This window comes from Paenibacillus terrae, assembly GCF_005217525.1.
Taxonomy (GTDB): Bacteria; Bacillota; Bacilli; order Paenibacillales; family Paenibacillaceae; genus Paenibacillus; species Paenibacillus terrae_C.
Genome location: NZ_PNXQ01000014.1, coordinates 273,353 through 388,695 on the forward strand (window position 1 = coordinate 273,353; position 115,343 = coordinate 388,695).

Consider the following 115,343-nt stretch of genomic DNA (forward strand, 5'->3'; position numbering starts at 1 on the left):
GGTCGGAGCGGCGGGTGCTTTTCCCATTGTCATACCGCTCGTGGGGGATTTGTATGAGAACGAGGAAGAAGCCAGCAAAAACCTGGGTATAGTCGAGACCTATAATACATTCGGTAAAGTGCTAAGCCCAATACTGGGTGCGGCATTGGGCGCAGTCCTTTGGTTTTTGCCATTGGCAGTGATTCCGGGCCTCTGTCTGATTTCGCTCATTTTGGTGCTTTGGCTGATTCATGCGCCCAAGCGTAAGAACCAACCGAGCACGTTTCGGGAGTTTGTAGGAAATGTGAAGCAGGTGCTTGCCGAAAAAGGACGCTGGCTATATGCTATTTTCGCGGTGGGTGGCATTTGTATGTTTGTCATTTTTGGCGTCCTGTTCTACTTGTCCGACATACTGGAAAGTCGTTACAACCTTCATGGGGTCTGGAAAGGATTCGTGCTGGCGATTCCGTTGGTTTCTCTCTGTCTGTGCTCTTATATCGGAGGGAAAATCATCGGCAAGCACAAAAAACGGATGAAATGGATCGGTTTTTCCGGTTTGGCAGTGTTGACGATCAGCTTTGGCATTCTCGGATTTTTTCAACATATTTATGCGGTGATCGGACTGTTTACATTGGGGGGAGCCGGAATTGGACTAGCACTGCCTTGTTTGGATGCCCTGATTACGAAAGGGATTGAAAAGGAGGAGCGCGGAACGATTACCAGCTTGTACAGTAGTATGCGCTTTGTCGGGGTGTCACTAGGTCCTCCGGTTGTATCCTTGCTGATCGGAAGCAGTGGACATAGTTTGCTTTTTGGCGTGATGGCCGGAGTGGGCGGAATTGCGGCTCTGCTCATGCTGTTTGCGGTCAAACCGAAGCAAGATGAACCCTCAGACGAAAAATCCGGTGAACATATGAACACCACTGGGGGGCTGACAGACGTATCCCGGAAAAAGCCGCTTTCTTCCAAGCTGAGACGCAAAACCCCGGCCAAATAAGAGCGATATAAAACCAAAGAGCACCGATTCCATGAAGCCATGGTGTTGGGTGCTCTTTTTGAAATATGCTTTACCCCTCGACAGGGACACGCGTTTTGGGCTTGCGACCTACAGCAAGCTGAATGATATAGATCAGCAGGAACAATACGATAAACAGCGAGGAAAGGCGATACATCCACGCATAATCGCTGGCTTTGGCGATAATACCAAGAATAAGCGCTCCGGCAGCGATTCCGAAATCAAGGGAGTTTAGAAACATACCGTTTGCCATGCCCCGTTGCTTGGGCGACACGACCTGAATCATCCACGTTTGCAAAGTCGGCTGCATTACGCCAAAACCGATGCCATAGCAAAGGGCAGACAGATACATGAAGGCATCACTGTGCGCATAGGAAAGCAGGATAAGACCGCCAAACAGGAACAGGGAACCGGGGATGAGCAGCGCTTTTGCTCCTTTTTTATCATAGATACGGCCTGAGAAGGGACGTACGATCAGAACGGACAGCGCATTAAACAGGAAAAAATAGGCCGGGTGCGACAAATTGGCTTCATCTCCGTAAAGCGCCATAAAGCCGATCAATCCGCCGTACGTAATAGACATGAGCATGTTCAGCAAGGCGGGAATCCAGAGCTTGCGGTTAAATGCCGGTTTTCGTCCTTCTTCCACAGGAACCATCGGCGGCTCAACATGTCCTTTCGGCAGGGTGCGAATCAGCCAGTAGGCCAACGGGAAAATGAGGACAATGACAGCTGAGGTCGTATATACAAGCAGATTAAAACTGCCATATTGCAGCATCGAAATACCGATGGTCGGTCCAATCGACATCGCCAGGCTTGTGGACAAGCTGAAATACCCCATTCCTTCACCGAGACGCTTGGCAGGAATGATATTTGAGGCCATGGTTGGAAAGGCGGTACTACTCAAACCGAAGCCGATGCCAAACAGCATACGCATGAGTAGCAACACCGTGATCGTCGGTGAAACGCTGTATCCGAGCGTACTCGCTAATCCGAACAGCAGACCGATGAAAATCAGGGTATTGCGATGCCCTTTTTCCAGCATACGGGCTGAAAAAAGCCTTGCCACAATCGCGCTCAATGCGAATAGCGTAGTGACGAGGCTGACCTGAACGGAGCTGGCGTGGAATGTATTTTTAACATACGCAGGAATGGAAGATACGATCATCTGTAATTCCAGAAACAAAAAAAGATTAGATACGGTTAAAACGATAAATTCCTTGGTCCAAAGAGGCTGCTTGCCTTGTTGCATGTTAGTCGTTCTCTCCTTGTTTTTCCGATTGAGTCAGGTTAGCGTGGACTTGTAAAAGAGTATGACGGAACTGCTCCAGATCAGCAGGGAAAATTCCATTCACAAAATCGTGGTTGGCGCCGCGCTCGACCGGAAGAGTTTCCTCCACGAGCTGTCGACCGGCTTCAGTCAAATGAAGCAAATAGGCTCGACGGTCCTGCGGGCTGTTCACACGCTGCACCCAACCCTTTTTGTCCAACAAATCAATAATTCGGGTCGTAGTTGGCTGGTCTTTGACCGCCTTAGCTGCAATTTCCTTCTGATTCAGACCTTCTGCCTGGTAGATTTGATACAGAACCGACCATTGCTCAGGGGAAATATCATAAGGTTTAAGGCGATGCATAAGCTGCTGGCTCATCTTGCGATGGGTAATGCCGAGCAGCATGCCGATGGAGCAATCCGGGGGCAAGTTATTCATGAGTAGCTCCTTTCTGTTTTCCGTACACAAATTAATTGTTGTAACAATTATATGTAAAACAAGTTATTTTGTCAAAAAAAGTTGTACTTTATTCACCATTTACTTTGAACTGGACTTCATTGGAGAGAGGAGAGAACTCATGGATAATACGATTGTAACTGCCATCACCAAAGCCAAAAACAGGAACTCCTTATTTCATTTTACACGAGTATGTAATGTATCGGTGATTGCTCATTTCGACGCTATATTGTCCAGTTACCAAATCAATCACCACAAAGCAGGGGAACGCCGCGTAAAGGCGGTACAAGTAGATTATGAGGGGTATGATATCACTATAAATACCCACCTGCGGATTCCTGACCAGATGATAGATGCTGCAATCACTCAGGAGCAATTTCGGGAGGCGCTAGATCGGCATGTATTTTTTTGGCCCACGTTAAAGGATTGTCAGAAAATGATGAATACCTATTCACGAAGAGAACCGGAGGAAAGGTTTGCCGTTCTGGAATTGGACGCGTATTCCTTGATATCCGGGCATGCTTCCGTAGTGAAGCTCACCAAATATGATTCAGGAAGCTCGCCACGTTTTCCGGCCCATTGTTCCTACAAGAAAAGTCTGGACATGTTTTTACCTCTAGACCGCTTCCAGGTGGTACGGAATAATTTCGTGCCTGTTAAGCCATCCGACATACGAGAGGTCTTGGTAGAGGATCGGGTTAACCATATGTCTAGCTATCTGAGATCGGTTTACGTGGATCATGGTGAGGATGTGCCTGAACGCTGGAGAAACTTGACGCGGCCTTTGGCAGACTTGCGAGATATGGAGAGAAAATGATACGGACGAAAAAAACAGCCTGCAATATGCGGGCTGTTCGGGTTAAAGCAATATAGTTTTGCCGTTTTGGGCGAATTAGGCTTTAGGTACAGTTTCCCAGTCCTTCAGGAAGCGTTCAATACCGCTGTCAGTCAGTGGGTGTTTCCACAGGGAAGGGAGCAGAGAGCCAGGAATGGTGGCAATATGCGCACCAGACAGAGCAGCATCTTCCACATGCTTGATGTTACGGATGGAGGCTGCAATGATTTCGGCTTTCAGACCATAAATGTCCAAAATCTGTCTCAGATCACGAATCAGCTTCATACCATCAACAGCGATATCATCCAGACGTCCTACGAACGGGCTGATAAAAGTAGCGCCCGCTTTGGCAGCCATCAAACCTTGAGCCGCGGAGAAAATCAGCGTTACATTCGTTTTAATCCCGTTTTTAGTCAGCTCGTTACAAGCATACAAACCGTCTTCAGTCATAGGCAGCTTGATAACAACGTTCGGTGCCCATTTGGCAATCTCATAAGCTTCCTTGAGCATATCCTCGGCTTTCAAGCCAATGACCTCAGCACTCACGGGACCTTCGACAATACCGCAAATCTCCTGAATGACTTCCTTGAACACCCGACCTTCCTTAGCGATCAGCGAAGGGTTCGTTGTTACACCATCAACCAGACCCAAACGTTCAATACGTTTGATTTCTTCAATGTTACCAGTATCCAAGAAAAATTTCATTTGATTTCCTCCTCAGGTTTTTTTAATTCATAATACATATCACACACATGTACATCAGCTAAATAAAAGGTAGCATATTGCACACGTTAAACTTATAATTAGTATGTATTACATACTTGATTGTGACACATTTTAAAATTGAAAACAAGCTGTCTTTGATTAAAATTTGATGAATTGTCGGAAAATGCGGAAATTTACCGATCTATGCTCATCTATAATGTATACTACCCCATTTCATAAGGAGGTAATCATTATTCAACTGTCTGAAAGACAGCGTGAAATTGTTGATATTGTCCAGCGCCTGGCGCCTGTTACGGGGGATAAAATTGCTGAGGAGTTGGGGCTGACGCGACCAACCCTTCGTTCCGATCTTGCGCTGCTCGTCATGCTCGGTCTGGTAGACGCCAAGCCGAAGGTAGGATATCTGCCAGGCCGTTACCCTAAATACGACAGTCATGTCGGCACGATGCTCAAAAAGCTGACCGTGGCTGATGTGCTCAGTGATCCGATTTTAATTTCCGGTGACGCTACGGCCTACGATGCAGTACTGATGCTGTTTCAGCAAAATACCGGTACGCTGATGGTCACGGGAGAGGATCAGGAGCTAATCGGAATTGTTACTCGCAAGGATCTGCTGAAGGTGACGCTGGGACATACCGATCTTCACGCCGTTCCGGTAACGATAGCAATGACGCGACGCGCACAAATGACGACACTCACTCCGGGGGATTCTCTGCTGGAGGCGATATCAAGACTCGTTCGTCATCAGGTCAATTGCCTTCCGGTCATGGACGAGCAGTGTATGGAGACCTCCTTCATTCAAGCCAATGGATTGGTGGGTCGGGTTACCAAAACGGACATTCTGAACGCTATTTTGAGCTTGACGGAAGAGAAGACGTAAAGAAGACGTGAAAGAAGAAGAGGGGGCCTTATATGTACTGGTTGGCCATGCTGACCATGCTGATTGATCATATCGGACTTGTATTTTTTCCGACTGATCCGGCCTGGAGAATTGCCGGCAGGCTTGCTTTTCCAATCTATGCATATGCGCTGTATATGGGATATGCCCGCACTCGGAATATGCGAAGCTATATGCTTCGCTTGCTCGGAATTGCCCTGATTTCTCAGGTGCCCTATATGCTGGCCTTTGATGTGTATAGGCCAAACGTGGTCTGGACGCTGTTGATCTCGTTGCTGGTGATGGGTGCTGCGTCGCGATTGAAGAATTGGGCGGCTATAACAGGCTTATATGTGCTCACATCTCTGGTCATGGAGCTTAGCCTGATGGATTACGGAGCTTATGGACTGCTGCTCGTCCTCATTTACCGTTATACCCGCTCCTATAGGATGGTTGCGGCACATTTTGCACTGAATGTCGTGTATGATATGGTGCATCACGCGAATCTCCAGCATTTTAGCCTGCTGTCCACTATTCTTATCGCATGCTTCGCATCCGGGGAGAGCGGATTTTATAGCCGGGTACCGCGCTGGTTGTGGCGCAGCTTTTATCCGGTGCATCTGGCTGTTATTGCTGTCATTCGTCTCTGGCTCTAATCATAAGCTCAGTATCTTCAAAATCAGCAAAAGAACCTTTAAAACCACGATATAGATGGTTTCAAAGGTTCTTTTTTATTCCAAAGTTTAGGACGCTTTGTTAGGACCTTGGGCAAATGGCAATGGTCGTTCCGGAGCGCCTTCCTTCATGTATTGCACCAATACTTCCGGAATATTGTGTATCCCACCTGCATTAACGCGATAGCCATTCGTTTGTCCAGGTGAGTTAATGCCACGCTTCACCGTGAAGGTAACGTCAATGCCCAAGGCGCGGCAAATTTCCAAGGTTTCCTTGGTATATCCTCCATACGGAAAGGCAAGGACGTTACGATCATTGTGAAGATGCTTGAACAGCTTCTTGTCAGCGGTGTCCAAATCGTTGTAAACCCGTTGCTTGAATTCATCCTCGGTTTCCATACGCCCTAGCTTTTTCGAATATACCGGGCCCATGAGAAGCGGTTTTTCCTTGGTGCGTGCTACATTTGTGTATCCATACGCGTGCTGATCATTGGTGTGATTGTAGAAATCAACACCTTCGGCATGCATGTGCTGGATTTGCTCCCACGTCAGCTTCTTAATACCGATGTGCTTGGGATTACTGATCGTGGATGTGATGAGAAAATTGGTTGCAGGTACACGGTACTTTTTCAACACGGGAAAGGTGTCTGTATAAAAAGATTCATAGCCGTCGTCGAAGGTCATAAGTACAGCATTATCGGGCACCTTGGCTTTATGCAGAATAAAGTCCGTATACTCTTTCATGGTAATCCAGTGGAAGCCGTTGGCTTTCATTTCATCCAGTTGCTTCGTAAAATTGCTGAGCTTGAGAGCGCCGGGATCGGGTGGAGTTTTGGTTACTTCATGATACATCAGGACAATAACCTTGTCCTGGTAATATACTCTATCCGGCGTTGGTGTCAGAGAGAACAGGTGTCGTACCAGTCGATCTGCATTTGCTGTGCGTGTACGGTGAGTCCCTTTAACAAGGGGGGGATGGTAGATGGTGCGTGCTTCGTACACCAAAATCCCTAAAATAGCTAGCATGCTCATAATAAGCATTGTTCTTTTAAATATGACGTGTTTCATATGAATGACATCCCCCGCATGCAGAAATTCTAAAAGTATAGATATGTAAACCCGATATCAACTAGCAAAACCTAGTTTATCATACCTAATACACGCGGGGAAAATATCACAACTTTGTTACCTCTGTGTTGTTTTTGTGGATACCGATGACGCGATAGGGAAATAACCGATCTCGACCGCATGCTGGATCATATTTCGAATAAACTCCAGATCGGTTGTCGGGCACTTAACGCCAGCCTGATCCAGTAGCGCGGCGGTCACAGGGCAGCCATATCGGTAAGCGGAATCCTTGGCCCCGTCACCTTCCAACTGACCCATAGCAAGGTGCAGCGCATCCTCCTGAATACCGGAAGAGGGGTTCAGCAGCCAAGCGCTATAATCGTCAAAAGGCATCGTGTCTACTGCATATCCAAGCTGGTTGACCATAGCGATCAACTCATCATATGGCAGTGGGTTCGGATTGCAGATATGGAAAATGCGGTTCGCGCTTTTTTGATGCACAGACAGCTCTACAATGGCGCGGCTCGCATAGTCAATCGGTGTAAAGTCCGTATGCCAATCAGCCTGTGGTGCTTTGCCCAGCAGCAGCATGGCCTTTATCATTCGATAGTAGGCGTTGCTGTCGATATTGCGCTGGAAGCGTCCGTTGGCCGAATGGGCCGTCAGATTGCCTGCACGGTAGATAGAGACAGGCGTGCCTGACTGAGCTGCCTGGAACAACAGCTTTTCCGCTGCGAGCTTACTGTTCGTGTACAGGTTGTCCACCTGTAGCTCGTCTGGGAAGGAGGACAGTTCCAATACGGATTCCCATTGTCCTTCATTCGCCAGATCCTCCGGTATGCCCATAGTTGAGACATGATGGAAGGATACACCTGGCTTGGCCTGAGCAATTTTCAGCAGTTCCAGTGTTCCGGTTACATTCGTACGGTCAAAGGCAGCCGAATCACCAAAATGGCGAACGTCAGCGGCGCTGTGAATAATGCCGTCAACTTGATGCTCCAGCATATGGCGGTCAACGGCAGAGAGACCAAGGTCTGCCTGCTCCAGATCACCGTATACGGCTTTGACCCGTCCTTCGATCAGGGCCGAGACATTTTGTCCAAAATATCCGGTCAGTACGGCCTGAATACGCTCGATGCCGGATGGCCCGTTCTGTGATGGACGTACCATCGCGTACACTTTGGCTTCTGTCCGTTGAAGCAGGTCATACAGAATGTGCGAACCGAGATAACCTGTAGCCCCGGTCAGTAAAACAACATTCATGTCGCGCAATTCGGCTACACCCGCAGTGCCTGACAGCTCGATAGGATGCTCATTCAGGTCTGTTTTTTCTTGTTGAACCGCTAGTGCTTTACGTTGCGGCGCTTGTTCCGTGCCCAGTTGCTCCACGTATTCAGCAAGCTCGCGAACGGTTTTGTAGCGGAAAAAGTCTCCAATGCGCAACGTGCCATAACGCGGCTTCAAAATAGCCAGCACATGAATGACACGAAGGGAGTCGCCACCGATCAGGAAGAAGTCATCCGTTGCGCCGATGTTGGCTTTGCCAAGTACCTGTGTCCATGCTTCGGCAATAAGCGTTTCAGTCCCTTCGCGGAGAGGTTCGCTGCCATAGGAGCTGTCGGAAGCCTCGGGCAGCGGCAGCAGGGCCAGCTTCTTGCGATCAATCTTGCCCGTCGGTGAAATCGGCATAGCTTCGAGATGAACGATATGGCTCGGAACAAAATAGGAAGGTAGCTTACCCGCAATATAAGACTGAATCACGTCTTGCGGAATAGACTGTCCGTCCGAAGTAGTGTAATAGCCGACTAGCATATTTTGATCCGTGTGATCTTTGACGGCTACGACAGACACGTCCTGAACACCAGGATGCTTGGAGAAATGATCTTCAATCTCTCCGATTTCGATCCGATTGCCCCGAATTTTGAGCTGTGAATCCTTCCGGCTTACATATTCAATCGTACCGTCTGGCAGCAGCTTGGCGATATCGCCTGAGCGGTACATTTTTTCACCCGGAACAAACGGGTTGTCCACAAACGATTGTGCTGTTCGCTCCGGCTGATGGAGGTAGCCATGAGCCAGTGCCGGTGTAGCAATGCATACTTCACCGGGAATGTTAATTGGGCATAGCTTGTTGTCATCGTTGACGATATAGACCTTGTAGTTGTAAATCGGCTTGCCGATTGGGATGTTGACGACGTGCTCAGGCACAGCACCACGAACCCGGTGTGTCGTGGTCGCTACGGTGCACTCGGTCGGTCCATATACGTTTACGATGTCTGTATTTGTGCCGAATTTGCTTTGGAACGCCCGAACTTGTGAGCCGTACAGCGCCTCGCCTGCCACGGTGACAATTCGTACCTTAGTCAATTTGCGGTAGCCCTCGTCCGACAAATACGTGGATAGCTGATTAAAGAACACGGTTGGCAAAATGGTAATGATCGTCGTGCCTGTGCGTGCGATGGCTTCTGCGAATTCTTCAACAGACACGCGTTCTTCGGAGGACAACAGGTACAGCTTGGCTCCGTAGAACAAGGCTCCAATCGTATCCCAAACAGATGCATCAAAGCTATAGGTGGCGAATTGCGTCAATACATCCTGAGGTGTAATATCGCAATCGCGCTGTACGACAGCACCCAGGTTGACGACGCCACGGTGAGCGATCAGGGCACCTTTGGGCTTGCCTGTCGAGCCGGATGTATAGATCACATAAGCTAGATCATCCGGACCTACGTTAACGTTTGGATTGCTTGCGGCATAACCTGCCAGTGGTCCGTTAATGGCTAAAATTTCTTTTACTGTATCAATGGAACCGCACAGTTCAGTCGCTTGCTCGATCAATGCTGAAGTCGTCAGGACGAAGGGAGAACGCGTATCCTCGACAATGTAGCTACTCCGGTCAGCGGGGTGGGCTGGATCGACTGGTACATATACCCCCCCGGCTTTCAGAATGCCGAGCAGGGAAATGACAGTTTCCAGGCTTCGTTCCATGAAAATAGTCACGAACTCGCCCTTGGCAAGACCTTTGGACAACAGCACACGTGCGACTTGATTGGCACGTTCATTAAGCTCACGGTACGTATATTCCCCGGCGTGGGAAGAGATGGCCGGACGATCAGGATATTGCGAAGCGGCTTCCTCGAACATTCCATGAATGGTCTGATGCTCAGGATACTTCACAACTGTATTATTTAAGGCTTCATGAGCTGCCTGATCTGCTTCGGATAAGATGTCAATCGAATTGACAAGGGCATGGCTGTTGGTGAGTGCGCCGCGCAGTAGCAATTCGAAGTATTCTGCATACCGGACAACCGTTGATTTCAGAAGAAGCGAATCATCATACCGAATATGGATATGGTAAGTGCCGTTGCTCTCGATGACAGCCCAGTCCATGATACAAGGCTCTGCGCCTTCATCTGCCAGCAGATTTGCCGAGAACGAGGTATCAGCTTGCGGGTCTGCCAGATAAGCATGTGGTTTATGGAGCATGTCCTGAAACAGGCCTGCCAGTTCATGGAAAGTAGTATTCTTTTCCATCGTCAGCGAAGCCGTGAGTAAACCGGATTGAGGCACCAAAGTAGAGAAGGAGACTTCTTCCTCTGCGGACAGACGGTACAGCCATGCTGCATACACAGACAGAAGCAAAGCATGTTGTTCTTCCGCCGACGTTTGCTGATGCAGCAACTTTGAGAGGGATGGTTCTAACTCTGCCTGATAAGCAGAGTATGTATACTTGCGTTGCAGACGTGCAAAATCCAAAGGAACCAGGAATGGGGATGGCGCTGTTTGTGTACTGTTTTGTAGCAATGAAGTCATTACGCTAACCTCCTGAACGTATGATGTCGTAATATGATGCTAAAGTCAGTAAATGCCTCCGATCCCTTCAAAAGCATGAATAGGAGGGAGGCACTACCAAACGACTTACTTATGAAATTATGATTTGGTGCGGCTAGGGTCCGCAATTTTAAAAAATGAAGTAATTTCCTGAAGCTCTTCAGACATGGTTGACAGCTTATGAGACGATTCAATGATGGAGTCCAGAGAAGCTTTTTGTTCATCAACTGTTTGTGCAATATGAATGCTGTTGTTAGCTGTTTTGCTTACAGTGGAAGAAAGATCATCTGCTGTCGCTGTCATTTCCTGCGTACCGGCGGATATTTCCTCGGTAGCACTGGATACTTCCTGAATCTGCCATGCTACTGTCTTGGTTGCTTGAAGTATGTTATTGAACAGCTCGCCCGCTTGTCCAGCTACGATGATTCCGTTCTGTGCCTCAACATTACCTTGTTCCATCGACTTCACAGCCTGTCCGATTTCGCTTTGGATCTCTTCAATCAGCGGTGTGATTTGTTTTGTTGCATCCGCTGTTTGTTCTGCCAGCTTGCGTACTTCACTGGCAACCACGGCAAAGCCTTTACCTTCCTCACCGACACGCGCTGCTTCAATAGAAGCATTCAGAGCGAGCAGGTTCGTCTGACTGGAAATGCCTGAAATCGTACCAATGATATTACCAATTTCCTGTGAACGGTCGTTCAGCAACTTGATAATGCGGGATGTATTCGTAACTGTGTCTGTAATCAAATGCATTTGTGAAGAAACCTTGCCTACGATTTCGTTGCCTTCATTAGAACGCTTTTCTACCGAATTGGCTTCCTCTGCAACGGTGGCGGAACTGGCGGCAATATTTTGGATGACCGAGGCCATTTCAGCCATGGCACGTGCGCTATCGCCCGTTGCTTTTTCCTGTGCACGGATATTATCCGTAATTTCATTAATGTTCTGATTAATGATGTTGGAATTGATTCCGTTTTGCTCGCAGATCGCGAGCAATTCCTTCGCCGATTCATTCACTTCATCAGTTGTCAGCTTCACTTTGGTCATAATGCTGTTAATATGGCTAACCATATCATTGAAGTTGCTATTCACAACACCCAGATCGTCTTGCCCAGCTTGAATCTGAACATCCAGATTTCCACGGCTTACTTCACTGATACCATACATCAGTTGTTTAATAGGGGACAGCGTACGCCTTACGACCCAATATTGGAGCGCCAAGCAGATGAGCAGGAAAGCAGCCAGAATTGTAGTACCGCTAATCAGCAGCTTAGTCAAACCCGCAGGTACAGCGCCTGCATCTGCATCGACAGCAAAATATGCAAAGATTTTGCCATTTGAATCTTTAAGTGGATACGTCAAGGTTGTCCACGTACCGAAGCTGTCATCATAGAAGCTGGTAAACGTCGGTTTTCCAGTATCCAGCATGTGGCTTACGCCTTCCACAACTACAGATGGTTGCTTATACATACCGCCGACACCCAATTTATCTTTTTCGAATGCTTCTCTAAGAGCGGTAGGCATCGCTACAACAGATGTCTTGTCACCGTCTTCCAGCTCGGTTCCGAAGATATAAGCTTGAGAGATATTCGGGTTCGTTGCTGTGATGTTATCCAGATAAGCGCGGAGTTTGGTCTGAACGGGACCATCATAACTTTTTTCCTGAATGGCTTGGGTTACTTCATTTACATTAATTCCCTCAGCCCACTTTAATGTGATTTTTTCCACTTGTCCATGCAGCTGGTCTATCAAAATCGTACGTTGGATCAAATAGCTGGACACGATGAGGACTAGCCCGATCAATACGATGTTGAAGAAGGATAATAATAAGTTCTTGGTGAAGAAAGATAAGCTACTCCACTTTTTCAAAATGTTCCACTCCCTGGTTGTAATTTTTGTACATGGTGTTGAACCGCTTATCAAATGAGATAATTAAGTCCCCCTTACAAACATAGTAATTAAGGAAATTGACCTCTTGAAATTTTTCTAATAGGTCTTTAGTCCTTTTTAATTAAGTATGTATCCCTATATATATGTCGTACGATAAGCCCTTGAAATGAATACCTTGCCCAATAAAAATTTAATTTTTACCGGGTAATTCCTGTGTGTATCTCAGTATATTCCATTTTATACTTCAACTTGAAATTCAAACTCGTTTCAGGCTTCAAGCAGGTATCCAACAGAAACCATCATACTTTATAATAGAGTCAAATGCACTTGTCAATTTGGGAGGTTTTTCATATTTGGCGTTACAGATGCTTGATTTGCCGCGGTTTTTGCGGATTCCTTGCATAATGAGCCAATGTAGCTACACGACATAGGAGAGGGATGAAGAGAATGTCCAAGCTTACAATAGTAAAGGTTAAAAGCGATCATGCAGATCTGCATGAATTGATTCAAAGGCTGGATAAGGATTTGCTGGAAAGGTATCCTGCTGATGAAATTTACTTGGTTGATTTTTCCAATCCAAAAGTTAAAGAAATGATTTTCGCTGTTGTGTATTTGGATGCAGAACCGGTCGCTTGCGGTGGACTTAGGCCTATAGATGCGGAAGAGATGGAGCTTAAACGATTTTATGTCGATTCTTCTTATCGCAGGCAAGGTATTGCCGTCAGTCTGTTAGCTTTTCTGGAAGGTGAGGCCCGGAAACGAGGCACTGTAAGAATCAAGCTGGAGACAGGGGCTGCTCAACCTGAAGCCATTGCGCTTTATACGAAGCAGGGATATGAGCCTATTGAACGATTTGGTGAATATGAAGAGGATGAAAATAGTCTTTGTTACGGTAAGAACCTGACAGTGTCTTTATAAAACGTTTTCATATAAAATGAATGAGGATCCATACTAGTCTATAAAGCGGGAGAGATGACAATGAATTTGAAGCAAAAAGCAGCTGAAAAAGCAGTTGAAGCCATTCAGGACGGCATGAAAGTAGGACTCGGCACAGGATCGACAGCTTATTGGGCCATTCAAAAAATAGGTGAGCGTGTGGCGCAAGGCTTACATATACAGGCTGTAGCTACTTCCCAAGCCTCGGAGGATCAGGCCAGAGAACTGGGAATTCCCATCGTTCCATTTGATCAGATTGGACGACTCGACGTAACCATTGACGGAGCGGACGAGGTGAATGAGCAGCTTGTTCTGGTGAAGGGCGGAGGCGGAGCTTTACTGAGAGAGAAGATCGTGGAAAGCAACAGCAACCGGCTAATCATTATTGTGGACGAGTCCAAGGATGTGAAGGTGCTGGGTGCATTTCCATTACCGGTCGAAGTCGTACCTTTTGCCAGTGTATGGACGTTGGAGGCAATACAGCAAACAGGCTGCCAGGCTGAATGGCGCATGAAGGACGGTGAGCGTTTCCTTACGGATAACGGCAATTATATTGTCGATTGTCGTTACGGAACCATTGATAATCCGCAAGAGCTGGAAATCCGATTAAATCAAATTCCGGGTGTGGTTGATAACGGACTGTTCATTAACATGGCGGACCAGGTTATCATCGCACGGGCCAATGGGCAGATTGATATTCGAAACAAGTGATGCCTAGCGTCCGTCTGCTTCGTACTGTAGCTTTCGTGGTCTTCATTTTATATACGGGACTGTTATTATACTGGATGTTTCTTGGTTTTGGACGTACAATACGACCGGGTCCTCCATATTCGTATAATATGGTTCCGTTGGATACGATTGGGCGATATCTGAGGGCTGCGCAGTCGCTTTCTTTCCGGGTGTGGGGTGTCAATTTGCTCGGTAATATTGTTGTTTTCGTCCCGTTTGGCATCCTTCTGCCTATCATTTGGGTATCGTTACGCAGATTAGGTAGCTTGCTACTGACAGTGGTGGTCGCGCTGGTGATTCTTGAAGTGTCCCAAATGCTGCTCGGCGCAGGCACGATGGACGTGGATGATGTGATCCTGAATGTAACGGGTGTGCTTTTCGGCCGGGTTGTTTACGAGCTTCTACGAAAGAGGTTAGGGAATGAATAATGAAAGCCCTGCTCTCACGAACGGTGCTTCTGGTGCCGATTGGGGACGGGCTTTTTTACATAATAGACTGTAATTTTCACATCATACACCTTATGAACAAAGGGATAAAACGGTTGAACTTGACAAAAGTTTGCAATTAAGATATCTTTGAATAAAGATATGAGTAACGGAGGCTGTTAATATGTCAGTAAAACCAGATGATCAGGACTTGGCGCTTAACTTGTTTGTTGTGCTGGCGCGCGCCTATAATTCGGTCACATCCCGCACGAATCGGGATATTCATAGTCATGGATTGAACACAACGGAATTTGGTGTACTTGATCTGTTATATTATCGTGGTTCACAGCCCTTGCAGAAAATTGGTGAAAAGGTGCTGATCTCCAGCGGAAATATTACGTATGTCGTAGATAAACTTCAGAAAAAAAAGCTGCTTACCCGGCGTGCATCACAGGATGATCGTCGTGTGATTTATGCAGAACTGACTGACGAGGGACGTCATTTCTTTGAGCAAATATTCCCGCAGCATCATCGTGTCATCATGGAGACAGTAGACGGTTTATCCGTAGAAGAGAAAGAGCAGGTTATCCATTTGCTAAAAAAGCTGGGACTCTCGGCTGAAGGCCAGAAGAGTAACGACTAATAAGCTGCAAAAATCCACGTTAAATAGGCTTGTAGATAAAATACCGGTTGTCCGGTATTTTATTTTTTTGTCGCAATTTTGGGCAACGGGGTTAATGTAGAGGCGGAAATCAGGTATAATTGACGAATAGTCACCATCAGTGATCGTTGGAATTATCCCTGTTAGACTTGCACACAGATGGAAGAGCTGTGTGCAAGTTTTTTTCTGGAGACAGGGCAGAGAAGGAGACATAGATAACAGATATGAAGGAACAGCTTCGTTCGATTCACCCACTGGCCTGGACGATTATTGTGGGTACCATATTTGGTCGGATGGCGACATCCATGAGTATCCCGTTTTTGTCTATTTATTTGACTACCCGGTTGGGGGTATCCCCTTTCCATACAGGGATGATCGTATCCGTCAGTTCATTAGTTGGCATTTTTGCCAGCTTTTATGGCGGCTACATTTCCGATCGGATCGGACGGCGTAAAGTGATGCTGGTGTCCATCGCCAGTTGGGCGCTTGTATTCGTGGCTTTTGCGCTAGCTGAAGCGGCCTGGGCCTTTTTTGTCATCAATGCTCTGAATGGTCTGTGCAGATCCTTGTTCGAGCCAACCTCGCGGGCGCTGTTATCAGATGTAACCCCCAAGGAAAAAAGATTGCTCATCTACAATATGAGATATGCGGCGATTAATGTAGGTGTAGTGGCAGGGCCGTTGCTTGGTTTGATGTTAGGATCGGCATCCTCGGGTACACCGTTTATGGTAGCGGCTGGTGTGTATGCGCTGTACGGGGTGTTGCTGTTGATCCAATTTGCTCGGTATGCATCGGATCTTCGTACAGGGACAACGGCGGGAGAGGCTCCACTACGGATGGGTGAGGCGTTCCGTACAGCCAGCCGTGATCCGGTGTTTATGCCGATTTTGCTGGGGACGGTATTTTGCGTCATGGGTTATGCTCATTCCAATTCCACGATGCCTCAATTCTTGTCCTTATCCTTCGAGGAAGGAACCCGGTGGTTTACATATATGCTTACAGTCAACGCGGTGTGTGTATTGGCTTTTCAATATCCGCTTGTACGGCTGGCAAGCCGTTTTTCCCCAGTGAATTCCTTGATTGTCGGAAATATATGTATTGCGGTCAGCCTATTGCTGTGCGGTATGTTACATTCGGGCTGGTTGTTTATACTGGATATGGTGCTGTTTACAGTGGGCGAAGTGCTATTGTTCACGATGCTGGACGTACTGATTGACCAAATTGCAGATGCTCAATATAAAGGGACCTATTTCGGTACGATTGGCTTTAATAATCTGGGTAGCGTGCTTGCTCCTTTGTTTGGTGGCTGGCTGCTGGATACTTATGGCCAAACAGCGCCGCTTGCCGTTTTTGTTCCGGTTGCGCTGTCGGTTGTGATTGGCATTCCGTTCCTGCTGGTCGCACGTCGTCGCTTGGCGCAGCGTACAGCCCGGATTGCAGCTCAAGGAGGAGAGCCCGTGCAGTAACTGTCATGATAAAAAAAGGAGCTGAGTGCAGGATGAAGTCGGAAGAAGATGTGCTACGAATCATACAATATATGAATGATCCTCAGGTGCTGGAAGACTTGCGTTATGTGCGAGAGCTGAGGTTGCCGCAAGGCTGTATTGCCGCAGGCTATGTACGTAATCGGGTATGGGACAAGCTGCATGGATATACAACTCTTACACCTTTGAATGATATAGATGTTATTTATTTTGACCCGAAAAATACGCTGGAGGAACGGGACGAGCATCTTGAACTGTCCTTGAACCGCAAGCAGGCGGGACGCAACTGGTCTGTCAAAAATCAGGCGAGGATGCATCTTCGCAACGGGACAGCTCCTTATGCTTCGGTAGAGGATGCGATGAGCCGCTGGCCGGAGACGGCTACGGCAGTAGCGATTAGATTGAATGACGAGGATCAAATGGAGGTCGTTTGTCCGCATGGATTAAAGGATCTGCTGGATATGCGGGTACGCCAAAGCCCATTGTTCCGCCATACGACGGCCTTTCGTCAGCGTGTATTTGAGAAGCAGTGGCTGGATAACTGGCCGTTGCTTATGTTGGAGAACTAGAACGTAATCCCAATTTCAGGATATAAGGAGAGACGACGAACGATGTTTAAAAATATAAAAACAGATTCAGATCGTGAGGAGGTTCTGGAGCTGCTAACCTACGCCGTGCTGGATCACCCTGAACGCGGAGAAGCAGCTTTACGTACCTATCAAACCTCGGATGACTGGAAGCTGTTCGGTGTAGAAGATGAAGGACTTATTGTAGGTATTGTCGGATTTGAGGAGCAGGAGGATGAAACCATCGTAATCCGGCATCTGGCTGTGTTGCCTGAAAACCGTCATAGAGGATATGCCAGAGGTATGCTGCTGACGCTCATTCAGGAGCGTAATCCGAAACGGCTTACTGTGGACACCGATGCGGAAGGGGCAGACTTCTTTCGCAACGTAGGCTTTGCTGTATACGGATCGGAGGACTTGTCCGAGGATGGGCAATTTCATTGTGTGTATGAAATGGACGAAGAATAAGCGAATCTCCGGGTCCTGCGTCTCTTTTTTTACATAAGATATGATATGTCGGGAATTGACATTATTCTCATGTAAAAGTTGATGTGCCTTTGGTTCCAAAGGCATTAGCGGGGGAGTTGGGTTCTAATGGGTTACCACTATACGGCTATAGGAGATTCATTAACGACAGGTGCCGGGACGCTGCTGACTGGCGGATTTGTGCCTATCTATCGACGAATGGCGGAAGCACGTCTTCGTACTCCAGTCAGTTACGAGAATTTGGGAATCAACGGACTGACATCGCAGGAACTGCTGTCTTTGATCCGCAACAATCCGCTCTTTCGGTCGGCGTTGAGCGCGGCTGAACTCATAACGGTGACGATCGGCGGGAATGATCTGCGTCCATACGTCAGCGCCCTTGCTGGAGGCTCCGGTTCGTCTGCATCGTCCATTCCGCAAGCGGTGAACCGCACGAAAGAACATGTACGCCAAATCGTACATGCCCTGTATCAGATAAAATCCGGCCAGCGTGAGCCATTTATCATTCGAATGGTGGGGTTGTATAATCCTTTGCCGGGCGTGCGGGAGGCGGGGATATATGTACGCCAATATAACTCATTTCTCGCTACGCTGGGCGGTCCCAATTACCGGGTGGCGAACATTTACCCTGCGTTTGAGGGCAACGAACGGGAACTGCTCTCGCTGGATCGGGTGCATCCGAACAGTCGCGGCTATCGCGTCATTGCGGAGGAGCTGAATCGGCTTGGATATTCGCCATTACGGTGAGCGTAGAAGGAATTTGCAACAGAAGAAAGAGGTCCATCATGGCTGTGTATCTGACCATAGTGGACCTCTTTATCTTTAGCTGAATTGAACCTTTTAAACTTCCAAAATAGCTTTCAGCTTGGTACAGTCTTCCTGTAACTCGGGTAGCTGCTCCAAAAAAAGGAGGAGTGCTTTAACGTGGGCAGTTTCCACGTTTTGTTCCGAAAGCTCCCCCTGTAGCCTGCTTAGTATTTGCATATGTTCATTCTGGATTGCTTCATCTAATTCGATTTGTTTCAAGACTGCGTCCATATGTTGAAGCACATGGGCGATTTGTCTTCCTTTGGTCCAGATTTGATCAGAATCTTCATGGAATCCGGAATCGCGGCCCCACATGATTTGATGTTGAACATCAGGGCTCAGCATACTTTGTGCCAGCATATCCGTAATGCTGACGATAAATTCAGCCAGTGTTTGATGTTCCGTCCAGGACAGCTCTGAATCGCTCATTCGGAAGGAATTGATAATAATGCTTTTGACGACAAACCCAATATCGTACGCATAGTCATTTATGGACTCTCCATAAGCATCAATTAAGAAATCAACCATCACGTTAGATAAATGATGTTCAACACGGTCAATAGCTTGTGCGATTTTTTCTTCCTTGGAACCGATTAAAGGGACGGAGTATACCAGCAAATGAACTTTATTCTTATAAATCCGGCCCAGCGCAATCAAATTCAGTTGTCTCAACTTTTCACGGGAAGGTAGCTGGTGCTTCAAATAAAGTTCTTTAATATCTGCATCAAGAAGTTTTTCAATCAGGACGATTGTCCCCAGCAGCAACTCTTCTTTACTTTGAAAGTATTTATAAAAGGAAGCCTTCACCATCCCGCTTTCGCGGGCAATCTCATCGACCGAGGTGGCATCGTATCCCTTTTCTGAAAACAGGGAAAGGGCGGCATATATAATATCATCGCTCGTTATTTTTTTCATTGTACCCCCAATTTTTTGCTCTGTCTTTTTAATTTCCAGCGGGCAATAACCATATACAGGGACGGAACCACAAACATCGTAAGAATGGTCGAGTACATCAATCCAAACATAATGGTATACGCCAGAGGTCTAAACATAAGTTCCCCAATAAGAGCAATCGGAATCAGACCGACAATGGCTGTCAGCGAAGTAAGCAGTATGGGGCGGAAGCGCGCTTTGGTCGCTGCAATAACCGCCTCTTTCAGTTCCATCCCTTCGCGTCTTGCATCCTCTATAAACTCGATCAGCACAATACCGTTCCGTACGACAATACCTGCCAAGGTCATCAATCCCAGCACCCCCATAAAAGTGACCGGTGTGTTCAGAATGAACAAGCCGAGGAATCCACCCGCAGCCGCCATATACACGGTAGTCAAGATGATAAGTGGGGTTGAGAACGAATAAAATTGCAAAAAGATCAGCATGAAGATTAATAGTATGACGACAACATATAACCATCCTATTTCTGATAAAATGTCATCTTGTCCTGAAATCTCGCCGCCAATTTCCCAAGTGTAGCCTGGAGGAAATTTAATGTCCTGCAATTTAAGCTTGACATCCTTCATGACTTCGGAAGCTGTACGCCCGTGAACTTCAGCTTCAACAGTAATCGAACGCTTTAAATTATAATGGTTAATTTTTTGTGTTGCAAAGGATGGCTTCAACTCAGCCAATTGAGATAAAGGGATCTGAACACCATTGGCATTGGTCACATTCAATTGCTGAAACAAAATTTCAGGATTTTGATCGGTTTGGCTTAGCTTCAGCTTAATATTTATCAAATCTTTCCCCGTATCAAATCGGCTAAAGCTCACGCCATTACCCATTAACAAGAGTGTACGTGTCAGATCATTATTGCTAATCTGATATTGATCCATCGCTTGTTTATTGATTTGGAAATCCAGCGTATAGCCTTCATTTTCCATATTGTCTTGTATGTCCTGTGTTCCTCTGGTAGCCATAATGCCTTCTTTTAACTGCTGTGACAACGAACGCAACTGATCTACATCATTGCCTAAAATCCGAATGGAGATCGGCTTACCGAGAGGCACCCCCACTTTGGCTATTTTCAAGGAAATGGATTGACCCGGATAACGATCCTTTAAGATGGAGGGCCATTTGTCTGCCATTTCATCGGGATCAAATGCACCTTCTTCCCCAACAATAGCAATCTGCCCCACGGTTGTGCCTGTTTTGGCGTCAGCGGTCATATCTTGAAACAACGGGGGGGCGTCGCCGCCAGCCGCATAACTGATCGTTTCCACATGAGGCTGCTGCTTCACCCATTTGGCAATATCCTCGGTGACCCGCTTGGTTTCTTCTATAGAAGTACCTATAGGCATACGCACATTAATGCTTAATTCCGGATCGTTGGTTCTGGGGAACAGGTCGATCGGAATCAGAGCAAGTACACCGTACAGCGTGGTACTAATCAATAATCCTAATGAAGCATACAATGCAGGTCGCTTGATGACTTTGGGAATCAGCTCACTGACATATACGTTACGAAGAGCATCAATTTGTTTGCCCAGCAGTCCCGGCGGCTTCATGGTGGAGTTGGGCGTTTTTTGACTTCGTTGTCCATACCATTCTCTAAAGATTGGGATGACGGTAAAGGACATGAGCATGGAAGCCAATAACGTAAAGATAACAGCAAACGGTAATGGTTTTATAAGGGAGCCTGCATCGCCTGATAAAAAGAACAGCGGGGCAAAGGAGGCTACAGTTGCCAGAGTTGCGGTCAAAATGGAAATGGAAACTTCTTTTGTTCCATTTAATGCAGCTATCTTGGGATTCTCACCCAAGGTCATCATCCTGCGCTCAATATTATCATTAACCACCACAGCATCATCGACTAGAATCCCCATTACAATAATTAAGCCAATGACCGTAACCTGATTCAATGTTATTCCGAGCATAGGGAGAATAATGAGACCTATGGCGATTGAAATAGGAATAGCCAGTGCTACAAAAGAGGATGTAATCAGATTCAAGCCCAATGTACATACGATCACAACCGCCGCAATGGCAAACAGCAATTCACGGGTCAAGCCATGAAAAATATGATCAATCCGCTCGGTCTGTGAAAATAACGTATTCAGTTGAAACGTATTAGGCAGATCTGGTTTTAACAACTGCATCTCTTTATTTACTTTGCTATAAATCGTGTCTACGTCAGAGCCGGTATTACCGTTAATCGTCAGTGTAATAGCTGGTTTACCGTTAAAAAAGGCCATATAGCTGCTGGTGTTATGTGTAAGCAATATGGTGCCCACATCACTGAGATACACAGGAGCGCCGCTGTCCGTTCTGGAAATAATGACTTTACTCAAATCCTGAGCATCCTTGGACTGCGTTACATTCATTCGGTACGTACGTTCATTGTAATCCAGATTGCCTATCGGATATTGCTCATTTTCCTTCTGCACTGCACTCATGAGCTGTTCCCAACCGATATGGTACTGCTGTAGCTTTTGAGCATCAATCTGAATCTGAACCTCTTGATCCGGTAATCCCTTAATTGTTACTTCCGATACACCGGGAATGGTTTTTAATTGATCCTTCCACGATTTCACCATATCATTTAGTTGATACAATTGCTCTATAGAGTCCCCCGTGATGGCGTAGGAATGGATAAATACTTTATTCAAATCATCGTTAACGACAGGCTTTTGAGCATCTGTGGGCAGAGAAGACTGGGCATCGTTTATTTTTTTGCGTAATGTATCCCAGGCTTCCTTAGCATTGGCATTGCCTTTGGTCTCAATGATAATCGTCGAAAGTCCATTTTCAGATGTAGAAGAAATCTTTTTAATATGATTGATTTCTTTCATTTTTTGTTCCAAAGGCTTCGTGACCGTTTGTTCTACCTTTTGGGGTGTAGCTCCAGGGTAGAGGGTCGTGACCACAGCGGTTTTCTTGATAATATCCGGCGTTTCCTGCCGGGGAAGTTGAGAGACACTATACAGCCCGGCAACAATCACCATGATAAAAATAAAGAGGGTCAGTTTTTTCTTTCGGATAAAATATGCAATCATTTGCTGGTTCCCTCCGTGACCTGAAGAGGAAGTCCATTATAGATCAGGTTTACTCCGGTCGTAACCACACGATCCCCGACATTCAGCCCCTTGGTAATTTCGAGCTTGTTGTTGGACATTTGACCGACATTCACGACCGTCTTAACCGCCCTGTTGTTCACCACTTTATAAACAAAGGTATTTGTACCGTTATTAATGACAGCCTTGGCCGGGAGCAAAATTTGCTCACTTTGGGTCAATTGGCGGCCTGCCTTTACGACTTGTCCGGGGGCCCAATCATGCTGGATGTTGGGAACCATCACTTCCACGTTGATACTGCCCGTATTGGTGTTGGTGGCCGGATAAATTTTGCTGACCGTTCCTTCTCTGTTCTCATCGTACAGTTGAAGCTGGACTATCTGACCTTGCTTCCAGTTCGTGATTTCATGATCGGGAACAGGGAGCAACACCTTGAGCCTGTCGATTTGTCCGATACGATATACCGGCTGTCCAGCGCTCGCCAATTGTCCGACGGTTGCTTTTTTCTCCAGAATAACGCCGGAAATCGGTGCTTTTAAAGCTGTCTTGGAGAGGGCGAGTTCAGCCTGCTTTTTAGCAATGATCGCCTGCTGATATGCCGCTGAAGAATTATCTTTGGAAGCTACAGCCTGTTCCTTTGCGGCGGTAGCGGCCTCTTTCCCGGCTTGGGCTTGCTGTAGGCTGGATTCTGCTGATTGCCGATCTTCTAATGTCGCTCCCTCCTGTATTAAGGAGAGGGCTTCTTGTGCATCCTCCAGGTCCTTGGTGGCATTGGTCAAAGCGAGCTGCGCATTTTCATAATCGTTTTTGGTTGCAGCTCCCTGGTCATATAAGAGCTTGGTGCGTTCAGCGGTAGCCTGTGCTTTAGTCAAAGCGGACTGTGCTCTTTGCACTTTGGTACGCACCTGCGCTTTTTCTTGTTCACGGGCGCCCTTGTTCACTTTATTCACTCCGGCCTGAGCGGCCATCTTTTTCGCGTCGGCGGATTGAATGGAGGCATCTGCGCTTGAAATGGCGGCTGTAGCATTTTTGATACCTGCTTGTGCTTCAAAAATAGTCGCATTCGCTTGCTCCAGTTGTAGCTGATAGCTGGATGGATCAAGCTTCGTTAATATCTGCCCTTGGGATACGGAGTCTCCCACATTGACAACTGTGTCGCGTATTAGTCCAGATAACTCAAAAGATACAGAGGTATCCTCATAGGGCTGTAGTGTGCCTGAAAGGTCAAAAGACGCAGACAGTGGCTCTTTTTTAACGATCATTGCTTCAACCTTTTGGTTTTGTTGTTCTGCTGCTTCATGATCACTCGATCCTGTAGATGAGCAAGCTGAGGTGAACAGAAGAATGAATATAGCAGATATGTAGAGACTGTGTTTCAACAAGATGATCATCCTTCCTGATTTGTACTTTACAGTTTATATTTAAACTCATTAGTTCATAAACGGATTATAGGGTCTGATCTGTGGCATGTCAATAACTGTTATGAAAAAACATTCCAAATTCAGGTATCAAAAAAAGCCGATTCAGGCGAGTGGAGGTGCAGGGTGGACAAGCATAAAAACGACCTTTCTCAAAGGATGAGAAAGGTCGTTAAGAAAAAAATATAAGCTCGTCAGCCGATTAATTTACGGAAAAAGCTGCGTACAGCCCACTTGCGCTCACTTCGTTTGCGGTATTTGGGCAGAGAACGGTAGACCGCGATCGACTGGTTAAAGGCTGTCGTGGCCTCCTCCTTGCGTCCCAGCAAACGATACATCAAGCCTGTCAGATAATAGCCTTCGCTGGAAGAGGACTGAATTTCCTGAAATTTCTGAAGATAGTGAAGCGACTTATTTACATCACGTTCCTTGAAAGCTGCGGCTAAATGCAAATAGGGTTCGCCGTATTGTACCCGCGGGTTAATGTCCAGTGCTTTCAGCAAATGCGCTCCTCCATCTTCGATGTGCCCCGTATGTACCTCAGCCGTTCCCCGTGCGTTCCAATAATCTGCGGAGTCCTCATAGCGGGACTCGATGTCCAGCAGCAGCTCCAAAGCCTGATGGTATTTCTTGCTCTCGATCCAAATACGAGCCAGATCGAACTTGGCAGCCACATCATTGGTATTTAAAGCGATCTGTTGACGCAGCCGGGCAGCATTGCGCCTTCTTTTCCATGGCTTGCTGATGCTGGGCAATACACCGACAAAGCTGCGATCCAATATATAGATCACAATCAGCAGTACGAGCAACGCCAGAAACGGGTTGCCGAGCAAGCTCCATAATAGAGAGAAAATTAAAAATTTCCCGATCATTCTGCTCCCATCCTCCTGTATATGTCACTATCCATACTTTCCACATTATAGCATAGGGTTATCTCAAGGGTCATTAGCATGACGAGGTTGTAAAGGAGTGTAAAACAGGCAGTGTGAAGTAGTGTGTTCATTTATGATGTTCGATGTACATTCTTACCAGAAAGGCAACTTTGGAACGGTGGTAGCTCTCTAACTTGGTAGGGTACTTGTACGTGCTTTTGAGATAACAGTGGGCGCAAATGAAGGCACCTTTGGACATAATGATAGATTCGGTCGAATGGCAGAGTAAACAACGTTCAGGCTTATGCTTATAAAAATGTCGCATGTTCAAAGTCTCCCCTCATATGTACGATAGGTTTCTATGACTCGTCCTGAATGCCAAGTATTTGGGATACTATTTTTCTGTGTCGTTTGGCTTTTCTTGTACCATGAATGAGATTCGACAGACGAGAAGGCGGAATTTGGTACGTCTCACAAAACGTTTTCTGATCCAGTTGCCTTTCCACAAGCTTCTGCTTGATCGTCCATCCGAAGGGCGTTACAGGATGCTTTTTATTATTGTCCAACATGATTCACCTTCTTTTTATTATTTGTAGGGATAAGTAAAGGGAGGAATTGAATTATTACTATGATGCTAAGTTATTGTTTTTTTAGAATACTATGAATTACCATAATTTCTGCTCTATATTAAAAATGTGAAAACCGAATTTCACTTGGATATTATTGATATTTATTCTAAATTGATTGTATAATCAGGGTGTTATGTAAAAAAACAGTAGCCATAAAATATAGGTAAATTTCGTTGTTTGGTGTATTCCGATGCTAGGAGGAAGGTTTATGGAATATGCGATTGCAATCCGTACAGAGATACGGAAGTGTATGCAAAAGAAGGGATATAACTTATCAAATTTTGCAAAAGAATCAACTATTACATCCAGTCATCTTAGTTCATTGCTTAGTGAAAGACCTAGTCGGCCATTATCGGTTCATCAACTGGATCGAATTAACTTTACTCTAAATAATCCGGAGGGTTGCTTTTATGAGTTGTATGTAGATGAATGTTTTTTGTCAGGAAAACCACATCGTAGTCGTGTGAAGCCTTTTTTGTTACGTTGCGCGGAGTTGGACAAAAAGAATTGTATTGAGCAAGTATTATCTCGAATGATGGAGGATTTGAATTATATTTCCTTGGTGTTTGAAGTTGCAGAGGAGTTGCACGCTAAAGGGAATATTCGTAAGTCGCTTGTGTTTTATGAATGTGTAGCAGAACATGAGAGATATCAGCACTCCGAGCGTTTGGCAATCAGCCAATATCGGCTGTTTCGAGCAGCATTGGGAAAGGATTTAGAAAAGAATAGAGATGCGGTAACACGGTTTTCACCTTTTCGTAATCGTTTACCTGTGAATTATCAGTTGGATGGACTATTACAGTTGGGAAACATATATTTTTCTTTGAATGACTGGAAACAGTTGGGGGAAAGTGCTGATGAGTTAATCGCATTAGCTAAGATCGTATATCAGGAACAGCAACAAAGAACAACGAGTAAGGGGAAGAAGTCATCTTTAAAAACGGAGCGACATCTTGTTGTATATTATGGAAAGGGCTATCTAATGAGGGCAGTTGCTTATGAGAAGCAAGGCCTTTATGAAGAATCCAAAAAATACATTAAAGGTTATGCTGATTTGAGTTGGTTTAAAGGTTTGGATGAAAATGCGACCAATGATGTAGAAAATTTCAAAATGTTTGCTATAGCCAACTCTTATACACTGGATATGCTTATGGGACATGTTCATATATTACAGGAATATACCCAATATCTATTAGATCATCCGCAAGAGATTCTAACTGGTCTGGTAGTTATCATAGAAGCAGCAAACAAGTATGGATTTGCAATTGAAGAAACGCTGGCCAAATTATCAAAGAAAATGGTAGAAGAAGAGCGACGAGATGAGATTATCTCTAAAGGAGGATGGTACTTGAAATTTCATTATCAACTTGCTGTTTATCTGTTACGCAATGGACAGACAGAAAACGGGGCGGATAGTATTTTTGAGATGCTGGAGTCATCAATTCTATGTAACGATTTTAGTTTATTTATTCAAGGCATATCTCTTTTTGAATCTTGTAAAGATAAAGTTAGCGACTCTCAACAAAACAAATACAGAAACCTGCTGGAGAGGATTAAAGAACACGAAAGTTTTGATCTTAGCCATCGCAACTATATTGCTTTGTTGTTACTTGGGCTTGATAAAACGAGATCGCACTTTTCGGAGATATTATAGAGCATAACTCACATAAACTACATAATTACGTCTGACCCTTGCCAACTGCGGCAGGGGTTTTCTGCTTTCTTCTTATTATTTAATCGTAGCAACATTGTTCATTCAGTAAGGGGAAAAAGGTTTATTCAAGGAATCTTATTGAGCGATACAAAAGGAAATAAAATTCGTATATACGTCATTTCAAACTTCTGATAACATCGTGTATATACTGCTTTATAGTAAGCGTGGACTTATGGAGCGAATATTAGTTCCACCTGACAAACTGTTACAGATACCTGAGGTTAACAGAATTTTTTAATTGAAGTAATTTCCGTTTAGCCTTGTCAAATTTATTGAATGACACATACGGTATACAGTATCTTAAAAAAAGGAGGAGTTCATGTGAGTGGATGTGTTGGGGGAGCTGAGCGTAGGGAAGAGCGTAGGGAAGAGCGTAGGGAAAACTGTTTTGGTGCTTTCACATCGCCAGCAGCAATTTTGGTGCTCTTTATTCTGTTGGTTATCATCACTAAAGCCTGTTGGGTTTAATTTTTAAAGCAATGTCACGGTAATGCCCGATCATTGTTTCGGTATAAAAGGCTCTATCGGTATGTAACCGGTAGAGTCTTTGTAATGTTTACCTGTATGCCCTGTCCTCTGATGTATTTGAGCTTATATTTATGTTGTACTGCAAACAAGGGATGAGTGGATATGAAGGGTAATGTAGTTGCTGGATCAATCAAGCTTACAGGCCAGATCGACAACTCAGAAATGAACGCTTCAGATATAAAGGCAGTACAGTTACTGCAAGTACAATACGAGGTATTAAATTAACCGGTAATTAAAATCCTGGACTGCCGATGTTCTATTGAACTATTGGGAACGATAATTCAATAGAACATCGTGGTATCGAGTCAGTTGTTTGGTAAGTTGGCGCAACTTCAATCATCCCAGCTCAAACTAACCTTGCTCAACTAACGCATCCATTTAAAATTCGTGCTTCATCCAATCCGATTATTTTCTGCTGGCATATACTCTTTATATATTTCAAAGTACACCCGGAAAGGAGTCAAAGCATATGGCAAATACCACTAGTCTTATATGGAATAATATTTCCGATCCAGCTGAAATTGTAACGATTTTACTAAGCAATGATGATCTCAGCACTGCCGGTGTTGTCGAAATTGAAGTGTTTCTTACGATTCAGGGTGTTTCAACACCCGTAGCCCATCAGCTTTTTTCAGTGCCTCCATTGATTACTTCTATTCGAACTTTCAATCTTTCTAGTGCTGCCGCATATGAAGTTCAATATAATGTCACGGGCACGACCAGCTTAACAGTAAATATATTCCCAACAGATGTAAATGGCAGTATAATTGGAGCCCAGCGAGTACTGGGCAGCGAGAGCCAGGAAATATCTCAATTAACGCCTGTTCCATAAAATAATGGTTTGGAGGGGACACAGATGCCAAGGACGTCGGGACCCATTCAGAATAATGGGTTGGCAACAACACTCATTTTGGCAATCCGAAATAGCAGTACGGTGCAAATACCTATGGTTCAATTAGAAGTTTTCATAATCACTGGCAACGGGCTGCCGAAAACACCTATTGCTCATGAACTATTTTCAGTGCCTCCGCTTTCTAATATTATTAAGACTTATAGTATTGCCGGAGCCTTGGGTTATGAATTACAAGCAGATACAACCTCAGGCAGCGATTTTACGGCTAACATCTTCACGATGGATGAAAATGGAGATCTAATTGACGCTCAAAGGGTCCTCGGCTCGGAAACGGTACCAACTGCGGCGTTTACTCCAGTTCCCTAATGAATAACAACGCGAGTTGGAGTCGGTGCAATGCTGTGTGCACTGAATAAAATAAGCAATAATATGACAGCCGGTAGTCGCTATTCTGAAGACCTGCCCGTTAGAATTCCTGTAAAACGAATAATTTGCTCTTTCCTTAAAAATCCGCAGCGTTATAGCAATCGAACCAATTTAAGATACAAGTATGAAAGCCTCTGATAACTCAGAGGCTTATTTTGCGTCTTGAGGAGGTGATGAGACTCGTGGCAAAGATAAAATCTACATTGGATATTCAATTGGATCTGACTAGGCCAGTTGAAGAATTGACTGAGGTCATTTCTGCTGTCATTGCTTCACAGCCAGCACGCCGGAAAGAAATACTTGAAGGTTTGGATTTAGCTGTAGGAAATGCTTTATCAGAGATTCAGGCTCAAGAGGAAAAAAATCAAAAAGTAAATGATGATAGCTCAGGAAAAGTTTCCTGAACGGAGAGGGGAGTAAGTAGTGAGCCAAATTAAAATGTTTGGCAGCACCGTATGGACCGCAATGGTCGGAGCAACGGAAAAGGAGGCGCTGGCAGGGGGGGGATAAGTCCCTTCGGGTGCTACTTATAATGATGGCGATTGATTATATTTTCGGTGTACTGGGAGCCGTTAAAACGAAAAGTGTTAATAGTGACGTTATGTTTTGGGGAGGGATTCGAAAGATCACGGTTTTGTTCGTGGTGGGGCTGGCCGCACAATTGGATGATTGGGGATACAGCCAGGCACTCCAATATTTCGCACAGCGCCATTTACTTTTATGTAGGGAGGGAGGGGCTGTCCGTGGTTGAAAATTTGGGCACGATGGGCGTTCCGTTAGCGTTTAAGCTTAAAAATTTTTTGTAGCAGTTAAATGACAAGGGAGATGGGAAGGATGCAACAACGAAACAGCCGTAATGCTCAAGGGATCGACGTATCCCGATATCAGGGGAAGATTGACTGGAAGGCAGTGAAGGATGATGGCATATCGTTTGCCTTCATTAAGGCAAGTCAGGGGAAATCATACCGCGATAAAACGTTCATTGGTAATGCGCAGGCTGCACGTGCTGTCGGAGTCATGGTTGGAGCTTATCATTATTTAGACGACTCTGCGAAAACGCCGGAGGATGCCCGAAGGGAAGCTGCAAACTTTGTGAGCGCCATTGATTCAGCCGGAGGTATCTCGGCTTTCGACCTGCCGCCTGTAATGGATTATGAGTCCAAATTAAGTCCGACTTGAGCAAAGCGGCGCTTACAGCCGTAGCTAAGGCGTTTTTGCAGGAGGTTGCGCGGCTTACTGGAGTACGACCAATCGTGTACAACATATCCTTCATTCATCGGTAATTTCAGCGGCTTATCAGATTACCCGCTGTGGATTGCCCAGTACAGCGTCACACAGGTTCCTCCTGGTGCGTCTGGCTGGTCAATCTGGGATTTTCTGTCAGTATAGCGATGGTTCGGCTCGTGGCACACTACCGTCCGGCACACGTAAGGTGGCTGGAATAGCGGGTTCAGTCGATTTGAATGAATTTGACGGTACGGCAGATGAGCTTCGGACGCGGTTCGGCAAGAAGACTCTACCCAAAGAGGACGCAGTGACCATCAAGAAGGATCATTCCAGATTAACGGAGAGAATGCGGGTAAGGCGTTGCTGTTTGATGGCAAGACCTACGTTCCACTGCGTGTGCTGGCGAATGCTCTCGGTATCCCTTTACGTTGGGATTATGCCAAAAAGGTCGCATATCTTAACAATCGTAAATTGCAGTCTGTGAAATTGGTTGAAAGAACATCTTATGTACAATTGCGGCCCATTGCGGAATCATACGGAGCTGAGATTTCGTGGGATGCTAAAAATAAAATTGCTGGCCTGAAAACGAAAGGGGATAAATAATCATGCAAACATTAATCGAAGGTGTACAACCGTACGTGACCACTATTGCTACAACCGCCGTAGGCGTACTCACGACATTCGTTTTGGCTGGCTTGAACACGGTTAAAGGGAAAGCAAACACACATGGCTGGAGGCACGTACAACGGCAGCACAGAGGGAAGTAATCCATAAGGTTGCTGGAGAGGGATTTGCTTTTGCTCAGACGGCATTTAAGCAAGCTGGAGGAAGCTTTACAATATGCTTCACTTACTCTTACCAGTCAGGGTATTGTAGTATCCAAAGTAGAGTTGAGATCCGTAATTGAGAAGGCATACTTGGAATATAAGGCTAAGACAAATGCAGTGTTGACTACTGAATCACTAACAAGTGAAGGGGCAACACAGGCAGCAGCTAAGGAAGCTGTATCGGATCTGGCTGCAAAGCTTAACAATTTCTTGGCACAAGCAACAGCGGATGTATCGTCAGCTTCGCCAACTGAGGACAGCCTGAGCAGACTTTACCTGTAAAATCAGCATAAATAGTTACAAAATAATTTTAAAGCCCCGAGCACTGGTCGGGGCTTTATTTATTTCACTCTCAAGTTATGGCTTATATCATTCCATCCAGTCACTTTTCCGTCAGTGAAACTAACCGAAGATAAATCAAGCCTCCATATCTCATACATTCCATATCCAGAAATACTACTTGGTGTGCCCATTACTCCCTTTACTTTATCCATTGAGTCGCCTTTGCTAAAGGTACCTTTTTTATTTTCTTGATTTTCAATGAATTGATCATCTTGAGTAGGATTGGTATTAGGAAGGTCTACATCTCGGTTCCGTACAGCAGCAAACTCACTTTCTGACATAGTTTGATCCGCCAATGTACTTTCGGTTTTGATTTCATCGACTTGTCTCTCTACAGCAGCCATTACATTCTGTGTGATTTTCTCTTCCTGTTTGTCAATTTCCATAGATATTTCACCTTTATATTGTTCCATTTTACCTAGTGCAGAATCAATATCAGGGGTGCTTTGCCAGCCGTCTTGAGTCAGAATCTTTGTTTCTCCAGTTAACCGATTGATCATTACAGGGTACTTTTGATCCAATTTATCGTACTTGTACATAGTGGGATAAATAAAAAGTCCAAATAATACAATAGACGCTAATACAAGAGGATAGATCGATACCAGTCTCCAATTTATCCGGATCTTCTTCCGTTCATTTTTGATTTGATTTTCAGGTTCCAAAGTATACATTCCCCTTTACATTGGATATTCTAGTCGTAGTCTATCAGAACTAGGAATATATATCCAGATAAAAAAGTTCAAACAACTGTAACTAAGTAACAAAAAATAAAATAAATTTTCTGCTGCGTGTTTGGTTGTAAAAAGGTCTGTTAATTTACCTATAAATGTAGTGCCACTTGTAGGCGTGCTAATTGGACTATTCATTGATAGGTAGCATATCTATTTACTGATCTTGCTGATATGGACCGGAAGAATGGCTGGATTAAGTGCTACTGATTAGTTTTAGCTGGCATCTAAGGATCGACTAGGTAGCTTAAAGAATAGTAAGTCTGATTGGAACTAACAAATGCCCTACTGGTTTCGGCTGGTAAATTATTTTTTGCTTGAAACACGAACGCGTGTTCTGTATAATTGTTTTATGAATTTAATGCTATATTTCTATATAATTAGTACTAATACCCTATTGAAATGTCGAATAATGTAAAAATATGTATGGATAAACCGGAGGTTATGGTATAAAATTGAAAAAAGACCAGAACCCGCAGGCCCTAGTCGCTTCCTAGTTCTCATTTTATTACATTTGACAATGGCCTGCAATATTTTATTCGGAGGCCATATATGAGTAAATTTACTGAAATTCCTGATAAACTTGTAAGACAACTAGCTAAGATCAAAGAGATAAAAGGGATTAGAGGGAAAGAGATAGAAGAGATTGAACAAGAAATTATAAAGGCTGGTCACGAAAGTGACTTGGAATATCTTAATGATCAACTTGCTTTTACCGGAAAGATAAGTGGATTAATTATTGAAAAACCAATTGATGCTTTTCCAGAGGATGCTAGCAATGCAGCTAATTTCATTACGCGGCTTAAAGAAAATAAGCTTATACCTAATGATGTTTCAAAACAGAAAAATTGGTTTGTTGAATATAATGATGAAATAAAAATATGTGGTATTAAAATTGAAGAAGAATCTGTTTTTATCAGCACAGTTGAAAAGAAAATTAGTACCTATCAAACTGGTTGGAACAAAAGATCGCCTAATGAGTATGCTTATTTCGCGTCCCTAGTTTTTCATTTTACCAATCAGTTGATTGAATACAGATGTCCTGTAACTAGCGTTAATAAGTACAAAAAATTTGCATTGAATATTCTAGGCTTAAATGAAAAAGTGGAATGTGCCAGGTTGACCAAGCTAACACCTGCTGATGCTCGTAAAGTAAAAGAAAATTTAAAAGGTTCTTATACATCTGAACAAATTTCCATTCCTTTTTCGGTAGGTTCTATTACGTTTACAAGAGGGAAATCTTCTGTTGATTTGGATATTGATCCTTTAATGGTGATTATGAAACAAGCATTAAACGATGTAAATGTACCGACAGATGATAAGCTTGATGTTGTTTGTAAATTGGATGATTTTATAGATCAGCGTACAAAGGTTGAGCTTCCTTTTTCATTTGAAATTAACTTGAAGAGTGGCGGTTTAAAGTTTAAGTCAGGTACTATTACACAAGGCACTATTGATCACGTCGTAGAAGCTATAATCAAAGTCGCCTTTTTGGATAAACAGCAAGATTTAGCAGCCACAATTTAGATGCATGACACTAATAGGAGGGGATTAATGTGACAAAACCAATAGCTAAGATAACCTCAGTGCTAGAACAATGGGCGCTTTATGATCCTCCTATGGTTGATTTTACGGTTGAAAATGTGCTTCATGCAATTAGATACGAAGCAACTTATGATTACGTGTTGAAATTCCTCATTTCCAGAAATGGTTTTGAATTAAGTGTTTCACGGGTTTATATGTGTCCTAATAATCACAAGGCGTTTTATTGTGAAGTAGACGAGGAAATTGATGAGTATGATTTGCCGACTTGTCATATTTGTGAACAAGAAATTGTTAATGATTTAGATCATAGTTTTTTAGTTTTTAGTTTTACTGATGAATATAGGGAAGATATTAAAAAAAAAGACCTCTTCAGATTGAAGAAGCTAGTGTGTCATTAGATGAGCGATATATAGTTAAGACTTTGGGTGATCTTAAGAGGGAAGGTTTAGATATAGATTTATTGCTTAAAACTATTAATGGGGGCGTAATGATTATGAATATTGATAATAGAAAAAACGTTGTTAACGGCGTTACCGCAACTAATCAACAATTGAATTTTGGTGACAGTGTAAGTATGAGTCAAACTGTAGGGGCTTTATCTGAAGATAACATAAAGAAACTTTTTGATGATTTGTATAAAACAATTAAAGATAACGGAGATGAAAGAGACATAGAGATTGCAGGTAAGGTCGAAGAAAGTATAATGAACAAGAATTGGGATGCAGCTAAAATGATTTTTGGTGCATTACCTAAAGTTATACAAGTATCGGCTGCTGGAATTTCTATCGCTAAAGCATTTGGCTGGATGTGATTATTTATTTAAACCGACTTGGTACTAGACTATGTTTTATTGGGACACCCTGCTGGCTATGCCGACAGGGTGTCATTTACGTGCTGTATGCTATATTAGTTATAAGAGTAACACCTTTGTGTATTGAAATTTATAATTCTTTTTTTGAATGATTAACCGTAAAACTTGATGTAAAATCCCTACTAACCTTAATTGGTTGGTAGGGCTTTTTGACATTTTTCCTTAGTTTGCTTTATATTATTGTCGACCAAAACGATGCTCCTATAAGCTTGGAAAGGGAGCAAACAATGGACAAACTTTTGTATAAATTTTAATTAGCAGTGGAGTAGTAGTTATTCTTATGATAATTGCGGCGTACAGCTTTATATTTTATTTATTGGTGTAGAATTAAAAGATATAGCGCAACGAGTAGTTATTACCTTAAGTTAGCGGACTCTGGACTAAAAGAAAATATTCAAATAATAAGATTAGACTTTTAGGGGTGTTTTGGTCGGCTCCCTAAATGGGGGCTGATCATGATCATGGCACCTTATAAACAAATATAATTATCTAATTGATTAGTTAATTAGATAATTGCAAAAGAACTCTGCTGGCCTTCACACAGGTCGTCAGAGTTCTTTTGTTGAAGGATTTCTCAAACCATTCACCGAATAGCTATTTGAGGTGATCAGCATGAACCGTACATATAAGTATTTTCGAAAGCACCGTTGTGCAATCTGAAAGCATTGGTGACACGCTACTGGCTACGTTGGGGGGTGTTTTTACATTTAAGGGGATAAACATTAAAAGGAAATTAATCAATCCAATACAAAAGACTCCATCAATATTGACAGAGTCTTTTGTATTAATTGTTATAAGTTTTGTTATTAGGATGGGAAAAGTGTTTCGGAATCTGCGGAACCGCCATCACCAAGCCAGCGGTTAGGGCCTGCAAATGAGAAAGTTTTCGCGTTTCCAGTTATTTTAATATTAGCGATTTTCCAACCAGGTTTATATCCAGATCCATCAGTTCTAATCGTAATTTTTCTGATGTCACCAAGGTTGCTGGTGCTGATTCTTGTTGTATCAGAATCTCCCTGTTCAAAGCTTCCATTGAGTGTAGCGGTAGCATAATCTCCATTAGAACCATACAGAGTTATAGAAATATTTGAATCTGTTCCAGCATCTTTAAGATTGGCTGTGTTTACAGTAACAACATATTCAACATTAGCAAAAGGTGTAACTGACTCTATACTTCTACTAGAGTCTTGAAATGAACTATAAGTGTCACTTGTGACCTGATCGGCAAAAGAAGGCGCTGCGAAAGCTACAGATGAGATAAACAGTGCTGATGCTAGTAAAGATACTTTTTTCATTAAATTGTTACCACCTTTCTAGTATTTGTATTTAATGTTATACATGTGGCACATACTTGTACATAGTTCTTTGGTTGTGAAGAAGAATATTTTTATTGTCTTTGTTTGTCATATTTTATCCTTATGTGTCGATATCCTTGTTTCAATATGAATTACTGAGGTGATCAGCATGAATCATACATATAAAGTGTTAAAGTCGCGTATCGAACTATTTGCAGCAGCATTAAGCCAGGTAAGAGTATATGTAGTAAAGCCGTTGAGTGAGGATATGGTGGGGGTTGTAGACTACCTGTTTGCCGCACCTGAGGCACAGCGACTTTTTATTTTACATTATAAGGGGAAGTGCCAGCGTCGTTGTCACCAGGTGCAAACATAAGTGAAATATAGTGAATATATTTGGGTTGACAGCACATTTGGACAGCAGTATGCTTGCTAGGGAAATATGGATGTCCTCGTTAGGTGAGGCTCCTATACGAACATAAGCCACTGCCCGGAAACATCGAAAGATGCCAATGGGTATAACAGGAATTGCCGGATTAAGGCTCTTCTTAATGTGGCTAAAGAACTTTGGTTCTTTTACGTCGTATAGTGCTAAAGCTCGACTTGGGGGAATCGGATATTTGCATGCCTTATCTTGCATGCAGAACGACGCCCCTTCAGTTGAACTGAGGGGCGTTTTTATTTCAATGTGTTAGGTATTGGCAGTGACATGGTTCTTGTGAGATCAGTAAAATATGGAGCCAACAATACGATATGGGAGAGGGGGGTAACCATTCTATGAGTAGTCGAAGTTCGACTGAACCGGATCCAGAGCCAGTGAGTCTATTGGCAGTCGGGTTAAAACTAGATACCGTAATTGAGTATGGTTGCAGCTCCTCTCCTACGGGGTAGTATTGGGCCTGACTGCCTTAAAACAAGGAGGTAGTCGACATGTCAAAAATGAATTTTTTTCAAAAAAAGCAGCAAAATAAAAGTGCTGCTCAAATTCAAGGCTTTGATATTGAATTGAATCCGGAAAATACTCGTCGTATTGATCGGCTAGTCGATAGTTACGAAAATAGCATTCTTTCTCATTTAGATGAAGCGTACCAAAGAACGACAAGCTGGCAAGATCGTCTTGCTGATCGGATTGCATCATTCGGCGGTAGCTGGAGATTTATTACTTATTTTGCTATCTTTCTGACCATCTGGATACTCTTGAACAGCTTGCCGTTTACTCGCTTTCATTTCGATGAACCTCCATTTATCTTGTTGAACTTGTGTTTGTCTTTTATCGCAGCATTCCAGGCTCCAGTCATTATGATGAGTCAGAACCGCCAAGCTGCAAGGGATAAGCATGAATCGATCATTGACTTCGCGATCAACTACAAAGCGGAACAAGAGATTGACGATATGCAAAGCCACCTTCATCGGATCGAAGGCGAGCTGATTGAGATTAAAAAACTTTTACTTGTTCTAAACAACCGAATGAATGAAGAACACAAATGACCCTTTTGATTATATGGAGGCCCCGTAGTAAAGTTTTCACCTGAATCGATTAAGATTAACGGAAGCTATTTTATGAGGAATCAGTTTGAATTAAAAGTAGATGTAAAGAAGGACTCCACTGGTATATAGCCGGAATGGAGTCCTTCATATCATTTATTTAGTTGAATACTTGCTTACTTCAAACGTGAGTATTTTATTGAAGATTACATAGTCTTTACGGTTGCTGAATGGGCCTTTGTTATTATTGTGCTTGTCAATTGCAAAGAATGAGGCACCTCTACCAGCATCTTTAGCGTCATACCAAGCGATGAAGGCACTCAGTTCTTTTTTGCTTAAATCGAATTGACCGGAATTGTAATTGGACAGATAACCAATTTTGCATTATCAAAACGAGAGAAATAAAAGCCTGTTTGTCTCGAATTGCATAACTACTCCTCTTGTCTTTATTCCAAAGACTCTACCCAGTTTTTAAAAATAATCAGCAACTCATTTAGATTTTGTACACCACCGTAGCCTTTAAATGTTGTTTCGGCTTTTTTACAATGAATCCAATCTGATTCACTTCGTTCGACAGATATCGGTTCAAAATCTTTTTCAGCCAGTATCGTTCCTTCTAAATGAATGAATATAGACCAGCCTGGATTATCCAGTGTTAAAATCTGTATTCCTTCTGCATGTTCCCAGACTCCATTACAATGTTGAGCAAACCAATTTTGTATCCATGTCATAGTATCCATTGAAGTATAATACCTCTACATAATAGCCTTCGACAATATAAAATAGGGCCGACTTCATTCTAAAACAGCCTGCGGGCTGTTACGAAACGTTGCTGCCATTTATCGTCAAGCGTGTCAAAATGAACGCCGCGTTCTTTGGAGAACGTATGGAGCAATTTGTTGTTCCCCGCATAGATAGCCACATGGCCGATCTCCAGCCCGCGTGCGCTGAAGAACAGCAGGTCGCCTTTGCGCAGCTCGTTTAGCCCGACCTTCCGGCCTTCTTTAGCTTGATCGTAAGAGACCCGGGGGAGCTCGATGGAGAGCGTATGCCGGAACACTTCCGCTACAAAAGAAGAACAATCAAAGGTCGATGTCTGGCTGGTTGCTGCGCCGAATTCATAAGGGGTACCGAGGAATTTCTCCCCGTAGGCGATCAGTTCTTCCCCTTGCCGTTCCGCCAGGGATGGGCTGGTATAATCGCTGTATTTTGGTTTTGCCGATATGTATCCGGTCAGATTGTCTTTGGTGCGCACTTCCAGCCAGAGAGCATTGACCTCGCGGATGACATGAACCTTTTCGCCGCCTGAAATAAGCCGCAGGGAAGGGGAAGCTCCCGATGAATCTGGCTCGCTGCGCAGGTTGACCCCGGAAAGAACCGTTGTGAAAAAATCGTTCCTGGAGACAATCCGAATCGTCCGAGTCAGTGCATCCCACTTCACTGTGCTCCCAAGCGCTTCGCTTACAAAGCGCAGCGGAATCATCGTATTACCCTGAACAATCTGTCCGGGAACATTCAGGGACAGCTCATTGCCGTTTAGGGTGGAGGTGAGTTCCCCGATACGGTAGGTCAGCACTGTGTCGTCTTTGGTAGCCGTTACGGTTTTGCTGGATCCGTTCCAGGAGAGCCTGGCTCCTTGCGCCTCAAACAACTGGCGCATGGGGACGAGCGTTGTCCCGTCTAGCAGCAGCGGCGGGGCGGCAAGCTGGAGCGGGCGGTCATCCAGATAGACGGTCGTCACTGGAGTCAGCGGCACCGATTTCGCATAAGACGGGTTCGCTTGGAGCTGCGATACGGCCAGTAGAGCCAGCAATACTCCCTTTTTGATTGTCATGCTGTCATCACCTCGTTGTTGATATGTTCATCTAAGTTGTACGAGGCTGACCTTAATTAGTTGTGTACCAAATATTGGAGCGATTCTAGCTTTCCTTCAAGGCGCCGTGCACGAATCCATCCGCCGCCGTCAACCGGCGATGTGCTTCAGCGGCGTCAACTCCAGCCAGCAGCATAACAATCGCCGTCTTCACGTGACCTTCCGATTCATGGAAGGCTTGTTCAATTTGCTCCCCGGAAGCATCTGTAGCCAGTTCGATAATACGCTTGGCCCTGTAGACCAGCTTCTCGTTAGAGGGGTTCAAATCGACCATCAGATTCCGGTACACTTTGCCGATACGGATCATTGCTGTTGTGGTCAGCATGTTCAGAATCATTTTTTGCGCCGTTCCCGATTTCATCCGCGTCGAGCCCATGACAACCTCGGGGCCGACGACGGCTTCAATCGTCAGCTTGCCGAGCCTGGTCATCGGCGTTCCGTAGTTGTTGCAGAGGCCGATAACCACCGCTCCCCGTTCTCCGGCGCGTTTCATCGCGCCCAGCACATAAGGTGTACGTCCGCTGGCGGCAATGCCGATGACGACATCGTTCACGCTGATTGCGGCATCGTCGATATCGGAGGCGCCCAACTCCTCGCTGTCCTCCGCGCCTTCGACCGGGTCCTTGACGGCCCGGAATCCGCCGGCGATTAAGCCCTGTACCATCTCGGGGGTGGTTCCGTAGGTCGGCGGGCACTCCGAGGCGTCAAGAATGCCGATTCTCCCGCTCGTTCCGGCACCAACGTAGAACAGCCTGCCGCCATTGCGGAACGCCTCCACGATAAAGTCGGCTACTTCGGCAATCTGCGGTATCAGACCGTGGATTACCTCGGCGACCTGGCGGTCTTCATTGTTAATTAGATGCATAATTCCAGCGGAATCGAGATGATCGATTGCATTTGTTTGGTCATTGGGCTGCTCTGTAATCAAACTACCTAAAATATGGTTCATGAGGTTCCTCCTACCAGTCTAGTATACTGAGTATTTCGCATAATTTCCCAAGCAATATTACAGCGGTATTTCAATTGAATATGCAAAATCCTGTTTCTCTGTATTGAATCTACAACAAGGTGGATGGGGGTTCATCCTGCCGCCCGTCCACCAGTTCGCGGGCCAGCCGCGCTGCTCCGACCGAAGGCGGCGCTCCCTGGCTCCCGTCAACAAAAACCAGTCCACCGAATGACTCCTGCAGTCTACCGCACAGCATTTCGCGGAAGAGCGGGGCGTATCTGAACATGGAGCCGCTGAGCACGGCCAGCCCCTGCCGGAGTACGGGCGATCTGCGCAGCAGCGCTGCCACCGTATCCGCGAGCGCTTCGGCTTCGCTTGCAAGAATGCCAGTGGCGGCAACATCTCCTCGCGCGGCGGCCTGAATGCAGATTTTGGCGAATGCGGCGATCTGCGCTTTGTTGTGGGCCGGGTTATAGATGTAACCCTTCAAGTCGGTAATCCGCTGAAATCCATACTCCTGCATAATCATATCGGTCATTAGGGTCGGGGGATGAACGGCGTCGAAGCTGCGCATGACCGCTTTCAGCGTGCGCAGGCCGACCTGGTAACCGCTGCCTTCATCGCCCAGATAATGTCCCCAGCCGCCGGAGCGTAGGCGGGAACCGTCAGGGAGATAACCGTAGCATATGGAGCCTGTGCCTGAGATGATAAGCACTCCGGAACGGCTGCCGAGCGCGGCCATCAGGGCAATCTCTCCTTCGGAGCGCACAAACACTGGAAGGACAAGCCCACGTTCTGATAGATGCTGCTGAACAGAGCTTTTAAGCAGATCACATTCTTCCTTGGTATCAAAACCTGACATACCAAGACAGATGGAAGCGCAATCTTCAATTTTAGTCTGTAATTGTTCCGATACTATGTCAATAACTGACATGACTTCTGTAAGCGCTACCTCGAATCCGACGCTATGCGGATTCGAAGGCCCTCCGGTACAGCGGGTCAGCAAGACTCCTTGTTCGTCCAAAGCGGCTGCATCGGTCTTTGTGCCGCCTCCATCAAGGCCTACATACACTTTCATCGATCAATCACCACTTTGATTTTTTTCTAATTATAGGGGAAACTTCGTTTAAAGTAAAATAAAATTTCACATGAAAAATATGAGTTGAAATTTTATTTCACTACTCATATAATGAATTCAATCCAATGTTTTGGAAGGATAATAAACCGTTCATGTTATTTAATCTAACATTTAAATTTGAAGGTATTTTTCGAGCATCATTTGCAAAATACCACTTTATCAGGGAGGTGCTTACTTTCAATGAATGGCAGCTTAATTCGTCTGCGGGAATTGCATGAATCGCTCAGTCCATCTGAGCACAAGATTGCCGCGTATATTTTACAGAATCCGGATGAGATGATCCATCTGTCCATTGCTGAGCTGGCTGCAAAAAGCGGCTCAAGCCAGGCAGCCATTGTCCGGCTGTGCAAGACGATCGGATTCAAGGGGTATCAGGAGCTTAAAATCAAAGTTGCTGGCGATTTACAGGGAAGAGATCCAGGAATCGTTGGCTATCAGGAAATTCGTCCGAACGATACCATTGCCGCGATTATGCAGAATGTATCGAACAATAACATCCAATCGATCCGCGATACGCTGAAAATTCTGGATGAAGAGATGGTGGAGCGGGCGGTGGAGGCGATTGACCGGGCGAAGCGGATTTACTTTTTTGGAGTGGGTGCTTCAAACCTCATCGCGATGGATGCCCAGCAGAAGTTTTTGCGGATCAACAAAACGAGCTTTTCGTTCGCCGACCCGCATGTGCAGCTTACCAGTGCCATAACGGCAACCATCGAAGATACGGCTGTCTGCATTTCGTATTCCGGCGAGACGAAAGAAGTAATCCGCGCCGCGTCCATCGTCAAGGAGAACGGCGGCACTGTGATCAGCATCGCCAAATACGGCAATTCCACATTAAGCCGGAACGCAGACATATCGCTGTGTACCTCCGCCACCGAAAATGAAATCCGCAGCGGAGCGATGGCGTCGAGAATTACCCAACTCAATCTGGTTGACATTCTGTATCTCGCTGTAGCCAGCCGGAATTACGAGCAGTCCGTCACTTATCTGGAGAGAAGCAGGCAGCAAATCAAACGGCTATAGCGCCTCGGGCAGAGTGCAGCATTGCCGCCAATTAACAAGAACATATGCAAAAGGGAGAGGAAACGATGAAAAAAAGTCTGTTGCTCTGTATGGTTGTTGTGCTGATGCTGATGAGCGCCTGCGGCAAATCGGGCGGAAACAAAGAAGCCGAAAGCCCGGATGACAAGGATACCGTTGTAGTCTGGACCTATCCGGTACACGGCACATATGAAGATGATCTGAAAGAAATGGTGGCCAATTTTCAAAAAGAGCATCCGAACATTACAGTGAAGACGGAAGTGCTGTCCTGGGCCGAGGGGCCGAAGAAATTTGACGTTGCCCTGAACGCCGGCAGCCCGCCGGACCTGTATTTTCACAGCGTGGACGGCACGTATGTTAATACCGGTCTTGCCCTTAAACTTGATCCCTACATGACCGACGACATCAAAACTGATTACCTGCCGGGAACGCTGGAGCTTGCGCAGATTGGCGGCAAACAGTACGGGCTTCCGTTGTACCAGTTCCAGTGGGCTTGGGGAGGCAACAAGCGCATTCTGGAGGAAGCGGGTATTGATTGGGCCAAAATCCAGCAAGAAGGCTGGACCTGGTCACAGTTCAACGAGGCGGCGGCCAAGCTGACCAAAACCTTGAACGACGGCTCAAAGCAATATCCGCTGGTTACGGACGGTACCTCGCTTGATTTTATCGAAATGCTCTCCCGCAACAACAATATGCCTGATGTTCTTGATGAGTCCGGGGCGTTCCAATGGGGTGACGAGCGAATCGTCGAGACGCTGAATTTCATCAAAGGGCTGCTGGATAAAGGATATATGCCGAAGGAAACGGCGGCGATCGCCCCGGCCAAACGCTCCGATATGTTCTATGCCGGACAGGCGGCGATTATTTCCAAAGCGATTCCGTATTATGACGTCATGATCCAGAACCGCAACAAGGATATTGATTCCGGCAAGGTAAAAGGTGAAAAAATCGATTTTGTGCTACTGCCGGTTCCGCATAACGACAATGCTCCGGCCAAGACAACGATGGGGGCGGAAGGCTACATCGCCTTCAAACAGAAAAACGACAAGGGCGAGCAGCATGCCAAAAATACATTCCAAGTGCTTGAATACTTGAGCAATGCCAAAGCCGGAAATTCCTCCAATGAGCTGGTGCTGCCATTTGTGCGTAAATCCCAGGCGGACCTGTTCGCTGGCAAGGCGCTCGGCTCGGAAGAGACGATCAAGGCATCGGCGGCCATGGCCAAACATATCGTAAATCCGGTCACGCTGAAGCTTGATGCGGCAACTGCCGCCAAAATGAAGCAGTTCAAGGAGCAGGTGGTGACACCAAACCTTCAGGCGCTCTATTCCTCAGAGAAAACGCCGGAGGCAATCGCTGAGGAGTTCAAGAGCAAAGGAACGCAAATGCTCGGCAAATAGACAGGAGGAGAGGAAAAGATGACGACAATCGCGCCAAAGCGGGTGCGCAGTTCCGCCGGGCGGTTATGGCGTGAATACGGATGGGCATACTTGTTCATTTTGGCGCCCGTCCTGCTGTTTCTCGTGTTTACACTGTATCCGGTCGTCTCCGCCCTGATCATGAGCTTTCAGCAGTACAACATTATGGATTCAACCTGGGTCGGACTGGACAATTACGAGCGGCTGGTGCAGGATGCGACCTTCTGGAAATCAATGCGTAATACGGTCATCTTTACGGTGTGCACGGTGCCGATGAACATCATCATTACCTTTGTGCTTGCATATCTGATCTACCAGATGAAGACGAAATGGCAGACTTTTTTCAAAGCAACGCTGTATCTGCCTGCGGTAGCTTCCGGGGTGACGATCTCCATCGTTTGGCTGGCCATTTTTGACCCGACCGATGTGGGCCTGCTCAACCGGTTCCTCGGCTGGTTCGGCTTCGATCCTGTCATTTGGCTGGGCCAGTCCAAAACCGCGCTGTTCTCCCTGATTCTGATGAACTGGCTGGGCTCGCACGGCGCAGGAATCATCTTGTATCTGGCCTCCATGGGCGGGGTGCCCAAATCGCTGTATGAGGCTGCCGACATTGACCATGCCAGCGGCTGGACCAAGTTCACACGCATTACCTGGCCACTGCTGAAGCCGACGACGCTGTATTTGCTCGTTACGGGAGTAATTACTTCCTTCCAGGTATTTATTTCGGTGTATATGATGACCCAAGGCGGCCCCAACTTTGCGACCACGACAATTGCCTATTTAATCTACCAGACGGCGTTCGAATTTTATGAATTCGGCCTGGCTTCGGCCCAATCGTTCGTGCTGGCATTTCTGATTATCCTGGTCTCTGTCATCCAGTTTAAATACTTTTCGAGCGATGTCGAGTATTAGGGCGAAGGGGTGAGCATTACATGAAAACCAGATCAAAAACCGTGTTTCTGGCCGTGGCGACCCTCATCCTTGTGGTGTGGGCGATCGTAACGATCATTCCGCTGTACTGGATGCTGATCGGCTCCGTGCAGGACTCGATGGCGACGGCCAGCTTCCGGCCCCGGATGATTCCCGAGGCGCTGTCGTTTGCGCCGTATGAGCGTTTTTTTGCCAAAACAGCAGCCTGGCGCTGGCTGTTCAACTCCCTGCTGATTTCCACCGTGTTGACCGTAACCAACGTGTTTTTCGCTTCCCTGGCCGGGTATGCCTTCTCCAAGCTGAAGTTCCCCGGCAGCAATGCGGTATTCTGGGTGCTGCTCAGCACGATGATGATTCCGGCGCAAGTGACGCTGATTCCGCTATATATTCTGATCGTCAATGTGTTTAATCTTGGTGACAGTTATACCGCGATTATTCTGCCTACCGCAGTAACGGTCGGCAATATTTTTCTGATGAAGCAATACATGTCTTCGCTTCCGACCTCGCTGATTCATGCGGCCCGAATTGACGCCTGTAGCGAGTTCGGTATCTTCTGGAAGGTGATTCTGCCCATGGCCAAGCCGGGGCTGGCCGTGCTGGCGATCTTCACCTTTGTGGCCTCCTGGAACGAGTTTTTCTGGCCGTTTCTGATAACGAATTCGACGGAGATGCGGACGATCCAGGTGGGCCTGGCTTCCTTCGTCTTTGCCGAATCGACAGACTTTGGAGCGATTATGGCCGGGGCGACGGTTGGCGCGCTGCCGATGCTTATCTTGTTTTTCTCGCTGCAGCGGTATTTCCTGCAGGGAATTACTATCGGAGCGGTAAAAGGCTGAAGCGGCGGTCAGGCTTTGCTTGTATGGGAGAACGGCATGGTGATAAAACGGCATGGATGCCGCTCCCGCGATTTTGACAATGTCCATGTGTAAGTTTTTGTGGGGGAACTTAAAGGGGGAAAGGCTATGGCACGTGTTGAATTCCGCAATGTGCGCAAACAATTTAACGATCAGAACAAGCAGGCTTTTACAGCGGTGGCGGGCTCTGATTTTGTTATTCAAGATAAAGAATTTGTTGTGTTTGTCGGTCCGTCGGGCTGCGGCAAAACGACCTCGCTGCGGATGATAGCGGGCCTTGAGCAGCAGACGAGCGGTGATATCATCATCGGCGACCGCATCGTCAACAATCTCCACCCCAAGGACCGCGACATCGCGATGGTGTTCCAGGATTATGCGCTGTACCCGCACATGACGATCCGCGAGAACCTGTCCTTTGGCCTGCGCAATCTGAAGAAACCGAAGGATTATATCGAGCAAAAGGTCCGGGAAGCGGCAACGATCCTTGGGTTGGAGGATATGCTAGAGCGCAAGCCGCGCGAGTTGTCCGGCGGGCAGCGTCAGCGGGTCGCCGTAGGCCGTGCGATTGTGCGCGATCCGCAGGTGTTCCTGTTCGATGAACCTCTCTCCAACCTGGATGCCAAGCTGCGCATTCAGATGCGGGTCGAACTGGGCGAGCTTCATAAGCGGCTTGGCGCAACCATCGTATATGTCACTCATGATCAGGTGGAGGCAATGACCCTGGGCGAACGGATCGTCGTCATGAACAAAGGCGTCATTCAGCAGATTGCCTCACCGACAGAGTTGTATGCTAACCCAAAAAATATGTTCGTGGCCGGTTTTATCGGCTCCCCGGCTATGAACTTCATCAATGCCCGCGTGGAGCGGGGCCGCTTGTTCATATCCGGCGGAGAGTTCCAGCTGCCGCAGGATGCCGCCACGGGACTTCAAGGATATGAAAGCGGCGAGGTCATTCTCGGCATCCGCCCGGAGCATATTTACGGCGAGGACTTTGCGCCGGGCGTTTCCGCTGAGCACCGGCTGAATGCACATATCAAGGTTGTGGAGCATCTTGGCTCCGAGAACCTGGTCTATTTTCACGTAGGCGAAAGATTGGTTACCGCCAAGGTGCATCCGGAGACCAAGGCGTACAATGGGCTGGATAAGCCGTTTATTCTCGATCTGGCCAAAGCGCGTTACTTCGATCCGGTGACGGAGGACAGAATTCTCTGGTAGTCGGACAACTCGGCAGCCGTTAAAAGCAAGCTGGACTGCTATGATAAAAGGGGGAGACAATCATGCGCAAGCTGAATGACGTTTTGGTTCGCACAGGAACAGAGGCGTTCAGGGAGATTATACCGATTACACTGCTCAGCCTCGCTGGCTCGGCCGTGCTGGTGCCGGTCGTCCTGTTCGCGCCGCTTGCCTTTGCGTTTATCCTGTTTCCGCTCATTTATATGCCTTTGGTGTTCGGTGCGTTTTATGCCTATCACCGGAGAACGGAGGGGAAGAAGTTCGCAGTGCTGGAGATGTTCCGGGGGGCGTGGCGCGGCTTTGCACCTGCGGCGGTATTCGGGCTGCTCTGTTCGTTGCTGGTGCTCATTTTGTGGTCCACCTGGTGGTATTACGGGGGACGCGAAGGGATGCTGAGCCGGATGATTGCGATCATCCAGACGTATTTTGTCGCCATGGTATTTGTCTCCCAGTTCTATACGCTCCAGCTTGTCATCCAGCAGAAGCTGGGTATCTTCAAGGCGATGGGAGAGAGCGTAAAGCTGTTCTTGCGCCATCCGGCTTATACGATAGGTGCTTTTTTTCAAGCACTGTGCGTCAGTGTGATGTTGGCCGTCACGGTTGTCGGTTTTGCTGCTTTGTACAACGGCGTGCTTGCCGTTTACCTGCATAAAGCGGCTTATAATGTGCTGCACCCGGATGAGGACAACGAAGCTGGGGAAGCGGCGGAGACTGGCGCCGGAATGGCGGGTGGGAGCCTGCGATGAGTGCCCGCGTGCGCAGCGGGGCGGACCGGCTGGCCGCGGGGCTGGCACACCCGCTGCTGGAGGGGCGGCGGATCGGGTTGGTGACCAATCCGACCGGGATTACGGCGGATTTCCGTTCCACCGCCGAGGTCTGCCGCGGACTGGCATCGTCTAGGCTGATAGCTCTTTTTGCCTGCGAGCATGGCATACACGGGCAGTATCAGGCAGGTGTGAAGTTCGAAGATGAACGGGATGCTGTACTGGGGCTTCCGGTATACAGCCTGTATGGCAGACATAAAAAGCCTACCCCCGACATGCTGGTCGGCCTGGATACGCTGGTTTTTGATGTGCAGGACCTCGGGATGCGCTTCTATACGTATGTTTCCACCATGCTGTATATAATGGAAGCCTGCGCCGAGAATGGCAAAAGTCTGCTTATCCTCGACCGTCCCAATCCGCTGGGCGGCATCGTCTGCGAAGGCGGACTGTTGCAGGAAGGTTATGAATCCATGGTTGGCGCATGGTCAATGCCGATCCGCACCGGAAGGACTCTTGGAGAACTGGCGCGAATGGTCAACGATCTGAAAGGGCTGGGCTGCGATCTCGACGTGATTCCACTTGAGGGCTGGAGCCGCAGCATGCAATATACAGACACGGGGCTGCCCTGGATGCTGCCCTCGCCGAATATGCCGACCCTAGAGACGGTCAGAGCTTATGGGGGAACCTGTTTTTTTGAAGGGACCAATCTATCCGAGGGACGTGGCACCACCCGCCCTTTCGAGTGGATCGGTGCGCCTTGGCTGGATGGCGCTCGTCTGTCCGAATCCATGAACAAGCACCGACTGCCGGGGGTGCATGTGCACCCTGTATATGCTACCCCGGCCTTTTCCAAGTATCAGGGGGAATTGTGCGGCGGCGTGCGGTTGTTCATTACCGATCCGCAGCGTTACGAATCCGTAAATACAGGGCTGTTGCTGCTGCACGAGGTCAACGCCCTGTACCCGCAGGCATTCCGCTGGCTGGCCCCGCCGCAGGAAGGCTCCAGATATTTCATCGACCTGCTGACTGGAGGCGAAGAGGTGCGCCGCTCCATCGCGTCGGCAGCGGGTCTGCGCGATATTCAAGTATCCTGGGGGCAGGACAGTGCAGCTTGGAAGGAGCTGGCTCGCCCGTATCTGCTCTATACCTGAGCGAATGGCGAATACGGCGGCTGAAGCGGAAGGCGTGGTAACGCGGGGAAACATACATTGAAGCACATTGGGAAGATACAGAGCCGGATGGGCGAGACGACCGACGATATTGGGGCGAAAGACTGAACGATATTAAGACGCGAGGCTGGACGATATTATTGAAGCGAAGGGAGGAGCGGCTGTGAATATGGATTTGCGCAACACTGGGGGGACGGGGGATGATCCCGATGCGATCCTCGCTGACATGAGCCTTGCGGACAAAATCGGCCAAATGTTAATGTGCGGCTTTGAAGGAACTGTCCTGACGGATAAAGTTCGGGAGCTTGTCGCAACCGGCAAAATCGGGGGAATTATCTATTTCGCCCGCAATGTGGAGTCGCCGGAGCAGGTGGCACGGCTGACGGCGTCGTTGCAGCGTGCGGCTCTGGAGGGCGGGACGCCACCGCTTTTTATATCCATTGACCAGGAAGGCGGCATGGTGGCGCGGATTACCGAGGGTGTTGCTCTAATGCCTGGCGGAATGGCAATTGCCGCAGCAGGGTCGGAAGCCGATGCATATGATGCCGCTTTTGTCAGCGGGAACGAGCTGGCGGCAATGGGCATCAATCTGAACTATGCTCCGGTGATGGATGTCAACAATAATGCGGACAATCCGGTAATCGGAGTCCGCTCCTTCGGGGAGTTGCCACAGCGCGTGGCCGATTTCGGAGCGGCAACGTTGCGCGGGTTCCAGGATGCCGGTGTTGCCGCTACGGCGAAGCATTTTCCCGGCCATGGCGATACCGCCGTCGATTCCCATCTGGATCTGCCGACGGTGCCGCATGATCGGATACGGATGGAGCAGGTGGAATTGATGCCGTTCAGACTGGCAATCGCTGAAGGGGTGGATGCCATGATGTCGGCGCATATTTATTTTCCGGCGCTGGAGCCGGAGAAGTTGCCCGTTACCCTGTCGAAGACGGTATTGACCGGACTGTTGCGCGAGGAGCTTGGTTTTGAAGGCATCATTATGACCGATTGCATGGAAATGAATGCGATCGCTGAACATTACGGAACAGTGGAAGCATCCGTAATGGCGATTGAAGCGGGCGCGGACATGATCCTGATCAGCCACCGCGCCGACCGCCAGCTTGCCGCCATTGCGGCGATCGGCCGGGCGGTAGCGGAGGGACGGCTGAGCGAGGCACGCCTCGATGTGTCGGTGCGCCGACTGCTGGCCCTGAAGGCGAAGCGCGGTCTGCTTGGGGGCGGCGGTGCAGCAGGCCAGGCGTTATCCGGCCTGGCACGCTGCGGAACCGCAGCACACCTGGAGGTGGCGAGGCGGATCAGCGAAGCCAGCGTGACGCTGGTTCGCAACGATGCGCCAGTGCTGCCCCTGCGGCGGTTGCGCACGTTGGTGATTACGGCTGCTCCGATGGTCGCCACGCAGGTCGATGAATCCTTCGCGCCTGCTCCTGGCCTTGGTACGGCGCTGAGCAAGCATGGCCTGGCTTGCGAAGACCGCGTCATTCCGTCCGATCAATTCGCACAGTACAGCGCAGAACTGCTGGCGGTAGCCGCTGCGGAGGAAATCGGTCAGATTGTGCTCGGCACCTACAACGCCAGGTTTAATCCCGCGCAGGCCAAGCTGGCCGAAGCATTGCAGACGCTCGGCAAGCCAATGGCCGTCGTCGCACTGCGCAATCCGTATGACCTGCTCGTCATGCCGGGCGTGCAGGTCTATGCCGCCGTTTACGAGAGTCGTCCGCTCGCACTGGAGAGCGCGGCCAAAGCGCTGCTCGGGGAAATTCCTTTCCGCGGGCGGCTGCCAGTCTCACTGGGCTCCGACTATCCGGCGGGGTGGGGAATGAGCCTATGATCGGTCCACTCTGGAACAAAACTAATGCCACTGTAGTCGGCTTGATGTCTGGCACCTCGCTGGACGGTATTGATGCCGCAGTGGTGTCTATTGAAGGCTGTGGAATGGGTGCGCGGGTGAAGCTGCTGCATTATCACAGCGTGCCTTATGAAGCTGCGCTCCGTGAGCGGCTCAAGTTGCTGTGCACCGTGGAGCATTCATCGGTAGAGCTGGTATGCGGCATGAATGTCTATTTGGCCGAACGGTTTGCCGAAGCGGCAATTGAGGCGGTGCGCGGGGCCGGAATGGAGATGGAAGAGATCGACTTGATCAGCTCCCATGGACAGACCGTCTGGCATATCCCGGAAAAAGCCGGCCATGATCCCCATCTGCTCCGTTCCACCTTGCAGCTTGGAGATTTGTCCGTGCTGGCCAAACGAACGGGCAGGTATGTTGTCGGGGACTTCCGCCCGGCTGACATGGCCGTCGGTGGCCAGGGAGCGCCGCTGGTTCCGTACGGCGACCTGATCCTCTTCCGGCATCCTGAAAAAGGACGGCTGCTCCAGAATATCGGTGGTATCGGCAACTGCACCATATTGCCGCCTTCGTGCACTCCTGAACAGGTCTTCGCGTTCGATACCGGTCCAGGCAACATGGTTATTGATCAGGTGGTGCACCTGCTGACGGATGGCCGCTTGTCCTACGACGAGGACGGAGCTTGGGCATTGCAGGGCCAGCCCGACGGGACGCTGGTATCAGAAATGCTGGAGCATCCCTATTTCGCCCGGAAGCCGCCGAAGTCGACGGGCCGGGAAATATTCGGCAAAGACTATGCCCGGCAGTTCGTAGCTTCGGCCCGGCAGCACGGGCTTGACGGTGCGGATATGGTGGCAACAGCCACCGCCTTTACCGCTCGTACGATCGCCGACGGCTATCGCCGCCATGTGTTTCCGGTGTGCCGGATGGATGAAGTGATCGTCAGCGGCGGAGGCGCGCATAACCGCACGCTGCTGGCTATGCTGGAGCGCCTGCTGCCGGAGCAGAAGGTGCTGACTTCGGGGGCGCTCGGAGTGAGCGACGATGCCAAAGAAGCCGTTATTTTCGCGCTGCTCGGCAACGATTTTATGCACGGTCTCTGCAATAATCTGCCTTCCGCCACCGGAGCGGAACGCCCTACCGTTATGGGGAAGCTGGCCTTCCCCTAATGGAACATAACAACGTCGTCCTGTCAGGGCGGCGTCTGTTTATTTTGCTGGCTCAATATCCGCAGGATACTCGTCAATAGGAATAGAGGTTACCGAATCCCCCGGTGATGAATGGCCATACATTCCGAGGTAGACGGATGAATAAAGACTTATCGTTTTCCACAGTTCTAATGGATCTCTTTAAACTCCCTCAATATGATTTGGTTTTCTCACTTAGGCTCATGGATTCGCAGGATTTCACCTTTAGCTAAGTGTCAGATAAGACCCTATTGCGATGCGTCTATCCCAATGGAAAATGAGTGATTATAATGCGAAACCGTTCGATACACCTGACAAACTGGAACAATTCCTGAGTGTGTTAGTACAAGCGGGCGTAGACATCTTCCATTGCCCGACGCGTCGCTTTTGGGTGCAAGAATTTGAAGGTTCCGATCTGAGCTTTGCCGGATGGGTGAAGAAACTGACTGGGAAAACTACGATTACTGTTGGCTCTGTAGGTTTGGATGAAGAATTTGTTAGTCTTTATACGGAAGGGAAAGGGGCAGGACACAAAGATATTAATGAACTTCTGGAACGGCTGGACAACAATGAATTTGACCTTGTAGCCGTTGGGCGCACGCTATTGAGCGATCCTGCATGGGTTACGAAAATACGTGAAGGTCGAATTCATGATCTTCAAACGTTCACTCTAGAGGCGCTTAAAATGCTCTTCTAATGTATCTCATGCCTCGAATACCCCTTAATTTCATAATTAAACAATGTAAGCCAAAATACTCAAAGTCATTAATGAACTATGGGTATTTTGGCTTTTTAATGCGTCTGTGAGATGAGAGCATTCATACGTTAAACTTAAAACCAGATAAGACTGACAAAAATACTTGATATATATAGATGTCTATGTAATAATGCTAGTATGTTAAAAAATAACGCAGCTGCACTGATAGGAACGATCAGAGACTCGATCAATAAATTGATTGTGTCTGAACTCGAATCCTATGGAGTTGAAGGGATTGTTCCTTCCCATGGTGGAATATTAATGTTCCTCTATCAAAAGGACGGGCTTTCTATTAAAGAATTGACGCAAAAAATTTCTCGTCAGCAGCCCACAGTCACGGTTCTGATCGACAAGCTAGTGAGGCTGGGGTATGTCGAAAGAAAAAAAGAAAGGGAGGATAGCAGAGTAACCCTGATATATCTGACCGATAAGGGGAAAGAGCTGGAGCCTGTATTTGAAGTGATCTCCAATAGATTAAAAGAAACCATTTATGGTGGTCTCAAAGACGAAGAAAAAGAACAACTGGAGTATCTGCTGGAACATGTAAAAAACAGATTATAAATTTTTTTAAATTAATGTATAGATATCTATATTAAATTCAAAATAACATAAAAACATCTGGAGGTAATTAAAATGAAACATCTTATCGTTTATGCTCACTCTAACGCTGAAAGTTTCAATCACGCGATACTGGAAACTGTTGTAAATACCTTGAAAGAAAAAGGTGACGAAGTCGTTATACGCGATCTATATGCCCTTGATTTTCAACCTGTATTAAAAACTGAGGATACTGCCGCTATGAGAGCTGGGCAAACTCCAGCTGATATTAAAGTAGAACAGGAATACATTTCGCAGTCCGATACGATCACGTTTATTTCTCCGATTTGGTGGACAGGTCTTCCTGCTATCCTGAAAGGTTACGTTGATCGTGTATTTGCATACGGCTTTGCATATACGTCTGGTCCGGAAGGGATTAATAAGCTTCTTACAGGCAAAAAAGGTTTTATTGTAAATACACATGGTACACCGAATGAAATTTACGATGGAATCGGGATGACGGCAGGATTGAAAATCACTTCGGATACAGGAATTTTTGATTTCGTTGGAATTGAATCCGTGGGTCATTTACTATTTGGAAGTATCGGCTACCTTGATGAAGATGGATATAAAGGACTGTTGAAGCAGGTTCAAGACACCGTCAAATCGGTACTGTAAAATATAAGCCAGTCTTCAAATGATGAGGTCAACCAGCATTTACTGGTTGGCCTTTTCTTCTATATAAGCTGACTCCGAATGCGCAGTGGCAATTACATGAAATTTTTAAGTTCAGTTTTATATAGATGCTAATATCCTTCGACGGTTTTGGAATGTCCCTCTACGATTAAGGACATGTAAACGTCAATAGGATCCTCGCTTTCAACTTTAAAACCAAACCGTTCATAAAGACGTCTGGCAGAGCTTCCTTGCAGGACATTTAAGGTTACACGTTTTCCTTTTACATCATTTTGTTCAAGCAGATTACTTAATACTTGATTTCCGACTCCTTTACCTTGGTAATTGGGGTGAATATAAAAATGCTCCAATAAATAACCGTCTAACGTCGGTTTAAAAGCTATGCAACCAACAAAAGAAGAATCTACTTCGATGATCCAGGTATGTACAGAGTCGAATGCATCACGGAAGCGTTGACGAACTTTTTCTTCATCAAATCTCCCTAACCTGGTTAAATCGTTACGCAGTACAGTGGCCCGTAAATGAGCAATGGTTTCAACATCGGAATTTTGGGATTGGCGAAGAGTAAATGGTTTCATCTAATGTAACAACTCCTCTATGTATTAAAATTCACAAATAATTCATTGTTATTATCGTCAGCAATTCATTATAGTACATAGTATTAATAGTTAACTATATGTATTATGCGTTTTACGGAGGTTCACTATGAAAGATTATGAATTAAGGGATGATTTGAGAGAATCCGTTAACCGGATTTATGACATGGAATTATTCAGCAGCCTGACGGAGCTTATCCAAGGGGAAAACCATGTGCTTCAATATTTAGTTCAGCATCAAGATGATGAAATTAACCCATCCTTACTCAGTGACCACCTGCATGTATCCAGATCAAGAATTACGGCAGCGCTTACGGCCTTAAGAAAAAAAGGTTATGTGACCATGGAAATGTCTGAGCATGACAGACGACGAATGTGTGTAAGGCTCACATCAGAAGGTGCATCCCTGATTAAACAAAAACAAGAGAGAATTGAGGGCTATTTTGAAGCACTGGTAGAGGGTTTGGGTGAGGACGATGTCAAGGAATTTATACGATTGATCGAGCTTTCCATAAATATCATGAATGCGGATTCAACTGAAAAATAACATAATGTGAGGGTGTACAGGATGAAGTATAAAATAATAGCAGATAGCTGCTGTGACTTAACGACAGAGCTTAGAGAAGAAATGAAAATCACGACGATCCCGTTAAACATGACTTTGGGAGAAAAATGCTTTATAGATGATGAAACGCTAGATTTACCTCAGTTTATGGAAGAAATGAAAGCCTGTACAACCAAGATCGGATCGGCTTCACCGTCACCTATGCTGTATAAGGAAGCATTTCAAGGTGAGCATACTTCTTTTGCCATTACAATATCCAGCAATCTGTCCAGTTCGTATTCAAGTGCATTGGTTGGTAAGGATATGGCGGAGGAAGAAGGGGCTGATGTTCATGTATTCGATTCGAAAAGCGCGTCGGCTGGACAAATATTGTTAGCTCTAAAATTACGCAAGCTGATCGACGAGGGGTATCATAAAGGAGAGATTATTTCTTCACTGGAAAGCTTTATCACGAAGATGAAAACCTATTTTGTGCTAGAGAACCTGGATAATTTGGTGAAGAACGGACGAATGAATAAAATTACGGGAAAGATACTTTCATTCCTGCATATCAGACCCATTTTGGGTTCAGACGGTGACGGAAATATCGCATTGTTTACCCAAGCGCGTGGTCAAAATCAAATCATTGAAAAGCTGACAGATACGATTGAAAAGAGTGGTCGGGCTACCGAGGGGGAAAGCATTGTGATTACCCATTGTAATAATCCCGGGCTTGCGGAGAAGCTAATGAATGCGTTAAAGAACCGCTATCAATTTAAGGATATTCTGATTGTGTCCACCAGAGGAATCAGTTCGATGTATGCCAATGACAAAGGAATTATTATGGCGTTTTAAGCTATTGGATGAATGATACTCTCTTATTAAATAAAGGTTTATGCCAATTCGAGCCTGAGTTGGGGTAAGCCTTTTTGACATGCTGATATACACATTGAAATATTATGTCTATCTTTAGCTCAAATTAGGCCTTTGTACAAGGTACATTCGTCCAGTATGTAAAATAACGCATCGGCTGTTCCCTAGGATGATACCAAGGAACAGCCGATGCGCCGAAAGAGGCATATATTAGGATGTAGCGGTTTGAAGCCGTTTTTTGCGCATGTATAGGACGTACAGAATGCCGCCAAGCAGGCAGAGGATACAAGCAAAGCCTGCCAGCAACCAGGCTGAAGCGACTGCTCCGCCACGATCCATGCTGTTTCCAAGCCATAAGGGCAGCAGAGCCCCCCCGACTCCACCTGCACCAATCAGCAGGCTGGTGGTGGATTCTACTGTACCTGGCATCATTTTGCTGGCAAAAACGAGTGCGATGGAAAATATGCCGGACATGCATAGCCCCAGGAGTGCAATAAGGACAAAGGTAACAGCAGTGCCCTTGATCAGCGGGAACACGCACAGCAGCACGGTCGCCGCCAGTGAGCTTAGGGCGACAAAGACACCATAGCCGTAACGATCGGCAATGTTGCCTGCGAACAGCCGCCCGGCGGCCATCGCCAGCCAGAAGCAAGTAACACTGAGTGCCGCCTCAGCTTGTGTAAGGCCCAGCCGTTCAATGAACATAGAAGGTAGGAAATTGGCAAGGCTCATTTCTGTCCCTACATAAATAAAGAAAAAGATGATAAACAGTGCCAGCAGCAGCCAATTTCCCGCAGGGCCCCCTTTGGAAGCTCCCGTGGATGGAGAATGTGGGGCCGAGCCGGAATGTATATGCTTTTCCCCACGACCCTCATATTCGTCCAATACGGCATCCAGCTTGCCGAAGGATCCCCGTAGCCAGGCTACGACTGCCACCGCCGCACAGACGGAGATAACAGGAAAGGCCAACCGCCACCAGCCAAGGGCGATCAACTGGCTGGCAACCGCGGGCATTGCTAACGCGCCGATCCCGAAGAAGACTTCCAGACGGCTCATAGCTGCACCCGTTCCTTCGGTAATACCGCTAATCACGATGGTGCCGATGACCGCTTCCACCATACCGAAGCCAAAGCCGGCTGCCGCTCCGACGGCATATAGCCAACCCCATGGGGGCAGCAGTGAGTAGAGCCCTTCTGCTGCACACAGCAGTAGCAAGGCGAATACCAGCGTCCGGCGTTTGCCGAATTGCCTTGCAAGCCATGGCGACAGCAGGACGCCAGCCAGAAAACCGGAAAATTGGGCGAAGATCAGACTTCCGCCCTCCGTATAATTCCGGTCATAGTGGTCCAGCAGCACGGGCAGCAGAGACCCTACAACCACGTGCGCCAGGCCAATTAAAAAATAAGATAAGCTGCCAATCCATAGCAGTCGTTTCATGATGAACTCCTTTGATACCTGAAATTTCAATTATACTGAGTATTTTGCATAAACCCAAGAGCGATTTCAAATCAGCAATATAGAGATCGAAACGGTTTAGTTCGTCTATATATTGTACTTTCGAGCGTTGGGAATCGAATTATGATAATTCCAGCACATGAAAGCCATAGCCTTCGATGGTAACATCTCCTTCCAGGAATTCGCCGCTGAGCAGCTCATGTCCTTTTTGTTCATCCAGATGATAATTCTGTTTCTGGGCGTTATGGTTCAGGATGAACAAATACGATTTTCCATCCTTGGAGCGCACGCTGGCCTCCACACCCGCAGGAGCACGCAGCAAGGACGGAATCCCTTTTTCCTCACAAATATAGCCCAGCAGGCCGTCCAGGAAAGCTTCTTCAGGGTCCGAAGCCACATACCATGCTTCGCCTTGACCAAAACGATTGCGTGTCAGCACGGGCATCCCCTGATAAAAATCATCGCCATACTCCGCCAGCACCTCGGCACCTTCGCTATGCAGCAGGTCGCAGAGCAAGCCGCATTCATATTCCCCTTGTAATGCTCCTACCTGTTCCTTCAATACGATCCGATTTCGTGACTCCGGCAAAAGCGCGTCAATTTCTTCTACCCAAACTCCGAGAAGCTTACGCAGCTTACCCGGATAGCCTCCGGTTGTGACTAGATCGTTTTCATTCACAATTCCGCTGAAAAAGGTGGTGACAAAGGTGCCGCCATGTTCAGTAAATTGTTCCAGCTTTTCCGCTGTACCCGGCTTGACCATGTAGAGTACAGGCGCGATAATGAGATCATATTTCTGGAAATCTGATTCCACGGAAATCAAGTCTACCTGCACGTTACGGTGGAATAGAGCGGCATAATATTTGTGCACCTGATCGACGTAATTCAGCGCTACAGAAGGACCGCTTGATTTCTCCAGTGCCCACCAATTATCCCAATCGAACAAAATGGCTACTTTTGCGTTAACGGTTGCATCCAGCAGCGTATTACCTAAAGTGCCAAGCTCTCTGCCGAGCTGTGCCACCTCCCGGAATACGCGTGTATTCTCATGACCGACATGCTCAATCACAGCCCCGTGGAATTTCTCACAGGCTCCGATGGAACGGCGAAGCTGGAAGAACATGACCGTGTCTGCGCCATGCGCAACTGCCTGGTAACTCCATAACCGCATGACACCAGGCCGCTTGAGTGAATTGTATGCTTGCCAGTTTTGCTGGCTCGGTGTTTGCTCCATCAGCATAAACGGCTGCCCATCCTTAAGACCGCGCATCAGATCGTGGGCCATCGCGGTATAGCTCGGTGGGGTATTAGCCCGCGGATAGCTGTCCCAAGACACAATATCCATGTGCTTTGCCCATTTGAAATAGTCCAGTTGCTTGAAAAAGCCCATCAGATTAGTCGTTATGACAGCTTCGGGGATATGCTTTTTGATCGCGTTATACTCCAGCAAATAGCATTCCAGCATACTGTCTGAATTAAAGCGTGCGTAATCAAGGGAAATGCCCTGAAAGGTGGAGTGGTTTTCGCCCCAATGCTCGCTCAGATTATTTGGGGGTACAATTTCATTCCAATCATAGAAGGTGTGCCCCCAGAACGAAGTATTCCATACCCGGTTCACTTTTTCCAGTGTTCCATATTTTTGTTTGAGCCACACCCGGAATGCAGCAGCACAGTTATCGCAATAGCAATCCCCGCCGTACTCATTGGACACGTGCCACACGAGGATCGCAGGATGATTTTTGTAGCGTTCTGCCAGTCGGTCAGCCATGCTCTCCGCATATTTGCGGTAGGTGGGACTGTTCGGACAGGAATTGTGGCGTCCGCCGAATTTTCGTTTGCGCCCGTCGGCATCGACCCGGAGAATATCTGGGTATCGAGTCGCCATCCAGGCAGGGTGAGCTGCAGTGCTGGTGGCAAGACACACAAAGACACCGCTTTCATATAAACTATCGATGAATTGATCCAGCCATTCAAAATGATATGTGATTTCATCCGACTGAATTTTGGCCCAGGAAAATACGTTGACTGTGGCGATATCAATTCCTGCCAGCTGGAACATGCGTAAGTCCTCCTGATGTGTGGTGTTATCCCATTGCTCAGGATTGTAATCTCCGCCGTAAAATACTTTAGGCAGTTTACCGCTTATCATGCCAATCACCTCTATATATAAGAATAATTCTATCTTATAATACAAGTAAATGCTTTTAAATATAATAAAATGAACATGGATATAACAATATGGATCTACATTAAGGAATACATAACCGCGTGCGCCGGAGGTGCTTTTAATGATTTTAACTCCCCATCATTTGCGATTTTTTCTAACTACGCGTGAGCATTCTTTACCGCTTTTTATCGAAAGTATCGGATTTAACAGCAGGCAGGAGGATGTATCCCGGCCGGAGGGCTATCCGTGCTTTCACTGGATTCAGACGGTGTCCGGGGAAGGGGTGTTCACGTTCAAGGGGGGCTCCTTCCGTTTGGGAGAACAGGCCGGAGTTCTACTGCTGCCGGGCGAGTCCCATGCTTACAGCCGGGCGACGAAAGTATGGCGAACGCTGTACATTACGTTTGACGGACCGATAGCCGCTGCTGTGCTGACAGAGCTAGGATTGAAGCATACACGCGGGTATCATTGGGACGCCCATAGTGAACTGCACAGCTTCGGAGAAAGTATGCTTCATACTATAGCAAGTGAACGGGATTTATCAGGGCTGGACGCTTCGGCCAATATGTACCGCTTTCTAACTTTGCTGCGCAAACATGGTCAATACAGCTCTATGCCTTCCTTGTCTCATAATGTAGAACGTTTGGGGCCTGTGCTGGCTTTTATGGAACAAAATTATGCCAGCCCGGATATCGGCCTGTCTGATATGGCGGTGATGATGAATGTCAGCGCCCGTCATTTGAATACGTTATTTAAGCAGGCATTCGGTGTGACCTCTTATGCGTATCTGATCGTCATACGTTTGCGCAAGTCTAAGGAAATGATGGCTGAATCCCCGCACTTAACGGTAAAAGAGATCGCCGAGCGGGTAGGGTTCCGTGATGTCAGTCATTTTGTGGCGACTTTCCGCAAGACCGAAGGAATTACCCCTGAAAGGTTCAAATTATTGTATATATAAGGGTATTTAATCGAAATACTCTTTCTTACGCGGGAATGCTCTTTTTAGTGAGCATTCCTTATTGTTTTTTTCCGGATGTGGGAGTATAAAATAATAGTTCATTTGTTTCATCAATCTGATGTTCAGGTGACATAATAACAAATAGTTCAAAGTTCTTCTGCAAAACCCTCATCCAAAGAAGGAGTTAACGAAATGCTGAGTAAAGTCAAAAGATTACTAATCGGTCGTCCACGAAAATCGACGGCTCTTGAAGATGAGAAACTAAACAAGCTTAAGGCTCTGGCCATCCTGTCCTCGGATGCGTTGTCCTCTGTAGCTTACGGAACGGAGCAAATTCTGATTGTTTTGATTACAGCGGGCTTCACTGCTTTATGGTATTCCATTCCTATATCCATCGCGGTATTGGGATTGCTGGTTATTCTGATCCTGTCCTACAGACAGACTATTTTTTCCTATCCCGCTGGTGGTGGCGCCTATATCGTCGCTCAGGACAATTTGGGCAGGGCTCCGAGTCTGATTGCAGGCGGATCTTTGCTGGTCGATTATATTCTGACGGTAGCAGTCAGCTCGTCAGCGGGTACAGATGCCATTACATCGGCGTTTCCATCCTTGCATGATCATCGGATCGCCATTGCACTGATCATGATCATCTTTTTGACCATTATGAACTTGCGCGGAGTAACAGAATCAGCCTCAGTGCTGGCTGCACCGATTTATTTATTCGTAATTTCGATCTTTGTCCTGATTATTAGCGGTATCATCCATTACGTGGCAGGAGGAGCCCATGCTGCGGCACCGCAATTTGGAGCTACGGTATCCAACGTCAGTCTGTTTCTGCTGCTGAAGGCGTTCAGCTCAGGCTGCTCGGCGCTAACTGGGGTAGAGGCTGTCTCGAATGCCATTCCGAATTTCCGTAAGCCTGCTGCCAAAAATGCGGCAACTACGCTGATGATGATGGGTTTGATTCTCGGTTGTATGTTCATCGGAATCAGTCTGCTGGCTTATTGGTATGGTGTTCGTCCAAATCCGCACGAAACGGTCATTTCGCAAATTGCGAACGCCACTTTCGGGCGCGGTGTGATGTATTACATCATTCAGGGCGTGACGGCGTTAATCTTGTTTTTGGCGGCGAATACAGCTTATTCGGCCTTTCCGTTGCTTGCATTTATGCTGGCAAAAGACAAATACATGCCGCATATGTTCATGGTTCGCGGAGATCGACTCGGTTACTCGAACGGTATCCTGTTTCTGAGTATTTTCTCGGCATTGCTGGTTATCGTATTTGGTGGCAATACAGGAAATCTGATTCCACTTTATGCTGTAGGGGTATTTATCCCGTTTACGCTTTCCCAGCTTGGAATGATGATTCGCTGGATTCGTCTCAAGCCGTCAGGCTGGGTCGTCAAGCTTGCTATTAATACGGTTGGGATGCTGACCACGCTGTCCATTACGCTTATTTTTATTTTCACCAAGTTTAGTCAGGTGTGGATGGTGTTTATCTTCCTGCCTTTGGTTTTGTATTTCTTTATGAAGATCAATGGTCATTACAAAAATACGGCTGAGCAGCTGCGGATCGACATTACGAAGGATAAGCCTATGGTCAAAGGCAATACGATCATTATTCCAGTGGCTGGTATTACACGAGTCGTGATGAATACCATCAGCTATGCCAAGACCTTGTCGGACAATGTGGTTGCTGTATATGTAGGTGTGGATGATGAAGCAATCCGCAAGATGGAGCAAAAATGGGAAGAGTGGGATGTAGGTATCCGTTTGGTGGTGCTGAAATCCCGTTATCGCAGCATTATTAATCCGCTTCGCAAGTTCATTGATACGGTGGAGTGGAAAAAAGCGGACGAGGATCATATTACCGTTCTTATTCCACAATTCATCACGAAGCACTGGTGGGAAAATATTTTGCACAACCAGACCAGCTTGCTGATGAGAGCTTATCTGATCAATTACAAAGACGTCATCGTAACGACGGTCCCTTTTCATTTAAACAAATAAATGGAACAGGCGATTATAGCATGACAAAATGAACATCTTCTGGTCGCATGTCGTTGCGGCTGGAGGGTGTTTTTTTTATACCTGCATATTTACTTTAACGATACGTTTTATGTATTATTGATACAAAACGTATCGTTAAAGAATAGATATGGAGGGCTACAATGCCAGGAACCGAGGGTGAAACGGAACATAACAAGCTGCAATTTGTAGATACGCTGAGAGCGCTGGCAATTATGGGCGTGTTGCTTGTACATGTCAGCCAGCAGGTAGATGGATTAAACGGATGGTTGCAAAAGGGATTAAGCTTGGGAGCGAAAGGGGTCGCTTTATTTTATCTGGCCAGTGCTTTTACACTCTTTCTGTCATTGAGCAGACGTTCCGGTGACAGAAAAGAGCGTGTCTCGGCGTATCTGGTGCGTCGTTTTTTTCGAATTGCTCCCTTGTATTACATTATGTTAATCACCTATTTGCATGTGAACGGAGCAGGGCCCCGTTTCTGGCTTGGGGATCAGGAAGGGGTCACTGTTGCGAATATCGCAGCTCATATCTTGTTTCTGAATGGACTGAATCCGTACTGGATCAATAGCATTATCGGTGTGGAATGGTCCATAGCAGTGGAATGTATGTTTTATCTATGCGTGCCGTTATTATTTAAGCTGATCCGATCGATTCGGCATGCTGCCTGGTTTGTGGTGGGAGCGCTTCTACTGAGCTTTGGGCTGAACACGGTATTTGCGAATGCTCCATGGATCGGTGATCACCTGTTGTGGGGGCATTATCTATATTTATGGTTTCCGAACCAACTGCCTGTCTTCGGACTGGGTATATTGCTGTTCTTCATATGGAAAGACGAGCGGCATTGGAAAAGTGTAGACCGATTCAGCGGCGTATTGCTGCTTGGCTCCATGCTGTTTGCTCTTTGTACAGGTATGACGGATTATCTCATCGGTGTCCTGTTGCTGCTGGGAGCCTATGCTTTGTATCACTGGAAGCCTGTGTGGCTGTTAAACTGGGGATGGTCATGGATCGGCTGCCTCAGCTACAGTATGTATTTGACGCATATGCTTGCTCTGGAGATTGTAAGTCAGATTGAGTTTCCATTTTCCCCCGTTGTTAATTTGACTCTTATGTTTGTTATGACACTTCTGTTGACCACAGGTTTGTCCTGGCTCACCTATTCATGGATCGAACAACCCGGCATCCGTTGGGGGAAAAATATCATATCACGTATGAAGTCTGTACGCTCACAGGAAGATTCGGTCAATGAAAGTGTTGCCTGAGATGTAACTTTTTTCTGCATCCGATAACATTTGTTGAAGTGCTTAAAGAATTTATCCAATCCTTGAAAAGGAGATGCGTACTTTTAAGCGTTGGGAATCGAATGATGCAAAATGCTGATATACATAGGCTGCCAGTGAGCAGCTTCTTTTTTTTGTAAAAAAAATCAGGCGCTCCAATAAGAGCGCCCGAATGGGAGAGGAGAAACCGGACGAAGAGCTTATGGGGAAACGTAAGTCTTCTCCGCGGTTGTCTACGACATTGGTTGAATGCCGATATCCTAAGGATGCCCACGATATGGGTTTTTATACCTCCTCAAATCCTGCGTTTTTCAAACGGCGATCCATGTGGTACGATAACGTCATAATCTTTATATGGTTATGAACACATATAGAAAATAGGTGAGTTTCAGCGTGAGAGTGGTATCGGGTAGTGCCAAAGGAAGGCCGTTAAAGGCAGTTCCCGGCACAGGGACGCGGCCGACCACGGATAAGGTCAAAGAAGCGCTATTTAGCATGATAGGTCCTTATTTTGATGGGGGAGTCGCGCTTGATTTGTTTGCAGGCAGCGGCGGCCTGGGTATAGAGGCGCTTAGCCGAGGAATGGACAAGGCAGTCTTTATTGATATGGAATCGAAAAGTATTGATGTCATTAAAGAAAATTTGCGAAAAACCGGATTGGAAGGACAGGCTGAAGTGTTCCGCAATGATGCCGGACGAGCGCTCAAAGCGCTGGCAAAACGTGGAGCTCTTTTTGATGCTGTTTTTCTGGACCCGCCCTATCGTCTCAAGCATGGTGATGAATTGATGAGCCGTATGGCTGAACTGGACTTGCTTTGTTCTGAGGCAGTCATTGTGCTGGAGTATGAGTCGGGACATGAGTACCCGGAAAGCTTTGGGCCGTTCGAACAGGTCAGAAAAGCAGTCTATGGCGAAACAACGTTATCTATCTACCGCTTTGCAGCAGAGCAACCGGACGATGCAGAACATACTGAGACCGGAACGGAAAAATCTGATATAGCCGAATCAGGCGGGGAGGACCATCATGACTGAGCACAAACCACGTATTGCCGTATATCCTGGGACCTTTGATCCCGTGACGATGGGGCATCAGGATATTATTCAAAGAGCGGCGAGGCAGTTTGATCTGCTTATTGTCGCGGTACTTAACAATATTAGTAAAAATCCACTGTTTTCTCTGGAGGAGCGAATGGAGCTGCTGCGGACGGTAACCCGCGATATTCCGAACATTGAGGTGGACAGCTTCCGTGACCTGACAGCCAATTATGTACGTGAAAAAGGGGCTCAGGTTATCGTCAGAGGAATCCGGTCAGTGACCGATTTTGAATATGAGCTGCAATTGGCTTCCACGAACCATAAGCTGAACCCGGATGCTGAAACGATCTTTATGATGACGAACCCGACTTATTCATATCTGAGTTCCAGTATGGTGAAGGAAATCGCCCATTTTGACGGCAAGGTTGTAGATCTGGTGGCTCCTGAGGTCGAGGATGCGCTGCGTGCCAAGGTCAACGCCAAGCGCGACGGCTCCACCATGAAGTTATAAAGGAAATGACAAGCAGTGTAAGTATAATCGCGCCCAGAAGCACAATAGACAACATGGTCAGTTGCCAGGGATACAGCGACGGACTTTCCAACTGTGTCCACAGGTTGCTGCTCTCCGCCATGACGGAATGCGCGGCGGGATCATAACCGCCTTCGGCGAAAGAAGAAACGGAGCTACGGCTAACATAAGCTGGAAGTGTATTGCTTGTCATACGGCTAAAAGTCGTCCATGCAACGAGTGTAAGCACAAAGGCGATGATGCCATGAAGCACCCTGGATATAGTGAACGTGATACCTTTGTCCGATGGCTTGGTGACAGCTGTGATTTGGAGCCAGCCGCATAGCCCTCCCCAGCCTAGTACGGCGCTGATCAGAGCCGCTTGTGTGCGGAGATCATATGGCAGGCGGCTGATTTCATAGGAACCGAGATGAATTTCCATCCACGCGGGCCATATGAAAGAAAATGCTCCTTGGCCTGAGTACATGGATAGCAACCGAATCAGCACGGAAAAGAAAATAATGAATCCACCTGTCATCATAAGCGTCTGTACGGCATGGGATACGGTTTCGCCCAGCAGCTTTCCAAAGCTGCGGCCGTCCCGTTCTCTGGCAGAGCGTGTGGCGTCCCAAGCGGACCGGATGAGAGTGGTAGAAGTACGGGAAACAGAGGTTCGCCGGAGGGCAACTGGCGTTTCCCGTTTTTGCGATTCTTTTGAGGACGCAGTCAGTCTGACTGTAATCCATCCCGCCAATAGGCCGGAGACCCAGTGAACGGCAAGCAGCATGACTCCTACAGCAGCATTATGCAACAATCCTGTTCCGATAACGAGCAGGATGGTCATCGGATTGCAGAAATGAGCGATAGCGGTCAGTCTTCTAAGCTGGCGCTTGGTCATATCCTCCTGCTGTGCCCATTGGCGCACAGCTTCCGCAGCAGCCGGAAATCCGGCGGTCAGGCCGAGGGCCAGTACCCAGCCGCTGCGACCTGGAAGACGGAACCAGGAGCGCATGAACGGCTCCATAAGGACGCCAAGCCCATGCACCAGACCGAAGGCGACAAGCATTTCGGACAGCATCAAAAAAGGGAGCATGGCCGGGAAAATAATGCTCCACCATAGCTTAAGCCCTTGAGCAGAGGCTTGGAACACCTCTTCCGGTGAGGCGACAACAGCCAGCACAAGCAGAATGGCTCCAAGGGCAAGCAACAGGGTTGTCCAATAGGGAGCGGAATGGGCTTCCTTTTGTAGCAAAGGTTTCACCTCTTTGGAAGTGATATGATTTAACATTTAAAAAAACGAACCTCATCGTGCATAAATATATTAGGATGCATCGTATGTTGTTTCTAACGCTTTTCGTGTTTGGAATATTGGGCGAGGTGCTCGTACACGCTGTTGGTAAACAATGTATGCTTTTTTGTAAGAATTGAGAACAGGCAGGGCGCTGAGTTAGTTTGGGTGAAATAGAAGAAGTTAAGGCTGTGAGGGGGAGAAGCGATGAAGCGAATAAACCGGAATAGAGCTTTTTTTACAACCGGATATGTTCTGTTCCTGGCCACCATGGTCTATGTGCTGGTATATATGCCAACCCCATATCTGATCTATGGACCCGGTGGGGCAAATGAAATCAAGCCGATGGTAACTGTTCAGGAAGGCGACCGAAGCGAACGGGGGACCTTTATGATGACGACGGTATCGGCGCGTTATGCCAATATCGTGATGCTGGGGATATCGAAGCTGGATGCCAATTCAGAGATTCAGCGCAAGGAGGATCGGCTGCATGGCAGAAGTGAAGACGAATATGCAGCAGAGCAGGTGTGGTATATGGGAGATTCCCAATCTTCAGCGATGGAGGCTGCTTATACCCGGGCCGATATTCCTTATCGCATTGTGCCGGATTATGTGTACGTATTTAAGGTGCCCAGCTCAAGTAATGTGTTTCATCCCGGAGATGAAATTCTGGAGCTGAACGGGGTAAGGGTAACAGATAATCGTTCCATCCGAAACGCCTTGGAGTATGAAAAGTCAGGAACGATTGCCAAAGTGAAGCTAAAACGTGATGGCAAGCTGCTGACGGTGCAAGCTCCATTAATGACCATCACAGACAGTGAAACAGGCAAACAACGACCCGGTTTTGGAGTCAGCATTGCCACGGTTCAGAAAGTAGAGCCGAAGGATGAGCGTAAAACGATTCATTTTACGTCAACGGATGTAGGTGGACCCTCTGCTGGTTTGATGTTTACGATGGAAATTTATAATCAACTGACACCGGGCGATCTGAGCAAGGGATATCGTGTAGCCGGTACGGGTACGATTGATAAGAGCGGCAAGGTGGGAGCGATCGGTGGTGCAAAGTATAAAATTGTCGCCGCTGACCGTCAGGGTGCTGAATTGTTTTTCGTCCCGGAGGACAATTATAAGGAAGCCAAGGCCAAAGCAGAGCAAATCGGAACTAAGATGAAGCTCGTTCCGGTTCGCAAGCTTGACGATGCGTTAACTTATATGGAGAAGCTCCCGATCAAACCATGACGGGCGGCCGCAAGTAATCAGCATACATGTCACGGATGGCGGGATGTGGCATTCCGGCCGCGTGTATGGCGGCTGCGGCCGTATCCCAGTCCAGATGGGGATGCGATCCGGCTGATGGCTTGACCCATACCGGAAGGGTCGCTGTCTGCTTCATCCGGGCCAGCAGCTCGCGTCCGGCACCGTTAAAGCCGAGCACGCGGATATAGCCGGGGCCTTTCGCCAACTCGGAGGGAGCCATATCCGCCTTGGCATGATTCAGTAAAACATGTGTGAACATACGTTGAAGCTTCGTACGAGTGTAGCGTTTTGTCTTGACGGCGGCGAGTAATGCCTCTACAGAGGGCTGGGGCAGCGTGTATAGCGAGTGCCGCAGGCGATGCTCCAGCCCTTCGGTAACCCCGTGCAGCTCCGCCAACTGCTGTGGGCTGCGCGTGATGAGGGCGTTCAGCAACGGCTGGCTGAACGCTTCCCATTGCAACGGCGCGCGTCCGGCTTGCCATTCGCGCCGCAAAATCTCCAGCGTCGCCGCAGGCACGTACGGCGACGCGGCCTCCGGCCCGCCGTCCAGCAGCAGACGGCGGATGGCCGTGGCGCTGGCGATGACTCCGTCCGCGGGCGCCTCGGCCTCGTGGTAGCCCGATCCCGTGCGGGCTACGGTGAAGGGCTTGATTGCGCTGTCCAGCCGTTCCAGCGCAATCAAGTAATGCAGCCCCAACGTATTGTTGGGCTGCTGCATGAGAGCGGCGAGCGCCGTGCCGTCCGCCTCTTCGGCCGCAAGCGCGGCTGCGGCCCCCGCATAGGCGGCGGGGTAGCTTGCGCCGCTGCTCAGGCGCAGCGCGATGCCGGCCTTAAGCTCTGCCGGCTCTGCCGCCAGCACGCGGGCCAACGCGCGCAGCGGGCCGATGTCGCCGCTCTCGCTGCCGAAGCAGAGCGTGTCGACGACGCCAGTGGCGCGGAGCAGGGCCACCGCCCCGTGGGCGAACCATTCTGCGGGCTGAACGGCATAGGCCACAGGCAGCTCCAAAACCAGGTCCACGCCCATGGCGAGTGCCATTTCGGTGCGGGACCATTTGTCCACAATCGCGGGTTCCCCCCGCTGGAGGAAGGGACCGCTCATCACAGCCACCGTGCGCTGTGCGCCAGTGATGCGAAGAGACTCCTTCCAGTGATGAATGTGACCGTTATGCAGCGGGTTGTATTCTACAATAATACCGAGTGTTTTCAAGGCTGTACGTCGGCTCCTTTCTTTTGTTGCTAGTCTGGTAACTATCCTGAAAATGATGGTTATCCATCAGCTAATGATTGTTTTTAGGGCAACGATGCTGATTTTTCGTGATCAGAAATGAACAAGGCCATTGAGACCTGGAGAAAAAACCTTTATACTACGCATTATTGTACACGAAGAGTGGCGGGGGTACGAGTACGCTCAGGTACATGATCCATGCAACGTATTTTCGCTTCCGCATAAAACTTGCCGAACCATTGGAAAACCGATGGATTTGTGAGAGGTGTAAAGTGAAAGGTGTTGACAAACGACTCGATCAGTCGGTATAATAATTTTTGTTTGTTTGGAGTGATAGTGATGCAACTATTTTTTCGCAAAGTAGCAACAAGTGATGGTCCTTTTCCGGTCCGTGAAGCTCTTAATGTGAGTGAATTGGTGGATGATCGTCCTGATGTTACGGCCGTTTCCCCGCTGGAGACCGATTTGGTCGCCGTTAGTCTGGGTCAAGGCTTAATGAGCGTGGAAGGCACGTTGACCGCAGGTCTGGACATGCTGTGCTCACGCTGTTTGAGTCCGATGCACGAGGATTTGAAAATTGAATTCCGTGAACGGTTTAAGCAAACCTCTTCGGTTGGCGAAGAGGAGGGTGAAGATGGCGAATTTATCGCAGTGACGGGGGATTCCTTCGACATTGCACCGTATTGTGAAGAGCTGTTTGTACTGCACGTGCCGTTTGCGCCTGTGTGCAGTGAGAATTGTCAAGGGATCGCTCCTGCGGCCGGACAAAACTGGAGCGTTGGCTCCGATGACAGTGACGATGACGATACAAAAAAGATTGATCCGCGTCTGGCAGGGCTTAAGGATTTTTTTAAATGAGAATTGAGTTCAATTCTGACAAATCATCATCCACTTGTGCGGAGGAGTTAACCGACGCATGGATGTTGCAGGCTTGATTCACCGGCTGTGAGGTAGCTGCTTTGGGCAGTTTCCTTCAGTCTTGAATGAGATAAGAAGTCACACCCGTTATACGGGTTGATCTGGTTAAGGAGGTGGGAATAATGGCAGTACCTCAACGGAGAACATCCAAAACTCGTCGCGACAAACGTCGTACTCACTTTAAACTGGCAGTACCAGGTATGGTGAAATGCTCCGAATGCGGCGAATTGAAACTTGCTCACCATGTGTGCAAAGTTTGCGGAACGTACAAAGCTAGAGAGATTATCTCTCAATAATGTCCGATAAGCGGATTCTGTGGAATCTTCGCAGGAAAAGTAGCGCTTCACTTTAGTGAGGCGCTACTTTTTTTTGTCTTCGTACTTTCTTTTTGCTGCGGCATGCTATATACTATTTTAGTACCAGGTTCTAAGAAAGAAGGACCGAAGGGGTTCTTTATACATACAGGATGACAAATCGGCATAAGCATTCGCCGCTAGCACGTGGAGTAACCCGAGCCGTCGGCTAAACGGTAGTTTATTGCAGGGAAAGGAGGCGCCACTGATATCGAACGTTTGCCAAAGAGACAGAGACAGCAACGGCTGACTCAATTAATTGATGAGAATCCGTTCGTAACGGATCAGGAACTGACAAGACAGCTTAAGGTGAGCATTCAGACGATTCGCCTGGATCGGATGGAATTGGGTATCCCGGAGCTGCGGGAGCGACTGAAGCTGATGGCTGAGCGTTCCTACGATCAGGTTCGCTCCCTGCCTTTACATGAAGTGATCGGGGATATCGTTGATCTCCAGTTGGACAGAAGCGGTATTTCCATTTTTGAAATTAAAGAAGAGCATATCTTTTCACGTACCGGCATTGCGCGGGGGCATTATGTGTTTGCCCAGGCTAATTCATTGGCTGTTGCCGTGATTAATGATGAGATAGCGTTGACCGCTTCAGCGGATATTCGCTTTGTCCGCCCTGTTCATTTGGGGGAAAAGTGCATTGCCAAAGCATATGTGCGTTCAAATCCCGAGCAAAAGGGAAAAGCCAAAGTGGAAGTGTTTGCTTACGTGGGAGAAGAAATGGTGTTCCAGGGGAACTTTATCATTTACCGCTCCACAGAGGAAGAGTACAGCGAAGGAGGAAGTCAGCATGCGGATCGCCATTGATGCCATGGGGGGAGACAATGCTCCCGAGGCGACAGTAGAGGGCGCGTTATCTGCGGCGGCGGAATGGAAGGATACAGACATTACGCTGGTTGGTGACCGGGGACGAATTGAATCGGTGCTGAACGGCAGAGTGCTGCCCGCGAATCTCAGCATTCGTCATACATCTGAAACGATAGATGCACAGGACGAGCCTGTGAAGGCAGTACGACGTAAAAAGGATGCCTCAATGGTCGTAGCTGGCCGAATGGTCAAAGAAGGCGAAGCCGATGCCATGATATCGGCAGGTAATACAGGTGCGCTGATGACGACAGGGCTGCTGGTGGTCGGGAGAATGGAAGGCATTGAGCGTCCTGCTCTCGCACCGATGATTCCGACGATTGACGATCAGGGTGTGCTGGCGCTGGACTTGGGAGCTAATATGGACGCCAAGCCTGAACATCTTGCCCAATATGCGCTGATGGGTAGCTTGTACCGCCAAAAGGTTCATGGTGTGGCTTCCCCCAGAGTGGGTTTGCTGAATGTTGGGACGGAAGCCGGGAAGGGCAATGAACTGACGAAACTGACTTTCCCTCTGATTGAGCAGTTGCCTGTTAATTTTGTGGGGAATGTAGAGTCCAGAGACGTACTGACCGGGAATTGCGATGTGCTGGTGTGTGACGGATTCGCCGGAAACATCATGCTGAAATCGCTGGAAGGTACGGCGGGTGCGATATTTTCTCTCTTAAAGGAGCAGTTTAGTAAATCTTTAAAGACCAAGCTGGCAGCAGCCCTGATTATGCGTGAGCTTCGCGGCTTGAAAGATAAGCTGGACTACAAAGAGCATGGCGGTGCTCCCTTGCTGGGGCTTAGCGGACTCGTCTTGAAGGGCCACGGTTCATCTGACAGCATTGCCGTCAAAAACGCGGTAAGACAGGCCCGTACGGCCTTGCAAAACCAGTTGGTGGAAAGTATATCCAAGGAAATCAGCAGGAAGTGAGTGACGATATGAATAATTTGCGGTCGGTTGGTGTTATCGGAACAGGGAAATACGTGCCTGAGAAAATATTGACGAACAAAGATTTGGAAGCAATTGTGGAAACAAGTGACGAATGGATTGTCAGCCGTACAGGAATTCAGGAGCGCCACATTGCGGCTCCAGAGCAGGCCACATCCGATCTGGCTTATGAAGCAGCGATTAAGGCATTGGCATCCGCAGGTATGACAGCACAGGATTTGGATCTGATTATTGTGGCTACGGTTACGCCGGACATGGCGTTTCCTTCGACTGCCTGCATTCTTCAGGACAAGCTTGGAGCCAAAGGCGCAGCGGCTTTTGATTTGTCTGCGGCATGCTCAGGGTTTGTATATGGGCTGGCAACTGCCACGAGCTTTATTAAAACGGGCATTTATAATAATGCGCTAGTCATTGGGGCAGACTGTCTTTCCCGAATCACGGATTATACAGACCGCAATACCTGTGTTCTTTTTGGAGACGGTGCAGGAGCAGTAGTAATTGGTGAAGTACCTGAGGGTAGAGGATTCCAATCCTTTGATCTAGGAGCCGAAGGAGCAGGAGGCGGATTGCTTAAGCTGGAAGCTGGCGGCTCACGTTTGCCTGCAAGTGCGGATACCGTGGAGAACAAGCAGCACTATATTTATATGAACGGACGCGAAGTCTTCAAGTTTGCGGTACGTGTTATGGGAACGGCAACCGTCGATGTGCTTGAAAAAGCAGGGCTTTCCAAAGATGATATTGATGTGTTCGTTCCGCATCAAGCCAATATTCGCATTATCCAATCGGCGATGCAGCGTTTGGATCTACCGGAAGAAAAGGTTGTTATTAATGTTCATAAATATGCGAATACATCAGCAGCATCGATTCCTCTTGCACTGGTGGAAGCAGCCGAGGAAGGCCGCATGAAGGAAGGCGACCGGGTATTAATGGTGGGCTTCGGTGGTGGTTTGACTTGGGGCGCGTCGGTTCTTGTCTGGTAAGAAAGCGGCGGGTTTGATACAATATTGAATTTGTCTGGTACTTTACAGGACAAGCATTGGATACAGAGAGGTGCATGCAAGATGGGCAAAACGGCATTTATATTTCCCGGTCAGGGTTCACAAGCTGTAGGTATGGCTAAAGATGCTTATGAAGCGGTTCCTGCGGCAAGAGAAGTGTTTCGCCAAGCGGACGAACGGTTGGGCTTTGCGCTAAGCTCACTGATTTTTGAAGGTCCGGATACGGCCTTGAAGCAAACATCCAATACGCAGCCTGCGCTGTTGACGGCGAGTATTGCGTTGTATGAAGCGTTCAAGGAAAAGGGTATTCGCCCTGATTACGTGGCTGGACACAGTCTTGGAGAATACAGCGCACTCGTTGCTTCCGGCGTACTTGCATTCGAGGATGCAGTTGAAATCGTTCGTACTCGTGGTGAGTTCATGGAGCAAGCCATTCCTGACGGACAAGGCGGGATGGCTGCTGTATTGGGAGCCGATCGTGAAGCGCTGGCAACTCTATGCCGTGATATTACAGAATCCGGTCAACTGGTTGAACTGGCGAACATCAACTGTCCGGGACAGATTGTCGTATCCGGTGCGAAGGAGGGCGTAGCCGCTGTCGCTGAACGCGTGAAGGAAGCGGGTGGCAAGCGTGCTATTACTTTGGAGGTCAGTGGTCCTTTTCATTCTTCGTTGATGAAGGAAGCAGCGATTAAGTTGTCCGGCAAGCTGGAAGACGTAGCTTTCTCCAAGTCTCAGGTTCCGGTTGTAGCCAATGTCACTGCGAAACCTGTGCGTGAGGGTGGCGAAATTCGCCAGCTGCTGGTCGAGCAGGTCTATTCCCCGGTATTGTGGGAAGACAGTGTAGCATGGCTGCTGGAGCAGGGAGTTGACACTTTTATCGAGTTCGGACCGGGCAGTGTTTTGACCGGACTGGTTAAAAAGATCGACAAAACGGTTAAGCTGTATAATATAAGCAGCCTGGAATCGCTTGTTTCGGTAACGGAAGCCTTGGAGGCCCGTTAAAAGTAGCAATTACCGCCTTAACGGTTATATACTTGCAAGGGGAGGTAGGATCATGTCTAAGCCATTAAGTGGAAAAACGGCGCTCGTTACAGGGGCGTCACGGGGGATCGGTCGCAGTATTGCATTGGCGTTGGCTGAAGCGGGCGCTAATGTAGCGGTAAACTACGCTGGTAGTGAAGCGGCTGCGGCAGAGGTTGCGGAGCAAATTCGTGCCAAAGGCGTAGAAGCTATTATGGTCCAGGCTAATGTCGGTCGCGCCGACGAGGCAGATCGGTTAATCAAGGATGTGATCGGCGCTTGGGGCCAGATCGATATTCTGGTGAATAATGCCGGAATAACAAGAGATAATTTAATCATGCGTATGAAGGAAGAGGAGTTCGATCAGGTGATCGAAACGAATCTGAAAGGTGTGTTTAATTGCCTCAAGGCAGCGACTCGTCCGATGATGAAGCAGCGCTCCGGTCGGATCATTAATATTTCTTCCGTTGTCGGTGTACTCGGCAATGCAGGACAAGCCAACTATGTGGCTGCCAAAGCAGGAGTGATCGGCCTTACCAAATCGTCTGCGAGAGAACTTGCTTCGAGAGGTATTACAGTCAACTGCGTAGCCCCGGGATTTATTGATACCGAAATGACACAGGTGCTTGCTGATGATTTGCGTGACAATATGCTCAGCGGTATTCCGCTGGCCCGTCTCGGACGGCCTGAGGAAATTGCGGATGTGGTGCTATTTTTGGCCTCTGATGCTTCCTCATACATGACGGGCCAGACTTTGCATGTGGATGGCGGCATGTACATGTAGCTACATGTTGCTAATCCTCATGCCCGGAAGAAGAGTAGTGATTGAAAACTCTCTTCTATGGCATTTTAATTGTAATTTTCGTATAATACCTAAGGAGGAGGTGAGCCGGATGTCCGACGTATTGGAGCGCGTAAAGCGCATTGTCGTTGACCGTTTGGGAGCCGACGAAGCCGAAGTTACACTTGAAGCATCTTTCAAAGATGATTTAGGCGCTGATTCTCTCGATGTAGTTGAATTGGTTATGGAATTGGAAGATGAGTTTGATATGGAAATCTCTGATGAAGATGCAGAGAAAATTACAACCGTAGGTGAAGTTGTAAAGTACATACAATCTCATACCTAATTCAAGTCAACAAAAGTCCCGTTCTGTTACAGGCGGGACTTTCTCCTAATCATACAGATTGAACTAAAGACGGAATTGCCGCGTGTTCTTGAGCTTGGCATGACTTAGTCAAGGCTGGAGTATGCGGCATTACTAACTTTAGTTGATTCTATATTATTTTTGCACACAAGAGCGTATGGCCTTGAAATACAATATGCAGTAGACATAGAGGTGATTATCTTTGAAACAACGTGTTGTCATAACAGGAATGGGTGTAATCACTTCGCTGGGACAGGATTTGAACACACTATGGGATAATCTGATGGCTGGAAAATCTGGCGTCAGTGAAATCGAAGCTTTCGATACCAGTGAATATACAACGAAAATTGCCGCTTCTATTAAGGATTTTAATCCTGAGGATTATATAGAGCGCAAGGATGCCCGTAAAATGGACCGTTTTGTACAATTCGCCGTTGCCGCCAGTAAATTGGCACTCAAGGATAGCGGACTCGTAATCGGAGAGAACGCCGATGCCGAGCGTGTTGGTGTATCTGTTGGTTCCGGTATTGGCGGATTGGGTACCTGGGAGGATCAGCACAATGCGCTGATTGAAAAAGGACCTAAACGCGTAAGCCCTTTCTTTATCCCGATGATGATTGCTAATATGGGTTCCGGTCAAGTGTCGATTTCACTCGGCGCTAAAGGACCGAATACATCACCAGTTACGGCTTGTGCAACAGGTAGTCATGCGATAGGCGATTCGTTCCGCATGATTCAACGTGGTGATGCTGACGCTATGATTTGCGGTGGTGCCGAGGCAACGATTCGTCCGATAGGAATGGCTGGCTTTTGTTCGATGCGGGCGATGTCCACTCGTAACGATGAGCCTGAGAAGGCAAGCCGTCCTTTTGATATAGACAGAGACGGATTTGTTATGGGTGAAGGCTCCGGTGTTCTGATCCTGGAATCATTGGAGCACGCTTTGAAGCGTGGCGCACGTATTTACGGCGAAGTGATCGGCTACGGACTGTCCGGTGATGCACATCATATGACAGAGCCAGATCCGGAAGGTGCAGCACGCTGTATTAAAATGGCGATCCGCGACGCAGGGTTGAATCCCGAAGATATTGATTATATCAATGCGCATGGTACATCTACGCCAGTTGGTGACAAATCGGAAACAGAAGCGGTTAAGAAAACGCTTGGAGAGCACGCCTATAAAGTTGCGATTAGCTCAACCAAGTCAATGACAGGGCACTTGTTGGGTGCAGCCGGAGGTGTTGAAGCCGTGATCTGCGGATTGGCTCTCCAGCATCAGATCATTCCACCGACGATCAATCTGGATAATCAGGATCCGGCTTGCGATCTCGATTATGTACCTAACGAGCCGAGAAAAGCGAAACTGAATGTCGTGATGTCCAATTCCTTTGGTTTTGGCGGTCACAATGCTACGGTTATTCTAAAAAAATATGAAGCGTAAGGGGTCAGTTCGTTGAGTGGAGACTTGAAGCAATTACAGCAGAAACTTCATATTCAATTCAACAACCGGCAGCTTCTGAAGCAGGCTTTTACGCACGCTTCCTACGTAAACGAACATCGGTTTAGTCAGCATGCAGACAATGAGCGGCTTGAATTTTTAGGCGATGCAGTTCTGGAGCTGACCGTATCCGAGCAATTGTACAATCAGTACCCTAATCGGCCGGAAGGCGAGCTCACCAAGCTGCGTGCAGCCATTGTCTGTGAGCCTTCTCTGGTGAAATTTGCTGTCGGACTTGAGTTCGGGCAATATGTACTGCTTGGCAAAGGTGAAGAGCTGACAGGCGGGCGTACTCGTCCTGCTCTGTTGGCCGATGTATTCGAAGCGTTCGTAGGCGCGCTTTATTTGGATCAGGGTCTGGATGCCGTCCGGTCGTTTCTGGAACGTTATATTTTTCCTCAAATCGTGTTAAATGGTAAGCTTCAGATGAGTGATTTCAAAACAGAGCTTCAGGAACTGACGCAGCATCATAACATGGGGATGCTTGAATACAAGATTGTGGAGGAACGCGGACCTGCCCATGAGCGCGAGTTTGTAGCTGAGGTGTATATGGACAGCGAACGACTGGGTACAGGTACAGGACGCTCCAAAAAAGAAGCTGAGCAGCAGGCGGCGGCAGTGGCCTTAAACCGTTTGAAGCTGGCAGAATCGTAGTTGGTACCTGAGCGGCCCGGACGGGTTACACGAGCAGGGGACACAAAGTAAGAGCAAAGGGCAGTCCGCGGGGGAGTCCCGGCCCGCAAATGGCGAATGGACTGCGTTTTGCTCTTTTTTCGTGGCTTTGCTACTGTAGCTTTGTATGTCTTTGCCGCGCTTTATCCGGGTTAGTCTTGTGCTACAATAGGGATGATTCTTGTTAATCGGGTAAACGGTGTTGTACAAGCATATTTAAATGTTAGAGGTGAGATTGAGTATGTTTTTAAAGCGCATTGAGCTGGCGGGCTTCAAATCGTTTGCAGATAAAACGGAGATGGAATTTGTCCGCGGCATTACAGCGGTCGTCGGACCTAACGGAAGCGGAAAAAGTAATATATCCGACGGTATTCGCTGGGTGCTGGGTGAACAGAGCGCCAAATCACTGCGCGGCGGTAAAATGGAGGACATTATTTTTGCGGGTAGTGATGCTCGTAAGGCTGTTAATTACGGCGAGGTGTCGCTTACGCTGGATAATGAGGATCAGGCGTTGCCTCTTGATTTTGGCGAAGTCACGGTTACACGGCGTGTGCATCGCAGTGGAGATAGTGAATATTTCATTAACCGACAATCATGCAGACTCCGAGATATTACTGAGCTTTTTATGGATACAGGTATTGGTAAAGAAGCTTATTCCATTATAGGACAGGGGCGCATTGAAGAGATCTTGAGCACTCGTTCCGAGGACCGCCGGGGGATTTTTGAGGAAGCGTCAGGTATCGTGAAATACAAATCACGTAAAAAAGATGCAGTTCGCAAGTTGGATGACACGGAGCAAAATTTGCTTCGTATTCATGATTTGGTCAGTGAGCTGGAGGATCAGATCGGACCGCTCAAGGAGCAATCGGAAAAGGCGATCCACTATAAGGAGCTGCGGGGTGAGCTGAAATCAAAGGAAATTTCGATGTATGTCCATCAGATTGAACAGATTCATACCTCGTGGAGCGATGCGACTTCCAAGCTGGCTTTGTTGCAGCAGGAGCAGCTACAGCTGTCTACGGTGGTGTCCCGTCATGACGCGATGCTGGAGAGTGATCGCAACGAGCTGCGTCAGCTGGAGGAGCAAGTGGAACGTCTGCAAAGTGATCTGTTGCAGTACAGTGAAGCTACGGAAAAGAGCGAAGGCTACGGCGAACTGTTGAAAGAGCGCACACGCAATTTGGAGGCAAATCGGGAGCAGCTCATTTTATCGCTCAGCACGAGCGAATCACGTCATTCCGAGCGTAAAAGTGAGCTGGATCTACTAAACGAAAAACTATCTGCGTTGACCGTCGAGCTTGATGAGCTACGTGAACGGCTATCCGACGAAGAGGCGAAGCTGATTGGTGTCACAGGTGGAATCAGTCAGGAGCAGGAGGAAAGCCTGAAGGGCGGACTGCTGGAGCTGATGAATCAGATGGCACAGGCACGTAACGAAATCCGTTATACCGACCAGCAGAAGGAAGCGTTAGAACGGCGAGTGACTCGTGTAAGTGACGAATCCGGTAAATGGGAAGCGCAGCAAGCTGAACTGGAACAGCGTAAAAAGGGTTTGGAAGCGGCTGTGCAGAAACTGGGTCAGGAAATCAGCAGCTTGCGTAGCGGATATATTCAGGGGAGCGAAAAATACCAGTCACTGCAAAAGCTGCTGGAAGAAAGCCAGGGCACTGTCCGCAAATGGGAGCAAAAACGAGAGGCCCAAATTTCACGGCGAGATACGATGAAGGAAATGCAGGATGACTTCGACGGCTTTATGCTGGGTGTTAAAGAAGTATTGAAAGCAGCCCGTAAAGAAACCCTACATGGTGTGCATGGGGCGGTAGCAGAGCTGATCCGTGTACCTGAGCATTTGGAGCAGGCGATGGAAACGGCTCTAGGTGCCTCGGTGCAGCATATCGTGATGGAAAATGAATCGGTGTCCAGACAGGCGATCAGCTTTTTGAAGCAGCGTCAGCTGGGCAGAGCGACATTTTTGCCTATGGATGTTATCCGTCCGCGTCAAATTGGGGCGGGTGAACGCCAAATCGTGGAAGGGGCCGAGGGTTTTGTCGGAATCGGTGCGGATCTTGTTCAGTATGATGAACGGTATGCTGGCATTGTAGGCAGCCTTCTGGGAAATGTGGTTATTGCCCGTACGCTGGAAGATGCGAACCGTATTGCGGCTCGTTGTCAATATAGATATCGCGTCGTGACGCTGGAAGGCGATGTTGTCAATGCAGGTGGTTCCATGACAGGTGGTAGCCAATTCAAGAAAAATGCCAACCTGCTTGGACGTAAACGTCAGTTGGATCAGCTGGATCAGGATATTATCGATACGGAGCAACAAATTGCAAGGCTGCGTCAGAGCACGGTAGATACAAAACGTCAGTTGGAAGAGACACAGACTCGTTTGGACGAGCTGCGTCAGGGCGGCGATGTGAAGCGCGGCGAAGAGCAGCAGGCAGCAATGGAGCTCAAGCAATTGGAGCATGAGCTTCGTCATGTTCTGGAGCAGGTGGCTGCATCTGGCCAGGAGAAGAAGGGCTTTGATCAGGAGATCAAGGAGTTGGAAGCTTCCCGTGAAGAGGCGTTGCTGAAATTAGCTGCGTTGGAGGAAGAAGAGAAGAAAACCCACCAGGCTATCCATGCCGCTGAATTTGCCCGTAAGGCTAACGAATCTGCCAAAGAGCAGCTACAGGGAGAGCTTACGAATCTCAAGGTAAGAGAAGGAAAGCTGGATCAGGAGCGTTTTTCACTGGAAGAGCAACTGCGTAGATTACGGGGCGATTATGATACCCTTGGCAAGGATTCGAGACAGAACAAGACCTTACTTGCTTCCATCGAAGCTGATCTGCTGACCAATGAGCAGGAAAGCGTGAAGCAAATTGAAAATCTCAATCAATATCGGCTTAAAAAGGCAGAGGCTTCGCAGCAATTGGAATTTAAGCGTGCTGCACGCAACAGCTTGTCCAAAAAGCTGGAAGTGGCCGAAAACGAGACGAAAGAGCAGCGTATTCAGCTCAAGTCGGTCGAGGAACAGCTCCGTCAGACCGAAATCGGAGTGAATCGGCTTGATGTAGAGCTTGAGAATGTCCTGAAAAAATTAAGTGATGACTATGAACTGAGCTATGAGCTGGCCAAGCAGCGTTATCCGATACCGGAAGATATCGAAGGTACGCAGGCTGAGGTGCAAAGGCTCAAACGCGGTATATCTGCGCTGGGTGAAGTAAACCTGGGGGCCATTGAGGAATACCAGCGCGTGCATGAGCGTTATACGTTTCTGGATGAGCAGAAGTCTGATCTTGTGGAAGCCAAGACAACACTCTATCAGGTTATTCGTGAAATGGACGATGAAATGTCCAAACGCTTCAAAGCCACGTTCGATGCCATCCGCCGCGAATTTGGTACGGTGTTCTCCAAGCTGTTCGGGGGCGGACGTGCTGATCTGGTGCTCATTGACCCGGAACGCATGCTAGAGACGGGAATTGATATTGTGGCTCAACCGCCAGGCAAAAAGCTGCAAAACCTGCAACTACTGTCAGGAGGCGAGCGGGCGTTAACGGCGATGGCGCTATTGTTTGCCATTTTACATGTCAAGCCTGTCCCATTCTGTGTGCTGGATGAAGTGGAGGCCGCTCTGGATGAAGCTAATGTGGTGCGTTTTGCCCAATATTTACGAGAGTTCTCCGAGCAGACGCAGTTCATTGTAGTTACACATCGCAAGGGAACGATGGAAGAAGCTGATGTGCTATATGGGGTTACGATGGAGGAAGGCGGAGTTTCCAAGCTCGTATCCGTCAAGCTGGACAACGATGAAGCCGAGATTGCCTGACATAAAATAACATACTTTCAGATCAACGGAGGGAACCTATGAGTTTCTTTAGGAAATTGAAGGAAAGCATTGCAAGCAAAACCGAGTCCGTCACCAAACAGTTCAAGGACGGTCTGGAAAAAACACGCAAAGGGTTTGTTGAAAAAGTATCGGATCTGATGATTCGCCGCAAGAAGATTGATGAGGAGTTTTATGAGGAGCTGGAAGAGATTCTGATTGGTGCCGATGTTGGCGTCAACACCGTTATGAACCTCATTGAAGACCTTCGGGTAGAAGTGAAAAAACGCAAAATCGAGGATGCATCCGAGCTACAGCCTGTATTATCGGAAAAGCTGTCTGAGCTACTGCGGGGCAATGACAACAGCCAACTCCAGATGAGCTCTGACGGGATTACGGTTATCCTGTTTGTTGGCGTCAACGGTGTTGGCAAAACAACTACCATTGGTAAGCTGGCCCATCGCTTTAAACAAGAGGGTAAAAAAGTGCTGCTGGCTGCCGGGGATACGTTCCGTGCTGGCGCAATTGAGCAGCTGGAGGTATGGGGTGAACGGGCTGGTGTAGAGGTCATTAAGCAGCAATCCGGCTCTGATCCAGCCGCGGTTATGTTTGATGCGGTACAGGCTGCCAAGCAGCGTCAGGTGGATGTGCTACTGTGTGATACCGCAGGACGTCTCCAGAATAAAAGCAATCTGATGGAGGAGCTGAACAAGATTTTCCGCGTGATCCAGCGCGAAATTCCAGATGCTCCTCATGAAGTATTGCTGGTACTTGATGCGACGACTGGACAAAATGCGCTCAATCAAGCCAAAATGTTTGGCGAGAAAAGCGGCGTAACCGGGCTGGTACTGACGAAGCTGGATGGTACAGCGAAGGGCGGCATTGTCGTGGCGATTCGCCAAGAGCTGAATTTGCCGGTGAAGCTGGTGGGATTGGGTGAAAAGGTGAATGATCTCCAGCCATTTGATTCCGAGCAATTCGTTCACGCGTTGTTCGCTGGTTTGATTCAGGAAGAAGGCATAGATGAAACCGCTCCGGGTGAGGAAGAACAGGCTTAATCAGGTTTGTTGTAAGGTTGGATGAGGCTTTTTTTTGTTCTTAAGGCCTGCCAGGTCTGGGGCTAAGTAGGGTCTGGTTGCTGCGTGAGATCACAGGGATGTATAATGAAAGAAAAGGGTCTGTCGGCGCCGGATATGAATTTTTTTGGATGTAAAAATATTTCACAGGAAGCCGGGTGAAGAACCAATGGCGAATACCTATACTTATTCCCGCAGGGAAGAAATAGCCAATGCGATCACACATGGAATTGGAGCCGTTTTAAGTGTGGCGGCACTTGTGCTGCTCATTGTTTTTGCAAGCTTGAAAGGGACCACTTGGCATGTCGTCAGTTTCACGATTTACGGAATTACGATGCTGCTGTTGTACACCAATTCCACGTTGCTTCATAGTCTGCGCGAAGGAAAATTGAAGGATTTGTTCGAAATATTCGATCATTCTTGCATTTACCTGTTCATTGCAGGCAGCTACACCCCGTTTATGCTCGTTGCACTGCGCGGGACATTAGGCTGGACGCTGTTTGGCGTTATTTGGGGAATCGCCCTGTTTGGTGTGCTATTCAAGGCATTCTTCACCAAGCGCTTCCTGTTCATGTCTACCGTGTTCTACATCGTGATGGGCTGGCTCATCACGATTGCCTGGAACCCGCTGGTGGCGGCTGTTCCCGCCGGGGGCATGACGCTATTGTTCCTGGGCGGTCTAATGTATACGCTGGGCACAATCTTCTATGTGTGGCGGGCGTTTCCGTATCATCACGCGATCTGGCATCTGTTTGTGCTGGCAGGCAGCATACTTCATTTTCTGGCTGTTCTGCTGTATCTTACTCCGGTAAGAGTTTAAACCCTAGTAGGCAAAAAGCCGATTCGTACTTCCGTTAAGGGCAGTAAATCGGCTTTTTTTTGGTTGACAAGGGATAACGCTTGACATCTTCTTTTCTTTTATGTATGATAAGGATCGTTGAAAAGAACTGTAAAGTGTTTTTCCTTGACGATGGAGGTATACGCGATGAGTCAGGAGAATCGGCTGGAAAAGACAAACCGGATTAACCGACTGTTTGACTTCTATGAACCTCTGCTTACGGAGAAGCAACAGATGTTTTTGAAATATTACTTCCATGACGATTTTTCTCTGGGAGAGATTGCTTCGGAATTTGAAATTAGCCGTCAGGCCGTGTATGAGCATATTAAACGTGCCGAGCAGGTGCTGGAAATGTATGAGGAAAAGCTCGGATTGCTCCATAAACACGAGCGTAGAAGCCGAGACCTGGAAGAACTAAATACGGCGTTGTATGAGACCTTCGGTAAAATCGGTGAACCCGATGAAGGCACTTTGCAACATATTCATCAAATTGTAAATCGCCTGCAGGAATTGTAGGTCATATAGATTAGTGAATAAACAACCCTGGTAGACAAGGAGGTGCGAAAACATGGCATTTGAAGGATTATCGACCCGCTTGCAAAATGTATTTAGCAAACTGCGCGGCAAAGGAAAAGTGTCTGAGGATGATGTAGCTCAGGCGATGCGCGAAGTACGATTAGCTTTGCTGGAGGCGGACGTTAACTTCAAGGTTGTAAAGGACTTTATTGCCAAGGTGAAGGAGAAATCCGTTGGCAAGGAAGTGATGGACAGCTTTACACCAGGTATGGTAATCATCGACATCGTGAACAAGGAACTGACCGAGTTGATGGGTGGCAGTCAAGCCAAGCTTGCCAAGGCAAACAAACCGCCTACGGTCATTATGATGGTGGGTCTCCAGGGCGCAGGTAAGACGACGACATCCGGTAAGCTGGCGAAGTTGCTGCAAAAGCAAAATCATCGCCCATTGCTTGTAGCTGGTGATATATATAGACCGGCTGCGATCAAGCAGCTACAGGTACTTGGTGAGCAGATCAACGCTCCTGTATTTACGCTTGGTGATCAGACAAGCCCGGTGGAGATTGCAAAGCAGGGCTTACAGCATGCCAAGGATAACGGTAATGACTACGTTATTATAGATACTGCCGGTCGTCTTCACGTGGATGAAGAGCTTATGGAAGAGTTGCGCCAGATTCATGCGAATGTGAATCCTGACGAAGTTCTGCTGGTTGTTGACAGCATGACAGGTCAGGATGCGGTAAACGTCGCGGAGCACTTTAACACTAGCTTGGAGTTAACAGGGGTTGTACTAACGAAGCTGGACGGCGATACCCGCGGTGGTGCGGCCTTGTCGGTTAAGGCTGTGACCGGATGCCCGATCAAGTTCGCTACATTGGGTGAAAAGCTGGATGCGATGGAGCCGTTTCATCCGGAACGAATGGCTTCACGGATTTTGGGTATGGGCGACATGTTGTCCCTGATTGAAAAAGCGCAATCCAATATCGACGCTGATAAGGCGAAGGAAATGGAACGGAAAATGCGCAATGCTGAATTTACCTTCGAAGATTTTCTAGAGCAGATGGACCAAGTTAAAAAGCTTGGCCCGATCGACCAGATTCTCGATATGATTCCCGGCATGGGCAACATGAAGCAAATGAAAGACGTCAAAGTGGATGACAAGCAGATGGGCCGGATTGAGGCTATCGTTCATTCCATGACCACACAAGAAAAGAAAAACCCGGACATGATTAATCATAGCCGCCGCAAACGGATTGCTGTAGGCAGTGGAACATCACTGGCTGAGGTAAACCGCCTGATCAAGCAATTTGATGAAATGCGGCGCATGATGAAGCAGTTCTCAGACATGATGGGACCCAAGGGTGGCAAAAACAAAGCCCTGAAGCAGTTGAAGGGTATGGGTAAAGGTATGAAGTTTCCTTTCCGTTAAGGCCAATAGGCCGTTGGAATTATAGGATAACAATATACAGTCTACTTTTTGAAGGAGGTGAATTTTCGTGGCAGTTCGTATTCGTCTGAAACGTATGGGTGCACATAAAGCTCCTTTCTATCGCGTCGTGGTATCGGATTCCCGTTCCCCGCGTGACGGTCGTTTTATCGAAGAAATCGGTTATTACAACCCTATTACAGTACCAGCAGTTGTAAAAATTGATGAAGATAAAGCGTTGAAATGGTTGCAAGATGGTGCACAAGCATCCGATACAGTCCGCAACTTGCTTAGCAAAGCGGGCGTAATGAAAAAGTTTCATGAGCTTAAACAACAGAAATAAGGTGCTGATGCGGAGGGTCAACCATGGAAGAATTAGTGATAATCATTGCTAAGGCTTTAGTCGATCATCCGGAAGATGTAACCGTGAAGACCTTGGAGAAGGATCGGCTTGTCGTATATGAGCTTAGCGTGCATCCTGAGGATGTAGGCAAAATCATTGGCAAGCAGGGTCGTATCGCCAAGGCGCTTCGCACTGTGGTTGCATCAGCAGCCGTTAAGATGGATAAACGGGTTACCGTAGACATCATATCTTAAAGATATACGAAAGTGGGTTAGGATGTATGTCCTAACCCTTTTTCGTACATGATGAAGATAATATGGAGCGGGACCGATTATATGCAGGAGGAACATGATGCAGCAATTCTTTAATGTCGGGAAAATTGTGAATACACACGGAATCCGCGGCGAGCTTAAAATATTAACGACGACTGATTTCCCGGAGGATCGTTTTGCCAAAGGCAGTGAGCTGTTGATCATTCCTGCGGATGGTAAAGCGCCGATCCCTGTAACTATTGAAACAGCACGTTTTCAAAAAAATATGGTTGTAGCCAAATTCAAGGAATATCACAACATCAATGATGTTGAAAAGTATAAAGGCAGTTTATTGAAGGTATCCGCTGAACGGCTAGGTGAACTAGAGGAAAATGAGTTCTATTTTCATGAAGTTGTTGGCCTGGAAGTAGTGACAGAAGACGGAGAAAAGCTTGGTGTAGTGAAAGAGATTTTGACACCAGGAGCGAACGATGTATGGGTAGTCACAATGCCCGATGACAAGGAACTGCTATTGCCGTATATAGAAAATGTCATTTTGGATGTAAACGTGCCTGAAAAACGGGTTACGGTACGGTTGATGGAAGGACTACTGTAATGCGGGTGGATGTGCTGACCCTGTTTCCCGAAATGTTTGAAGGTGTATTTAATGCAAGCATTCTGGGAAAAGCAAGGGAAAAGGGAATCATATCACTGCAAGCGGTTAATTTTCGCCAATATGCCGGGAACAAGCATGGTCAAGTGGATGATACACCCTATGGTGGCGGGGGCGGGATGGTATTGAAGCCTGACCCGATTTTCACTGCGGTGGAGACGTTATTGGATGAAGCAGAGCATCCAACCATATTAGGGAACACAGACGAAGTTGTTCAAGGTGAAGAGGCCGGGTTGAGTGCAGGTTTGAAAGCTCCGCGTATTATTTTGATGTGTCCGCAAGGTGAGACTTTTACGCAAAAGAAAGCGGAGGAGCTTGCTAAAGAGGACCATCTTATTTTTATATGCGGGCATTATGAGGGCTATGATGAGCGTATTCGCGAGTATTTGGTGACGGATGAGCTTTCTATCGGAGATTATGTGTTGACTGGTGGGGAACTGCCCGCTATGGTCGCTATAGATAGTGTGGCACGGTTGCTGCCTGGAGTGCTGGGCAATGAAACGAGTGCGATAACGGACTCTTTCAGTACGGGTCTGCTCGAGTACCCGCATTATACGAGACCTGCTGAGTTTCGGGGCTGGAAGGTACCAGGGGTGCTGTTGTCAGGACATCATGTTAATATTGATGCCTGGAGACGACAGGAGGCGCTGCGTCGTACGATGGAACGTCGACCGGATCTGCTGGAGCAGGCTGAATTGACAAGCAAGGAACGGGTATGGATAGAGGAACAGCGCAAGATGGATTGATCATGGGAAGAGTGTATTGAAGAGCTTTAGCAATGAGTGGATTTGAAAGCAGGGCTAACCTGTTTTATAATGTAATTAATTAAATATAATGTTTGGTCAAATCCCTTTTTCTTGTTGCAATGCGGTATCCTCCATGATACAATACATCTGTTGTGTGTAATACGGTGGTCCTCTGTGGATGATGAAGGAAACGGATGTGTTTCCAGAAGATGCATGAACACCTGTACGGAAGGAGGGAGTCATAGATGAATATCGTCCAAGCGATCACTGAAGAACAACTGCGTAAAGATTTGCCTAACTTTCGTCCCGGTGACACTTTGAAAGTGCACGTGAAAGTTATTGAGGGAACTCGTGAGCGTATCCAGTTGTTTGAAGGTGTTGTAATTAAACGCCGTGGTGGTGGAATCAGTGAGACTTTTACAGTTCGTAAAATTTCTTACGGTGTAGGTGTGGAAAGAACTTTCCCGCTTCATTCCCCGAAAATCGATAAAATCGACGTGGCTCGCCGTGGTAAAGTGCGTCGTGCGAAGCTTTATTATCTTCGTGAACTGCGCGGTAAAGCAGCGAGAATTAAAGAAATTCGTCGTTAATACAACGAATAACGAAAGGGGCTTGATTACAAGCTCCTTTCGTTTTTTCTACGTACATAGGGAACTGTGGATTATTGACCGTAAAGAGAGGACAGTGAGCTATGGAGCAAGAAGTAGGTCAAGGAGCTATACAGCATCCGACTGAACAGGATGGTACACCCAAGCGTAAACCGAAAAATGAGATTTTTGAGTGGATCAAGGCCATCGTTATCGCGTTAGTGTTGGTTTTTTTAATCCGTTGGTTTCTTTTTAAGCCGTTTATTGTGGATGGCCCGTCGATGCAGCCAAACTTTCATACCGGAGAACGTGTCATTGTAAATGAAATTTTGTATGATTTCCGTTCCCCAAAACCGGGAGAGGTGATCGTGTTTCATGTGCCGGATGAGGGAAGAGACTTCATAAAGCGTGTCATTGCCGTTGAGGGCGACACGGTTAAGGTAGAAGGTGACACGATTACGGTGAATGGTAAACCTATTCAGGAGCCTTACTTGAAAGCTCCAGTGGAGGAAGCGCATCAAAATGGTGAGCTTTACAACAAGTTTACAAATTTCCCAAATGAAAATTTTAAGGATGGTAAAGTTCCGGCAGGACATATTTTTGTTATGGGGGATAATCGTTCCAACAGTACCGACAGTCGGATGATTGGGTATATTGATTTGAAGGAAGTCGTCGGTCGTGCTGATGTTATTTTCTGGCCGGTGAAGGATATGAAGTGGATTAACCACTAGAACAACTAATATGCAGCATAGCTGCCGTAATCCTGACGATTAACCTTAGGGGGAACGTTAGGAGTTACGATCAATGAGGTGATGACGGTGACGATTCAATGGTTTCCTGGTCATATGACCAGAGCGCGCCGCCAAATTGAAGCAAAATTAAAGCTGATTGATTTGGTAATTGAGCTGATTGATGCTCGGTTGCCGCTTTCCAGCCGGAATCCAATGATTGATGATATTTTGCAGGGCAAGCCGCGAATGATTATTTTAAACAAGGCAGATTTGGCAGACCCGGTCGTATCACAGCAGTGGATTGCCTACTTTAAGGAGCAAGGGCATATCGCTTTTCAGGTGGATGCTACAACAGGTACAGGAATGAAAGAAATTCCGGTTCAGGCCAAGTTGTTGCTCAAGGAAAAGATAGATCGGCAGATTTCTAAAGGTATGAACCCACGGCCTATGCGTGCTTTGATTGTTGGTATACCGAATGTCGGTAAATCGACCCTGATCAATCGTATGGCAGGACGTAGCATTGCAGCTACGGGCGACCGTCCGGGAGTGACGAAAGCACAGCAATGGATCAAGATTGGTGAAATTGAGCTACTGGATACACCGGGTATTTTGTGGCCCAAATTTGAGGATCAGAATGTTGGTTATCGTCTGGCGGTTACAGGTGCGATCAAGGAAGAAATTTTGAATGTTGAGGATATCGCTTTTTTCGCGACAAAATATTTGGTTCAATATTACTGGGATGAGCTGGCAGCACGTTTTGAGCTGACTGAACGTCCCGAGGATACGGAAAATGCCGATGAAATTGTTAGTGTCATGGAAGCGATTGGACGTAAACGCGGCTGTATTGTCAGCGGTGGACGTGTAGATCTCGAAAAGTCGTCAAAAATCATTTTACGTGAGCTGCGTGCAGGTAAGCTGGGACGTTTCAGTTTGGAAGCTCCTTACTGATTCGATTCTGCCTGATGTATCGGATACACCGCATAGCATAGTTTGGCAAGGAAGAACCTTCCCCATCTCTTCGGAGAGAGGAAGGTTTTTTGGTATGTGAAGGTAGGTTAACTAAAGGGGTTTTGGGATGGACAGGTCTGTGTTAAGCTGAATTAAATTATGCAGAACTTAAAATACATAGAGATAGGCGGGTATGGAGTATGGAAGAAAAAGCGGTAACGGACATGCTGCGCTATGAAAAAGAGTGCTGGGAGCAATCCTATGAGCGCATCGCTGGCATTGATGAGGTAGGCCGAGGATGTTTATTCGGGGATGTTGTGGCTGCGGCGGTCATTTTGCCGAACGGTGAGCTGCTGGAGGGTGTAGATGATTCCAAAAAGCTGACGGACAAGAAGAGGGAAACCTACTATGAGCTGATTATGGAGAAGGCCATTGCCGTAGGAATCGGGTATGTTGACGCACAAACGATTGATGCCATCAATATTAAACAGGCAGCTCGTTTGGCGATGAAGCAGGCAGTTGAGGCATTGCAGGTATCTCCTGATTATATGCTTGTAGATGCAGAAAAGGTGGACTTGTCTATTCCCCAACTCTCTATTATTAAAGGAGATGCGAATAGCCAATCTATTGCTGCGGCTTCTATCATTGCCAAGGTAACCCGTGATCGACTGTGCAAAGGTGAATGGGATGCAAAGTACCCGGAATATGGGATTGGCATACATAAAGGTTACGCTACCAAGCTGCATCGGGAACAAATTTTGGCGCTGGGGGCTACTGCAATGCATAGACGTAGCTTTCTTGGTAATTTGTTGATCGAGCAACCGACGTTGTTTGACCTGTAAATACTTATTATGAGTCGGGACTGTGCCGATATAATGTATACCTAAGGATTTTGCAAAAATCCGGAAAGCAACCTGTAATCGACAATATATAGATTGAAATGATTTCGTTCGTCTATATATTGCTACTTTGGAGCGGCTGGAATTGAATTTTGCAAAATCCTGACCTAATAAATAAACCCCTTTGAATATGGGGCATGAAGAGAGGAGGGACCCTATGAATATCGGATCTGTATTTCGAGGATTACTTGGTGATGTGAAGGCGGGAGAGGCTAAAAAGCTTGATATGCAGCCAGGTCAAGTCGTGCGAGGTGTCGTATTAAAAGTGTCCGAGGACGGCGGTGAGGCTGTGTTGCAAATCCAAGGCTCCCAGGTGAGAGCCAAGCTGGAAACCCCTCTTCAACCTGGCCAGTCCACATTACTTCAGGTCCAGCCAGCCTCACCCAGCGGGATGACTGTGCTTAAGCCTTTGAACGATGCAGCCAATACAGGGCAGCAGACTGTAGCGCTGGCAGACGTACTGGATTCGGTGGGACTACCAGATACAGCGCAGAACAGGGAACTGATACAGGCGATGCAAAAGAATGGCGTACCGTTGACATCGGAAAATGCGGCTTCTTTACGGGACGCTTTGGCGAAGCAGCCAGGAAAATTACAAATGGAGACGTTTGTGCAGGCAGCAGCGGTTGCCTTTCAACGTGGATTGCCATTGACGGCGGAAAGTATAAACGGTTTGCGACAGGCGATGTTTGGCCCTCCTTTAAATGATCTTTTGTCTTCGCTGGAGCAGCAGCTTGAAGCAGTATTCAAGCAGCAAGGACAGGGAGCATCAGCCGACCGTATGGCGGGAGAAGCAACAGCTGCAAAGTGGGCTGATCGAACGTCCTCTGCTCCATCAGGCGTTTCTTCAGCTGTTGTTGCAGATGCACCAGAAGGCCAAGTTCCTGTATTGTCCAAAGATGCCGCTGCTGTTGCTACAAAGCAGTCAGAAGCGGCACAGGCAGCAGGAGGCAAGGAGACGCTGAAAGGGACTCAGGCAGCAAATCTTGCTGCTATGGTCGGTGAAGCGGGCGCCTCGGCGACAGACATGGATGCACCGACTGGAACTGCTGCATCTGTAGCTAAAGGGGCTGCTTCGGGAGAATCAGCTGTAGCTAATGGGCGTGGAGCTATAGCCACGGACCTGGTGGCGGATTCTGGTGTAAATGCGCCTGAATCGGCCGCTGATGTATTGAGGGCTTCACGCGCCGGAGCGGAGCAGCCGCAAGCTGCTACAGCGGGTACACAGCAGCCTAAGGGCACCGACGGCGCTCCAGCGGCGACAACGGCAGAGCCTGCCGGGGCGAAGCCCGCTGCAACCGCCACTGCGGCCGACCGCACCGCCGCGCCGCAGGCCGCTGCGGGCAACTCGGCCACACCGGAGGCGCCTCTCCAGCGGCTGCGCACGCTGCTGCAAGAGCTGCGCGCGGCGGTGCCGCCCGCGCTGGGCACGGCTGCGCCGGAGCAGCCCGCCGCAGAAGCGCCGCAGCTTGCGGCTGGCGCTCAGCGGGCTACGGACACCGCTGCTACCCAGCCAGCGGCGGCCGTGCCGTCCAGCACGCAGCTCACCCCCACGGAGGATCCGTGGGTGGGCCGTGTGCTGAAGCTGCTCGGTGCAGAGCACGAGCAGCAGGTACATCGCGCGGCTGCACAGACCGCGCAGGGAACGGCGGCGGCCCGTATGGAGCCGCCGGAAGGAGCGCAGCCGCTGCCGGGATTAGTGGCAGCGGCGGGCGGTGCGGTGTCAGCGGACGCCGACACCGTGAAAGGAGCGCTGCTCCAATTGATGAGCAGCGATGACTTGCCGCCCGCGCTGAAAGAGGCGGCGCAGCAGGTCGTGCAGCACCTGACGGGTCAGCAGCTGCTGCTGAATACGGACCGGACGGCCCCTTTTGCACAGGTACACATGTTTATTCCATTTGTCGGTCCGGATGGTCGTGAAACAGCTACGATTCAGATTCAGTCTCGACGCGGTAAACGCGGAGAGCTGGATGCATCCAACTGCCGACTTTGGTTTGACTTGGAGATGAAGGCGCTCGGCCCGACATTGGTGGATGTGCAAGTCGTGGACCGGATTGTGAGCCTCAAGCTCCATAACGATCAGGATTGGGTCGCTTCGCTGTTGACCAGCGGGCGTGAATCCATTCATACGGCGCTGGAATCGATAGGCTATCAGCTTTTAACGCTTCGAACCGAACCGATGCCAGTAAGGACTGAACAGGAGAGCAAAGGTATGGTCTTTTCGGAGGTACAGAGCTATGTGCCTCAGCCGTATAAAGGAGTCGATCTTAAAATATGAAAGAGCCGTTGGAGGCTCCTTCTCCTTTCAGGAAGAAGGCTGTTGCCCTTAAATATACGCCCGGTGAGAGCGAAGCCCCAATCGTCGTTGCCAAAGGCAGTGGTCGTATTGCGGATAGCATTTTGGAAAAAGCCAAGGAGTACGGCGTTCCCGTTCAAGAGGATGCCGCACTGGTTGAGGTATTGTCCAAGCTTGACTTGGATGAACAAATTCCTGCTGAGCTATATCAATTGGTGGCAGAGGTGCTCACCTATATATATCAAATGGATAAGCTTGCTCCAAGGGATGATAGCTGATGAGGAACGATATGAGGACCGGAAGCAAGGATCAACGAAAAGCCAAAGGAGCTTTGGGTGAACAGGCAGCGGCTTCGTTTTTGGAAAATCTGGGGTATCGTATCATAGAGCGTAACTGGCGATGTCGTAGTGGTGAAATGGATCTGATTGCCTCCCGGGAGGATACTCTCGTGTTTATTGAAGTACGCAGCCGAAGTAGCTCCAATTATGGAACGCCCGCAGAATCAATCACTGCACGTAAAATAACTCAGGTTCGCCAGACAGCTGCTGTTTATTTGCATATGAACGGGATTAGAGATATTCCAATCCGCTTTGATATGATTTCTGTACGATTGATTGACGAAACCGCAGTCGTCACGGAGCATATAATTGAGGCATTTTAAAAGAACAGTAAATTTTTTGAAGGCTCATTTCGAATTTCATATGTACAGGTTGACAGGAAGGAATGCTACAGGTATATTTTATTGAGAATGGTTATCATTTTGATTATATTGTTATAGTGAGCATTCACAAGCTATACCTGCGAAGGAGGATATACGTGACAGAGCATACCTTTAGTGAACATGTCATAGATGTAATTCAGGAACGGCGGACCATTAAACGGTTCAAATCCGACCCCATTCCGGTAGATACCATTAAAGAACTGCTGGACGTTGCTGTATGGGCCCCCAATCATAAAATGCGCGAGCCATGGCGTTTTCTCTTGTTTGCCGGCGACGGGCGGAGAAAGCTCGCTGAAGCTATTGAAGCTGATATGGGCAAGGATAACAAGTTCGAAAGCGGCATTTTGCACAATCCAATTCAGCTTTTAGTTGTGTTGGAGGAAGACCCTCGTCAGGCAGTTTGGGATGAGGATTTTGCAGCAGTTAGTGCCCTTGTACAAAATTTTATGCTTGCCGCATGGAGTAAAGGAATCGGAACGTTCTGGGTCACAAAGCCTTTTCTGTATTCGCCGAAATTCCGCAAGCATTTGGGAATCCAGCCTGGTGAGAAGGTCATCGGAATGGTGTATGCAGGTTATCCTGAAGTCATTCCAGAGCCAAGACCACGTATCCCAGCAGTGGATAAGCTGACCTTATTTGACAAATAGTCTTTTGTCGAATAACCTTGATTAGACAGTTTGGAAATTAAAGATGTAACATTATATTTGCAACGCATGAAAATTTGGAAGCACCTTTTTTCATATACGCAATGCTCCTAGGGGAGACATTTCAATATGAGGAGAGGTGTTTTTTGTTATGTATGGAAAACTACATGGAGCTTGTCTTTATGGAATAGATGGTGTTTTGATTGAGGTGGAGACGGATTTGTCGAATGGGTTGCCTCAAACTGCGATTATCGGATTGCCGGATTCAGCAATTCGGGAAGCCGTAGAGCGCGTAAGAGCAGCGATCAAAAACTGCGGTTTCAAGTATCCCTCCCAGCGTGTAACCATAAATTTGGCTCCTGCTGATTTACGTAAGGAAGGTTCATCCTTTGACTTTGCAATCGCTTTGGGATTGCTGACAACCAGCGAACAAGTCGTTTTACCTGCGGGTGAACGGACGTTATTCATCGGTGAACTAGCGCTGGACGGCAGTATTCGCCCCGTGAACGGGGTATTGTCTATGGTTGATTTGGCCAAGCGAGAAGGATTTCATTCGGTGCTGCTTCCTGAGGAAAATGCAGGTGAAGCACGCCTGATCACGGATATACGTATTTACGCTGTTCGTCATCTGATGGATCTTATTCCAGCAAAAGATCACGCACAATACATTATTGAAGGACAATCAAAAGATCGGAATACTAACGACTTACCTGATCCAATGGATGATGAGGGAACTAATCAAACAGGTAATCAAATAATTAGTCAAGATATTAAGCAAGCTATGGATCCAGCTCCTAAGGCAATCCCGAATGAAGCCGAGCATTATGTCCAAGGCAAGCGTATTACAGTTAGGCAGCGGGCTATGATCCATTCTTATGACCATTTGCCCCAGGCAGATCAGATACCCATGTGTGAGGTCAAAGATGTGATTGACGTTATGGAGGATTATAGCGATGTATTGGGCCAGCTACACGCCAAACGAGCCCTAGTTATCGCTGCTGCCGGAATGCACAATATCATCCTTATTGGGCCGCCTGGTGCCGGAAAAACGATGCTAATCCGCCGGCTTCCATCCATTCTGCCGCCCTTGACCGAAAAAGAGGCACTGGAGGTTACCAAAATATACAGCGCCGCCGGGAAGTGGAAGGAGTCATCGCCTCATTTAATGAACATTCGCCCCTTCCGTTCACCTCATCATACGATTTCTGCTGCTGGACTGGTGGGAGGAGGCGGCATTCCCAAGCCGGGAGAAATTAGCCTTGCACATCGGGGGATTTTATTTCTGGATGAGTTGCCTGAGTTTAGTCGTCATGTGCTAGAGGTGCTGAGGCAGCCGTTGGAAGATCGCAATGTGACAATCAGCCGTTCACGTGCAGTTTTTAAGTACCCGGCACATTTCTTACTTGCAGCTTCTATGAACCCGTGTCACTGCGGCTTTTTCGGAAGTGATACGCAACATCAGCGCTGTACCTGTTCATCTTCTGTGGTAGCTCGCTATCGTTCGCGTATTTCTGGTCCATTACTGGACCGGATCGATCTTCAGCTTGAGGTAACGCAGCCGAAGGACTGGCGTGAGGAAAAAGAGTCACTGTCGTCCGCTGAAATGCGTAGACAGGTGTTAGCTGCTCAAAGGATACAAATCGATAGGTACAACAAGCTTCCTTTTTCATGGAATAGCGAATTATCCGGTCAAATGCTCCGGAAATATGCGGTATTAGAACTCCATGCGGCAGAACTGCTTGATCAGACGATGGATGCGCTTGGTTTAAGCATGCGTGCGTATGATCGAATTCTCAAGCTGTCACGCACTATTGCAGACTTGGGTCAATCAGAGCAGATCATGGTGTCGCATGTAGCTGAAGCCATTCAATATCGGAATATGGACAGGGCACAGGCCAATATTCCAGAAGAATAAAGCGGTATAGGAAGTAACTCCATGTCCATAATTTTTATGTAAGGATTTTGCAAAATTCGATTCCAGTCGCTCCGAAGTGCAATATATAGACGAACTAGCCCATTTCGATCTATATATTGTTCATTGGAAGTCGCTAACTGGATTTTTGCAAATCCCCATGTAAGACAAAAAAAAGCTCCAGACGCTAAGTTCTGGAGAAGAAAAAAAGATTATGACAACGTGATTATACAATAAGTATATCAGTTTCGTATATACGATTATGCATCATTCCCCATGTTACTTGATGGAAGAAAAACCAGCTATCCATCCTTTGTTGAGAAAGTGTAGCTGAAAGTAACAAAACCTCCGAACCAGAAACAGCTCGGAGGTTTATTTGTAAAATTCGGATTAGAGCACGTTCAGCTTGACTTCAATATTGCCGCGGGTAGCGCGGGAGTAAGGACACTGTTCATGTGCGCCTTCAACCAGTTTTACCGCTGTTTCATGGTCAACGCCTTTCACCAGTACATCGAGGTTTACTCCGATACCAAAGCCGCCATCTTCAACTTTACCGAAATTGACGGTTGCTGTTACTTCGGTACCTTCATGCTTAATACGCTGCATGCGGGCAACCATATTCAAGGCACTGTCAAAACACGCTGAATAGCCTGCTGCGAACAATTGCTCCGGGTTCGTACCCGCGCCACCTGCACCGCCCATTTCTTTGGGTGTATCAATATTTAAACGAAGTTCAGGAGAAGAAGACTCGACATAACCATTACGTCCTCCAACTGCTTTTACTGTTGTTTCATACATTTTTTGTTGAATGGTCATCATAATTCAATCACTGCCTCTCGCTCAATTTATATTTTACACAATTTAATTTATCAAAATAATTATTGTTTGTAAAGTATTTTGTGCAATTAGAATGTTTTTTGTTATATAATGTGATAAAATAATGACGAAAGTAGGTGATCTGACAGGATGGACAACAACAAACATAATAAAGGTACAGCATTAAAACTTGATAATCAGTTATGTTTTGCCATATATGCGTGCTCCAGAGAGATTACGAAGCTATACCAGCCTTATCTGGAAAAGCTTGGTGTGACATACTCACAGTATTTGGTGCTCATTGTGTTGTGGGAGCGCGAGGAATGTACAGTGAAGGAATTAGGCGAGGCGCTGTATTTGGACTCAGGCACACTGACCCCGTTATTGAAAAGATTGCAGAATGCCGGACTCATTGACCGGAAGCGTTCGACTCAGGATGAGCGCAAGGTGCTGATCTCCTTGACTCCAGAAGGGAGTACATTGCGGGAAAAAGCGCTATCTGTACCGGGATGTATTCAAGAAAAAACAAGCATGACCCACGATCATTTCGGTTCGCTCCTGCATCAGTTCAATGATCTGCTGGATCGGGTTCATGAAGCGAATGTGCAGGTTGAAAAATCATAATAGGCATTTCCGGTTACTTTATATGAAACTTGTTGTTATGTAGCCGCCTGTAACTGGATGTAAGAATGCCCCGATGAACTGAAGTACCTCTCATACGGATTTAATAAATCCCGAACATGAAGAGGTGCTTTTTTTGTGTGTATTCTATCTAAATAAAATATCCATTAATATCCAAGCATTCGATTTTGGGAATGATAATGATATCAAAATACTGTAATTCATAACGTTAAAATATAAGGAAAGCGTTTTAAAAACATGTTACAATGATGTAGGTTTAGTATAGATTTCCTTGTGAACCGCCCTTGTTGCAGTCATGTTGATAGGAGGATTCCAGAATGAATATCCATGAATATCAGGGTAAAGAAGTATTGAAGCAGTACGGAGTGGCTGTACCGAACGGTAAGGTTGCCTATACGGTGGAGGAAGCCGTTGCTGCAGCAGAATCGCTTGGAAGCGCTGTTACGGTGGTAAAGGCGCAAATTCATGCTGGTGGACGTGGTAAAGCCGGCGGTGTGAAGGTGGCCAAAAGCTTGGATGAAGTGCGCACCTATGCTTCAGAAATTTTGGGTAAGGTGCTGGTGACACATCAGACCGGGCCTGAAGGCAAAGAGGTTAAACGCCTTTTGGTAGAGGAAGGCTGCGATATTCGTAAAGAGTATTACGTTGGTGTTGTCGTGGATCGTGCGACCGGACGTGTCGTGATCATGGCCTCGGAAGAAGGCGGTACGGAAATCGAAGAGGTAGCTGCGGCTACTCCGGAGAAAATTTTTAAAGCGGTTGTTGATCCGGCGATTGGGCTTCAGGTATATCAGGCGCGCAAGCTGGCGTATGACATTAACATCCCGAATGAGTTGGTAAATAAGGCGGTTAAGTTCATGCAGGCGCTCTATGAAGCTTTTGTGGACAAGGATTGTTCGATTGCAGAGATCAATCCGTTAGTCGTCACAGGTGACGGGAATGTGCTGGCGTTGGATGCCAAACTGAATTTTGACTCTAATGCGCTGTTCCGTCATAAGGATATTTTGGAGCTGCGTGACCTGGACGAAGAGGACGAGAAAGAAATCGAAGCTTCCAAATACGATTTGAGCTACATCGCATTGGACGGAAATATTGGGTGTATGGTCAACGGCGCAGGTCTTGCAATGGCGACGATGGACATTATCAAATATTACGGTGGCGATCCGGCCAACTTCCTGGACGTAGGGGGCGGTGCGACGACAGAAAAGGTAACCGAAGCGTTCAAAATCATTTTGTCCGATCCGAAGGTAAAGGGCATTTTTGTGAACATTTTCGGCGGAATTATGCAGTGTGACATCATTGCGAACGGTGTGGTTGAGGCTGCCAAGCAATTGGGGCTGACACGTCCGCTTGTTGTCCGTCTCGAAGGTACGAATGTCGAGTTGGGTAAACAGATTTTGGCAGAATCTGGTTTGAACATCGTGGCGGCTGATTCCATGGCGGACGGTGCCCAGAAAATCGTCGAACTTGTTCAATAGCCTGTTTGCATTCCGATATGCCGAATAAACGATAGGGGATGTGAAGATCGTGAGTATTTTGGTCGATAAGCATACAAAGGTGATTACACAGGGGATTACGGGAAAAACGGCGTTATTCCACGCCAAGGGTGCGCTTGATTATGGCACACAGATGGTAGGAGGCACCTCACCAGGCAAGGGCGGCACCGAGGTGGAAATTACGTTGGAGAACGGACAGCAGGTCAAGCTACCTGTGTTTAATACAGTCAGCGAAGCGAAGGCTGCTACAGGCGCGACAGCGAGTGTTATTTATGTACCGCCTGCTTTTGCTGCGGATTCCATTTTGGAGGCTGTGGATGCAGAGTTAGACCTCGTTATTTGTATAACCGAGGGCATTCCGGTGCTTGATATGATCAAGGTCAAACGATTTATGGAAGGTAAAAAGACCGTTCTGATCGGCCCTAACTGTCCAGGCGTAATTACACCTGGAGAGTGCAAAATTGGCATCATGCCGGGCTACATTCATCTGCCGGGCCATGTAGGCGTTGTGTCACGTAGTGGCACGCTGACCTATGAAGCGGTGCATCAGCTGACCACTCGTGGCATTGGACAATCCTCTGCGGTAGGTATCGGCGGGGACCCGGTTAAAGGATCGGAATTTATTGATATTTTGCAACGCTTCAATGAAGATCCTAACACGCATGCTGTCATTCTGATCGGAGAAATCGGCGGTACAGCCGAGGAGGAAGCTGCCGAGTGGATTCGCGACAATATGAAGAAACCGGTGGTCGGTTTTATCGGCGGTGTGACTGCGCCTCCAGGCAAACGAATGGGGCATGCGGGCGCCATCATTTCCGGTGGAAAAGGAACTGCCAAGGAGAAAATCGCTACGCTTGAAGCCTGTGGTATCAAGGTGGCACCGACTCCTTCCGAGATGGGCTCCACGCTGGTCAGTGTGCTGGAAGCACGTGGTATTTTGAATTTATGTACGACACATTAAATCGTGTTTCTTCATTAATATACAAGCAGTAAAATAGCATCGAAATTTGCCGCTTGCTAGTGTATAATGAAAGAAAGGTAAGCAACCTTTTTGTCTTCTTAAACAGGGGATGAAAAGGTTGCTTTTTTTTGCGTTGAGACAGGCTTATCTGGGAAACGCTTGCAAAATGCTACGTTGTGCCACAAAATAAGGGAGGGTTCACTCTTCCCGTGAATGGGGGAACCGCAGTTTGGAAGAAAGATGGCTTTTGCTGGGTTTGCATGAATTAGAGGGTATCGGTAGAAAAACAATTCAGCGTATTTGGTTGAGTGGCTATCGACTGCATGAACTGCTGCATTTTAGCGAGCAGGATTGGGTTGAAGTAGGATTAAATCCCGCTCAGGCCCGTATGGCAGCACAGCGTTACGATGAAGATTGGGTACATGAAATATGTCACCGTGTTCGATCCAGCGATATCGGAGTAATTACTTATGTGGATGAGGATTACCCCCTATTAATGAAGGAAACGGCTGACCCGCCTTGGGTATTGTATACGAAAGGGGACATTTCTCTTTTGCATACATGCTCTGTAGCTATGGTGGGGACCCGCATTCCTACGGCATATGGACGCAGAGCGGCCGAGATGCTGACAGAAGGATTGTGTGATGCGGGCATTACAGTGGTCAGTGGATTGGCGAGAGGGATCGACAGTATTTGCCACGAAGCCGCCCTGCGCCGGGGAGGAAATACGATAGGGGTTCTTGGAACGGCGATTGATCAAATTTACCCGCCCCAAAATGCATCTTTATTTGCAGAAATGGCGAGCAAAGGCTTGATTGTATCGGAATATCCACCAGGTACCAGATCGCATCCGGGAATGTTTCCGCAGCGTAACCGGATCATTGCTGGTCTGACACAGGGAACCGTTGTGGTGGAAGCAGATGTAAGAAGCGGTTCCCTAATTACAGCCGATGCTGCGTTGGAGGCGGATCGAGATGTGTTCGCCGTTCCGGGGCCGATTACATCACCGAAGAGTAGAGGTACGTTAAGCCTGATTAAGCAAGGGGCTAAAACGGTCACCGAAGCTTCGGATATTGTAGAGGAGTACGTAGCCGATTTGCGTATAAGGGATGTTTCTTCATACAATAGAGAGCAGGGTCTGGATGTGAATGGGGTCTCCAAAGCACCAGCGAGTGAGACACCGGAGGAAAAGCGTGTCGTGCTTTTGCTGGAGCAAGGAACCATGACACTGGATGAACTGCTTGAAGCAACTGCATGGGATTTTGGACTTTTACACTCAGTTCTGTTATCGTTAATCATAAAAAAAAGGATCGCCCAGCTTACGGGTACAAAATACAAACTTATTTAATTAGTTAATTTTGCAAATCCTTAATGTAGTAATTGTACAAATTCAGTATTAAACAACCGGGGATGGGAGTTTTGATATTTATCCGCACAGCGGATTCCTGCTCCCTCCCTTCTTCCTGAAATGTGTTGACTTTATAGCTCGGAGCGTCTTCGCGCTATAACTCACCACATTTCAGGAAGTCTATCCTAGTTGTACGTAATTGAGAGGAGGAAGAGCCTATGGCGGATTCACTCGTCATCGTGGAATCGCCTTCCAAGGCGAAGACGATCGGCAAATACTTGGGCAGCAAATATATCGTCAAGGCTTCCATGGGTCATATCAGGGATTTGCCAAAGAGTCAGATCGGCGTAGAGGTCGAAAATGATTTTAATCCCAAATACATTACCATTCGAGGTAAAGGCTCGATTTTGAAAGAATTAAAGGATGCCAGAAAAAAAGTGAAAAAAGTATATCTGGCGGCTGACCCGGATCGCGAAGGCGAAGCTATCGCTTGGCATTTGGCGCATGCGCTGGATCTGGACGATACAGCAGACTGCCGCGTTGTATTTAATGAGATCACAAAGCAGGCCGTCAAGGATGCATTTAAAACACCGCGCAAAATCAATATGGATTTAGTCAATGCCCAGCAAGCACGGCGGATTCTTGATCGGCTTGTCGGCTACAAAATCAGTCCATTACTTTGGAAAAAGGTAAAGAAGGGCTTGTCCGCAGGGCGCGTGCAGTCGGTTGCCGTGAAAATTATCCTGGACCGTGAAAACGAGATTAATGAGTTTGTACCGGAAGAGTATTGGACAATCACAGCTAAACTGGCGATTAAGGACAGTACCTTTGAGGCGAAATTCCATCAGCTTCGTGGCGAAAAGAAAGAGCTCTCCAGCGAAGCGGATGTACAAGAAGTGCTGGAGGCTATCGGCAAGTCGTCTTATAAGGTTCGTGATGTGAAAGAGAAAGAGCGTTTGCGCAATCCTTCTCCACCATTCACGACTAGCTCCTTGCAGCAAGAGGCGGCTCGGAAACTTAACTTCCGTGCATCCAAAACGATGTCCGTGGCCCAGCAGTTGTATGAGGGTGTGGACTTGGGCAAAGAAGGAACCGTGGGTCTGATTACGTATATGCGTACGGATTCCACACGAATAGCCGTTTCGGCCCAAGAGGAAGCGAAGGAATTCATTATTCAGAAATATGGCGAAGCTTTTGTACCTGAAAGTCCTCGTCAATATTCCAAAAAAGCGGCCAACGCCCAGGATGCGCATGAAGCGATTCGTCCAACCTCCGCGTTGCGTGACCCGGAAACGGTTAAGCCGTTTATGAGCCGGGATCAGTTCCGTTTGTACAAACTGGTATGGGAGCGTTTTATGGCCAGCCAGATGGCTTCCGCTATTATGGATACCTTGTCTGTTGATATTGAAGCGGGTGAGACTATATTCCGGGCAGCCGGCTCGAAGGTTCGTTTTCCAGGCTTCATGAAAGTGTATGTGGAGGGGAATGACGATGGCAAAACCGAAGAAGATAAGCTGCTGCCGCCGCTTAAACCGGGCGACAAGCTGAAAAAGGAATCGGTTGAGCCGAAGCAGCATTTCACGCAACCGCCTCCCCGTTATACAGAGGCACGACTGGTGAAAACGCTGGAAGAACTGGGTATCGGACGTCCGAGTACGTATGCACCGACACTGGAAACTATTCAGAAGCGTGGCTATGTCGCCATTGAAGAGAAGAAGTTCTTCCCTACAGAGCTGGGAGAACTGGTCATCGAGCAGATGGAGGAATTCTTTCCTGAAATTCTGAACGTGGAATTCACGGCCAATATGGAAGGTGATCTTGACCACGTAGAAGAAGGCGAAGGAGACTGGGTCAAGGTCTTGAGTGACTTTTACGAGTCGTTTGAGAAGCGTCTGGAAGTGGCAGAGGAAGAAATGAAGGAAATTGAGATAAAGGATGAAGAATCCGATGTCATTTGTGACAAATGTGGCAGCCCGATGGTGTATAAGCTTGGCCGCTTTGGTAAATTTCTGGCCTGCTCGGCATTCCCGGATTGCCGTAATACGAAGCCGATTGTCAAGGATATCGGAATCAATTGCCCTACATGTGGTGAGGGCCATGTTGTGGAACGGCGGAGTAAAAAAGGACGCATCTTTTATGGATGTGACCGTTATCCGGAATGCGATTTTGTATCCTGGGATAAACCCTCCATTAAGCCTTGCCCAAGCTGTAGTGGCCTAATGGTCGAAAAACGTACCAAACAGGGAACGAAGCTCAACTGTACTGTCTGCGATCACAGTGAAATGCTGGAAGAGAGCGACGAGGGTGTAGAGACTTCATAAGAACAACAATAGCAGGGGGATTTAAACGTGAGTGAACTACAAAAGGTAACGGTCATCGGAGCAGGTTTGGCGGGCAGCGAAGCTGCCTGGCAGATTGCAAGCCGTGGTGTGCCTGTTAAGTTATATGAAATGAGACCGGTTGTTAAAACACCAGCACATCATACAGATAAATTTGCCGAGCTGGTGTGTAGCAATTCTTTACGGGCTAACGGCTTAACTAACGCGGTAGGTGTGCTGAAGGAAGAAATGAGAATATTGAACTCCTTGATTTTGAATGCCGCAGATCGTCATGCTGTTCCGGCTGGTGGTGCGCTGGCGGTGGATCGAGATGGATTTTCCGGCCATATTACGGATACTCTTCATCAACATCCGCTTATTGAGGTTGTCAATGAGGAGCTTCAGGAAATTCCACAGGACGGGATCGTGGTCATTGCTACCGGGCCTTTAACTTCTCCGGCTTTGTCGGAACAGATTAAATCGTTGATGGGAGAAGAGTATTTTTACTTTTACGATGCGGCGGCCCCGATTGTGGAGAAGGACTCTATCGACATGAGTAAGGTTTATCTGGCTTCCCGCTATGATAAGGGAGAAGCAGCCTACTTGAACTGTCCGATGAATGAAGCGGAATTTGACGCTTTTTATGAGGCGCTGATTACGGCTGAGGTGGCACAAGTTAAGGAATTCGAAAAAGAAATATATTTCGAAGGCTGTATGCCCATTGAAGTGATGATGCAACGCGGTAAGCAGACGGCATTGTTTGGGCCGATGAAACCAGTCGGTCTGGTGAACCCGCATACAGGAGAGCTGCCATATGCTGTTGTGCAGCTTCGTCAGGATAATGCGGCGGGTACACTGTACAATCTGGTTGGCTTCCAGACTCATTTGAAATGGGGAGAGCAAAAGCGCGTATTTTCCATGATACCGGGCTTGGAGAATGCAGAGTTTGTGCGTTATGGCGTAATGCATCGCAACACCTTTATTAATTCCCCACAGCAGCTTCATCCGACCTACCAGTTCAAAGGCAGAAGTAATCTGTTCTTTGCCGGACAAATGACTGGAGTAGAAGGGTACGTAGAATCTGCGGCCTCGGGTTTGCTGGCGGGGATGAATGCAGCCCGTGCGGCGCGTGGACAAGAAATGTTTGTATTCCCTGCGGAAACGACACTGGGCAGTATGGCCCGTTACATCACAACCGCTGATTTCAAGCATTTTCAGCCGATGAATGCAAATTTCGGTCTGCTGCCAAAGCTGGAGACACGCATCCGCAACAAGAAGGAAAAGAACGAAGCGCTTGCTAACCGTGCGCTGGAAAGCTTGCGGGGTTATATCAACGAAGCGGCAGTTATGTCAGAGGAAGTACAGACATAAGGATGAAGGAAAAGGAGGAGCGCGTTATGGATATGTCCTTTCATGCTACCACCATCTGTGCTGTACGCCACAATGGCAAAGGAGCTATTGCCGGTGATGGTCAGGTAACGTTCGGTAACAGTGTCGTCATGAAGCAGACGGCGAAAAAAGTACGCAGATTATACCGTGGTCAGGTAGTCGCAGGTTTTGCTGGTTCAGTGGCGGATGCCATCACATTGTTTGAAAAGTTTGAAAACAAGCTGGAGGAACATCATGGCAATCTTCAGCGGGCTGCGGTGGAACTGGCTAAGGACTGGCGGCAGGACCGTATCCTGCGTAAGCTGGAGGCTTTGATGATTGTTATGGATCAATCCGGAATGCTGCTCATTTCCGGGGGCGGTGAAATTATCGAGCCGGACGATGATGTGCTTGCGATCGGCTCAGGCGGCAATTTTGCATTGGCGGCGGCGCGCGCATTCAAGCGTCATGGCTCCGGTATGGAGGCAAAGGATATGGCCAGGGAAGCGCTGGAGGTTGCCTCGGAAATATGCGTTTATACGAACAATCAGATTATCGTGGAAGAACTGTAAATCGGCTCTGAGTATTCAAGGGTGGAGGAGTGCAAAATGAATAATCAATCGTTGACGCCCAGACAAGTTGTATCCGAGCTGGATAAATATATTGTCGGACAGAAGCAGGCTAAAAAATCCGTTGCCGTTGCCTTACGCAACCGCTATCGGCGCAGCAAGCTGCCGGATGATATCCGGGATGAAATTGTGCCCAAAAATATTCTGATGATCGGTCCAACGGGCGTGGGTAAAACCGAAATTGCACGCAGACTGGCCCGGCTCGTGGGAGCTCCTTTTGTTAAGGTAGAGGCGACTAAGTTCACAGAAGTGGGTTATGTTGGCCGGGATGTAGAATCCATGGTGCGTGACTTGATGGAAATTTCGATTCGCATCGTTAAAGCGGAGCGGACGGAGAATGTGAAGGACAAAGCCGAGGACATGGCGAATGAACGGATTGTCAGTATTCTTGTACCTGCGGAGAAATCAAATAAATCCCAACGCAACCCTTTTGAAATGCTGTTTGGCAATAACACCGGGAATTCGGTAGAGGAAGAACCCCCGCAACAGGACACATCCTTGGCAGAGAAACGGCGTAAGGCTAAATTCGATCTATTGTCCGGCAAGCTTGAGGATGAAGTTATTGAGATTGATGTGGAGGATACCGCACCCAATATGCTGGATATGTTTGCTGGGCAGGGAAATGAGCAAATGGGTATGAATATGCAGGAAATGTTCGGAAGCTTTCTGCCAAAGCGGACCAAAAAGCGCAAGTTGCCGGTGAAGGAAGCCCGCAAGGTGCTCATTCAGGATGAGGCTGCCAAGCTGATCGACATGGATGATGTCATTCAGGAGTCGGTGAAACGTGCTGAACAATCCGGTATCATTTTTATTGATGAAATCGACAAGATTGCCAGTCAGGGCAAGGGCAGTGGTCCTGATGTATCTAGAGAAGGTGTCCAGCGCGATATTTTGCCTATTGTCGAGGGTTCTACCATTATGACTAAATACGGCCCGGTAAGGACAGATTATATTCTTTTTATCGCCGCTGGAGCTTTTCATGTTGCCAAGCCTTCTGATCTGATCCCTGAGCTGCAGGGACGTTTTCCAATCCGTGTTGAACTGAGCAGCCTCACATTGGATGAATTTGTGTCTATACTGACAGAGCCTAAGAATGCACTGACCAAGCAATACACGGATTTGCTTCGTACCGAAGAGATTGAAGTGGAATTTTCGGCGGAAGCCATTCGCGAAATTGCCAGCATTGCCGAGTCAGTAAACCGGAACACGGAAAACATCGGTGCGCGCCGCTTGCATACCATTTTGGAAAAGTTGTTGGAGGATTTGTCCTTCGAGGCTCCAGAGCTTACTTTGGACCGCATGCTCATTACCCCGGAATATGTTCGGGAGAAGCTGGGTGATATTGCCCAAAACAGGGACCTTAGTCAGTATATTTTATGAGTAGAAGCTTTTAAAATAGGATGCGTTGGCTAGAATAACACTATCTTGCACCGTCATATAGACCTAGATGAACGTTCCTTAGATGATTTTACTGTCTATTCCAAAAGTAGGACGTATAATCTTTTACAGGTGCAAAGTGCTAAAAAAACATTCATTTCATTGAAAAAAACCTGAAAAATTTAACATTTTATGCATCGAAAGCCCTCTTTTTTAAAAAAGATAGGGCTTTTTTCTTATTGTAATTAGGTCCCAACTCTACGAAACTTAGAATATATGACAGGAAGCAATTATTTTCTACTTAAGACCTAAGAGAAATGTATAATTATGAAATTTTATTGTCGAAAAAAAGTGAAAAATCTTGTTTTATTGAATCTTACTTTGGAGTAGACGCTGGAAGGAGGAGCTAAATGAATCTGCTGGGTGATATGAGCTTTCAAAAACTTCAGGCAGGTGTTCAGGCAGCAAATACGAGACAACGCGTGATGGCCAACAACATTTCCAATGAGGATACCCCGTATTTTAAGCGTTCAGAGGTTTCATTTGAAGAATTACTTCAGCAGCAAATGGGTGGCGACGTGACACCATTACGTGGAAAAGTAACCAATGTGAAACATTTTCAGATAGGACCTGTGAACTCCATTCCAGATGCTGTGGTTACCAAAGATGGGTATTCTGTCATGAACAACAATATGAATAACGTGGATATTGACAGAGAAATGAGCCTTATGGCTGAGAATCAACTGAGATATAATACCTATATCCAAGAAATTAGTGAACGCATCAAAATGATGAGAACAGCGGTAGAAGGGAGATAGGACCAGGTGAAGATTAACAACGGCTTTGATATCAGCGCATCTGCTCTTACGGCCCAAAGGTTGCGGATGGATGTCATATCAAGCAACATTGCCAACGCAGAGACAACCCGGGCAAAAGTGGAGAATGGACAGGCGGTTCCATATCGGAGAAAAACGGTTGTTTTGGAGCCTAACCAATCTCGGTTTGCCGATGTTTTGCAGGCTCAAATGGATGGAAATAGCACAGGAGCCGCTGGCGTCAAGGTTTCACAAATACAGGAAGATCAGTCACCTTTGAAGCCTGTGTACAATCCGGGTCACCCGGATGCTGATAAAGATGGCTATGTGTATATGCCTAATGTAGACATTATGAAAGAAATGGTAGACATGATTTCCGCAACACGCTCTTACGAAGCCAATGTAACAGCTCTGAATGCATCCAAGGCAATGGTTTCCAAGGCACTTGAAATCGGTCGCTAAGTTCCAGGACTACTAACTACAGAATAGGGAGAGTAGAACATGATTCAGAACGCCATGTTTAATGTACAGACACCGGCAATACAGCAAACTCAATCGCCTAACAATGAGTTGACGAAATCGACGCCCTCCGAATCCTTGAAGGATTTTGGTTCGTTCCTAAAGGATGCGCTCAATGAAGTGGGGCAGCAGGAAGCCGCTACACACACGATGTCCGACCAGTTCATGGCGGGAAAAGTTGATGTTGATCAGGTCATGATCACTTCCCAACAAGCGCTGCTTTCTCTGCAGCTTACTACTCAGGTCCGAAACAAAGCGATTGAAGCCTATCAGGAGATCATGCGTACACAGATGTAAAGAGGGTCTAGCAAAGTTTCGGATGGGGTGACAGAGTGAACGAGAGAATCGCCCAATATCGGGATAAGATTTCCGGGTATTGGAATAATTTCAGTAAAAAACAGAAGATATTACTTGTTTCGACATTGGCATTTATCATCATTGCCATTGTAGTGCTAACGATGCAGTTTACCAAAACCGAGTATGAAGTGGCTTTCCGGGATTTAAACGCAAACGATGCTGCCGGGGTCATTAAATATCTCGATTCTGCGGGTATTCCGTATCAGCTCAATGCTGGCGGGACGCAAATCGCAGTCCCAACCGCAAACGCGGATAAGGCAAAGGTAGATGTTGGGTCTCAGGGCCTAATTCAGAAGGGTTCAATCGGCATGAGTGCCTTTGACCAGTCCTCCTCGGCCATTGGTATGACGGAGAACGAGTTTAATGTGAAGTACAATAACGCATTGAACGGCGAAGTGCAGCAACTGTTGGAACGGATGGATGGTGTCCAAAGCTCCAAAGTTGTCATTAATATGCCGAAGGAAAACATTTTTGCCGGGCTTGAAGAAAAGGACAAAGCTTCTGCTTCGGTTCAAATGGAATTTGAACCTGGCTTTACGCCAAATCAGCAAGCCATCGACGGATACTTTAATCTGGTAAAGACGGCAGTGCCGAATTTGCCTGTAGAAAACATTACCATCACCAATAAGGAGTATGAACTGATTCCAACGGCCAAGGGCGGTCAGGGAGGTCTCTCCAGTGGTGTTGAGGAAAACATGGCTCTGCAGAAGAAGTTTGAGAGCGATGTAAGGAATAATGTCCAACAATTTTTGTCGAAAATTGTTGGCGAAGACAAAGTGAATGTGCTGGTTATGTCCCAGCTAAATTTCGACAAAGTAACGTCGAAAGAGCAGTTGGTCACACCAGTTGATCAAGCGAAAATGAAGGGCATTGAAATCAGCGCCCAGCAAATTCAGGAAAGCTACACTGGTAGTAGTGGACAAACCGGAGGAGTCGCAGGCACAGGAACACAGGATGTACCTGGTTACCCTGGAGGAAGCAATTCGGGCAATACAAGCTCAGATAAGAGCTCAAGCACAATTAATTACGAAGTTAACCGAATTGCCAAGGACATTATCCAAAGTCCTTACACTGTAAAAGATTTAACCATTAATGTAGCAGTTGAACCACCAACGGGGCAGCAAACTTTGGATACAGCAACTCAGGCCGCAATCCAAAACATCTTGGTTAATATCGTAAGAGCTTCATTAGCGAATTCCGGGGTTACTATTACAGACGCTGATTTAGCCAAAAAAGTTTCAGTGTTCTCTCAATCCGTACCGACGCCAGCGAACACCAACACGTTTTTCTCAGCTTCCAATCCTTGGGTATGGGGCATCGGGGCTGCTGTACTGGCACTGTTGGCAGGCGTAATTTTCCTGATTGTTCGCGGTCGTCGTAAGCAGCAGGAAGAAGAATTAGATGAAGATCTGCAACTTATGCCAACACCGACGGAGTTCCCGTCCATTACCATGGAAAGTGTGACAAATGAAAGTCAAGTGCGTAAACAGCTTGAGAGTCTGGCGAAAAAGAAACCCGACGAATTCGTCAATCTGCTTCGTACATGGCTGGCTGACGAATAGAGGTGAGTTCATTGGCAAAAGCAAGCAGTCAAGGTTTAACGGGAAGACAAAAAGCGGCAATTCTGCTAATCACGATGGGACCGGAAGTATCTGCTCAAATATTCAAGCATTTGCGTGATGAAGAGATTGAGCAGCTTACATTGGAAATCGCCAATGTGCGGAAGGTCGATGCAATGGAAAAAGACTCGATTATGGCTGAGTTCCATCAAATTTGTTTGGCTCAGGAGTACATTTCCCAAGGCGGCATCAATTATGCCAAAGAAATATTGGAAAAGGCACTCGGGTCGCAAAAAGCAGTTGAGGTCATTAACCGTCTGACGGCGACGTTGCAGGTGAGACCGTTCGATTTTGCCCGCAAGGCTGATCCAAACCAGATTTTGAACTTTATACAGAACGAAAATCCACAGACGATTGCTCTCGTGCTCTCGTACTTGCAATTTGAGCAGGCGGCGGCAATTCTGTCGTCCCTGCCACAGGAAAAGCAGGCTGAGGTGGCCCGGCGTGTCGCTGTAATGGACAGCACTTCGCCGGAAGTCATTTCACAAGTGGAACGTGTGCTGGAGCAAAAGCTGTCAGCAACCGCGACGCAGGATTACACGAATGCGGGTGGTATTGAGTCCATTGTTCAGATTTTAAATGGAGTAGATCGCGGAACAGAACGCACGATCCTCGATTCGCTTGAAATTCAGGACCCAGAACTGGCCGAGGAAATCAAGAAAAGAATGTTCGTATTCGAGGATATCGTCAATGTGGACAACCGTTCCATTCAACGTATTATCCGCGATATCGACAATGCCGATTTGCAGTTGGCGCTTAAAGTGTCCAGCGAAGAGGTTCGCGATGTGATTTTCCGAAATATGTCGAAACGGATGGCAGAAACTTTCAAAGAGGAAATGGAGTATATGGGACCGGTACGGCTGCGTGATGTGGAAGAAGCACAGACTCGCATCGTATCGACGATCCGCAGATTGGAAGAGGCTGGTGAGATTATAATCGCACGCGGCGGAGGAGATGACATCATTGTCTAACTTGATCAAATCTTTCCAATATGTGCCTGTTGAAGCTTTGAAAACCATTGATGTGGCACATACGTATGCGCCGGAAACGTCGGACGAGGAAGTCACAACTGAACATATAGAGCCGGAACCACAGAAAGATTACGAGACTGAACGGCTCCGGGACGAAATGCTGAATGATGCCAAGGATTTTGCCGAACGGCAGGTTCGTGAAGCGGCTGAAGAAGCGGAACGGATGCTTCAGGAGGCACAGCAGCAGATTGAAGCCTGGTGGCAGGAACGCCGTGAGCAGGACGAGCAGTTAACAGAGTCCTTAAAGGCTGACGGGTTTCAGCAAGGCTATGAGGAAGGCCAAAAGTTGGCTGAGGCTGAGCTTCAGGTGAAATCGGAACAGATGATGGTAGAAGCACAGGATATTTTGCGTCAGGCCTATGAGACCAAGGAGCAATTGATTCAGGAGGCTGAGCCTTTTCTGGTCGAGCTGAGTAGTGCTATTGCTGAGAAAGTTATTGAAAAACAGCTTAGTATTGAGCCTGAATATACAATTGAGCTCATTCGTAAAAACTTGGCTCGTAAGCGGGAAAAAGGAACAATTACACTGTGTGTGTCGCCTCAGCATTTCGCATTTGTGCAAGGTGCACGCGAAGAATTGTCATTAACTGTCGATTCGCAGGCAGAACTGCAAATTATTCCTGATGGAACTGTGAAGGATCGCGGCTGTGTTATTCGTTCTTCCTTTGGAAGTGTGGATGCACGGATAGATACACAACTGGTTGAGATCAAAAAGGAACTGCTGCGTCTGGCACATGAGAACGAGGAGCGAAGACATGAAGGGGCTTAATGCGCAGCGCTACATGGATCATTTGCGACAAATAGACCCGGTTCGGGTAAACGGCAAAGTGACGCAGGTTATCGGTTTGATGGTGGAATCGGAAGGTCCGGACGCGAGTATCGGGGATGTTTGTTACATTTATCCGGGTAAAACGGCTAAGCCACTGCAAGCGGAAGTTGTAGGCTTTAGAGACAACAAGGTACTTTTGATGCCGCTCGGAGAACTGCAATCCATTGGTCCGGGCTGTGATGTCGTAGGAACTGGGAAGCCATTGAACGTGCAGGTGGGATCGGAGCTGTTAGGTAAAGTGCTGGACGGTTTGGGCCAACCATTGGATGGTTCGTTGATTCCCTCACGGATGGCGAGATACTCGACCTTCAACATTCCATCGAATCCGCTGAGTCGCCCGCGTGTGCAGGAGCCGATCAGTATCGGTGTACGAGCCATTGACGGATTGCTTACCATCGGTAAAGGGCAGCGGGTCGGTATTTTCGCAGGCTCCGGTGTAGGTAAGAGTACCCTAATGGGAATGATTGCTCGTAATACGGAAGCAGATGTGAACGTAATTGCTCTGATCGGGGAACGTGGACGTGAAGTGCTGGACTTTATTGAACGGGATTTGGGTCCGGAAGGGCTTGAACGCTCAGTAGTCATCGTGGCAACTTCCGACCAACCCGCGTTGATCCGTATTAAGGGTGCGCTCATTGCAACGACGATCGCTGAATATTTTCGTGATCGCGGATTGAACGTCATGCTGATGATGGACTCGGTTACCCGGTATGCGATGGCGCAACGTGAAGTAGGACTGGCAGTCGGGGAGCCACCAGCGATGAGGGGTTATACCCCTTCAGTATTCGCCAGTTTGCCCAAGTTGCTGGAGCGTGCGGGAACCGGGCCTACAGGTTCCATAACCGCTTTTTATACGGTGCTGGTCGATGGTGACGACATGAATGAACCCATTGCGGATGCGGTACGCGGGATCTTGGATGGGCATATCGTGCTCAACCGGGGGATAGCGAATAAAGGACATTTTCCCGCAATTGATGTGTTAGCCAGCATTAGCCGGGTCATGAAGGATATTGCACCACGTGACCAGATTGACGCTGCCGAGAATATTAAGCGCCTGATGGCGGTTTATAAAGATTCAGAGGACCTGATTAACATTGGGGCTTATCAGCAGGGTTCGAATGCAGAAATTGACGAATCTATGGACCGCATACGGGATATATGGGATTTTACAAGGCAAAGAACAGATGAAAAGGTTGAACTGGACGAGGTTCGTGAGCGTTTGATTTCTGAATTTACGAGGAGATGAAGGTTGAACGATGAGATTTCAGTATTCCTTTCAGAAAGTTGTAGACTTGAAAACCAACGAAAAGTCACAGGCCGAATGGTTGCTTTCCAGTGCTGTTGGACAATTGCAGGCTGAGGAGCAGACATTGATACAGCTACTAGGCGAAAGGAATCGGGTCATATCAGCCATTCAAAAGGCTGCCGAGGATTGTGCGCCGCTCTCTACCATTCAGGAATTACAGGCTTACGTCAATCATCTGGATCAATGTATCACACGCAAGCATAGGGACGTTCAATATGCGCAGCAAAATGTGCAAAGCAAACAAACCGTTTTAACCGATAAAATGCTGGATGAACAAGTTTGGCTGAAAGCGAGAGAGAAGGCCAACGTGAAATTCCAACAGGAAATGCTCCTGCGCGAGCAGAACGAGCTGGATGAAATGGCTTCCGTGAGATTTGCCATGAAAGCCCGGTAAGCGGAAGGTCACAGGATACGCATATCAGCTGCCTGAGGAGGAAGACGATGGCACGGAATTTAGCAGAAAATGAACTGGATATGGATTTGGAAAAAGAGTCAGGCGGGGGATTTGAACGGTTTATGTTTTTCCTGATTCCAATTGTTTTTACAATCGTTCTGGTCGGGGTCCTGCTTACGCTGTTCAACATGGATTTCAGAAGTGAAATGATTTCATTGGGAAACAAGATTCCGATTGTGAAGAATTGGCTTCCTGAACCGAAAGACAAGGTTGCCAAGAGCAAAGAGGCTGATCAGAAAGCCCAGTCCCAAAGCTCCGAAGCCACTATTCAGCAGCTTAAGGCAGATTTGGCCAAGCAGACAGAAGAACTTAAAAAGGCTAGTGATGCCAAAGCGACTCAGGATAAAAAAGTTACAGAACTGCAAAATCAGGTTAGTACGTTCCAAACGCAACAGGAACAACAGCCGCAGGCCAGTCAGCAGGGACAGACACAGACAGGTACGCAAGCGGCAGATGGAACAGCGAATGAAGACCCATATGTAAAACAGGCCAAAGACCTTGCTTCTATGTATGAAGGAATGACGGCAAGTAAGGCAGCACCGATTATGGAAAACTTGACCACCGAAGAAACGGTACAACTGCTAAGCTACATGGACCCAGCAAACAGTGCGAAGATCTTACAAAAGATGGATGCTAAAAAAGCAGCCGATATCACGATGGCTCTGAAAAACGTAACACCATCTACTGATTTGTCGTTGGCTGCGTTGCAGTCACGCTTAAAAAAGGACCAGAGCACTGCAGCGGGAAAAACGAGTAAAAATCTGCAAAATACTCAAATTAGCAGTACATTCGCTTCCATGGACAAGAAAAGCGGAGCCGAGCTTATTTTACAAACTTACAAAATTAGTCCAGACAAGGCATTAAACATACTAAACACAGTAGATGATTCGACACGAGCTTCTTTACTGCAAAATATGTCTGCGAAGGATGCTGCACAGACGGCGAAAATTTTGAACAAGCTGATGGGCAGCAAGTGATTTGAATGAAGGGAGGTGAAAAAATAAATGACGCTTATTTCTCAAAGTGTATCTCTCAGCAGTTCCAGTCAGACGGCCGGTAGCACAGCTAGTACAGCGACAACTTCAACAGCAGGGACAGCAGCAGCAGGAGCCACAGGCGGTGCTTTTAATCAGACGCTTACGCAAATGATGACTGGTGGGCAAACGGGTTCTACAAGCACAGATGCTGGGAAATCTCCATTAGTTATGGTGCTGCCGTTGATTACTGCCGGAGAATCGACAGAAGCTTTAGCAGAACCGCTTGTTGAGACATTGGCTCCATTACTGCAAAATCTTGAAAACTTAGATGATCAGGTAACAGCTGATCCAGCCTTGTTTGCAGTTCTGCAGTCGTGGGTTCAGCAAGTACAGCAGTTTTTAGGCGGTGGAGCGGAGCAGCAAACAGACGGGGCAGGAACGAATGAGACGACAGGCTTAACGGCTTTGGCAACTCATCCAGCTACCATTCGGTTTTCATTACAGGATGCTTTGTCACAGCTTGCAAATGTAGCGAATCAGGCTACGGG

At 47.5% G+C, this 115,343-nt stretch carries 115 protein-coding genes, 3 pseudogenes and 1 riboswitch (1 of these 119 cut by a window edge); of the genes and pseudogenes, 94 read left to right on the forward strand and 24 right to left on the reverse strand.

The features are described from left to right. On the forward strand, positions 1 to 976 hold a 976-nt coding region (locus C1I60_RS16000), incomplete at its 5' end, for an MFS transporter (RefSeq protein ID WP_252361741.1). A 70-nt stretch (positions 977 to 1,046) separates the two neighbouring features. Here C1I60_RS16000 and C1I60_RS16005 read toward each other — a convergent pair. Together C1I60_RS16005 and C1I60_RS16010 are read right to left on the reverse strand one after the other, a co-directional pair. Next, complete coding sequence (locus tag C1I60_RS16005; protein ID WP_044646946.1) at positions 1,047 to 2,246, reverse strand: MFS transporter; 1,200 nt, start codon at positions 2,244 to 2,246, stop codon at positions 1,047 to 1,049. Position 2,247: 1 nt separating this feature from the next. Further along, entirely contained in the window at positions 2,248 to 2,703 is a 456-nt protein-coding gene (locus C1I60_RS16010) for a MarR family winged helix-turn-helix transcriptional regulator (protein WP_137062633.1), read from the reverse strand. A 139-nt stretch (positions 2,704 to 2,842) separates the two neighbouring features. Between C1I60_RS16010 and C1I60_RS16015 the strand changes: the two genes are divergently transcribed. After that, a complete protein-coding gene (locus tag C1I60_RS16015; RefSeq protein WP_137062634.1) occupies positions 2,843 to 3,538 on the forward strand; it encodes a DUF7002 family protein in 696 nt (231 codons plus the stop codon). A gap of 75 nt (positions 3,539 to 3,613) precedes the next feature. On the opposite strand, the gene fsa is transcribed toward C1I60_RS16015, so the two are convergent. Continuing rightward, complete coding sequence (gene fsa, locus C1I60_RS16020) at positions 3,614 to 4,261, reverse strand: fructose-6-phosphate aldolase (RefSeq protein ID WP_137062635.1); 648 nt, start codon at positions 4,259 to 4,261, stop codon at positions 3,614 to 3,616. A 184-nt stretch (positions 4,262 to 4,445) separates the two neighbouring features. Between fsa and C1I60_RS16025 the strand changes: the two genes are divergently transcribed. Together C1I60_RS16025 and C1I60_RS16030 are read left to right on the forward strand one after the other, a co-directional pair. Continuing rightward, a complete protein-coding gene (locus C1I60_RS16025) occupies positions 4,446 to 5,162 on the forward strand; it encodes a CBS domain-containing protein (protein WP_137062824.1) in 717 nt (238 codons plus the stop codon). Positions 5,163 to 5,194: 32 nt separating this feature from the next. Further along, positions 5,195 to 5,815, forward strand: coding sequence for a TraX family protein (locus C1I60_RS16030; protein WP_137062636.1), 621 nt, complete (start codon positions 5,195 to 5,197; stop codon positions 5,813 to 5,815). A gap of 87 nt (positions 5,816 to 5,902) precedes the next feature. Here C1I60_RS16030 and C1I60_RS16035 read toward each other — a convergent pair whose 3' ends face one another. The 3 genes from C1I60_RS16035 to C1I60_RS16045 all read right to left on the reverse strand — a co-directional run bounded on the left by C1I60_RS16035 (position 5,903) and on the right by C1I60_RS16045 (position 12,601). Beyond that, positions 5,903 to 6,901, reverse strand: coding sequence for a polysaccharide deacetylase family protein (locus C1I60_RS16035; RefSeq protein WP_137062637.1), 999 nt, complete (start codon positions 6,899 to 6,901; stop codon positions 5,903 to 5,905). Positions 6,902 to 7,018: 117 nt separating this feature from the next. Then, entirely contained in the window at positions 7,019 to 10,714 is a 3,696-nt protein-coding gene (locus C1I60_RS16040) for a non-ribosomal peptide synthetase family protein (RefSeq protein ID WP_137062638.1), read from the reverse strand. Positions 10,715 to 10,831: 117 nt separating this feature from the next. Continuing rightward, on the reverse strand, positions 10,832 to 12,601 hold the full coding sequence (locus C1I60_RS16045) for a methyl-accepting chemotaxis protein (protein WP_137062639.1): 1,770 nt from the start codon (positions 12,599 to 12,601) through the stop codon (positions 10,832 to 10,834). Positions 12,602 to 13,069: 468 nt separating this feature from the next. On the opposite strand from C1I60_RS16045, the gene C1I60_RS16050 reads away from it, so the two are divergent. The 8 genes from C1I60_RS16050 (at position 13,070) to C1I60_RS16085 (ending at position 18,656) form a co-directional block, all read left to right on the forward strand. After that, positions 13,070 to 13,540 carry a GNAT family N-acetyltransferase gene (locus C1I60_RS16050; protein WP_137062640.1) on the forward strand — a complete coding sequence of 157 codons (471 nt, stop codon included), beginning with the start codon at positions 13,070 to 13,072 and terminating at the stop codon, positions 13,538 to 13,540. Between the two features lie 60 nt (positions 13,541 to 13,600). Continuing rightward, on the forward strand, positions 13,601 to 14,269 hold the full coding sequence (gene rpiA, locus C1I60_RS16055; protein WP_137062641.1) for a ribose-5-phosphate isomerase RpiA: 669 nt from the start codon (positions 13,601 to 13,603) through the stop codon (positions 14,267 to 14,269). Beyond that, positions 14,269 to 14,715 (forward strand): VanZ family protein, encoded by a 447-nt coding sequence (locus tag C1I60_RS16060; RefSeq protein WP_137062825.1) that lies wholly within the window; start codon positions 14,269 to 14,271, stop codon positions 14,713 to 14,715. The genes rpiA and C1I60_RS16060 overlap by 1 nt, the downstream gene beginning before the upstream one ends. A 181-nt stretch (positions 14,716 to 14,896) precedes the next feature. Further along, a complete protein-coding gene (locus C1I60_RS16065; protein WP_137062642.1) occupies positions 14,897 to 15,355 on the forward strand; it encodes a MarR family winged helix-turn-helix transcriptional regulator in 459 nt (152 codons plus the stop codon). A gap of 242 nt (positions 15,356 to 15,597) precedes the next feature. After that, positions 15,598 to 16,839, forward strand: coding sequence for an MDR family MFS transporter (locus tag C1I60_RS16070; protein ID WP_137062643.1), 1,242 nt, complete (start codon positions 15,598 to 15,600; stop codon positions 16,837 to 16,839). Between the two features lie 32 nt (positions 16,840 to 16,871). Continuing rightward, positions 16,872 to 17,426 carry a nucleotidyltransferase family protein gene (locus C1I60_RS16075; protein ID WP_137062644.1) on the forward strand — a complete coding sequence of 185 codons (555 nt, stop codon included), beginning with the start codon at positions 16,872 to 16,874 and terminating at the stop codon, positions 17,424 to 17,426. A 42-nt stretch (positions 17,427 to 17,468) separates the two neighbouring features. Further along, positions 17,469 to 17,891, forward strand: coding sequence for a GNAT family N-acetyltransferase (locus tag C1I60_RS16080; RefSeq protein WP_044648503.1), 423 nt, complete (start codon positions 17,469 to 17,471; stop codon positions 17,889 to 17,891). A gap of 126 nt (positions 17,892 to 18,017) precedes the next feature. Beyond that, the gene (locus C1I60_RS16085; RefSeq protein WP_137062645.1) at positions 18,018 to 18,656 is read left to right on the forward strand and encodes a GDSL-type esterase/lipase family protein; all 639 of its coding nucleotides are present in this window, start codon (positions 18,018 to 18,020) and stop codon (positions 18,654 to 18,656) included. A gap of 93 nt (positions 18,657 to 18,749) precedes the next feature. Here the strand turns inward: C1I60_RS16085 and C1I60_RS16090 are convergent, their stop codons facing one another. The 5 genes from C1I60_RS16090 to C1I60_RS16110 all read right to left on the reverse strand — a co-directional run bounded on the left by C1I60_RS16090 (position 18,750) and on the right by C1I60_RS16110 (position 25,585). Beyond that, the gene (locus tag C1I60_RS16090; RefSeq protein ID WP_137062646.1) at positions 18,750 to 19,631 is read right to left on the reverse strand and encodes a TetR/AcrR family transcriptional regulator; all 882 of its coding nucleotides are present in this window, start codon (positions 19,629 to 19,631) and stop codon (positions 18,750 to 18,752) included. Next, positions 19,628 to 22,708: an efflux RND transporter permease subunit gene (locus C1I60_RS16095; protein WP_137062647.1), complete on the reverse strand. Its 3,081-nt coding sequence runs from the start codon at positions 22,706 to 22,708 to the stop codon at positions 19,628 to 19,630. Before C1I60_RS16095 ends, C1I60_RS16090 begins: the two co-directional genes overlap by 4 nt. Next, a complete protein-coding gene (locus tag C1I60_RS16100) occupies positions 22,705 to 24,108 on the reverse strand; it encodes an efflux RND transporter periplasmic adaptor subunit (RefSeq protein WP_252361742.1) in 1,404 nt (467 codons plus the stop codon). The genes C1I60_RS16095 and C1I60_RS16100 overlap by 4 nt, the downstream gene beginning before the upstream one ends. A gap of 230 nt (positions 24,109 to 24,338) precedes the next feature. Next, positions 24,339 to 25,016, reverse strand: a complete 678-nt coding sequence (locus tag C1I60_RS16105) for a tetratricopeptide repeat protein (protein ID WP_137062648.1) — start codon at positions 25,014 to 25,016, stop codon at positions 24,339 to 24,341. A 359-nt stretch (positions 25,017 to 25,375) separates the two neighbouring features. Further along, positions 25,376 to 25,585 (reverse strand): XRE family transcriptional regulator, encoded by a 210-nt coding sequence (locus tag C1I60_RS16110; protein ID WP_137062649.1) that lies wholly within the window; start codon positions 25,583 to 25,585, stop codon positions 25,376 to 25,378. A gap of 268 nt (positions 25,586 to 25,853) precedes the next feature. Here C1I60_RS16110 and C1I60_RS16115 point away from each other — a divergent pair, with 268 nt between their 5' ends. From C1I60_RS16115 to C1I60_RS25750, 11 genes and pseudogenes are all read left to right on the forward strand, one after another. Continuing rightward, positions 25,854 to 27,299 carry a helix-turn-helix domain-containing protein gene (locus C1I60_RS16115; RefSeq protein ID WP_137062650.1) on the forward strand — a complete coding sequence of 482 codons (1,446 nt, stop codon included), beginning with the start codon at positions 25,854 to 25,856 and terminating at the stop codon, positions 27,297 to 27,299. Positions 27,300 to 27,749: 450 nt separating this feature from the next. Further along, positions 27,750 to 27,827 (forward strand): annotated as a pseudogene (locus tag C1I60_RS25725) (YjcZ family sporulation protein); the annotation flags it as partial. Positions 27,828 to 28,356: 529 nt separating this feature from the next. Continuing rightward, positions 28,357 to 28,719, forward strand: coding sequence for a hypothetical protein (locus C1I60_RS16120; RefSeq protein WP_137062651.1), 363 nt, complete (start codon positions 28,357 to 28,359; stop codon positions 28,717 to 28,719). Positions 28,720 to 28,743: 24 nt separating this feature from the next. Next, positions 28,744 to 29,106 (forward strand): hypothetical protein, encoded by a 363-nt coding sequence (locus C1I60_RS16125; protein ID WP_137062652.1) that lies wholly within the window; start codon positions 28,744 to 28,746, stop codon positions 29,104 to 29,106. 242 nt (positions 29,107 to 29,348) lie between these two features. After that, complete coding sequence (locus C1I60_RS16130; RefSeq protein ID WP_137062653.1) at positions 29,349 to 29,570, forward strand: hypothetical protein; 222 nt, start codon at positions 29,349 to 29,351, stop codon at positions 29,568 to 29,570. Between the two features lie 128 nt (positions 29,571 to 29,698). After that, the gene (locus C1I60_RS25730; protein WP_252361744.1) at positions 29,699 to 29,917 is read left to right on the forward strand and encodes a phage holin family protein; all 219 of its coding nucleotides are present in this window, start codon (positions 29,699 to 29,701) and stop codon (positions 29,915 to 29,917) included. Continuing rightward, positions 29,910 to 29,972 (forward strand): hypothetical protein, encoded by a 63-nt coding sequence (locus C1I60_RS26450; protein ID WP_491844699.1) that lies wholly within the window; start codon positions 29,910 to 29,912, stop codon positions 29,970 to 29,972. Before C1I60_RS25730 ends, C1I60_RS26450 begins: the two co-directional genes overlap by 8 nt. A 28-nt stretch (positions 29,973 to 30,000) precedes the next feature. Further along, on the forward strand, positions 30,001 to 30,345 hold the full coding sequence (locus tag C1I60_RS25735) for a glycoside hydrolase family 25 protein (protein WP_252361745.1): 345 nt from the start codon (positions 30,001 to 30,003) through the stop codon (positions 30,343 to 30,345). 381 nt (positions 30,346 to 30,726) lie between these two features. Next, a complete protein-coding gene (locus tag C1I60_RS25740) occupies positions 30,727 to 30,996 on the forward strand; it encodes a stalk domain-containing protein (RefSeq protein WP_434784402.1) in 270 nt (89 codons plus the stop codon). 2 nt (positions 30,997 to 30,998) lie between these two features. After that, a complete protein-coding gene (locus C1I60_RS25745; RefSeq protein ID WP_252361747.1) occupies positions 30,999 to 31,160 on the forward strand; it encodes a hypothetical protein in 162 nt (53 codons plus the stop codon). Between the two features lie 30 nt (positions 31,161 to 31,190). Next, positions 31,191 to 31,502 (forward strand): hypothetical protein, encoded by a 312-nt coding sequence (locus C1I60_RS25750; RefSeq protein WP_252361748.1) that lies wholly within the window; start codon positions 31,191 to 31,193, stop codon positions 31,500 to 31,502. A 59-nt stretch (positions 31,503 to 31,561) separates the two neighbouring features. On the opposite strand, the gene C1I60_RS16150 is transcribed toward C1I60_RS25750, so the two are convergent. Then, positions 31,562 to 32,224, reverse strand: coding sequence for a hypothetical protein (locus C1I60_RS16150; RefSeq protein WP_137062654.1), 663 nt, complete (start codon positions 32,222 to 32,224; stop codon positions 31,562 to 31,564). Positions 32,225 to 32,842: 618 nt separating this feature from the next. On the opposite strand from C1I60_RS16150, the gene C1I60_RS16155 reads away from it, so the two are divergent. Genes C1I60_RS16155 through C1I60_RS16165 form a run of 3 tightly spaced genes read left to right on the forward strand, consistent with a single transcriptional unit; the run spans position 32,843 to position 34,646 of the window. Continuing rightward, complete coding sequence (locus tag C1I60_RS16155) at positions 32,843 to 33,817, forward strand: hypothetical protein (protein ID WP_137062655.1); 975 nt, start codon at positions 32,843 to 32,845, stop codon at positions 33,815 to 33,817. Between the two features lie 29 nt (positions 33,818 to 33,846). Then, a complete protein-coding gene (locus C1I60_RS16160) occupies positions 33,847 to 34,233 on the forward strand; it encodes a hypothetical protein (RefSeq protein WP_137062656.1) in 387 nt (128 codons plus the stop codon). Next, positions 34,224 to 34,646: a hypothetical protein gene (locus C1I60_RS16165; RefSeq protein ID WP_137062657.1), complete on the forward strand. Its 423-nt coding sequence runs from the start codon at positions 34,224 to 34,226 to the stop codon at positions 34,644 to 34,646. The genes C1I60_RS16160 and C1I60_RS16165 overlap by 10 nt, the downstream gene beginning before the upstream one ends. A gap of 866 nt (positions 34,647 to 35,512) precedes the next feature. On the opposite strand, the gene C1I60_RS16170 is transcribed toward C1I60_RS16165, so the two are convergent. Beyond that, positions 35,513 to 36,001 carry a PLAT/LH2 domain-containing protein gene (locus tag C1I60_RS16170; RefSeq protein WP_137062658.1) on the reverse strand — a complete coding sequence of 163 codons (489 nt, stop codon included), beginning with the start codon at positions 35,999 to 36,001 and terminating at the stop codon, positions 35,513 to 35,515. Between the two features lie 169 nt (positions 36,002 to 36,170). On the opposite strand from C1I60_RS16170, the gene C1I60_RS16175 reads away from it, so the two are divergent. Beyond that, positions 36,171 to 36,377 carry a hypothetical protein gene (locus C1I60_RS16175; protein ID WP_137062659.1) on the forward strand — a complete coding sequence of 69 codons (207 nt, stop codon included), beginning with the start codon at positions 36,171 to 36,173 and terminating at the stop codon, positions 36,375 to 36,377. A 68-nt stretch (positions 36,378 to 36,445) separates the two neighbouring features. After that, positions 36,446 to 36,618: riboswitch (M-box (ykoK) riboswitch) on the forward strand. A 313-nt stretch (positions 36,619 to 36,931) separates the two neighbouring features. Continuing rightward, the gene (locus C1I60_RS16180) at positions 36,932 to 37,489 is read left to right on the forward strand and encodes a DUF1003 domain-containing protein (protein ID WP_137062660.1); all 558 of its coding nucleotides are present in this window, start codon (positions 36,932 to 36,934) and stop codon (positions 37,487 to 37,489) included. Positions 37,490 to 37,642: 153 nt separating this feature from the next. Here the strand turns inward: C1I60_RS16180 and C1I60_RS25755 are convergent. From C1I60_RS25755 to C1I60_RS16205, 5 genes and pseudogenes are all read right to left on the reverse strand, one after another. Beyond that, positions 37,643 to 37,834 (reverse strand): annotated as a pseudogene (locus tag C1I60_RS25755) (hypothetical protein); the annotation flags it as partial. 98 nt (positions 37,835 to 37,932) lie between these two features. Beyond that, a complete protein-coding gene (locus C1I60_RS16190; protein ID WP_137062661.1) occupies positions 37,933 to 38,226 on the reverse strand; it encodes an immunity 53 family protein in 294 nt (97 codons plus the stop codon). Between the two features lie 59 nt (positions 38,227 to 38,285). Next, positions 38,286 to 39,320, reverse strand: a complete 1,035-nt coding sequence (locus C1I60_RS16195; protein ID WP_137062662.1) for a C40 family peptidase — start codon at positions 39,318 to 39,320, stop codon at positions 38,286 to 38,288. Positions 39,321 to 39,405: 85 nt separating this feature from the next. Then, positions 39,406 to 40,308: an N-acetylmuramic acid 6-phosphate etherase gene (gene murQ, locus C1I60_RS16200; protein ID WP_137062663.1), complete on the reverse strand. Its 903-nt coding sequence runs from the start codon at positions 40,306 to 40,308 to the stop codon at positions 39,406 to 39,408. A 109-nt stretch (positions 40,309 to 40,417) separates the two neighbouring features. Then, positions 40,418 to 41,386, reverse strand: a complete 969-nt coding sequence (locus C1I60_RS16205; RefSeq protein ID WP_137062664.1) for an N-acetylglucosamine kinase — start codon at positions 41,384 to 41,386, stop codon at positions 40,418 to 40,420. A gap of 240 nt (positions 41,387 to 41,626) precedes the next feature. Here C1I60_RS16205 and C1I60_RS16210 point away from each other — a divergent pair, with 240 nt between their 5' ends. The 12 genes and pseudogenes from C1I60_RS16210 to C1I60_RS16265 all read left to right on the forward strand — a co-directional run bounded on the left by C1I60_RS16210 (position 41,627) and on the right by C1I60_RS16265 (position 53,869). After that, entirely contained in the window at positions 41,627 to 42,469 is an 843-nt protein-coding gene (locus C1I60_RS16210) for a MurR/RpiR family transcriptional regulator (RefSeq protein ID WP_137062665.1), read from the forward strand. A gap of 65 nt (positions 42,470 to 42,534) precedes the next feature. Next, complete coding sequence (locus C1I60_RS16215; protein WP_137062666.1) at positions 42,535 to 43,887, forward strand: ABC transporter substrate-binding protein; 1,353 nt, start codon at positions 42,535 to 42,537, stop codon at positions 43,885 to 43,887. An 18-nt stretch (positions 43,888 to 43,905) separates the two neighbouring features. Beyond that, positions 43,906 to 44,817 (forward strand): carbohydrate ABC transporter permease, encoded by a 912-nt coding sequence (locus C1I60_RS16220; RefSeq protein WP_137062667.1) that lies wholly within the window; start codon positions 43,906 to 43,908, stop codon positions 44,815 to 44,817. Between the two features lie 20 nt (positions 44,818 to 44,837). Next, on the forward strand, positions 44,838 to 45,671 hold the full coding sequence (locus tag C1I60_RS16225; RefSeq protein WP_137062668.1) for a carbohydrate ABC transporter permease: 834 nt from the start codon (positions 44,838 to 44,840) through the stop codon (positions 45,669 to 45,671). A 126-nt stretch (positions 45,672 to 45,797) separates the two neighbouring features. Then, positions 45,798 to 46,904: an ABC transporter ATP-binding protein gene (locus C1I60_RS16230; protein WP_137062669.1), complete on the forward strand. Its 1,107-nt coding sequence runs from the start codon at positions 45,798 to 45,800 to the stop codon at positions 46,902 to 46,904. 62 nt (positions 46,905 to 46,966) lie between these two features. Next, entirely contained in the window at positions 46,967 to 47,668 is a 702-nt protein-coding gene (locus C1I60_RS16235; protein ID WP_212734479.1) for a hypothetical protein, read from the forward strand. 80 nt (positions 47,669 to 47,748) lie between these two features. Further along, complete coding sequence (locus C1I60_RS16240) at positions 47,749 to 48,837, forward strand: DUF1343 domain-containing protein (protein WP_353505569.1); 1,089 nt, start codon at positions 47,749 to 47,751, stop codon at positions 48,835 to 48,837. Between the two features lie 187 nt (positions 48,838 to 49,024). Beyond that, a complete protein-coding gene (gene nagZ / locus C1I60_RS16245; RefSeq protein ID WP_137062828.1) occupies positions 49,025 to 50,695 on the forward strand; it encodes a beta-N-acetylhexosaminidase in 1,671 nt (556 codons plus the stop codon). Continuing rightward, the gene (locus C1I60_RS16250) at positions 50,692 to 51,879 is read left to right on the forward strand and encodes an anhydro-N-acetylmuramic acid kinase (RefSeq protein WP_137062671.1); all 1,188 of its coding nucleotides are present in this window, start codon (positions 50,692 to 50,694) and stop codon (positions 51,877 to 51,879) included. The genes nagZ and C1I60_RS16250 overlap by 4 nt, the downstream gene beginning before the upstream one ends. A gap of 265 nt (positions 51,880 to 52,144) precedes the next feature. Next, positions 52,145 to 52,594 (forward strand): annotated as a pseudogene (locus tag C1I60_RS16255) (beta/alpha barrel domain-containing protein); the annotation flags it as partial. Positions 52,595 to 52,792: 198 nt separating this feature from the next. Further along, complete coding sequence (locus C1I60_RS16260) at positions 52,793 to 53,215, forward strand: MarR family winged helix-turn-helix transcriptional regulator (protein WP_137062673.1); 423 nt, start codon at positions 52,793 to 52,795, stop codon at positions 53,213 to 53,215. Positions 53,216 to 53,287: 72 nt separating this feature from the next. Next, positions 53,288 to 53,869, forward strand: a complete 582-nt coding sequence (locus C1I60_RS16265) for an NAD(P)H-dependent oxidoreductase (protein WP_137062674.1) — start codon at positions 53,288 to 53,290, stop codon at positions 53,867 to 53,869. A 128-nt stretch (positions 53,870 to 53,997) separates the two neighbouring features. On the opposite strand, the gene C1I60_RS16270 is transcribed toward C1I60_RS16265, so the two are convergent. Continuing rightward, a complete protein-coding gene (locus C1I60_RS16270; RefSeq protein WP_137062675.1) occupies positions 53,998 to 54,465 on the reverse strand; it encodes a GNAT family N-acetyltransferase in 468 nt (155 codons plus the stop codon). Positions 54,466 to 54,592: 127 nt separating this feature from the next. Here C1I60_RS16270 and C1I60_RS16275 point away from each other — a divergent pair, with 127 nt between their 5' ends. Then, a complete protein-coding gene (locus C1I60_RS16275) occupies positions 54,593 to 55,030 on the forward strand; it encodes a MarR family winged helix-turn-helix transcriptional regulator (RefSeq protein ID WP_137062676.1) in 438 nt (145 codons plus the stop codon). Between the two features lie 21 nt (positions 55,031 to 55,051). Further along, positions 55,052 to 55,882: a DegV family protein gene (locus C1I60_RS16280; RefSeq protein ID WP_137062677.1), complete on the forward strand. Its 831-nt coding sequence runs from the start codon at positions 55,052 to 55,054 to the stop codon at positions 55,880 to 55,882. Between the two features lie 228 nt (positions 55,883 to 56,110). Here C1I60_RS16280 and C1I60_RS16285 read toward each other — a convergent pair whose 3' ends face one another. Then, positions 56,111 to 57,337 carry an MFS transporter gene (locus C1I60_RS16285; protein WP_137062678.1) on the reverse strand — a complete coding sequence of 409 codons (1,227 nt, stop codon included), beginning with the start codon at positions 57,335 to 57,337 and terminating at the stop codon, positions 56,111 to 56,113. A gap of 139 nt (positions 57,338 to 57,476) precedes the next feature. Beyond that, a complete protein-coding gene (locus C1I60_RS16290; protein ID WP_137062679.1) occupies positions 57,477 to 59,504 on the reverse strand; it encodes a beta-galactosidase in 2,028 nt (675 codons plus the stop codon). A gap of 139 nt (positions 59,505 to 59,643) precedes the next feature. Between C1I60_RS16290 and C1I60_RS16295 the strand changes: the two genes are divergently transcribed. From C1I60_RS16295 to coaD, 5 genes are all read left to right on the forward strand, one after another. After that, positions 59,644 to 60,480 carry an AraC family transcriptional regulator gene (locus tag C1I60_RS16295; protein ID WP_137062680.1) on the forward strand — a complete coding sequence of 279 codons (837 nt, stop codon included), beginning with the start codon at positions 59,644 to 59,646 and terminating at the stop codon, positions 60,478 to 60,480. Positions 60,481 to 60,672: 192 nt separating this feature from the next. Next, complete coding sequence (locus C1I60_RS16300) at positions 60,673 to 62,490, forward strand: APC family permease (RefSeq protein ID WP_137062681.1); 1,818 nt, start codon at positions 60,673 to 60,675, stop codon at positions 62,488 to 62,490. A gap of 161 nt (positions 62,491 to 62,651) precedes the next feature. Then, entirely contained in the window at positions 62,652 to 63,770 is a 1,119-nt protein-coding gene (locus C1I60_RS16305) for an acyltransferase family protein (protein ID WP_137062682.1), read from the forward strand. A 411-nt stretch (positions 63,771 to 64,181) separates the two neighbouring features. Further along, positions 64,182 to 64,820, forward strand: a complete 639-nt coding sequence (gene rsmD, locus C1I60_RS16315; RefSeq protein WP_137062684.1) for a 16S rRNA (guanine(966)-N(2))-methyltransferase RsmD — start codon at positions 64,182 to 64,184, stop codon at positions 64,818 to 64,820. Further along, positions 64,813 to 65,334 (forward strand): pantetheine-phosphate adenylyltransferase, encoded by a 522-nt coding sequence (coaD, locus tag C1I60_RS16320; protein ID WP_137062685.1) that lies wholly within the window; start codon positions 64,813 to 64,815, stop codon positions 65,332 to 65,334. Before rsmD ends, coaD begins: the two co-directional genes overlap by 8 nt. Here coaD and C1I60_RS16325 read toward each other — a convergent pair. After that, the gene (locus C1I60_RS16325) at positions 65,297 to 66,592 is read right to left on the reverse strand and encodes a nucleoside recognition domain-containing protein (RefSeq protein WP_252361749.1); all 1,296 of its coding nucleotides are present in this window, start codon (positions 66,590 to 66,592) and stop codon (positions 65,297 to 65,299) included. The two genes, coaD and C1I60_RS16325, sit on opposite strands and share 38 nt — an antisense overlap. A gap of 234 nt (positions 66,593 to 66,826) precedes the next feature. Here C1I60_RS16325 and C1I60_RS16330 point away from each other — a divergent pair, with 234 nt between their 5' ends. Then, positions 66,827 to 67,858, forward strand: a complete 1,032-nt coding sequence (locus C1I60_RS16330; RefSeq protein WP_137062687.1) for a YlbL family protein — start codon at positions 66,827 to 66,829, stop codon at positions 67,856 to 67,858. Here C1I60_RS16330 and C1I60_RS16335 read toward each other — a convergent pair. Next, entirely contained in the window at positions 67,848 to 69,083 is a 1,236-nt protein-coding gene (locus C1I60_RS16335; RefSeq protein ID WP_137062688.1) for a nucleotidyltransferase, read from the reverse strand. The two genes, C1I60_RS16330 and C1I60_RS16335, sit on opposite strands and share 11 nt — an antisense overlap. A 357-nt stretch (positions 69,084 to 69,440) precedes the next feature. Between C1I60_RS16335 and C1I60_RS16340 the strand changes: the two genes are divergently transcribed. The 28 genes from C1I60_RS16340 to C1I60_RS16475 all read left to right on the forward strand — a co-directional run bounded on the left by C1I60_RS16340 (position 69,441) and on the right by C1I60_RS16475 (position 95,936). Further along, entirely contained in the window at positions 69,441 to 69,959 is a 519-nt protein-coding gene (locus tag C1I60_RS16340) for a YceD family protein (RefSeq protein ID WP_137062689.1), read from the forward strand. 182 nt (positions 69,960 to 70,141) lie between these two features. Continuing rightward, entirely contained in the window at positions 70,142 to 70,315 is a 174-nt protein-coding gene (gene rpmF, locus C1I60_RS16345; RefSeq protein WP_007429979.1) for a 50S ribosomal protein L32, read from the forward strand. Between the two features lie 276 nt (positions 70,316 to 70,591). Beyond that, positions 70,592 to 71,188, forward strand: coding sequence for a transcription factor FapR (gene fapR / locus C1I60_RS16350; RefSeq protein ID WP_044644904.1), 597 nt, complete (start codon positions 70,592 to 70,594; stop codon positions 71,186 to 71,188). Continuing rightward, positions 71,172 to 72,164: a phosphate acyltransferase PlsX gene (plsX, locus tag C1I60_RS16355; protein WP_137062690.1), complete on the forward strand. Its 993-nt coding sequence runs from the start codon at positions 71,172 to 71,174 to the stop codon at positions 72,162 to 72,164. The genes fapR and plsX overlap by 17 nt, the downstream gene beginning before the upstream one ends. Positions 72,165 to 72,172: 8 nt before the next feature. Next, positions 72,173 to 73,162 (forward strand): beta-ketoacyl-ACP synthase III, encoded by a 990-nt coding sequence (locus C1I60_RS16360; RefSeq protein WP_137062691.1) that lies wholly within the window; start codon positions 72,173 to 72,175, stop codon positions 73,160 to 73,162. A gap of 81 nt (positions 73,163 to 73,243) precedes the next feature. Further along, entirely contained in the window at positions 73,244 to 74,185 is a 942-nt protein-coding gene (gene fabD, locus C1I60_RS16365; protein WP_137062692.1) for an ACP S-malonyltransferase, read from the forward strand. A gap of 52 nt (positions 74,186 to 74,237) precedes the next feature. After that, positions 74,238 to 74,987: a 3-oxoacyl-[acyl-carrier-protein] reductase gene (fabG, locus tag C1I60_RS16370; protein WP_137062693.1), complete on the forward strand. Its 750-nt coding sequence runs from the start codon at positions 74,238 to 74,240 to the stop codon at positions 74,985 to 74,987. 109 nt (positions 74,988 to 75,096) lie between these two features. Next, positions 75,097 to 75,330 carry an acyl carrier protein gene (locus C1I60_RS16375; RefSeq protein WP_007429985.1) on the forward strand — a complete coding sequence of 78 codons (234 nt, stop codon included), beginning with the start codon at positions 75,097 to 75,099 and terminating at the stop codon, positions 75,328 to 75,330. Between the two features lie 220 nt (positions 75,331 to 75,550). Beyond that, the gene (gene fabF, locus C1I60_RS16380) at positions 75,551 to 76,789 is read left to right on the forward strand and encodes a beta-ketoacyl-ACP synthase II (protein WP_137062694.1); all 1,239 of its coding nucleotides are present in this window, start codon (positions 75,551 to 75,553) and stop codon (positions 76,787 to 76,789) included. A gap of 12 nt (positions 76,790 to 76,801) precedes the next feature. Next, positions 76,802 to 77,500 carry a ribonuclease III gene (rnc, locus tag C1I60_RS16385; RefSeq protein ID WP_014281046.1) on the forward strand — a complete coding sequence of 233 codons (699 nt, stop codon included), beginning with the start codon at positions 76,802 to 76,804 and terminating at the stop codon, positions 77,498 to 77,500. Positions 77,501 to 77,759: 259 nt separating this feature from the next. After that, positions 77,760 to 81,329, forward strand: a complete 3,570-nt coding sequence (smc, locus tag C1I60_RS16390; RefSeq protein ID WP_137062695.1) for a chromosome segregation protein SMC — start codon at positions 77,760 to 77,762, stop codon at positions 81,327 to 81,329. A gap of 38 nt (positions 81,330 to 81,367) precedes the next feature. Continuing rightward, complete coding sequence (gene ftsY / locus C1I60_RS16395; RefSeq protein ID WP_137062696.1) at positions 81,368 to 82,384, forward strand: signal recognition particle-docking protein FtsY; 1,017 nt, start codon at positions 81,368 to 81,370, stop codon at positions 82,382 to 82,384. Between the two features lie 187 nt (positions 82,385 to 82,571). Further along, a complete protein-coding gene (gene trhA, locus C1I60_RS16400) occupies positions 82,572 to 83,222 on the forward strand; it encodes a PAQR family membrane homeostasis protein TrhA (RefSeq protein WP_044644895.1) in 651 nt (216 codons plus the stop codon). A gap of 165 nt (positions 83,223 to 83,387) precedes the next feature. Further along, positions 83,388 to 83,756, forward strand: a complete 369-nt coding sequence (locus C1I60_RS16405) for a putative DNA-binding protein (RefSeq protein ID WP_137062697.1) — start codon at positions 83,388 to 83,390, stop codon at positions 83,754 to 83,756. 52 nt (positions 83,757 to 83,808) lie between these two features. Continuing rightward, positions 83,809 to 85,185: a signal recognition particle protein gene (gene ffh, locus C1I60_RS16410; RefSeq protein ID WP_137062698.1), complete on the forward strand. Its 1,377-nt coding sequence runs from the start codon at positions 83,809 to 83,811 to the stop codon at positions 85,183 to 85,185. Between the two features lie 67 nt (positions 85,186 to 85,252). After that, the gene (rpsP, locus tag C1I60_RS16415) at positions 85,253 to 85,525 is read left to right on the forward strand and encodes a 30S ribosomal protein S16 (RefSeq protein ID WP_014281051.1); all 273 of its coding nucleotides are present in this window, start codon (positions 85,253 to 85,255) and stop codon (positions 85,523 to 85,525) included. A 23-nt stretch (positions 85,526 to 85,548) separates the two neighbouring features. Then, the gene (locus C1I60_RS16420) at positions 85,549 to 85,779 is read left to right on the forward strand and encodes a KH domain-containing protein (RefSeq protein ID WP_013309863.1); all 231 of its coding nucleotides are present in this window, start codon (positions 85,549 to 85,551) and stop codon (positions 85,777 to 85,779) included. Positions 85,780 to 85,876: 97 nt separating this feature from the next. Beyond that, complete coding sequence (rimM, locus tag C1I60_RS16425) at positions 85,877 to 86,392, forward strand: ribosome maturation factor RimM (RefSeq protein WP_137062699.1); 516 nt, start codon at positions 85,877 to 85,879, stop codon at positions 86,390 to 86,392. Further along, positions 86,392 to 87,195, forward strand: coding sequence for a tRNA (guanosine(37)-N1)-methyltransferase TrmD (gene trmD, locus C1I60_RS16430; protein ID WP_137062700.1), 804 nt, complete (start codon positions 86,392 to 86,394; stop codon positions 87,193 to 87,195). Before rimM ends, trmD begins: the two co-directional genes overlap by 1 nt. 245 nt (positions 87,196 to 87,440) lie before the next feature. Further along, positions 87,441 to 87,785 carry a 50S ribosomal protein L19 gene (gene rplS, locus C1I60_RS16435; RefSeq protein WP_010346403.1) on the forward strand — a complete coding sequence of 115 codons (345 nt, stop codon included), beginning with the start codon at positions 87,441 to 87,443 and terminating at the stop codon, positions 87,783 to 87,785. 101 nt (positions 87,786 to 87,886) lie between these two features. Next, positions 87,887 to 88,513 (forward strand): signal peptidase I, encoded by a 627-nt coding sequence (lepB, locus tag C1I60_RS16440; protein WP_044644889.1) that lies wholly within the window; start codon positions 87,887 to 87,889, stop codon positions 88,511 to 88,513. Between the two features lie 87 nt (positions 88,514 to 88,600). After that, positions 88,601 to 89,461: a ribosome biogenesis GTPase YlqF gene (gene ylqF / locus C1I60_RS16445; RefSeq protein ID WP_137062701.1), complete on the forward strand. Its 861-nt coding sequence runs from the start codon at positions 88,601 to 88,603 to the stop codon at positions 89,459 to 89,461. A 173-nt stretch (positions 89,462 to 89,634) separates the two neighbouring features. After that, positions 89,635 to 90,303, forward strand: coding sequence for a ribonuclease HII (gene rnhB, locus C1I60_RS16450; RefSeq protein WP_289306529.1), 669 nt, complete (start codon positions 89,635 to 89,637; stop codon positions 90,301 to 90,303). A 214-nt stretch (positions 90,304 to 90,517) separates the two neighbouring features. Then, entirely contained in the window at positions 90,518 to 92,638 is a 2,121-nt protein-coding gene (locus tag C1I60_RS16455; RefSeq protein ID WP_137062703.1) for a TP0910 N-terminal domain-containing protein, read from the forward strand. Continuing rightward, positions 92,635 to 92,934 (forward strand): EscU/YscU/HrcU family type III secretion system export apparatus switch protein, encoded by a 300-nt coding sequence (locus C1I60_RS16460; protein ID WP_137062704.1) that lies wholly within the window; start codon positions 92,635 to 92,637, stop codon positions 92,932 to 92,934. The genes C1I60_RS16455 and C1I60_RS16460 overlap by 4 nt, the downstream gene beginning before the upstream one ends. Next, positions 92,934 to 93,317 (forward strand): YraN family protein, encoded by a 384-nt coding sequence (locus C1I60_RS16465; protein WP_137062705.1) that lies wholly within the window; start codon positions 92,934 to 92,936, stop codon positions 93,315 to 93,317. Before C1I60_RS16460 ends, C1I60_RS16465 begins: the two co-directional genes overlap by 1 nt. A gap of 155 nt (positions 93,318 to 93,472) precedes the next feature. Further along, on the forward strand, positions 93,473 to 94,024 hold the full coding sequence (locus C1I60_RS16470; RefSeq protein ID WP_137062706.1) for a nitroreductase family protein: 552 nt from the start codon (positions 93,473 to 93,475) through the stop codon (positions 94,022 to 94,024). Between the two features lie 148 nt (positions 94,025 to 94,172). Next, positions 94,173 to 95,936: a YifB family Mg chelatase-like AAA ATPase gene (locus C1I60_RS16475; RefSeq protein ID WP_137062707.1), complete on the forward strand. Its 1,764-nt coding sequence runs from the start codon at positions 94,173 to 94,175 to the stop codon at positions 95,934 to 95,936. A gap of 387 nt (positions 95,937 to 96,323) precedes the next feature. Here C1I60_RS16475 and C1I60_RS16480 read toward each other — a convergent pair whose 3' ends face one another. After that, positions 96,324 to 96,752 carry an organic hydroperoxide resistance protein gene (locus C1I60_RS16480; protein WP_137062708.1) on the reverse strand — a complete coding sequence of 143 codons (429 nt, stop codon included), beginning with the start codon at positions 96,750 to 96,752 and terminating at the stop codon, positions 96,324 to 96,326. A gap of 147 nt (positions 96,753 to 96,899) precedes the next feature. On the opposite strand from C1I60_RS16480, the gene C1I60_RS16485 reads away from it, so the two are divergent. From C1I60_RS16485 to C1I60_RS16570, 18 genes are all read left to right on the forward strand, one after another. Next, the gene (locus C1I60_RS16485; RefSeq protein WP_137062709.1) at positions 96,900 to 97,373 is read left to right on the forward strand and encodes a MarR family winged helix-turn-helix transcriptional regulator; all 474 of its coding nucleotides are present in this window, start codon (positions 96,900 to 96,902) and stop codon (positions 97,371 to 97,373) included. Between the two features lie 335 nt (positions 97,374 to 97,708). Next, the gene (gene sucC, locus C1I60_RS16490; RefSeq protein WP_137062710.1) at positions 97,709 to 98,869 is read left to right on the forward strand and encodes an ADP-forming succinate--CoA ligase subunit beta; all 1,161 of its coding nucleotides are present in this window, start codon (positions 97,709 to 97,711) and stop codon (positions 98,867 to 98,869) included. 49 nt (positions 98,870 to 98,918) lie between these two features. Next, entirely contained in the window at positions 98,919 to 99,848 is a 930-nt protein-coding gene (gene sucD / locus C1I60_RS16495; RefSeq protein ID WP_137062711.1) for a succinate--CoA ligase subunit alpha, read from the forward strand. A gap of 229 nt (positions 99,849 to 100,077) precedes the next feature. Then, positions 100,078 to 101,196 (forward strand): DNA-processing protein DprA, encoded by a 1,119-nt coding sequence (gene dprA, locus C1I60_RS16500; protein ID WP_137062712.1) that lies wholly within the window; start codon positions 100,078 to 100,080, stop codon positions 101,194 to 101,196. A gap of 218 nt (positions 101,197 to 101,414) precedes the next feature. Continuing rightward, positions 101,415 to 103,517 (forward strand): type I DNA topoisomerase, encoded by a 2,103-nt coding sequence (gene topA / locus C1I60_RS16505; protein ID WP_137062713.1) that lies wholly within the window; start codon positions 101,415 to 101,417, stop codon positions 103,515 to 103,517. A 27-nt stretch (positions 103,518 to 103,544) separates the two neighbouring features. Then, positions 103,545 to 104,885 carry an FADH(2)-oxidizing methylenetetrahydrofolate--tRNA-(uracil(54)-C(5))-methyltransferase TrmFO gene (gene trmFO / locus C1I60_RS16510; RefSeq protein WP_137062714.1) on the forward strand — a complete coding sequence of 447 codons (1,341 nt, stop codon included), beginning with the start codon at positions 103,545 to 103,547 and terminating at the stop codon, positions 104,883 to 104,885. A 26-nt stretch (positions 104,886 to 104,911) separates the two neighbouring features. Next, the gene (gene hslV / locus C1I60_RS16515; RefSeq protein ID WP_014281071.1) at positions 104,912 to 105,454 is read left to right on the forward strand and encodes an ATP-dependent protease subunit HslV; all 543 of its coding nucleotides are present in this window, start codon (positions 104,912 to 104,914) and stop codon (positions 105,452 to 105,454) included. 36 nt (positions 105,455 to 105,490) lie between these two features. Continuing rightward, entirely contained in the window at positions 105,491 to 106,891 is a 1,401-nt protein-coding gene (gene hslU, locus C1I60_RS16520) for an ATP-dependent protease ATPase subunit HslU (protein ID WP_137062715.1), read from the forward strand. Positions 106,892 to 107,298: 407 nt separating this feature from the next. Then, a complete protein-coding gene (gene flgB / locus C1I60_RS16525; RefSeq protein WP_137062716.1) occupies positions 107,299 to 107,706 on the forward strand; it encodes a flagellar basal body rod protein FlgB in 408 nt (135 codons plus the stop codon). 6 nt (positions 107,707 to 107,712) lie between these two features. Further along, positions 107,713 to 108,165 (forward strand): flagellar basal body rod protein FlgC, encoded by a 453-nt coding sequence (gene flgC, locus C1I60_RS16530; RefSeq protein WP_137062717.1) that lies wholly within the window; start codon positions 107,713 to 107,715, stop codon positions 108,163 to 108,165. A 39-nt stretch (positions 108,166 to 108,204) separates the two neighbouring features. Beyond that, positions 108,205 to 108,519, forward strand: coding sequence for a flagellar hook-basal body complex protein FliE (fliE, locus tag C1I60_RS16535; RefSeq protein WP_137062718.1), 315 nt, complete (start codon positions 108,205 to 108,207; stop codon positions 108,517 to 108,519). Between the two features lie 35 nt (positions 108,520 to 108,554). Next, positions 108,555 to 110,141, forward strand: coding sequence for a flagellar basal-body MS-ring/collar protein FliF (gene fliF, locus C1I60_RS16540; protein WP_137062719.1), 1,587 nt, complete (start codon positions 108,555 to 108,557; stop codon positions 110,139 to 110,141). A gap of 11 nt (positions 110,142 to 110,152) precedes the next feature. Continuing rightward, entirely contained in the window at positions 110,153 to 111,169 is a 1,017-nt protein-coding gene (gene fliG / locus C1I60_RS16545; protein ID WP_137062720.1) for a flagellar motor switch protein FliG, read from the forward strand. Continuing rightward, positions 111,162 to 111,998: a FliH/SctL family protein gene (locus C1I60_RS16550; RefSeq protein WP_137062721.1), complete on the forward strand. Its 837-nt coding sequence runs from the start codon at positions 111,162 to 111,164 to the stop codon at positions 111,996 to 111,998. Before fliG ends, C1I60_RS16550 begins: the two co-directional genes overlap by 8 nt. Beyond that, the gene (gene fliI, locus C1I60_RS16555; RefSeq protein WP_044644870.1) at positions 111,985 to 113,304 is read left to right on the forward strand and encodes a flagellar protein export ATPase FliI; all 1,320 of its coding nucleotides are present in this window, start codon (positions 111,985 to 111,987) and stop codon (positions 113,302 to 113,304) included. The genes C1I60_RS16550 and fliI overlap by 14 nt, the downstream gene beginning before the upstream one ends. A gap of 10 nt (positions 113,305 to 113,314) precedes the next feature. Beyond that, entirely contained in the window at positions 113,315 to 113,758 is a 444-nt protein-coding gene (gene fliJ / locus C1I60_RS16560; protein WP_044644869.1) for a flagellar export protein FliJ, read from the forward strand. A 47-nt stretch (positions 113,759 to 113,805) separates the two neighbouring features. Further along, positions 113,806 to 114,795: a MotE family protein gene (locus C1I60_RS16565; protein WP_137062722.1), complete on the forward strand. Its 990-nt coding sequence runs from the start codon at positions 113,806 to 113,808 to the stop codon at positions 114,793 to 114,795. A 27-nt stretch (positions 114,796 to 114,822) separates the two neighbouring features. Beyond that, positions 114,823 to 115,343, forward strand: the 5' portion of a protein-coding gene (locus C1I60_RS16570) for a flagellar hook-length control protein FliK (RefSeq protein WP_137062723.1). Its footprint extends 946 nt past the window's final position; 521 of the gene's 1,467 nt are visible here — the first part of the coding sequence; it begins with the start codon at positions 114,823 to 114,825; its stop codon lies off the right edge, out of view.

What these genes read in the sequence shown, in the direction of transcription:
- C1I60_RS16005 (WP_044646946.1), bottom strand. Translation starts at nt 2,246, where the DNA reads ATGCAACAAGGCAAGCAGCCTCTTTGGACCAAGGAATTTATCGTTTTA.
- C1I60_RS16010 (WP_137062633.1), bottom strand. Translation starts at nt 2,703, where the DNA reads ATGAATAACTTGCCCCCGGATTGCTCCATCGGCATGCTGCTCGGCATT.
- C1I60_RS16015 (WP_137062634.1), top strand. Translation starts at nt 2,843, where the DNA reads ATGGATAATACGATTGTAACTGCCATCACCAAAGCCAAAAACAGGAAC.
- fsa (WP_137062635.1), bottom strand. Translation starts at nt 4,261, where the DNA reads ATGAAATTTTTCTTGGATACTGGTAACATTGAAGAAATCAAACGTATT.
- C1I60_RS16025 (WP_137062824.1), top strand. Translation starts at nt 4,446, where the DNA reads ATGCGGAAATTTACCGATCTATGCTCATCTATAATGTATACTACCCCA.
- C1I60_RS16030 (WP_137062636.1), top strand. Translation starts at nt 5,195, where the DNA reads ATGTACTGGTTGGCCATGCTGACCATGCTGATTGATCATATCGGACTT.
- C1I60_RS16035 (WP_137062637.1), bottom strand. Translation starts at nt 6,901, where the DNA reads ATGAAACACGTCATATTTAAAAGAACAATGCTTATTATGAGCATGCTA.
- C1I60_RS16040 (WP_137062638.1), bottom strand. Translation starts at nt 10,714, where the DNA reads ATGACTTCATTGCTACAAAACAGTACACAAACAGCGCCATCCCCATTC.
- C1I60_RS16050 (WP_137062640.1), top strand. Translation starts at nt 13,070, where the DNA reads ATGTCCAAGCTTACAATAGTAAAGGTTAAAAGCGATCATGCAGATCTG.
- rpiA (WP_137062641.1), top strand. Translation starts at nt 13,601, where the DNA reads ATGAATTTGAAGCAAAAAGCAGCTGAAAAAGCAGTTGAAGCCATTCAG.
- C1I60_RS16060 (WP_137062825.1), top strand. Translation starts at nt 14,269, where the DNA reads ATGCCTAGCGTCCGTCTGCTTCGTACTGTAGCTTTCGTGGTCTTCATT.
- C1I60_RS16065 (WP_137062642.1), top strand. Translation starts at nt 14,897, where the DNA reads ATGTCAGTAAAACCAGATGATCAGGACTTGGCGCTTAACTTGTTTGTT.
- C1I60_RS16070 (WP_137062643.1), top strand. Translation starts at nt 15,598, where the DNA reads ATGAAGGAACAGCTTCGTTCGATTCACCCACTGGCCTGGACGATTATT.
- C1I60_RS16075 (WP_137062644.1), top strand. Translation starts at nt 16,872, where the DNA reads ATGAAGTCGGAAGAAGATGTGCTACGAATCATACAATATATGAATGAT.
- C1I60_RS16080 (WP_044648503.1), top strand. Translation starts at nt 17,469, where the DNA reads ATGTTTAAAAATATAAAAACAGATTCAGATCGTGAGGAGGTTCTGGAG.
- C1I60_RS16085 (WP_137062645.1), top strand. Translation starts at nt 18,018, where the DNA reads ATGGGTTACCACTATACGGCTATAGGAGATTCATTAACGACAGGTGCC.
- C1I60_RS16090 (WP_137062646.1), bottom strand. Translation starts at nt 19,631, where the DNA reads ATGAAAAAAATAACGAGCGATGATATTATATATGCCGCCCTTTCCCTG.
- C1I60_RS16095 (WP_137062647.1), bottom strand. Translation starts at nt 22,708, where the DNA reads ATGATTGCATATTTTATCCGAAAGAAAAAACTGACCCTCTTTATTTTT.
- C1I60_RS16105 (WP_137062648.1), bottom strand. Translation starts at nt 25,016, where the DNA reads ATGATCGGGAAATTTTTAATTTTCTCTCTATTATGGAGCTTGCTCGGC.
- C1I60_RS16110 (WP_137062649.1), bottom strand. Translation starts at nt 25,585, where the DNA reads ATGTTGGACAATAATAAAAAGCATCCTGTAACGCCCTTCGGATGGACG.
- C1I60_RS16115 (WP_137062650.1), top strand. Translation starts at nt 25,854, where the DNA reads ATGGAATATGCGATTGCAATCCGTACAGAGATACGGAAGTGTATGCAA.
- C1I60_RS16120 (WP_137062651.1), top strand. Translation starts at nt 28,357, where the DNA reads ATGGCAAATACCACTAGTCTTATATGGAATAATATTTCCGATCCAGCT.
- C1I60_RS16125 (WP_137062652.1), top strand. Translation starts at nt 28,744, where the DNA reads ATGCCAAGGACGTCGGGACCCATTCAGAATAATGGGTTGGCAACAACA.
- C1I60_RS25730 (WP_252361744.1), top strand. Translation starts at nt 29,699, where the DNA reads ATGATGGCGATTGATTATATTTTCGGTGTACTGGGAGCCGTTAAAACG.
- C1I60_RS25735 (WP_252361745.1), top strand. Translation starts at nt 30,001, where the DNA reads ATGCAACAACGAAACAGCCGTAATGCTCAAGGGATCGACGTATCCCGA.
- C1I60_RS25745 (WP_252361747.1), top strand. Translation starts at nt 30,999, where the DNA reads ATGCAAACATTAATCGAAGGTGTACAACCGTACGTGACCACTATTGCT.
- C1I60_RS16155 (WP_137062655.1), top strand. Translation starts at nt 32,843, where the DNA reads ATGAGTAAATTTACTGAAATTCCTGATAAACTTGTAAGACAACTAGCT.
- C1I60_RS16170 (WP_137062658.1), bottom strand. Translation starts at nt 36,001, where the DNA reads ATGAAAAAAGTATCTTTACTAGCATCAGCACTGTTTATCTCATCTGTA.
- C1I60_RS16175 (WP_137062659.1), top strand. Translation starts at nt 36,171, where the DNA reads ATGAATCATACATATAAAGTGTTAAAGTCGCGTATCGAACTATTTGCA.
- C1I60_RS16180 (WP_137062660.1), top strand. Translation starts at nt 36,932, where the DNA reads ATGTCAAAAATGAATTTTTTTCAAAAAAAGCAGCAAAATAAAAGTGCT.
- C1I60_RS16190 (WP_137062661.1), bottom strand. Translation starts at nt 38,226, where the DNA reads ATGGATACTATGACATGGATACAAAATTGGTTTGCTCAACATTGTAAT.
- C1I60_RS16195 (WP_137062662.1), bottom strand. Translation starts at nt 39,320, where the DNA reads ATGACAATCAAAAAGGGAGTATTGCTGGCTCTACTGGCCGTATCGCAG.
- murQ (WP_137062663.1), bottom strand. Translation starts at nt 40,308, where the DNA reads ATGAACCATATTTTAGGTAGTTTGATTACAGAGCAGCCCAATGACCAA.
- C1I60_RS16205 (WP_137062664.1), bottom strand. Translation starts at nt 41,386, where the DNA reads ATGAAAGTGTATGTAGGCCTTGATGGAGGCGGCACAAAGACCGATGCA.
- C1I60_RS16210 (WP_137062665.1), top strand. Translation starts at nt 41,627, where the DNA reads ATGAATGGCAGCTTAATTCGTCTGCGGGAATTGCATGAATCGCTCAGT.
- C1I60_RS16215 (WP_137062666.1), top strand. Translation starts at nt 42,535, where the DNA reads ATGAAAAAAAGTCTGTTGCTCTGTATGGTTGTTGTGCTGATGCTGATG.
- C1I60_RS16220 (WP_137062667.1), top strand. Translation starts at nt 43,906, where the DNA reads ATGACGACAATCGCGCCAAAGCGGGTGCGCAGTTCCGCCGGGCGGTTA.
- C1I60_RS16225 (WP_137062668.1), top strand. Translation starts at nt 44,838, where the DNA reads ATGAAAACCAGATCAAAAACCGTGTTTCTGGCCGTGGCGACCCTCATC.
- C1I60_RS16230 (WP_137062669.1), top strand. Translation starts at nt 45,798, where the DNA reads ATGGCACGTGTTGAATTCCGCAATGTGCGCAAACAATTTAACGATCAG.
- C1I60_RS16235 (WP_212734479.1), top strand. Translation starts at nt 46,967, where the DNA reads ATGCGCAAGCTGAATGACGTTTTGGTTCGCACAGGAACAGAGGCGTTC.
- nagZ (WP_137062828.1), top strand. Translation starts at nt 49,025, where the DNA reads ATGGATTTGCGCAACACTGGGGGGACGGGGGATGATCCCGATGCGATC.
- C1I60_RS16250 (WP_137062671.1), top strand. Translation starts at nt 50,692, where the DNA reads ATGATCGGTCCACTCTGGAACAAAACTAATGCCACTGTAGTCGGCTTG.
- C1I60_RS16260 (WP_137062673.1), top strand. Translation starts at nt 52,793, where the DNA reads ATGTTAAAAAATAACGCAGCTGCACTGATAGGAACGATCAGAGACTCG.
- C1I60_RS16265 (WP_137062674.1), top strand. Translation starts at nt 53,288, where the DNA reads ATGAAACATCTTATCGTTTATGCTCACTCTAACGCTGAAAGTTTCAAT.
- C1I60_RS16270 (WP_137062675.1), bottom strand. Translation starts at nt 54,465, where the DNA reads ATGAAACCATTTACTCTTCGCCAATCCCAAAATTCCGATGTTGAAACC.
- C1I60_RS16275 (WP_137062676.1), top strand. Translation starts at nt 54,593, where the DNA reads ATGAAAGATTATGAATTAAGGGATGATTTGAGAGAATCCGTTAACCGG.
- C1I60_RS16280 (WP_137062677.1), top strand. Translation starts at nt 55,052, where the DNA reads ATGAAGTATAAAATAATAGCAGATAGCTGCTGTGACTTAACGACAGAG.
- C1I60_RS16285 (WP_137062678.1), bottom strand. Translation starts at nt 57,337, where the DNA reads ATGAAACGACTGCTATGGATTGGCAGCTTATCTTATTTTTTAATTGGC.
- C1I60_RS16290 (WP_137062679.1), bottom strand. Translation starts at nt 59,504, where the DNA reads ATGATAAGCGGTAAACTGCCTAAAGTATTTTACGGCGGAGATTACAAT.
- C1I60_RS16295 (WP_137062680.1), top strand. Translation starts at nt 59,644, where the DNA reads ATGATTTTAACTCCCCATCATTTGCGATTTTTTCTAACTACGCGTGAG.
- C1I60_RS16300 (WP_137062681.1), top strand. Translation starts at nt 60,673, where the DNA reads ATGCTGAGTAAAGTCAAAAGATTACTAATCGGTCGTCCACGAAAATCG.
- C1I60_RS16305 (WP_137062682.1), top strand. Translation starts at nt 62,652, where the DNA reads ATGCCAGGAACCGAGGGTGAAACGGAACATAACAAGCTGCAATTTGTA.
- coaD (WP_137062685.1), top strand. Translation starts at nt 64,813, where the DNA reads ATGACTGAGCACAAACCACGTATTGCCGTATATCCTGGGACCTTTGAT.
- C1I60_RS16330 (WP_137062687.1), top strand. Translation starts at nt 66,827, where the DNA reads ATGAAGCGAATAAACCGGAATAGAGCTTTTTTTACAACCGGATATGTT.
- C1I60_RS16340 (WP_137062689.1), top strand. Translation starts at nt 69,441, where the DNA reads ATGCAACTATTTTTTCGCAAAGTAGCAACAAGTGATGGTCCTTTTCCG.
- rpmF (WP_007429979.1), top strand. Translation starts at nt 70,142, where the DNA reads ATGGCAGTACCTCAACGGAGAACATCCAAAACTCGTCGCGACAAACGT.
- plsX (WP_137062690.1), top strand. Translation starts at nt 71,172, where the DNA reads ATGCGGATCGCCATTGATGCCATGGGGGGAGACAATGCTCCCGAGGCG.
- C1I60_RS16360 (WP_137062691.1), top strand. Translation starts at nt 72,173, where the DNA reads ATGAATAATTTGCGGTCGGTTGGTGTTATCGGAACAGGGAAATACGTG.
- fabD (WP_137062692.1), top strand. Translation starts at nt 73,244, where the DNA reads ATGGGCAAAACGGCATTTATATTTCCCGGTCAGGGTTCACAAGCTGTA.
- fabG (WP_137062693.1), top strand. Translation starts at nt 74,238, where the DNA reads ATGTCTAAGCCATTAAGTGGAAAAACGGCGCTCGTTACAGGGGCGTCA.
- C1I60_RS16375 (WP_007429985.1), top strand. Translation starts at nt 75,097, where the DNA reads ATGTCCGACGTATTGGAGCGCGTAAAGCGCATTGTCGTTGACCGTTTG.
- smc (WP_137062695.1), top strand. Translation starts at nt 77,760, where the DNA reads ATGTTTTTAAAGCGCATTGAGCTGGCGGGCTTCAAATCGTTTGCAGAT.
- ftsY (WP_137062696.1), top strand. Translation starts at nt 81,368, where the DNA reads ATGAGTTTCTTTAGGAAATTGAAGGAAAGCATTGCAAGCAAAACCGAG.
- trhA (WP_044644895.1), top strand. Translation starts at nt 82,572, where the DNA reads ATGGCGAATACCTATACTTATTCCCGCAGGGAAGAAATAGCCAATGCG.
- C1I60_RS16405 (WP_137062697.1), top strand. Translation starts at nt 83,388, where the DNA reads ATGAGTCAGGAGAATCGGCTGGAAAAGACAAACCGGATTAACCGACTG.
- ffh (WP_137062698.1), top strand. Translation starts at nt 83,809, where the DNA reads ATGGCATTTGAAGGATTATCGACCCGCTTGCAAAATGTATTTAGCAAA.
- C1I60_RS16420 (WP_013309863.1), top strand. Translation starts at nt 85,549, where the DNA reads ATGGAAGAATTAGTGATAATCATTGCTAAGGCTTTAGTCGATCATCCG.
- rimM (WP_137062699.1), top strand. Translation starts at nt 85,877, where the DNA reads ATGCAGCAATTCTTTAATGTCGGGAAAATTGTGAATACACACGGAATC.
- trmD (WP_137062700.1), top strand. Translation starts at nt 86,392, where the DNA reads ATGCGGGTGGATGTGCTGACCCTGTTTCCCGAAATGTTTGAAGGTGTA.
- rplS (WP_010346403.1), top strand. Translation starts at nt 87,441, where the DNA reads ATGAATATCGTCCAAGCGATCACTGAAGAACAACTGCGTAAAGATTTG.
- lepB (WP_044644889.1), top strand. Translation starts at nt 87,887, where the DNA reads ATGGAGCAAGAAGTAGGTCAAGGAGCTATACAGCATCCGACTGAACAG.
- C1I60_RS16455 (WP_137062703.1), top strand. Translation starts at nt 90,518, where the DNA reads ATGAATATCGGATCTGTATTTCGAGGATTACTTGGTGATGTGAAGGCG.
- C1I60_RS16460 (WP_137062704.1), top strand. Translation starts at nt 92,635, where the DNA reads ATGAAAGAGCCGTTGGAGGCTCCTTCTCCTTTCAGGAAGAAGGCTGTT.
- C1I60_RS16465 (WP_137062705.1), top strand. Translation starts at nt 92,934, where the DNA reads ATGAGGAACGATATGAGGACCGGAAGCAAGGATCAACGAAAAGCCAAA.
- C1I60_RS16475 (WP_137062707.1), top strand. Translation starts at nt 94,173, where the DNA reads ATGTATGGAAAACTACATGGAGCTTGTCTTTATGGAATAGATGGTGTT.
- C1I60_RS16480 (WP_137062708.1), bottom strand. Translation starts at nt 96,752, where the DNA reads ATGATGACCATTCAACAAAAAATGTATGAAACAACAGTAAAAGCAGTT.
- C1I60_RS16485 (WP_137062709.1), top strand. Translation starts at nt 96,900, where the DNA reads ATGGACAACAACAAACATAATAAAGGTACAGCATTAAAACTTGATAAT.
- sucC (WP_137062710.1), top strand. Translation starts at nt 97,709, where the DNA reads ATGAATATCCATGAATATCAGGGTAAAGAAGTATTGAAGCAGTACGGA.
- topA (WP_137062713.1), top strand. Translation starts at nt 101,415, where the DNA reads ATGGCGGATTCACTCGTCATCGTGGAATCGCCTTCCAAGGCGAAGACG.
- hslV (WP_014281071.1), top strand. Translation starts at nt 104,912, where the DNA reads ATGGATATGTCCTTTCATGCTACCACCATCTGTGCTGTACGCCACAAT.
- hslU (WP_137062715.1), top strand. Translation starts at nt 105,491, where the DNA reads ATGAATAATCAATCGTTGACGCCCAGACAAGTTGTATCCGAGCTGGAT.
- flgB (WP_137062716.1), top strand. Translation starts at nt 107,299, where the DNA reads ATGAATCTGCTGGGTGATATGAGCTTTCAAAAACTTCAGGCAGGTGTT.
- fliE (WP_137062718.1), top strand. Translation starts at nt 108,205, where the DNA reads ATGATTCAGAACGCCATGTTTAATGTACAGACACCGGCAATACAGCAA.
- fliI (WP_044644870.1), top strand. Translation starts at nt 111,985, where the DNA reads ATGAAGGGGCTTAATGCGCAGCGCTACATGGATCATTTGCGACAAATA.
- fliJ (WP_044644869.1), top strand. Translation starts at nt 113,315, where the DNA reads ATGAGATTTCAGTATTCCTTTCAGAAAGTTGTAGACTTGAAAACCAAC.
- C1I60_RS16565 (WP_137062722.1), top strand. Translation starts at nt 113,806, where the DNA reads ATGGCACGGAATTTAGCAGAAAATGAACTGGATATGGATTTGGAAAAA.